The sequence below is a fragment of the Oceanobacillus luteolus genome, assembly GCF_042678205.1.
In the GTDB taxonomy this organism is placed as follows: domain Bacteria; phylum Bacillota; class Bacilli; order Bacillales; family Amphibacillaceae; genus Oceanobacillus; species Oceanobacillus luteolus.
In genome coordinates, this window is the sequence record NZ_JBHUDE010000043.1 from 1 (window position 1) to 90393 (window position 90393).

General features: G+C 39.4%; 87 protein-coding genes, 1 tRNA gene, 1 other RNA gene and 1 riboswitch. Of the genes, 73 read left to right on the forward strand and 16 right to left on the reverse strand.

What is annotated here, in order from left to right:
* Positions 1-165: 165 nt before the first annotated feature.
* Both ACFSBH_RS09165 and ACFSBH_RS09170 read right to left on the reverse strand, forming a co-directional pair.
* Positions 166-372, reverse strand: coding sequence for a hypothetical protein (locus ACFSBH_RS09165; RefSeq protein WP_251511137.1), 207 nt, complete (start codon positions 370-372; stop codon positions 166-168).
* Between the two features lie 122 nt (positions 373-494).
* Complete coding sequence (locus ACFSBH_RS09170) at positions 495-788, reverse strand: HesB/YadR/YfhF family protein (RefSeq protein WP_379597176.1); 294 nt, start codon at positions 786-788, stop codon at positions 495-497.
* Positions 789-921: 133 nt separating this feature from the next.
* Between ACFSBH_RS09170 and ACFSBH_RS09175 the strand changes: the two genes are divergently transcribed.
* From ACFSBH_RS09175 to ACFSBH_RS09200, 6 genes are all read left to right on the forward strand, one after another.
* Complete coding sequence (locus ACFSBH_RS09175) at positions 922-1395, forward strand: hypothetical protein (RefSeq protein WP_251511139.1); 474 nt, start codon at positions 922-924, stop codon at positions 1393-1395.
* A 119-nt stretch (positions 1396-1514) separates the two neighbouring features.
* Positions 1515-3866 carry an FdhF/YdeP family oxidoreductase gene (locus ACFSBH_RS09180; protein WP_379597178.1) on the forward strand — a complete coding sequence of 784 codons (2352 nt, stop codon included), beginning with the start codon at positions 1515-1517 and terminating at the stop codon, positions 3864-3866.
* A gap of 11 nt (positions 3867-3877) precedes the next feature.
* On the forward strand, positions 3878-4690 hold the full coding sequence (gene fdhD, locus ACFSBH_RS09185; protein WP_379597180.1) for a formate dehydrogenase accessory sulfurtransferase FdhD: 813 nt from the start codon (positions 3878-3880) through the stop codon (positions 4688-4690).
* Between the two features lie 58 nt (positions 4691-4748).
* Positions 4749-4982: a molybdopterin converting factor subunit 1 gene (gene moaD / locus ACFSBH_RS09190; protein ID WP_251511142.1), complete on the forward strand. Its 234-nt coding sequence runs from the start codon at positions 4749-4751 to the stop codon at positions 4980-4982.
* Between the two features lie 22 nt (positions 4983-5004).
* Positions 5005-5592: a molybdenum cofactor guanylyltransferase gene (locus tag ACFSBH_RS09195; protein WP_379597183.1), complete on the forward strand. Its 588-nt coding sequence runs from the start codon at positions 5005-5007 to the stop codon at positions 5590-5592.
* 10 nt (positions 5593-5602) lie between these two features.
* Complete coding sequence (locus tag ACFSBH_RS09200) at positions 5603-6115, forward strand: MogA/MoaB family molybdenum cofactor biosynthesis protein (RefSeq protein ID WP_251511144.1); 513 nt, start codon at positions 5603-5605, stop codon at positions 6113-6115.
* Positions 6116-6178: 63 nt separating this feature from the next.
* Here ACFSBH_RS09200 and moaC read toward each other — a convergent pair whose 3' ends face one another.
* Positions 6179-6664, reverse strand: coding sequence for a cyclic pyranopterin monophosphate synthase MoaC (gene moaC / locus ACFSBH_RS09205; RefSeq protein WP_251511145.1), 486 nt, complete (start codon positions 6662-6664; stop codon positions 6179-6181).
* A 313-nt stretch (positions 6665-6977) separates the two neighbouring features.
* Here moaC and ACFSBH_RS09210 point away from each other — a divergent pair, with 313 nt between their 5' ends.
* The 19 genes from ACFSBH_RS09210 to ACFSBH_RS09300 all read left to right on the forward strand — a co-directional run bounded on the left by ACFSBH_RS09210 (position 6978) and on the right by ACFSBH_RS09300 (position 27820).
* Positions 6978-8129 (forward strand): M20 family metallopeptidase, encoded by a 1152-nt coding sequence (locus ACFSBH_RS09210; protein WP_251511147.1) that lies wholly within the window; start codon positions 6978-6980, stop codon positions 8127-8129.
* 88 nt (positions 8130-8217) lie between these two features.
* Positions 8218-9630 carry a YfcC family protein gene (locus ACFSBH_RS09215; RefSeq protein ID WP_251511148.1) on the forward strand — a complete coding sequence of 471 codons (1413 nt, stop codon included), beginning with the start codon at positions 8218-8220 and terminating at the stop codon, positions 9628-9630.
* 161 nt (positions 9631-9791) lie between these two features.
* Positions 9792-11774: an excinuclease ABC subunit UvrB gene (gene uvrB, locus ACFSBH_RS09220; protein WP_251511149.1), complete on the forward strand. Its 1983-nt coding sequence runs from the start codon at positions 9792-9794 to the stop codon at positions 11772-11774.
* Between the two features lie 8 nt (positions 11775-11782).
* The gene (uvrA, locus tag ACFSBH_RS09225; RefSeq protein WP_251511150.1) at positions 11783-14662 is read left to right on the forward strand and encodes an excinuclease ABC subunit UvrA; all 2880 of its coding nucleotides are present in this window, start codon (positions 11783-11785) and stop codon (positions 14660-14662) included.
* A 793-nt stretch (positions 14663-15455) separates the two neighbouring features.
* Positions 15456-15809, forward strand: a complete 354-nt coding sequence (locus tag ACFSBH_RS09230) for a YojF family protein (protein WP_251511151.1) — start codon at positions 15456-15458, stop codon at positions 15807-15809.
* Between the two features lie 220 nt (positions 15810-16029).
* Positions 16030-16701, forward strand: coding sequence for a bacillithiol biosynthesis deacetylase BshB2 (gene bshB2, locus ACFSBH_RS09235; protein WP_251511152.1), 672 nt, complete (start codon positions 16030-16032; stop codon positions 16699-16701).
* A 73-nt stretch (positions 16702-16774) separates the two neighbouring features.
* A complete protein-coding gene (locus tag ACFSBH_RS09240; RefSeq protein ID WP_251511153.1) occupies positions 16775-16969 on the forward strand; it encodes a PspC domain-containing protein in 195 nt (64 codons plus the stop codon).
* A 1-nt stretch (position 16970) separates the two neighbouring features.
* Positions 16971-17315 (forward strand): phage holin family protein, encoded by a 345-nt coding sequence (locus ACFSBH_RS09245; RefSeq protein ID WP_285853536.1) that lies wholly within the window; start codon positions 16971-16973, stop codon positions 17313-17315.
* Positions 17316-17491: 176 nt separating this feature from the next.
* The gene (gene hprK / locus ACFSBH_RS09250; protein ID WP_251511154.1) at positions 17492-18427 is read left to right on the forward strand and encodes an HPr(Ser) kinase/phosphatase; all 936 of its coding nucleotides are present in this window, start codon (positions 17492-17494) and stop codon (positions 18425-18427) included.
* Between the two features lie 10 nt (positions 18428-18437).
* Positions 18438-19298, forward strand: a complete 861-nt coding sequence (gene lgt, locus ACFSBH_RS09255; RefSeq protein ID WP_379597189.1) for a prolipoprotein diacylglyceryl transferase — start codon at positions 18438-18440, stop codon at positions 19296-19298.
* Positions 19299-19313: 15 nt separating this feature from the next.
* Positions 19314-20270 carry a nucleoside recognition domain-containing protein gene (locus tag ACFSBH_RS09260; RefSeq protein ID WP_379597191.1) on the forward strand — a complete coding sequence of 319 codons (957 nt, stop codon included), beginning with the start codon at positions 19314-19316 and terminating at the stop codon, positions 20268-20270.
* Positions 20245-20880 carry a pyrophosphatase PpaX gene (ppaX, locus tag ACFSBH_RS09265; RefSeq protein ID WP_379597193.1) on the forward strand — a complete coding sequence of 212 codons (636 nt, stop codon included), beginning with the start codon at positions 20245-20247 and terminating at the stop codon, positions 20878-20880. The genes ACFSBH_RS09260 and ppaX overlap by 26 nt, the downstream gene beginning before the upstream one ends.
* A 3-nt stretch (positions 20881-20883) precedes the next feature.
* Positions 20884-21414 carry an acyltransferase gene (locus tag ACFSBH_RS09270; RefSeq protein ID WP_379597195.1) on the forward strand — a complete coding sequence of 177 codons (531 nt, stop codon included), beginning with the start codon at positions 20884-20886 and terminating at the stop codon, positions 21412-21414.
* Positions 21415-21985: 571 nt separating this feature from the next.
* Positions 21986-22981, forward strand: coding sequence for a tetratricopeptide repeat protein (locus ACFSBH_RS09275; protein ID WP_379597197.1), 996 nt, complete (start codon positions 21986-21988; stop codon positions 22979-22981).
* A gap of 142 nt (positions 22982-23123) precedes the next feature.
* The gene (trxB, locus tag ACFSBH_RS09280) at positions 23124-24077 is read left to right on the forward strand and encodes a thioredoxin-disulfide reductase (protein WP_251511163.1); all 954 of its coding nucleotides are present in this window, start codon (positions 23124-23126) and stop codon (positions 24075-24077) included.
* Between the two features lie 408 nt (positions 24078-24485).
* Entirely contained in the window at positions 24486-25373 is an 888-nt protein-coding gene (rapZ, locus tag ACFSBH_RS09285; protein WP_251511707.1) for an RNase adapter RapZ, read from the forward strand.
* A 3-nt stretch (positions 25374-25376) separates the two neighbouring features.
* The gene (locus ACFSBH_RS09290; RefSeq protein WP_251511165.1) at positions 25377-26336 is read left to right on the forward strand and encodes a gluconeogenesis factor YvcK family protein; all 960 of its coding nucleotides are present in this window, start codon (positions 25377-25379) and stop codon (positions 26334-26336) included.
* A gap of 16 nt (positions 26337-26352) precedes the next feature.
* Positions 26353-27303, forward strand: a complete 951-nt coding sequence (whiA, locus tag ACFSBH_RS09295) for a DNA-binding protein WhiA (RefSeq protein ID WP_251511167.1) — start codon at positions 26353-26355, stop codon at positions 27301-27303.
* Positions 27304-27565: 262 nt separating this feature from the next.
* On the forward strand, positions 27566-27820 hold the full coding sequence (locus tag ACFSBH_RS09300; RefSeq protein ID WP_251511170.1) for an HPr family phosphocarrier protein: 255 nt from the start codon (positions 27566-27568) through the stop codon (positions 27818-27820).
* Between the two features lie 47 nt (positions 27821-27867).
* Here the strand turns inward: ACFSBH_RS09300 and clpP are convergent, their stop codons facing one another.
* On the reverse strand, positions 27868-28464 hold the full coding sequence (gene clpP, locus ACFSBH_RS09305) for an ATP-dependent Clp endopeptidase proteolytic subunit ClpP (protein ID WP_251511172.1): 597 nt from the start codon (positions 28462-28464) through the stop codon (positions 27868-27870).
* Between the two features lie 346 nt (positions 28465-28810).
* Between clpP and ACFSBH_RS09310 the strand changes: the two genes are divergently transcribed.
* Together ACFSBH_RS09310 and ACFSBH_RS09315 are read left to right on the forward strand one after the other, a co-directional pair.
* A tRNA-Arg gene (locus ACFSBH_RS09310) sits at positions 28811-28886 on the forward strand.
* Positions 28887-29452: 566 nt separating this feature from the next.
* The gene (locus tag ACFSBH_RS09315) at positions 29453-30292 is read left to right on the forward strand and encodes an N-acetylmuramoyl-L-alanine amidase (protein ID WP_251511318.1); all 840 of its coding nucleotides are present in this window, start codon (positions 29453-29455) and stop codon (positions 30290-30292) included.
* A 217-nt stretch (positions 30293-30509) separates the two neighbouring features.
* Here ACFSBH_RS09315 and ACFSBH_RS09320 read toward each other — a convergent pair whose 3' ends face one another.
* Together ACFSBH_RS09320 and ACFSBH_RS09325 are read right to left on the reverse strand one after the other, a co-directional pair.
* Positions 30510-30989 carry a shikimate kinase gene (locus ACFSBH_RS09320; RefSeq protein ID WP_379597244.1) on the reverse strand — a complete coding sequence of 160 codons (480 nt, stop codon included), beginning with the start codon at positions 30987-30989 and terminating at the stop codon, positions 30510-30512.
* Between the two features lie 47 nt (positions 30990-31036).
* A complete protein-coding gene (locus ACFSBH_RS09325; RefSeq protein WP_251511320.1) occupies positions 31037-31429 on the reverse strand; it encodes a ribonuclease HI family protein in 393 nt (130 codons plus the stop codon).
* 248 nt (positions 31430-31677) lie between these two features.
* Between ACFSBH_RS09325 and ACFSBH_RS09330 the strand changes: the two genes are divergently transcribed.
* The 14 genes from ACFSBH_RS09330 (at position 31678) to ACFSBH_RS09395 (ending at position 48038) form a co-directional block, all read left to right on the forward strand.
* Entirely contained in the window at positions 31678-32688 is a 1011-nt protein-coding gene (locus ACFSBH_RS09330) for an ABC transporter ATP-binding protein (protein WP_251511321.1), read from the forward strand.
* Complete coding sequence (locus ACFSBH_RS09335) at positions 32669-33646, forward strand: ABC transporter ATP-binding protein (RefSeq protein ID WP_251511323.1); 978 nt, start codon at positions 32669-32671, stop codon at positions 33644-33646. Before ACFSBH_RS09330 ends, ACFSBH_RS09335 begins: the two co-directional genes overlap by 20 nt.
* Positions 33647-33682: 36 nt before the next feature.
* Complete coding sequence (locus ACFSBH_RS09340; protein WP_379597202.1) at positions 33683-35377, forward strand: ABC transporter substrate-binding protein; 1695 nt, start codon at positions 33683-33685, stop codon at positions 35375-35377.
* Between the two features lie 182 nt (positions 35378-35559).
* Complete coding sequence (locus ACFSBH_RS09345; RefSeq protein WP_251511325.1) at positions 35560-36561, forward strand: ABC transporter permease; 1002 nt, start codon at positions 35560-35562, stop codon at positions 36559-36561.
* Between the two features lie 75 nt (positions 36562-36636).
* Complete coding sequence (gene nikC / locus ACFSBH_RS09350; RefSeq protein ID WP_251511717.1) at positions 36637-37500, forward strand: nickel transporter permease; 864 nt, start codon at positions 36637-36639, stop codon at positions 37498-37500.
* Positions 37501-37616: 116 nt separating this feature from the next.
* Positions 37617-38891, forward strand: coding sequence for an RNA polymerase factor sigma-54 (gene rpoN / locus ACFSBH_RS09355; protein WP_251511326.1), 1275 nt, complete (start codon positions 37617-37619; stop codon positions 38889-38891).
* A gap of 8 nt (positions 38892-38899) precedes the next feature.
* A complete protein-coding gene (locus tag ACFSBH_RS09360; protein WP_251511327.1) occupies positions 38900-39148 on the forward strand; it encodes a glutaredoxin family protein in 249 nt (82 codons plus the stop codon).
* Between the two features lie 128 nt (positions 39149-39276).
* A complete protein-coding gene (locus tag ACFSBH_RS09365; RefSeq protein WP_251511328.1) occupies positions 39277-40296 on the forward strand; it encodes a sugar-binding transcriptional regulator in 1020 nt (339 codons plus the stop codon).
* A gap of 58 nt (positions 40297-40354) precedes the next feature.
* Positions 40355-41362 carry a type I glyceraldehyde-3-phosphate dehydrogenase gene (gap, locus tag ACFSBH_RS09370; RefSeq protein ID WP_251511332.1) on the forward strand — a complete coding sequence of 336 codons (1008 nt, stop codon included), beginning with the start codon at positions 40355-40357 and terminating at the stop codon, positions 41360-41362.
* A gap of 233 nt (positions 41363-41595) precedes the next feature.
* Positions 41596-42777: a phosphoglycerate kinase gene (locus tag ACFSBH_RS09375; protein WP_379597205.1), complete on the forward strand. Its 1182-nt coding sequence runs from the start codon at positions 41596-41598 to the stop codon at positions 42775-42777.
* Between the two features lie 18 nt (positions 42778-42795).
* Complete coding sequence (gene tpiA / locus ACFSBH_RS09380; RefSeq protein WP_379597207.1) at positions 42796-43554, forward strand: triose-phosphate isomerase; 759 nt, start codon at positions 42796-42798, stop codon at positions 43552-43554.
* Positions 43551-45095: a 2,3-bisphosphoglycerate-independent phosphoglycerate mutase gene (gpmI, locus tag ACFSBH_RS09385; protein WP_379597208.1), complete on the forward strand. Its 1545-nt coding sequence runs from the start codon at positions 43551-43553 to the stop codon at positions 45093-45095. The genes tpiA and gpmI overlap by 4 nt, the downstream gene beginning before the upstream one ends.
* A gap of 39 nt (positions 45096-45134) precedes the next feature.
* Positions 45135-46421 carry a phosphopyruvate hydratase gene (gene eno, locus ACFSBH_RS09390; protein ID WP_251511338.1) on the forward strand — a complete coding sequence of 429 codons (1287 nt, stop codon included), beginning with the start codon at positions 45135-45137 and terminating at the stop codon, positions 46419-46421.
* A gap of 1041 nt (positions 46422-47462) precedes the next feature.
* Entirely contained in the window at positions 47463-48038 is a 576-nt protein-coding gene (locus ACFSBH_RS09395) for a nitroreductase family protein (RefSeq protein WP_251511339.1), read from the forward strand.
* 98 nt (positions 48039-48136) lie between these two features.
* Here the strand turns inward: ACFSBH_RS09395 and ptsP are convergent, their stop codons facing one another.
* Both ptsP and ACFSBH_RS09405 read right to left on the reverse strand, forming a co-directional pair.
* Positions 48137-49852, reverse strand: coding sequence for a phosphoenolpyruvate--protein phosphotransferase (gene ptsP / locus ACFSBH_RS09400; protein ID WP_251511340.1), 1716 nt, complete (start codon positions 49850-49852; stop codon positions 48137-48139).
* A gap of 5 nt (positions 49853-49857) precedes the next feature.
* The gene (locus tag ACFSBH_RS09405) at positions 49858-50778 is read right to left on the reverse strand and encodes an alpha/beta hydrolase (protein ID WP_251511341.1); all 921 of its coding nucleotides are present in this window, start codon (positions 50776-50778) and stop codon (positions 49858-49860) included.
* 256 nt (positions 50779-51034) lie between these two features.
* Between ACFSBH_RS09405 and secG the strand changes: the two genes are divergently transcribed.
* The 7 genes from secG (at position 51035) to ACFSBH_RS09440 (ending at position 57347) form a co-directional block, all read left to right on the forward strand.
* Complete coding sequence (secG, locus tag ACFSBH_RS09410; protein ID WP_251511342.1) at positions 51035-51265, forward strand: preprotein translocase subunit SecG; 231 nt, start codon at positions 51035-51037, stop codon at positions 51263-51265.
* A gap of 74 nt (positions 51266-51339) precedes the next feature.
* The gene (locus ACFSBH_RS09415; protein WP_251511343.1) at positions 51340-52086 is read left to right on the forward strand and encodes an alpha/beta hydrolase; all 747 of its coding nucleotides are present in this window, start codon (positions 51340-51342) and stop codon (positions 52084-52086) included.
* A gap of 49 nt (positions 52087-52135) precedes the next feature.
* Positions 52136-54364 carry a ribonuclease R gene (gene rnr, locus ACFSBH_RS09420; RefSeq protein ID WP_251511344.1) on the forward strand — a complete coding sequence of 743 codons (2229 nt, stop codon included), beginning with the start codon at positions 52136-52138 and terminating at the stop codon, positions 54362-54364.
* Positions 54365-54530: 166 nt separating this feature from the next.
* Entirely contained in the window at positions 54531-55337 is an 807-nt protein-coding gene (gene zupT, locus ACFSBH_RS09425) for a zinc transporter ZupT (protein ID WP_251511346.1), read from the forward strand.
* A gap of 75 nt (positions 55338-55412) precedes the next feature.
* On the forward strand, positions 55413-55877 hold the full coding sequence (smpB, locus tag ACFSBH_RS09430; RefSeq protein ID WP_379597213.1) for an SsrA-binding protein SmpB: 465 nt from the start codon (positions 55413-55415) through the stop codon (positions 55875-55877).
* Positions 55878-55969: 92 nt separating this feature from the next.
* Positions 55970-56330: a transfer-messenger RNA gene (gene ssrA / locus ACFSBH_RS09435) on the forward strand.
* A gap of 810 nt (positions 56331-57140) precedes the next feature.
* Complete coding sequence (locus ACFSBH_RS09440) at positions 57141-57347, forward strand: DUF4177 domain-containing protein (RefSeq protein WP_379597215.1); 207 nt, start codon at positions 57141-57143, stop codon at positions 57345-57347.
* Between the two features lie 260 nt (positions 57348-57607).
* Here ACFSBH_RS09440 and ACFSBH_RS09445 read toward each other — a convergent pair whose 3' ends face one another.
* Positions 57608-57913, reverse strand: coding sequence for an iron-sulfur cluster assembly accessory protein (locus tag ACFSBH_RS09445; RefSeq protein WP_251511349.1), 306 nt, complete (start codon positions 57911-57913; stop codon positions 57608-57610).
* A gap of 206 nt (positions 57914-58119) precedes the next feature.
* Entirely contained in the window at positions 58120-58941 is an 822-nt protein-coding gene (gene yidA / locus ACFSBH_RS09450; protein WP_251511350.1) for a sugar-phosphatase, read from the reverse strand.
* A gap of 346 nt (positions 58942-59287) precedes the next feature.
* Between yidA and ACFSBH_RS09455 the strand changes: the two genes are divergently transcribed.
* From ACFSBH_RS09455 to ACFSBH_RS09490, 8 genes are all read left to right on the forward strand, one after another.
* Positions 59288-59770 carry a ribonuclease H-like YkuK family protein gene (locus ACFSBH_RS09455; RefSeq protein ID WP_379597246.1) on the forward strand — a complete coding sequence of 161 codons (483 nt, stop codon included), beginning with the start codon at positions 59288-59290 and terminating at the stop codon, positions 59768-59770.
* 125 nt (positions 59771-59895) lie between these two features.
* Positions 59896-60714 carry an alpha/beta fold hydrolase gene (locus ACFSBH_RS09460; protein WP_379597218.1) on the forward strand — a complete coding sequence of 273 codons (819 nt, stop codon included), beginning with the start codon at positions 59896-59898 and terminating at the stop codon, positions 60712-60714.
* 354 nt (positions 60715-61068) lie between these two features.
* Positions 61069-62670, forward strand: a complete 1602-nt coding sequence (gene aceB / locus ACFSBH_RS09465) for a malate synthase A (protein WP_251511358.1) — start codon at positions 61069-61071, stop codon at positions 62668-62670.
* Positions 62670-63947 (forward strand): isocitrate lyase, encoded by a 1278-nt coding sequence (gene aceA / locus ACFSBH_RS09470; protein WP_251511363.1) that lies wholly within the window; start codon positions 62670-62672, stop codon positions 63945-63947. The genes aceB and aceA overlap by 1 nt, the downstream gene beginning before the upstream one ends.
* Positions 63948-64184: 237 nt before the next feature.
* Complete coding sequence (gene spxA / locus ACFSBH_RS09475; RefSeq protein WP_251511368.1) at positions 64185-64580, forward strand: transcriptional regulator SpxA; 396 nt, start codon at positions 64185-64187, stop codon at positions 64578-64580.
* A gap of 158 nt (positions 64581-64738) precedes the next feature.
* Positions 64739-65320, forward strand: a complete 582-nt coding sequence (locus ACFSBH_RS09480; protein WP_379597221.1) for a sigma-70 family RNA polymerase sigma factor — start codon at positions 64739-64741, stop codon at positions 65318-65320.
* Positions 65286-65603 (forward strand): hypothetical protein, encoded by a 318-nt coding sequence (locus ACFSBH_RS09485; protein ID WP_251511376.1) that lies wholly within the window; start codon positions 65286-65288, stop codon positions 65601-65603. Before ACFSBH_RS09480 ends, ACFSBH_RS09485 begins: the two co-directional genes overlap by 35 nt.
* Positions 65587-67821, forward strand: coding sequence for a carboxypeptidase-like regulatory domain-containing protein (locus ACFSBH_RS09490; protein ID WP_251511379.1), 2235 nt, complete (start codon positions 65587-65589; stop codon positions 67819-67821). The genes ACFSBH_RS09485 and ACFSBH_RS09490 overlap by 17 nt, the downstream gene beginning before the upstream one ends.
* Before the next feature lie 62 nt (positions 67822-67883).
* Here the strand turns inward: ACFSBH_RS09490 and trhA are convergent, their stop codons facing one another.
* Positions 67884-68531: a PAQR family membrane homeostasis protein TrhA gene (gene trhA, locus ACFSBH_RS09495; RefSeq protein ID WP_251511397.1), complete on the reverse strand. Its 648-nt coding sequence runs from the start codon at positions 68529-68531 to the stop codon at positions 67884-67886.
* A 141-nt stretch (positions 68532-68672) separates the two neighbouring features.
* Between trhA and ACFSBH_RS09500 the strand changes: the two genes are divergently transcribed.
* The 14 genes from ACFSBH_RS09500 to ACFSBH_RS09565 all read left to right on the forward strand — a co-directional run bounded on the left by ACFSBH_RS09500 (position 68673) and on the right by ACFSBH_RS09565 (position 80951).
* Entirely contained in the window at positions 68673-69257 is a 585-nt protein-coding gene (locus ACFSBH_RS09500; protein WP_251511401.1) for a DUF1836 domain-containing protein, read from the forward strand.
* Positions 69258-69346: 89 nt separating this feature from the next.
* Positions 69347-70366: a M42 family metallopeptidase gene (locus tag ACFSBH_RS09505; protein ID WP_379597224.1), complete on the forward strand. Its 1020-nt coding sequence runs from the start codon at positions 69347-69349 to the stop codon at positions 70364-70366.
* 65 nt (positions 70367-70431) lie between these two features.
* Positions 70432-71427 carry an LLM class flavin-dependent oxidoreductase gene (locus ACFSBH_RS09510; RefSeq protein ID WP_251511407.1) on the forward strand — a complete coding sequence of 332 codons (996 nt, stop codon included), beginning with the start codon at positions 70432-70434 and terminating at the stop codon, positions 71425-71427.
* Between the two features lie 105 nt (positions 71428-71532).
* A complete protein-coding gene (locus ACFSBH_RS09515; RefSeq protein WP_251511410.1) occupies positions 71533-72144 on the forward strand; it encodes a DedA family protein in 612 nt (203 codons plus the stop codon).
* A gap of 159 nt (positions 72145-72303) precedes the next feature.
* Positions 72304-72648, forward strand: a complete 345-nt coding sequence (locus ACFSBH_RS09520; protein WP_251511414.1) for a lmo0954 family membrane protein — start codon at positions 72304-72306, stop codon at positions 72646-72648.
* 16 nt (positions 72649-72664) lie between these two features.
* Positions 72665-73303 (forward strand): PspA/IM30 family protein, encoded by a 639-nt coding sequence (locus tag ACFSBH_RS09525; protein ID WP_251511417.1) that lies wholly within the window; start codon positions 72665-72667, stop codon positions 73301-73303.
* 69 nt (positions 73304-73372) lie between these two features.
* Positions 73373-74098 (forward strand): cell wall-active antibiotics response protein LiaF, encoded by a 726-nt coding sequence (gene liaF / locus ACFSBH_RS09530; RefSeq protein ID WP_251511420.1) that lies wholly within the window; start codon positions 73373-73375, stop codon positions 74096-74098.
* The gene (locus tag ACFSBH_RS09535; RefSeq protein ID WP_379597227.1) at positions 74095-75144 is read left to right on the forward strand and encodes a sensor histidine kinase; all 1050 of its coding nucleotides are present in this window, start codon (positions 74095-74097) and stop codon (positions 75142-75144) included. Before liaF ends, ACFSBH_RS09535 begins: the two co-directional genes overlap by 4 nt.
* On the forward strand, positions 75137-75766 hold the full coding sequence (locus ACFSBH_RS09540) for a response regulator (protein ID WP_379597229.1): 630 nt from the start codon (positions 75137-75139) through the stop codon (positions 75764-75766). The genes ACFSBH_RS09535 and ACFSBH_RS09540 overlap by 8 nt, the downstream gene beginning before the upstream one ends.
* Before the next feature lie 313 nt (positions 75767-76079).
* Complete coding sequence (locus tag ACFSBH_RS09545) at positions 76080-77345, forward strand: C40 family peptidase (protein ID WP_379597231.1); 1266 nt, start codon at positions 76080-76082, stop codon at positions 77343-77345.
* Positions 77346-77683: 338 nt separating this feature from the next.
* A complete protein-coding gene (locus ACFSBH_RS09550) occupies positions 77684-78967 on the forward strand; it encodes a hemolysin family protein (RefSeq protein ID WP_379597248.1) in 1284 nt (427 codons plus the stop codon).
* Positions 78968-79184: 217 nt separating this feature from the next.
* Positions 79185-79281, forward strand: a riboswitch (guanidine-I (ykkC/yxkD leader).
* A gap of 64 nt (positions 79282-79345) precedes the next feature.
* The gene (locus ACFSBH_RS09555) at positions 79346-79687 is read left to right on the forward strand and encodes a DMT family transporter (protein WP_251511432.1); all 342 of its coding nucleotides are present in this window, start codon (positions 79346-79348) and stop codon (positions 79685-79687) included.
* Positions 79687-80001 (forward strand): DMT family transporter, encoded by a 315-nt coding sequence (locus ACFSBH_RS09560; protein ID WP_379597233.1) that lies wholly within the window; start codon positions 79687-79689, stop codon positions 79999-80001. The genes ACFSBH_RS09555 and ACFSBH_RS09560 overlap by 1 nt, the downstream gene beginning before the upstream one ends.
* A gap of 146 nt (positions 80002-80147) precedes the next feature.
* Positions 80148-80951 carry a VLRF1 family aeRF1-type release factor gene (locus tag ACFSBH_RS09565; protein WP_379597235.1) on the forward strand — a complete coding sequence of 268 codons (804 nt, stop codon included), beginning with the start codon at positions 80148-80150 and terminating at the stop codon, positions 80949-80951.
* Between the two features lie 31 nt (positions 80952-80982).
* Here ACFSBH_RS09565 and ACFSBH_RS09570 read toward each other — a convergent pair whose 3' ends face one another.
* From ACFSBH_RS09570 to ACFSBH_RS09590, 5 genes are all read right to left on the reverse strand, one after another.
* Positions 80983-81429, reverse strand: coding sequence for an SH3 domain-containing protein (locus ACFSBH_RS09570; protein WP_379597237.1), 447 nt, complete (start codon positions 81427-81429; stop codon positions 80983-80985).
* A gap of 143 nt (positions 81430-81572) precedes the next feature.
* Positions 81573-81977, reverse strand: a complete 405-nt coding sequence (locus ACFSBH_RS09575; protein WP_251511458.1) for a Fur family transcriptional regulator — start codon at positions 81975-81977, stop codon at positions 81573-81575.
* On the reverse strand, positions 81977-82825 hold the full coding sequence (locus ACFSBH_RS09580; protein WP_251511460.1) for a metal ABC transporter permease: 849 nt from the start codon (positions 82823-82825) through the stop codon (positions 81977-81979). Before ACFSBH_RS09580 ends, ACFSBH_RS09575 begins: the two co-directional genes overlap by 1 nt.
* Before the next feature lie 14 nt (positions 82826-82839).
* Positions 82840-83595, reverse strand: coding sequence for a metal ABC transporter ATP-binding protein (locus ACFSBH_RS09585; RefSeq protein WP_251511464.1), 756 nt, complete (start codon positions 83593-83595; stop codon positions 82840-82842).
* Positions 83596-83620: 25 nt separating this feature from the next.
* A complete protein-coding gene (locus ACFSBH_RS09590) occupies positions 83621-84547 on the reverse strand; it encodes a metal ABC transporter solute-binding protein, Zn/Mn family (protein ID WP_251511478.1) in 927 nt (308 codons plus the stop codon).
* A 306-nt stretch (positions 84548-84853) separates the two neighbouring features.
* On the opposite strand from ACFSBH_RS09590, the gene ACFSBH_RS09595 reads away from it, so the two are divergent.
* Genes ACFSBH_RS09595 through ACFSBH_RS09605 form a run of 3 tightly spaced genes read left to right on the forward strand, consistent with a single transcriptional unit; the run spans position 84854 to position 90250 of the window.
* Entirely contained in the window at positions 84854-87241 is a 2388-nt protein-coding gene (locus ACFSBH_RS09595; RefSeq protein WP_251511481.1) for a 3-hydroxyacyl-CoA dehydrogenase/enoyl-CoA hydratase family protein, read from the forward strand.
* 19 nt (positions 87242-87260) lie between these two features.
* On the forward strand, positions 87261-88439 hold the full coding sequence (locus ACFSBH_RS09600) for an acetyl-CoA C-acetyltransferase (protein WP_379597241.1): 1179 nt from the start codon (positions 87261-87263) through the stop codon (positions 88437-88439).
* A gap of 26 nt (positions 88440-88465) precedes the next feature.
* Complete coding sequence (locus ACFSBH_RS09605; protein WP_251511487.1) at positions 88466-90250, forward strand: acyl-CoA dehydrogenase family protein; 1785 nt, start codon at positions 88466-88468, stop codon at positions 90248-90250.
* Positions 90251-90393: the final 143 nt, after the last annotated feature.

Consider the following 90393-nt stretch of genomic DNA (forward strand, 5'->3'; position numbering starts at 1 on the left):
AAAGGTGTCCTTTTTGTTTACTAAAATTATGATAAATAGAAAATAGCTTCGCGCAAAAAGCGCGAAGCTATTTTCTATTTACTGGGGTTTTGTCCCAGCCTCTTGTTTTATCTATTATATATTCATTCTATAAATTCATTTTCTATGATAAAAGAAAAGGGAGCTTCAAAAACTTAGTATGAGACTACTGTAGAACAATAAATTCAATACGTTAACATAAATATCAGCATGGAGCAATTCCGCCCCACCGAAGACTCCAGCGGGATATGCAGTGCTGATGAGACCCCGCAGAGCGTTAGCTCGAGGCAGACTAAGATCGCCACGTCCTGTGGCAACGTCTGCACTAGCACGTCCTGTGCGTCGGAGGCTCATTGCACGCCCGCGGAAAGCGAAGGTGGGGCGGAATTGCGGAATTTAAAGAGAAAGTCCATAAACCTAGATCTTTATTATTGTTTGGATTTTAAGAAATAAGAATAGTCTTGTCTCAGACTCTTCTATTGTTTCTTAAAATGATAACTAACTTCTTTCATTTCATCATTATATTCTATTTGGAAATCATAACCTTTAAAAAACCATTCATCGGATTTTTCGATGAAATAAGTTATACCATCGATTGTTTCGGTTGCTAATGGATCTGTAGGGGTTCCAACATTAATTCCTACAGAAAAATTATCATGCACTTCCGTCTTACCATAAACTTTTCCAAAGAAGCGTACGCCATCCCCTTTTTCTAGTCCCATTTCGTCGATATACCAATTATGTGCTTTATCTGATACAGTAATTTTCATAGCATTTACAGAGTTGCCTCTGTAACCTCCTCTCAAGGATTGTATGTTCAGTTTAACATATTCCCGAATGATTGATAAAAATATCGAACCCATAAGATCTTTTCATATTTAACATAAATTTCGAGGTGATACGATGAGTCTTTGGTTATATACCAATATTCTGTTGTTTGTTATTGTGATTTTTGATTTGAGCTATCCACTAACACAGCTGCCTATACATATTGTTCTTGGATTGTCGGGATTGTTTCTTATCCTTTTCAATTGGAGTAGACATGCTGTTTTTTCGACGATTCGGAATGCGACTGACCGTAAGAAGAAAATTCGGTTAGCCAATATTTCAAAAAGAGTATATCCGTTTCATCGCTGGGTGGGGAGTACTGCACTCGTACTTATTATATTTCATGCAGGGATTATCTTTCATCGCTATGGATACCATTCGGCTAATTTAAAATTATGGAGTGGAATACTAGCAGGTATCGTATTACTTCTAATGGTGCTCTCCGGTTGGCTAAGATTGTACTACCCAAGTGTTAAGAAAAGACGAGTCCATATCTATTTAGGACTCCTATTATTTTTTATGGTCGCAATTCACACGAGCATTTTTTAAGTAGTATTGGACTGAGGTGAATCCGTTTACATTAAAGAGTTATTGTTATAAAATATAGAAAACTCATAATTATATATGGAACGTGCCATAAAGTCTTATAACCAATAGGAGGGATTGATTTGGGAAAAACTCAGCATACTGGACCAATGAAGCTTCCAAAAAAACCGGACCCAAGTCTTTGGGTAAGTAAAGTACCTTTTGGATTAGGGAAGGTGAAACCACATCATATAAGAGATACAATGAAAGTTGTTTGGGAGAATAAGGATAATCTCCCGTATGCTACAAGGATTTTAACGCAAGGGGTTTGTGATGGATGTGCTTTGGGCGTTTCCGGATTGCAGGATCAGACGTTGAAAGGACCGCATGTATGTACGACAAGGCTGAACGTATTGCGTTTAAACACGATGCCTGCAATGAAAGAAGAAGTCATTCATCAAGATATCGAGGAGTTACGTAAGTTGAGTAGTACGGAGCTTAGACAGCTGGGACGGATTCCTTATCCACTTATTCGCGAACCGGGGGAGTCCCGCTTCAGAAGAATTACATGGGATGATGCATTGGATCAGATTGCGGATAAGATGCGCTCTCTTGATCCAAAACAATTTGGGTTTTATACGACTTCACGGGGAATTACGAATGAAGTCTATTATACATTAGCGAAGGTATCCCGTTTCTTAGGTACTAATAATATTGATAATGCATCTCGCATTTGCCACTCACCATCCAAGACTGCATTAACTCGGTCTGTAGGTGTTGGAGCCTCCACTTGTAACTATAAAGATTGGATTGGGACCGATGTCTTGTTGTTTTGGGGATCTGTCGCGGCAAATAATCAGCCGGTTTCTACAAAATATATGTATGCCGCTAAGAGAAAAGGAACAAAAATCATCATCATCAATCCTTACCATGAACCGGCGATGGACGAATATTGGGTACCATCCATTCCGGAATCCGCATTATTTGGAACGAAAATAGCTGATGATGTGTATCAAGTGAATATTGGTGGAGATATTGCTTTCATGCATGGCATCATGAAACATTGGTTTGAAATGGAAGAAGTCAATCCTGGTTCGGCGCTTGATCATCAATTTATTAATGAGCATGTAAATGGTCTAGAGGAATTACGTGAAAAAGTGATGACATATGACTGGAACGTACTGGAAAAATCTTCTGGAATTTCTAAAGAAAGAATGTTTGAGCTGGCACAGTTACTTGCAAAATCAAAATCTGCTGTATTCGTCTGGTCGATGGGGCTGACGCAGCATCGATTCGGTACAGATAATGTGTCACAGGTTGCCAACCTCGCACTTTTACGCGGCTTCCTCGGTAGGGAACATTGTGGGTTAATGCCGATTCGCGGTCATTCTGGTGTACAAGGTTCTGGTGAAATGGGAGCGGATCCATTTGTTCTGCCAGGAGGCGGAATGGACAAAGAAAACCGAAAACGCGTAGAGAAGATATGGGGCTTTCCTATTCCCAAATGGCAAGGTGACATCGTTGGTGTATCTTTAGAAAATGCATTACTTCCAAAGACGCATGAACGTAATCTATCACTCTACTATCTATCGGGCGGTAATTTCCTTGAAACGATGCCAAATCCTGATTTTGTAAAACGTTGTTTAGAAAATATCGATGTTCGTGTACATCAAGATATTATTTTCAACACGTCCACGTTAGTTGATGCAAAGGAAGCTGTGATTGTTCTGCCGGCGATGACCAGATATGAACAAAAAGGAGGGGGTACCTCCACTTCGACGGAGCGGATGGTTTATTTTTCTCCTGAAATTAAAGGTCCGCGGATAGAAGAGGCCAGATGTGAGTGGGAAATTTATGTTGACCTTGCAAAACGTGTAAAGCCAGAAGAAAGTGATTTGATCAACTTCACCTCTGCAGCTGAAATACGAGAGGAAATTGCAATTGCGGCACCAAATTATGATGGAATCCAGCATTTGAAAAATAGAGGTGATGTCTTCCAGTGGGGAGGAGCATGGTTATGTGAAGGTGGAATCTGTCCAACACCGGATGGTAAAGGGAATTTAATACCTGTAGAAATTCCTGAATACAGAAAGCCTGAAGGACATTTTCATGTGACAACGAGGAGAGGCAAGCAATTCAACTCGATGATCTATGATGACATCGATCCTTTCAATGCTGCTGATCGTGATGATGTTTTAATGAATGAAGAGGATGCTCGCGAGCTTGGTATTGCTGAAGGGAATCCTGTTGTAGTCTATAACCAGTACGGAATGTATAAGGGTCAGGCAAAATTCGTAAATATAAAGCCAGGCAACGTAGAGCTACATTGGCCAGAAGGGAATGTCGTTATACCTCAAGGCGTCTATGAAGAGTATGCAGGTATACCAGAATATACAACACAGGTAATTGTTGAGAAGGCCGATAGTTTCTATGCCCATAAGGATACAAAGTATGTCGAGAAACGTGTGGAGGAGTTGGAATTAGAACCGAGCTAGGGAGGGAGCGTATGGATAAATTAGAGAAGGCCGGTTGGAAAACGATTAAAATCAAAGGCTTGCATCAAGAGAGTGTCCCGGAGGCCATTACTACCGAGTTTCCGTTAACCCTTATGCTTGATGGTCATGAATTTGCAACGATTGTTTGTTCTCCAAGTGAGTTAGAGGATTTGACCATTGGCTTTCTTGCTTCAGAAGGAATTATTCGGAAAGCGGATGAAATAAAGGAACTCCAAGTCGACATGTATACTGGTTTTGCTCATATTTCACTCCATCAGCCGGTACAGCCACAGCAATTTGATCATTCCAGTCGGTTTATCGGATCGTGTTGCGGAAAGAGCCGCCAGTTTTATTTTAAAAGTGATGCCCGAGTTGCAAAAACGGTGACAAGTAAACTGGAGATAAAGGTATCCGAATGTATTATGCTGATGGAAGATTTACTGGACAGCTCGCTAGAATTCCAAAAGACAGGAGGCGTCCACAGCGCGGCTCTGGCAACATCGGATGGGCTTCTATATACCCGGTCCGATATAGGCAGGCATAATGCTCTGGATAAAGTTTTCGGCTCCATGCTCCGTGGGAGGATATCGGCTAAAGAAAAGCTTGTCGTGTTCAGCGGCCGGATTTCATCAGAAGTTCTGCTCAAAATCTCTAAAATGGGAATTGGTTTAATTCTATCTAAATCGGCTGTTACCGATCTTGCGGTACAATTGGCCAACGACCTCGGAATAACTGTCATTGGTTTTACCAGAGGTGACAGGATGAATATTTACACCCACTCACATCGCGTTGTTGATTTACATCCGGATTTGCAGACGGATTGACCGCTATGCTACTATTTTTATAGATAATGACGCCAATTGTTTTAAAGGAGGAAGGTCATTGATTAAAGTATTATTATTTGCTGAACTACAAGAAGTTGTCGGTAGACCGAGCATCGAAGTTCCGTTACAAAATCTCAGTGTGCAGCAATTAAAGGAGAAACTGCAGCAGGAATACCCTCAACTTAAACTTGGTGGAGTCATGACCGCAGTAAATGAAGAATATGCCAAAGAAGCGGACGACATTAAAGCGGGTGATACGGTCGCGTTTATACCTCCTGTCAGCGGTGGGTAAAAAAGCTTGAAGGAAGAGGAAAATGAACGAAAACCAAACCGTAGGAATAGTTTTGGCCGGTGGACAGTCGCGCAGATTCGGCAGCCCAAAGTCTTTTGCCGAAAAGGATGGTAAATCTTTTTATCAATGGTCTATTGATACATTGGTTCCTGTTGTGAATTCCATTGTATTAATAACCAATCGTGAACTTGAAAAGAAATTTATAGACAGAGGAAAGGTGGCAGTATATACAGATATAGAGCAACATTCTGGTAAAGGTCCACTTGCCGGAATATATACTGCGATGACGAAAAAGCCTGCAACTTGGTATGCAGTAATACCAACGGATGTCCCTTTTATGGATAAAAAGGTGTTTGAGCGGTTATGGAATGACAGGGAGACAGGCAAACAAGCAATCATCCCGATTGTTAATGGCAGATTGCAGCCTTTAATCGGCTATTATCATGTTTCGTTAAAACCCATCATTGAGAAACTGCTGGAAGCGGATCGACTGAACATGGTGGCATTATTGGATGAAGCTCAGGTAACCTATGTTCAGTTTGAAGATGAAACACCATTTATCAATATTAATAGATTGGAAGACTACGAACGTTATTTTAGTACGGATTGAGGGGTTAAGTATGCATCATGAACACAAAGAGCTTGCTCCGTCACAAGTGAACTGTGCGGTGCTGACTGTAAGTGACACGCGACATAAAGAAAATGATAAAAGTGGTAAATTGATTATCGATTTACTAAAAGAACAAGGTCATCAGGTTTCTTGTTATGAAGTTGTACCTGATGAAGCTGAAATTATAAAAGCTACAGTGAAACTCCTCGTGAAGAATAATGAGGTGGATGCGATTATTTTAAGCGGCGGCACCGGAATTGCGGCACGTGATGTTACAATTGAAGCCGTCAGCCCTTTTTTCTCAAAAGAAGTACCGGGTTTCGGAGAATTATTCCGGATGATCAGCTATCAAGAAGATATTGGAAGTGCAAGTATGCTATCTCGGGCCACATGCGGGGTAATTAATCACCGTCTAGTATTTATTATTCCTGGTTCAACAGGGGCTGTCCGGTTAGCGATGGATAAACTTATCCTTCCTGAAATTGCCCATGGAGTTCACGAACTGAAGAAAGATTTGGAGTAATGTATCAAGGCTCGAAGAAAACTTTCTCCGAGCCTTGAGATTTTTATAGTGAATAATATGTTTCTATATTCTTTTATAGTCTCCGCTCTTTCCGCCGCTTTTTTCAAGCAAGTACGTTTCCCCGATAATGATTCCTTTATCGATTGCTTTGCACATATCATAAACGGTGAGTGCAGCTGTAGTAACAGCTGTCAAAGCCTCCATTTCCACGCCGGTACTGCCTACAGTTTTTACTTCAGCTTGTATGATCAATTCATACTCACCAGTATTTATAGTGTTCCATTCAAACTGGATGGATACTCCACTTATAGGAATGGGATGGCACATTGGAATCAATGTGGATGTTTGTTTCGTACCCATTATTCCTGCTATTTCAGCAACTCCAAGAACATCTCCTTTTTTGTTTTTCTGCTCTACTATATTTTTATAGATATTCTCTGAGACTATTACACTAGAACGTGCAACAGCCACTCGGCTAGTTGCTTTCTTATCTGTAATATCTACCATTCTAGCGCGTCCTTGCTCATCAAAATGTGTAAACTCCGACATGTTTATCCTCCCCCTTATTTAGAAGTTGCCTCCATGATTACTCTCAGTTTAATAAAACAAGTAAGCATTTACAAATAACAATTTCTTTCTTTTATAAAACAAGTAAGACATTTGAATAAATTGCGTGTAATTGGCTTGCGGAATGACCGCTGTTAATACCGTGCAGAAAGTCTTGGACTTTATTCTGATTTAACAAAATTAACACGCTTTTTCATGGATAAAGATTTGTTTATTTTTTCCATAGATAAAGGAAAATCATTAATTACAAATTTATGTTATAATCGAAAAATATAATTAGTTGGGAGGGTAAATTATGTCGTTAGAAAAAGATTTTAACATGATAGAAAATGATTTGATTAAAATCAGCAACCATTTATATAACAACCCTGAACTAGGGGATGAAGAATTTGAATCATCCAAGATGCTAGTAGAGTACTTAGAGTCACACCAGTTCAAAGTTGAAACCGGAATTGTAGATCGTCCTACATCTTTCCGGGCTGAGTTTTCGGGAAGCAAGCCAGGTCCGACTGTCGCTTTTTTGGCAGAGTATGATGCGCTTCCGGGAATTGGGCATGGTTGTGGTCATAATTTAATTGCAGTTATGGCAGTAGGTGCTGGTGTTGTTTTGAGCAAGCATGTGGAGGAAATCGGCGGCAAAGTCGTTGTGCTTGGGACACCAGCTGAAGAAACGAGTGGAGCTAAAGTTCCAATGGCTGAGCAAGGTGTGTTTGATGATATTGACGTAGCGATGATGGTTCATCCTGCAGATGTTTCTTCGGAAAGTGGACCAATGTTGGCGATGGATGCCTTGCAATTTGAATTCACTGGAAAAGCGGCACATGCGGCAGCCTCACCTCAAGAGGGAATCAATGCGCTTGATGCTGTCATCCAACTTTTTAATGGAGTCAATGCTCTAAGGGAACATGTCACCCCTGATGTCAGGATGCATGGCATCATTACGAATGGTGGAGAAGCTGCAAATATTGTCCCTGAAAAAGCAGTTGCTCAATTTTACATCCGAGCCGATGAACGTGAAATGGTCAACCAAGTAGTAAGTAAGGTGAAAAATATTGCAGAAGGTGCCGCTTTAATGACAGGCGCAACAGTTGATATATTCAATTTCGAATTAAGTTATGATGATATGGTTACGAACCAGACATTGTCGAACGTCTTCACAAAACATTTAAAAGCTGTTAGCCCCCATGAAGTTTATCCAGCTGTTCCTGCGACGGGATCGGCAGATATGGGGAACGTCAGTCATGTTGTTCCTTCCATACACCCTTATGTTGGGATGAACAAACCAGGACTTGTTTTCCATACTAAGGAGTTTGCTGATCAAACCATTACACCGGATGGAGAGACGGCGATTAAAGACGCCGTATTAGCTTTATCACAGACGGGACATGAGATTATTACAACTCCACCATTACTTAATGCTATAAAAGAAGAATTTTCGAATCGATAAATTCATTTTCTAGTTACGATCCGCAGTTGTACGCATCGTAACTAGAAAAAAATACATACAACAAGAATGACAGAAGTGAGGACTTAAAATGAATGATGAAATCGTACATAGGAAAAAAAGGAAATTTGAATTTCCGCATGTTTTTGCATTGTTATTTGGATTGATTATTATTGCGGCCATACTCACCTATTTCGTTCCTGCAGGAGAATATGAACGCGTCGTCAATGAGGAAGGCTACAATGTTGTAGTCGACGGAACTTTTAAAGAGATGGAATCAAACCCAACTAGTCCAATTGGAATCATCGATGCCGTTTATAAAGGGATGGTTAATGGTGGAGAAATCATATTCTTTATTTTTATTGTCGGTGGTGCATTTGGAATCATCAATGCAACAAAAGCAATTGAAGTAGGTCTCGCAAATGTTTCTACAAAACTTGCTGGAAGGGAAATCATCATCATTCCGGTAGTTATGGTGTTATTTGCCCTCGGTGGCGGGACATTTGGAATGTCAGAAGAAACCTTGCCATTTATTCTTATATTAGTTCCCCTATTGATGCGGATGGGATTTGATTCCCTTACTGGTCTAGGGGTAATCGTTATTGGTTCTTGTGCAGGATTTACGGCATCGTTCTTGAATCCATTCACTATTGGTGTTGCACAAGGAATCGCTGAGCTTCCGCTTTTTTCTGGAATTGAACTGCGTTTATTGTTATGGGTAATTTTTGTCGGACTTAATATTGCATTTGTCATGATTTATGCCAATAAAGTTAAGAAAAACCCTGAGACAAGTATCATGTATGAACTAGACCAAAAGTGGAATTTGGAAGACTCTGCTCAATATACCAATGTTAAGTTGACTGGGAGACAATCACTCGTTCTCGTTCTATTAGTATTGGCGATTATCGGACTTGCAGTAGGTGTGTTATCGTATGGATGGTACATTATGGAAATCTCTTCTTTATTCTTACTAGTTGGTATCCTTGCTGGAATCATCGCTAAGTTTCGGGTGAATAAAATTGCAGAATCCTTCGTTGATGGTTGTCGGGAGATGGTTGCAGGGGCACTCATAGTCGGTATCGCTTATGGGGTGTTAGTAATTTTGGAGGAGAGCAATATAATTGATACGATTCTATTCCATTTATCTTCCATTCTAAGCGTTATTCCATCAGCATTCACTGCAATCGGGATGTTCATTACCCAAGCGCTCATCAATCTTGGCGTACCCTCGGGTAGTGGTCAGGCCGCATTGACGATGCCGATCATGATCCCTCTTGCAGACCTGGCTGAAGTAAATAGACAGACTGCCGTGCTGATTTTCCAACTTGCTGACGGAATTGGTAATATCTATGCACCAACATCCGGTGTTCTTATGGCATCTTTGGCGATGGCTAGAATACCATGGACGAAATGGATGAGATGGATATGGCCATTACTCGTCGGTTCATACTTATTTGGAGCAATTGTAATAACCATCGTCCATTTGTTTGTCTGGACGGCTTAATCATTAAATAGTAACTCCCCCAATTGTTTTACAATGCGTAGAATGGGGGAGTTATTTTTATATACTTAAAAAAATAAATCGAATATGCGTTCGTTTTTTGTTATGTTTTTTGAACAGATGTGTTAAAATGGTTAAGAGATATTAGATCGGAGGCAAAGCAAGTGAAAAATAAATTTGAACTCGTATCTAAATATGAACCAGCTGGCGATCAGCCGGCAGCAATAAAGGATTTAGTTGAGAAAGTATTGGCTGGTCAAAGACACCAAACATTACTTGGAGCAACTGGCACAGGTAAAACATTCACAATCTCTAATGTCGTGAAGGAAATCAATCGTCCAACGTTAGTGATTGCTCATAATAAAACATTAGCAGGTCAGCTTTACAGTGAGTTCAAAGAGTTTTTTCCAAATAACGCTGTAGAGTACTTTGTAAGTTACTATGATTATTATCAGCCGGAGGCATATGTTCCTTCCACAGATACGTTTATTGAAAAGGATGCAAGCATCAATGATGAAATTGATAAATTGCGACATTCCGCAACCTCGGCACTATTCGAACGCGAGGATGTCCTAATTGTCGCGAGTGTATCCTGTATATATGGGTTAGGTAATCCGGAAGAATATCGTAATCAAGTTCTATCTTTGAGAATGGGAATGGAGAAAGATCGGGACCAACTGTTACGTGATTTGGTGGATATCCAATATGCAAGGAATGATATTGATTTTCAACGCGGTACTTTCCGTGTTCGAGGCGATTCGGTCGAAATCATACCGGCGTCCCGGGAAGAGCATTGTATTCGAATTGAATTCTTTGGAGATGAAATTGATCGAATCCGTGAAGTGGACGCCCTTACCGGTGAGATTATCGGGGACCGGGAACATGTAGCAATTTTCCCTGCTTCCCACTTCGTAACAGGTGAAGAAAAAATGAAGAAAGCGATCAAAAATATTGAGAAAGAATTAGAGGAACGTTTAAAAGAGTTGCGGGAAGAGAATAAATTATTAGAAGCCCAGCGATTGGAACAGCGCACCAATTACGATTTGGAAATGATGCGGGAGATGGGGTTCTGCTCAGGAATTGAAAACTATTCCCGCCATCTTACGTTGAGGGAAGCTGGAGCAACTCCTTATACATTACTCGACTTCTTTCCGGATGATTTCTTAGTCGTCATTGATGAGTCCCATGTTACATTACCACAAATCCGTGGGATGTATAATGGTGACCAAGCGAGGAAACAAGTGCTTGTCGATCATGGATTCCGTTTACCGTCTGCACTGGACAACCGTCCATTGAAATTTGATGAGTTTGAGAAAAAGACGAATCAATTGATTTATGTTTCAGCTACTCCAGGTCCGTATGAACTCGAACATACACCTGAAATGACAGAACAAATTATCCGTCCTACGGGATTATTGGATCCGAAAATTGAAGTGCGGCCAATTGAAGGTCAAATTGATGATCTAATTGCTGAAATCAATCAAAGGATCGATAGAGATGAACGTGTCCTAGTTACAACCTTAACGAAGAAAATGTCCGAGGACCTGACGGATTACTTGAAAGAATTAGGGATGAAAGTCGCCTACCTGCACTCTGAAATCAAAACCTTGGAAAGAATTGAGGTTATTCGTGATTTGCGGGTCGGGAAATATGATGTGCTCATAGGAATTAACCTTCTGAGAGAAGGACTTGATATTCCTGAAGTTTCGCTAGTCACTATTTTAGATGCCGATAAAGAAGGCTTCCTGCGTTCGGAAAGGTCACTAATCCAGACAATGGGACGTGCTGCCCGTAACGAAAATGGGGAAGTCATCATGTATGCAGACCGGATTACGGATTCCATGCAGAAGGCAATCGATGAAACGAATCGTAGAAGAGAAATTCAGATTGCCTATAATAAGAAACATAATATTACACCGAAAACGATTAAAAAAGATGTTCGCGATGTCATAAAAGCAACCCTTGTGGCAGAAGATGATGCTTCATATGATAAGAAAGTCACCAGCCTGTCACAGGTGACGAAGAAAAATCGTCCGCAAGTTATTGCCCAATTAGAGAAGGAAATGCGGGAAGCTGCCAAGGCGCTCGACTTTGAGAAAGCTGCCGAGCTTCGTGACATTGTGTTTGAACTCAAAGCGGAAGGATGAGCATGTAGATGCGAGAGAAACAAATAGTTGTACAAGGCGCTAGGGAACACAACTTAAAGGACGTTAGTGTAACGATTCCTAAAAATAAACTTGTAGTAGTTACAGGACTTTCTGGGTCTGGAAAGTCCTCTTTAGCCTTTGACACCATTTATGCAGAGGGACAGCGACGTTACGTCGAATCATTGTCCGCTTATGCAAGAATGTTTTTAGGACAAACAAATAAGCCGGATGTGGATGTCATCGAAGGTTTGTCACCGGCTATTTCGATTGATCAAAAGACGACAAGTAACAATCCCCGATCAACCGTAGCTACGGTCACGGAGATTTATGATTACTTACGTTTGCTGTATGCCAGAATTGGTCATCCGATTTGTCCGGAACACGGTATTGAAATCACTTCACAAACAGTCCAACAAATGGTCGACCGCATGATGGAATATCCAGAAAGAACAAAAATGCAAATTTTAGCACCTGTTGTATCTGGCCGTCGCGGAGAGCATGTGAAGGTATTGGAGAAGCTCCGTCAAGAAGGTTATGTTCGCCTCCGAATCGATGGAGAAATGCGGGAAATTCATGAAGATATTAATCTAGAAAAAAATAAAAAGCATTCCATCGATGTAGTCATCGATCGGGTCGTTATAAAACCTGGAATTGAAGGAAGACTCGCTGATTCCATAGAATCTGGTCTTCTTCTTGGAGAGGGCAAAATAATCGTTGATGTCATTGGGGAAGAGGAACTTATCTTCAGCGAAAACCACTCCTGTCCAATTTGTGGATTTTCTATCGGTGAAATTGAACCTAGACTATTCTCATTCAACAGCCCATTTGGTGCTTGTCCAACTTGTGATGGACTAGGTACAAAACTCGAAGTCGACCTCGATTTAATCATCCCGGATTGGGATTTATCATTGAATGAACATGCCATCGTCCCATGGAAGCCAATCAGCTCCCAGTATTACCCACAGCTTTTAAAGAGCGTATGTGAGCATTATGGTATTCCTATGGATGTTCCAGTGAAGAATATACCGAAAAAACAGATGGATATCATTTTATATGGAAGCGGCAAAGAGAAAATTCGCTTCTACTTCAAAAATGATTTTGGTAAAGTCCGTGATGTTGAAATAGAATTTGAAGGTGTCGTTAATAATATCGATCGCCGTTATCATGAAACATCCTCTGACTTTACTAGAGAAACATTGGAAAAATATATGGCGATCAAAAATTGCCGAACTTGTAAGGGTCATCGCTTGAAAAAGGAAGCCCTCGCTGTCTTGATTGATGGGAAAAACATCAGTGAAATGACGGAATTCTCAGTAGGAGAAGCAATTAAAAACCTCCAGCATGTAGAGCTTACAAAAAAAGAAAAGCAGATCGCAAATCTTATTTTAAGAGAAATTGAGAACCGACTAACTTTCTTATATAATGTTGGACTTGATTATCTGACTTTAGCCCGTTCTGCTGGGACATTATCGGGAGGAGAGGCCCAACGGATCCGTCTAGCAACCCAAATTGGTTCTGCATTGACGGGTGTGCTGTACGTTCTGGATGAGCCATCCATCGGTCTGCATCAAAGGGATAATGATAAGTTAATTGAATCCTTGAAAAAGATGCGTGATCTTGATAACACATTGATTGTTGTAGAGCATGATGAAGACACGATGCTTGAAGCAGATTGGCTCATTGATATTGGGCCGGGTGCCGGTGAGCGTGGCGGACAAATTATTGCTAGTGACACACCTGATAAAGTGATGAAAAATGAGAACTCCTTGACAGGCCGTTACTTATCTGGAAAGGAATTCATCCCTCTGCCAACCAAGCGGAGAGAAGCAGATGGACGGTACATTGAGGTGATCGGTGCTGCAGAGAATAACTTGAAAAAAGTTAACGTCAAAATCCCTATTGGTTTATTTAACGTGGTTACAGGAGTTTCCGGTTCAGGAAAGAGTACACTTGTAAATGAAATTATTTATAAAGCCCTATCCACTAAGCTGAATCGAGCGACATTACGAAAGCCTGGTAAACATAAAGAAATTAAGGGAATCGAATATCTGGACAAAATTATCGAAATTGACCAGTCGCCGATAGGAAGAACTCCACGTTCCAACCCAGCAACGTATACTGGAGTATTTGACGATGTCCGTGATGTGTTCGCCCAAACGAATGAAGCAAAAGTACGCGGCTATCAGAAGGGTCGTTTCAGCTTCAATGTCAAGGGTGGACGTTGTGAAGCGTGCAGGGGCGACGGGATCATTAAAATTGAGATGCATTTCCTGCCGGACGTTTATGTTCCATGTGAAGTCTGTCATGGAAAACGATACAACCGAGAAACTTTGGAAGTGAAATACAAAGGTAAGAGCATTGCAGATATTCTCGAAATGCGTGTCGAAGAGGCCCTTGACTTCTTTAGTGCAATACCAAAGATCAAGCGTAAAATCCAAACGATAGCTGATGTAGGACTAGGCTATATTAAACTGGGACAGCCAGCCACAACGTTATCTGGAGGAGAAGCGCAACGGGTCAAACTTGCCAGTGAGCTTCATAAACGTTCGAACGGTAAATCGCTGTATATTTTGGATGAGCCGACGACTGGTTTACACACTCATGATATCAAGCGACTATTAACAGTACTCCATCGTCTTGTAGAAAATGGGGATACCGTTTTGATTATCGAACACAATCTTGATGTCATCAAAACTGCTGATCATCTCATCGATCTCGGACCTGAGGGAGGTGCAGGAGGCGGACAAATCATCGCCACCGGCACACCAGAAGAACTGGCTGAAAAAGCTGATATCTCTTACACAGGAAAATACTTGAAACGTATTCTCGAACGGGATAATAAGCGGATGGAAGCGAAAGTGAAAGAAAAAGAAGTGTTAAATAAATAATATTGATTCTTTGAAAGAGGTTGGGACAACATTACTATTACTATACTAAAACACAAACAAAACGCCTCTTGAGAGAAGATTTATACGGATGTTCTTCTGATGTCCGCAGTCCCGTTCCACCTTCGCTTTCCTCGGGAAGCCCGTGAGCCTCCGACGCAAAGGACGTGCTAGTGCAGACGTTGCCACAGGACGTGGCGATCTTAGTCTGCCTCGAGCTAACGCTCTGTGGGGTCTCACTTCGGCTTCTTCTTCCCGCAGGAGTCTACGGTGGACCGGGACTGCTCCCTGGAGAAATCAAATTAGGCTCTCTGTTCTTTTTAAAATTGAACAGAGAGCCTTTTGTTATATTACATAACTATTCTACAAATTAACTTTTTGTTATAAAAGAAAAGACAACTTATAATATTTAGTATTAGACTTCTGAAGAACTATATAAAATTCAATGCGTTAACCATCAATATAAGCATGGAGCAACCCCGCCCCACCGAAGACTCCAGCGGGATATGCAGTGCTGATGAGACCCCGCAGAGCGCTGGTCGCTCGAGGAGGCTCATTGCACGCCCGCGGAAAGCGAAGGTGGGGCGGGGTTGCGGAATTTAAAGAGAAAGTCATAAAATTATATCATTATTATTGTTTGTTTAGATTTAAAGAAATAAAAATAGTTTTATCCCAGTCTCTTCTTTGTAGTTTTGGAGAGTGATATCATTTATTTCATAGGAAGACAACGATAAGTTTTGACGTCATTACGCATCTTATGTACATTTAAAATAGAGTAAATAGGAGGGGCAAGAAAATGAAGCCTGTTAATATAACTGAAGTTCAAACTGTCTTAGAACAATATATGAATAAGACTGTATACGTCCACTTGGAGACTACAAATGGTGCGTACGCCAGTCATGTGAATCAAAACGCTTATAATGTCGGTGCATTTATCCGTAACGCAGAAGTGAAATTTACAAATGCAAAAATTGTAGGTTCCAATGGGACTTATAGGGTCGGATTGAAATTGGAAATGGGTTGGATTTATGCAGAAGGAATTACGGATTGGACCATTACCGACGATGATCAATTATTGCTCGCTGGACATGATCGTGAAGGCAGATTGATGGTTGCCTTGCAAGTGAGCAATCACCCATTTCGTTATTAATGATGATGCATTGTATAGTTTGGTTTTATGAAATAGAAAATTCTTGTTACCTCGTGGCAAAAATAGGCCATCCTAAGTTTTCGGGTTGCCTATTGAGGGAATATACAAAAAGGAGTGTCGCAAGAGGTTTTTGATGCAGAACCACAACTATACAGAGGCATAAGTTGCGATTTAATAAGCTATCAAATCTAAATAAGAAGAGGAAACAAAGGTGATATTAATGGAAAAACATGTAGTTGTGATTTATCCGCATCCCGATGATGAATCGTTTGGTGCAGCAGGAAGTGTTACCCAGTTCCGTAACAAAGGCATACCTGTGACCTATTTATGCGGAACACTTGGAGAGATGGGGAGAAACATGGGAAACCCCACTATCGCCAATCGAGAAACGTTACCTAAAATTAGAAAACAAGAATTGCTCGCAGCCTGCAATGTTCTTGATATGGAAGTGGAAATGCTCGGTTATCATGATAAGACATTAGAGTTTGAGGACCGTAATACGGTTGCTCTCCATATAAAAGAGTATTTGGATAAAATCGAGCCTTCTTTGGTCATTACCTTTTATCCAGATTACGCTGTTCATCCGGATCATAATGCACTTGGAGCAGCTGCAATTGAAGCTGTAGGAATGATGGATATAGAGAAAAGGCCTGTATTATGGGCCCAAGCAATTACCCATGATTTTCACGAGGTTCTTGGAAAGCCGGATATCATCAACGATGTAAGTGCTGAGATGGATAAGAAATTAGAAGCGATACTTTGCCATAAATCTCAAGTGCAAGGTCTTTTATCACAATTCATGCAACCTGGCATGGAGCAGGACGTATTAAAGCAAGAAGTAGCGAAACGATTCTCTTTGGAACAGTTTTATATCTGGAAATTTGATGAATAAAATCTTAATATGAAACTTCTTAAGCCCTACATTCGTAATTAAACTATAGAGTTGTTTTTATAGGAGGGATTATATGAAAAAACTTTACCGTTCTTCAGATAATCGTTTTATTGCCGGAGTGTTCGGTGGTCTGTCTGATTACTTCAATATCGATGCGACCATTCTAAGATTGATTTTTGTCATTTGTCTTATTCCAAGTTTTTTCACCTTTGCATTGATTTATGCCGTTGCAGCACTCATTATCCCTAAAGATATGGAGATTTATTAAGATGCGGTTCCTTATATCCTTAGCGTTGAACACGGTCGCGTTGTTGATTGTCGATCAACTGTTTACCTCATTCCATATTGACGGGATTGGGACAGCAATTCTTGCAAGCATTATCTTAGCAATTCTTAATGTTTTGTTGAAACCACTCTTAATCATTTTAACCCTGCCAATTACTATCTTGACATTCGGTTTGTTTCTCATTGTCATTAATGCAATTACATTAATGGTTACACAGGCGTTGATCGGCTCATCGTTTGTAATTGATGGTTTTGGAACGGCAATTATTGCATCCGTTCTAATCTCGCTTATTACATTAGTGCTTGGTAGTCTCGTAAAAGATAAATAACTTGAAAAGTCGTAGGTCAGCAGCCTACGATTTTTTATTCTTGTATGCTACAATAAAGTGAAACTTCTTTATTTTAACTTATAAAATAAGCAAATGACACTAACAGAAACATTTATATTTAGTGTAATTATTTATAAAAACCAACTACTTAGGTCTTCAAATGGAGGGGAAAGGTAATGGTAAGGGTCAGGACGAAAGATCTGCTTGAACATTTTAATTTAACACTTGTAGCCGGCGCACAAGGGATTGAACGTAAAATTATTACAAGTGACATTTCCCGTCCGGGGATTGAGATGACAGGGTATTTCAATTTTTATCCTAACGAAAGACTGCAATTGATCGGGCGTACGGAAATGGCGTATTACATGGATTTATCAGACGAAGAAAAATACGACCGTGCCGTACGTCTTTGCACGGATATTACTCCAGGTATTGTAATTTCCCGTGGCATGAATATTCCACAGCAATTAATAGAAGTTGCGGAAGAAACGGGTGTACCGATTTTGCGGACTTCGATGAAAACGACCCGGGTAATCAGCCGCTTAACGAATTACTTAGAGGAAAAGTTTGCACCGACGACTTCGGTTCACGGCGTCCTTGTCGATATTTATGGCGTCGGAGTATTGATTACTGGTCAAAGCGGGGTCGGGAAAAGTGAAACAGCTTTGGAATTGGTGAAACGTGGTCATCGGCTTGTGGCGGATGATAACGTTGAGATTCTCCAAGAAGACTATGATACGCTTGTTGGAAGCTCACCAAAAATTCTAGAGAATATGTTGGAGATCCGTGGATTAGGCATTATTGATGTTATGACCTTATTCGGTGCAGGAGCAGTCCGGACGAAAAAACGGATTTCGGTTGTCATCCATCTTGAAAACTGGGATGATTCAAAACAATATGATCGTCTTGGTCTCGATGAAGATACGATGCAAATCATGGATGTGAAACTGCCGAAAGCTACGGTTCCGGTTCGGCCAGGACGAAATCTTGCAGTCATCATTGAAGTGGCGGCAATGAATTTTCGATTGAAGTTAATGGGTGTCAATACAGCCGAGCAATTTTCAGCAAGGTTATCAAATATTATTGAAAATGAAAAATCCATGTTAGATTAGGGGTGTTGTTTTGATTAATGCAGTACAGCCATTGAACAGGGTTATGATTGAATTGGGCCCATTCACTATTTACTGGTATGGTGTAATTATTGCGACAGGAGCTTTACTGGGGATTTATTTAGCGATGAGAGAAGCAGAACGTCTTGGCTGGAATAAGGATATTATTATTGATTTTGTTGTGTTTGCTATTCCAATCGCTATTTTATCTGCTCGGATTTTTTATGTTACGTTTGAATGGGAACGCTATGCAGGCGGACCTTTTTGGAAAGTATTTGCCATATGGGAAGGTGGAATTGCAATCCATGGAGCAGTCTTTGGAGGAGTATTGACTGCAATTGTGTTTGCCAAAGTCAAAGACATTTCATTTTGGAAACTTGCAGATATCGTCGCTCCGAGTTTGATTCTTGGGCAGGCAATTGGACGTTGGGGCAACTTTATGAATCAAGAGGCCCATGGTGGTCCAGTATCTGAAGCGGCTTATGAGAACTACCTTCAATATTTGCCTGATTTCATTATGAACCAAATGACAATCGGTGGTGTCATGTATCATCCGACATTCCTATATGAGTCGCTTTGGAACATCGTAGTATTTGCTTTGCTCATCTTGATAAGGAAATACAATCCAATTCGGGGAGAAGTGTTTTTAAGCTATCTCATATTTTATTCGATCGGCCGGTTCTTTATTGAAGGGCTGCGCACAGATAGTCTCTACATAATAGAAGGTTTACGAACAGCACAAGTAGTATCTATATCATTGATTATCATTGCGATCATTTTAATCATTTACAGAAGAAAAACTGTGACAGTAAAGTATTTGGATCAGCCGGAAAATAAAAATAAACAAAAGAAAAAGAAGAAGAAAAGGAAGTAACTTGGAGGGACAGCAATGTCGGGGATTTTTAAACGGGGTTTCAAGCAGGGGTTAAGTACAGTTTGGATCTTAGGTAAAGTAATTTTTCCTATTACTTTAATCGTGACGATTCTGCAATATACTCCTGTATTGCCATGGCTAATTGAAGTTGTTGAGCCTGTAATGTATTTACTCGGTCTTCCAGGTGAAGCTGCGGTGCCACTTGTGTTGGGAAATACATTGAATCTATATGCAGGTATTGGCGCAATTTTATCTTTTGATTTTACAGTTAAAGAAGTATTCATCATGGCGATGATGCTTTCTTTCTCGCATAATATATTCATCGAATCAGCTGTTGCATCTCGAGTTGGAGTGAATTGGTTTCTAATTGTAGCTGTACGGATCGGCCTTGCTATCATAAGTGCAATCGTCATTAATCTTGTATGGCAAGGCGGTGGTGAGATGGCGCAATATGGCCTTGCAACGGCACAATCAGTCGAACCGAACGGGATGTTGGAAATAGCAATGTTGGCCATGCAGACAGCTGTGGTTGCCATTATTCAGCTTGCACTCATTGTCATTCCGCTAATGATCGTTATGCAATATTTGCGGGAAAAAGGTTGGCTTGAAGTGTTCTCGGGCTGGCTTGCACCATTTTTGAAGTTGCTTGGAATGCATCGCAACACTTCCATGACGATGACTGCTGGTCTGACGATCGGGCTTGCTTTTGGAGCAGGATTGATGATCCAGGCGAAAAAAGATGATGGGGTTTCAAATAAAGACATGCATCTAGCATTGATTTTTCTTGTTGCCTGTCACGCGGTAGTCGAAGATACTTTAGTATTTATTCCGCTCGGTATATCAGTATGGCCACTCTTGGTCATCCGATTGGTTACAGCAATAATATTAACGATGGTGATTGCTTTTATATGGAATCAACTAGAGCTTAGAAAGGAAAGAAAACAACATGAACACTCATACCATACTCTTTGATTTAGATGGAACGTTAATTGATACGAATGCATTGATCGTCGCATCATTCAAACATACCTTCGAACGATTTCAATTGGATTTTACCGATGAAGAAATTATTGAATTCAATGGGCCGCCTCTCATTGAGACATTCAGAAAGATTGACCCAGCACGGGTAGAAGAGATGGTTGCTACATACAGAACTCATAATTTTGAAGTGCATGATCAATATGTAACAGCCTTTCCGAAAGTGGCTGAAACACTTGAGGAATTGAAAGATATGGATATAAAGCTTGGTATCGTTTCAACGAAAATGGCTTCAGGTGTTCGAAAGGGTCTGGAAAAAACAGGCCTTGTGGATTACTTTGATGCCATCATATCACTAGATGATGTTACACATCCGAAACCACATCCAGAACCGGTATTAAAAGCAATGGAGCTGCTTGGAGCTGAAGGTTCTTCGACAATTATGGTTGGCGACAATTCCCATGATATTGAAGCAGGTAACCATGCTGGAGTAAGAACGGCTGCAGTTAGCTGGTCACAAAAGGGGAAAGAAAGATTACTCGCTTATAAACCAACTTATATGCTGGAAGAAATGACAGACCTTTTACGTATTGTAGGTGAATAATACATGCGGAAAACAAAGCGATACTTTGTTGAAAATTCCAATTCACTTTGGCAAATATATAAAACAGTTCCATTCCTAAAGGTTGTCAAAAATTTTATTGTCATTCAGTTGGCGCGTTATACCCCTTTTCTTTCCATGAAAAATTGGATGTATCGCACATTTCTGCGGATGGAAGTCGGGAAAGAAGCCGCTTTTGCACTGATGGTCATGCCGGATGTGATGTTTCCGGAAAAAATAAAAGTAGGTGCGAATAGCATTATCGGATACAATACAACCATTCTTGCCCATGAATACTTAATTAAAGAGTATCGGCTTGGAGAAGTGATTATTGGCGATGAAGTGCTGATTGGTGCGAATTCTACCATTTTACCTGGAGTCACAATCGGCGATGGCGCAACCGTATCCGCCGGAACTCTTGTACACAAGAACGTTCCCGCCGGTGCATTTGTAGGCGGAAATCCGATGCGAATCATTTATACGAAAGAGGAAATAGAGAAGCGGAAAGAGAATCATATAGATTTCGAAAAAGATTAAAATCGATGTTTACCAAGACTAGACTATGCAAATTCCGGTATACAGACAACTTTATTAGTATGAAGATGGTAGGGCAACGGTCAAAAACATTAATATGGGAACAACATCAAAGCAGGGCAGCGTCATGCCCTGCTTTTTTTGCATTCTATTCCTTATTATAACGACACCGTATTCTCTAGTCTAAATCTTGCGTCATACGGGTACAGTTTTATAATAATGAACTTATAGAAGGGGTAGTAGGGGGATTGAAACAATTATCCAGCTTTTCAAGAGAGCATATTCGAACTGAAATGGAAACAAATGAATTCGATCTCGTTATAATTGGTGGAGGAATAACGCAGGACAGGTATGTGGTTTTTCGAAATCGATAAGGTCAAAGCAGAGAAAGATGCCGTGGTCGATTTTATGGCAGAGAAATTGAATATGTCTGAAGCATGAAAAATACATTTGCCAAGATTTAAACAAGCAAATTGATTCTTCAACCCTTTTTCCAGCAATTTAATATGCTGCATTCGCCTATACCGGGAAATATGTTATACTAGGAACATATGTCAATTTTAGGAGTAAACTTATGAATAAACAGAGAAAGAATGTGAATAATCTGCTTCCATTCATCCCGGATGGCGAATTTTATTTCACAAAAGGTGTAGAGGCGTTTCAAAAGCAAAAATTTGAACTCTCTTTAAGATGGTTGAAAAAAGCAATCGAATCAGATCCGAAAAATCCTTTATATAATTGCCAACTTTCTATTGTGTATACGGAGATCGGCAAATATCATGCTGCAAACCAATTGTTGAATAATGTACTGCAGACTGATGATTATAATGATTGTTATTATTTATTGGCGAACAACTATGCTCATCTCGGTCTTTTAAACGATTCCTTGAAGTATGCAGAACTTTATTTGGATAAAGAACCAGATGGAGATTTTAGTGAAGAGGCATATATGCTTCTGGAAATGGTCAGTTTCGAGATGGAAGAAGATGATGAGGACGATTGGGTATTTGAGGAAGAAGACGATTTATTAAAATACCAAGAAACACTCTTCTATCTGATTGAAAATGAAGAATGGGAAAAGGCTATGCCGTTAATTGAAGAAATGCTAGTCCTATTTCCAGACCATCTCCTTGTCAAACATGATTATGCCCAAGCTTTATTTTATACAGGCAACAAACAAAAGGCGATTGCATTAGAACAGAAAACATTGGAAGAAACAGATCAGACCTTGCATAGTACAATTAACTTGGCGCTATTTTATTTTGAGATGGATGAACACGAAGCTTGTCAAGCGAAGATCAACGAGCTATTAAATGTTTATCCATTGCATACGGATCAGCAGATTAGGCTTGCAGTACTTTTCGCAAAAACAGGAAATTACCAAGCAGCTTATCAGCGCTTCAGAAGGATAAATCGAAGTATGGCTCGGGGTCATTTATCTTACTTCAAATGGTTCAGCATTTCTGCCTACAAGCTAGAAAAAATAGAGCTTGCTAAGAATACGTGGGAGGAAGGGTGTATGAAGCATCGTGCTCTCAACAATCATTCAGCCCCTTGGCAGGAATCGTGAGCAGATAAATAGACGACGAATATTAAATTATTATAAGCTGAATATGAGTATGATGCCGCGTTGGAGCATATTGCTGAACGTGGTATTTTATTGATAGATATCATGAAAATGAGAACAATAATATTAAAAAGAGGCGATAAATATGTCTGAAGAACAACTGTATGATGTGATTATAGCTGGAGCTGGACCGGCTGGAATGACCGCAGCTGTATATGCATCACGTGCAAACCTGAATACATTGATGATTGAACGGGGAATACCCGGTGGGCAGATGGCAAACACAGAAGACGTGGAAAACTATCCGGGATTTGATCATGTTCTAGGTCCGGATTTATCCAATAAAATGTTTGAACATGCAAAAAAGTTCGGAGCAGAATATGCTTATGGCGATATTAAAGAAGTCATCGACAATGGTGACTACAAAACGATTGTAACGAGTAACAAAGAATACAAAACAAAAGCATTGATCATTGCAACGGGTGCGGAATATAAAAAAATCGGCATCCCAGGTGAGGAAGAATTATCTGGACGTGGAGTTTCTTACTGTGCTGTATGTGACGGAGCTTTCTTTAAAGAAAGACATCTTGTCGTAGTCGGTGGTGGGGATTCAGCGGTTGAAGAAGGAATGTACCTTACGAAGTTTGCGAGCAAAGTGACAATCATTCACCGTCGTGATGAATTAAGAGCACAAAAGATTCTTCAGGATCGAGCATTCAAAAATGATAAGATCGACTTTATTTGGGATACGGTTGTAAAAGAAATCAACGGGACAGACGGAAAAGTGTCGAGTGTTACATTGGAAAATCGCAAAACGGGTGAAGAGTCTGACTTTTCGGCAGATGGTGTGTTCATTTACATCGGAACTGTACCATTAAGCGAGCCTTTCCAATCACTTGGCATCACAAACGACGAGGGATATATCCTTACAGATGAGAATATGGCAACAAAAGTTCCGGGAGTTTTCGCGGCTGGGGATATTCGTGATAAGAAATTACGACAAATAGTGACAGCTACAGGAGACGGCAGTATCGCAGCAGAAGAGGCAATAAGTTATGTTGAAAGTTTGCCTGAAACAATCGATACGACTAAATCCTGATAATTATTTACGAAAAGTCATTACTTCTTAACGCTGTTGTAATGAGTTCGCAACATTAATTGGGTACACTATAAATAACTAATTGACCCCCTTTTAATAAATAAATTAGTTTTTGTGCACAGGTTGTGATACCTGTGCATTTTTTTCGTTTTCGACCCCTCCTCATCATATCTTGGGTAATCATCGAGAAAATCAAGAAATATTGTTGAATCATGGAGATTCGTTGTATAATAGAGTAAAGCAAAGATAACTTTTTCGCTGCAACAATTTTACTGCATATAATATTGTTATATCTCCAGTAAAATTTAATAAATATAGTTAAAACTCTTTTCATGCTGCATAGTAATGATAAGGAGTAGAATAGATACAATACAGTTCCTCTAAAGGAGAGCGATACAAATGACAGAGATGGAACAAGAACTGAATAAGGAGACGAGTTTGGTCATTATTACGGGAATGTCTGGAGCAGGTAAAACAGTAGCCGTTCAGAGCTTTGAGGATCTAGGGTTTTATTGTGTAGATAACCTGCCGCCGACTCTGCTTCCTAAATTTCTCGAATTGATGAAGGACTCCACTAATAACATTACAAAAGTTGCTTTAGTGATGGATCTACGCGGACGAGAATTCTTTGATACGTTGTTCGAAGCGTTGGATAAATTAGGTGAAGAAGACTGGATCAAAGAACACATTCTGTTTTTGGATGCCAAAGATACCTCACTTGTCAGCCGTTACAAAGAAACCAGACGTTCACATCCATTAGCTGTTGGTGGACTTCCCCTTACCGGCATCAAACAAGAACGGGAAATTTTGGATGAGTTAAGAGGAAGAGCGCAACGGATTATTGATACTACAGACCTCAAACCAAGGGAACTCCGAGATAAAATCTTAAAAATATATTCAGAAGACGATCAAGAAATATTTTCGGTTAATATGGTTTCTTTCGGATTTAAATATGGAATACCAATTGATGCGGATTTGGTTTTTGATGTGCGTTTCCTGCCTAACCCTCATTATGTTGGTCATCTTCAACCATTGACAGGACTGAATCAAGAAGTCTCTTCTTATGTATTTAAATGGTCGGACACACAAAAATTCATAGATAAGGTGATGGATTTATTAGAATTCATGCTTCCTCAATATAAGAAAGAAGGAAAATCTCAACTCGTTATTGCGATTGGATGTACTGGGGGACAACATCGCTCCGTTGCTCTAGCTGAACACTTTGCCAAGGAATTATCTACAAATTATATTACCCATATCAGCCATCGCGATATTGATAAGAGAAAGGGAAGTTAATGGATGAGTAAAAAGAAGCTACCTAAAGTGGTCGCCATTGGAGGGGGGACAGGAATGCCTGTCCTTCTCCGTGGCCTTAAAAACTTACCAATCGATTTAATTGCAGTTGTGACTGTGGCAGATGACGGAGGGAGCACCGGTAGATTACGGAATGAAATGGCCATACCTGCGCCTGGAGATATCCGTAATGTAATCGCCGCGTTGTCTGATGCCGAACCAATGCTGATTGAACTGTTTCAACACCGATTTGAAGTAGGGAATGGATTGTCGGGGCACTCCCTTGGAAATCTGTTGCTTGCTGCAATGACATCCGTAACAGGGGACTTTTATGATGGTGTAAAAGAGATTTCCCGTGTTTTAAACGTAAAAGGTACGATTTATCCTATTTCCACTGAAAATCTTTCTCTTCATGCTAAAATGGAAGATGGCACAATCATTTCCGGAGAATCCAATATTCCCCTTTCACGTAAGAAAATTGATCGCGTATTTTTAAGTCCAGAACCAGCTAAGCCATTCAGCCATGCTGTGCAGGCGATCATAGATGCGGATTTGGTCGTTATTGGACCAGGAAGCCTTTATACTAGTATCATGCCAAATCTGATTGTACCAAGCGTCCAAGAAGCCTTGGAGATGACCAGTGCAAAAATTGTGTACGTCTGTAATCTGATGACTCAACCCGGTGAGACGACTGGTTTTACAGCTAGCGATCATGTTGAAGCAATCATTCGGCATATAGGTCGAGGCATTGTTCAGACAATAATCGTACATAATGAACCGATTAAAGGAAATGTTCTGGAAAAATATGCGGAAGAAAATGCAGAGCCAGTAATTTATGACATTGAAAAACTAGTTTCACTAGGTCTGGATGTCGTGGAGGAAGATATTGTTGATAAACAGTATCCGACTGTCCGCCACGATACGGATAAAATAGCAAAGCTGCTTTATTCCTTATTAACAAAGTAAAGGAGGGGGAAACGCGATGTCCTTTGCTGCACAAATAAAAAAAGAACTGACGACAATTGAAACAGATGAACCAATCCAGAAGGCGGAGCTTGCCGCATTAATCCGTATGAATGGTGTAATTTCCATTTCGAGACAACGCTATTCCCTTGATGTACAAACAGAAAATGCAGCGATTGCGAGAAGAATTTACACGCTGGTCAAAAATAATTATCAAGTTCCAATTGAAGTACTTGTACGGAAGAAAATGAAACTGAAAAAGAATAATATCTATATCGTCAGACTGAAAGAACAGGTGCGGAATACACTGAAGGATTTAGGGATCATGAAGGAGCACCTGGAGATAAATCGAACCATTTCGCCGGCAATCTTTGAAGATGAGCAATTGAAACGTGCTTATTTACGAGGAGCGTTTTTAGCTGGTGGATCAGTCAATAATCCAGAAACCTCCTCTTACCATCTTGAGATTTATAACTTTCATGAGGAGCATAATACTTCGCTCTGCGAACTATTAAATACATTTGGGTTGAAATCAAAAACATTGGAAAGAAAGCATGGGCATATCGTATATATTAAAGAAGCGGAAAAGATAACTGAGTTTCTCGGTGTTATTGGTGCCCATAATGCGTTATTTAAGTTTGAAGATGTCCGTATTGTCCGGGATATGCGCAATTCTGTGAACCGCTTGGTCAATTGCGAAACTGCCAATCTAAACAAAACAATTGGTGCGGCTTTTAGACAGATTGAGAATATCAAATTGATTGAAAGGACGGTTGGACTGGATCAATTACCAGAAAAACTGCAAGAAATCGCGGTATTACGGTTGGAGAATGAGGATGTTTCGTTAAAAGAACTAGGTGAACTTGTCAAAAGCGGAAAGATTTCAAAATCCGGTGTGAATCACCGATTAAAGAAAATCGATGAATTCGCGGATAAGATTCGCCAAGGTGAAGTTATTGTAAATAAATAAATCCTATTCTCTTTCTCGGAATTTCATGATATAATACAGATAATTAAAAAATTTAAATGACATCAGTCGTTGTATTATAATATTAAGCAATAAAAGATAAATATGAAAAGCTACAGCCATGTAAGTCGTTAAGGCAACTGTGGTTTGGATTCCCGTTGAATCCAAACCACAAATGTAGCTATTGGCTTATATGAATCTTAACTTTTTTACGGAAAGAGAGAAATTGGTAGCGTTTTCTAAACTTCAGGGAGGATGAGTCGAGTTGGTAGAGAATTCAGTGAAGGTGGGCTTAGATTCAGGTCTACAGGCCAGACCTGCTGCACAATTTGTACAGGAGGCAAACCGTTATTCTTCGCATTTATTTTTAGAAAAAGATGGGAAGAAGGTAAATGCGAAAAGTATTATGGGACTTATGAGTCTAGCCATCGCGAACGGAGAAGAAATCAAAATAATTGCTGATGGGCCAGATGAAGAGGTTGCATTAAATCATTTAGTATCCTTCGTCACAAAAAAATAAAAGATAAAAAAATCCCTTTCTATTGAAAGGGATTTTCATTTGCTAAATTATTTACTTTCATCTGCTTTACGTTCAAGAATTTTATCAATCAAACCATATTCTACAGAGCGTTCTGCTGTCATGAAGTTATCACGCTCGGTATCACGTTCAATTACTTCAAGTGGTTGACCTGTTTTGTCCGCTAAGATTTCATTCATGCGTCTCTTGATTTCAATAATACGTTTTGCATGAATCTCAATATCAGTTGCTTGACCTTGAGCTCCACCTAACGGTTGATGAATCATGATTTCACTGTTTGGAAGTGCAAAGCGTTTGCCTTTTTCTCCAGCTGCAAGCAGGAATGCACCCATTGAAGCAGCCATACCGATACAAATAGTGGATACATCTGATTTAATGAAGTTCATTGTATCATAGATTGCCATTCCAGCAGTGATGGATCCACCAGGAGAGTTGATGTATAGGGAGATATCCTTACCTGGATCCTCCGCCTCCAAGAATAGAAGCTGGGCAACAATAGAGTTTGCTACGTTATCGTCGATAGCGCTTCCGAGTAAAATGATACGGTCCTTTAATAATCTGGAATAAATATCATATGCGCGTTCACCACGGTTTGTTTGTTCAATTACTGTAGGTACTAAATTCATAAACATATCCTCCTTGTTTTAGATAGTTATCGTTCGCTTTCTAAATTCATCATATAACATTGGTCAAAAAAGGTCAAACGAAAGCGTTCCAAAAAAAACAGACTAAATGCTAGCATTCCCGTTTTTAAATTTTATAAACAAGGAATGTATCTTATGTTAACGCCCACACCACTGAATAGGGGAGAGATAATCAATCAGCAAAACCCTTATTCTGTAGTTCGGGAATTCACAGGGAACGATCCATATTTAATGAAAAGTTTCCCTTTAATATTAGTATACTTGGAAAAAAGCTTGAAAGTCTACAAAATAAACGTTATAATATAATTTGCGTTCGAAATTTATACATGTGCCCATAGCTCAGCTGGATAGAGCACTGGTTTCCGGTACCAGGTTTGTCGGGGGTTCGAATCCCTCTGGGCGCGCTTATAAAATTGATATTGACAAGGGCATGGAGCTAATTTCATCCCTTGTCTTTTTTCTTTTAGCAACTAACCACGTAAGTAATATCTTCTATTCTTACAGTTCTATCCTTCTTCGTGCAAATCCTTCTTCTGCTTTAAAAAAATTTCCATATTGGAACGTTCTTGCTGCATTATCATTCGATAAGTCTGGGGAACTATAATTCTTATGTAATTACGTTAGGCCACTGTTGTCATTCTCTAGATGTGTATACAATTGATTGTAACTCTATAGATGGAACCGATGAGCTACATATTTTAGCTATAGGTAGTAAGAAAAGCATCTCATACGAGGTGCTATTTATTTTGGCATCAATGATTCAATGACAAAAATCAGAAGTTTCTTTGATGATATAGAATACGTGTCTCCAAATTAGCACAGTACTTGGACATGGATAATAAATAACTATGTAACATGGTCGGTGAGCATTAAAGAGATGTTTTACCACGAAATCAACGGATTAAATAGGTGGCTAGTCCAAGCGGGCAAGCTACTTTTTAAATAAGAATATTAGTAGGAGGAGATTTTTATGGCAAAGATTTATCTAGACCCAGGACATGGTGGAACAGATTCAGGAGCTCAAGGTAATGGTCTACAAGAAAAAAATGTTACATTAGCAATTGCCTTAAAAACGCGTGATTTCCTTTATAGAGACTATGAAGGGCATTCCGTTCGATTAAGTCGTACCGGTGATCAAACACGCTCTCTAAACTATCGGACAAATGATGCAAACAGCTGGGGCGCAAATTACTTTGTTTCTATTCATATCAATGCTGGCGGTGGCGTTGGTTATGAGGATTATATTTATAATGGAAGTATATCCAGCCAAACAATCACCTACCGAGATCGTGTTCATGCCGAGATCATGAAGCAGGTGGACTTTAACAATAGGGGGAAAAAGCGGGCCAACTTCCATGTGCTTCGCGAAAGCAGAATGCCAGCGATATTAACCGAAAATGGATTCATTGATAATGCTGGGGATGCAGCTAAATTAAAATCTGATGATTACCTTAACAGAATTGCGCTGGGGCATGCGAATGGTATTGCGTCAGCATTAGGTTTAAGACGTAAAACTGGTGGAGGCGGTGGAAACACGTACATCGTTAAAGAAGGAGATACATTATGGAGCATTGCTCAAGCCCATAATATTACTGTTTCTGAACTAAAGAGCTTGAACAATTTAACTAATGATATAATATATCCCGGGCAAGTACTAATTGTTACTGGTGCGGTTTACCATACCGTTCAATCCGGTGAAACACTATGGGGAATTGCCCAACTTTATGGTACAACTGTAGACGCAATTAAGAATTTCAACGGTTTAACAGGTGATACTATTCAACCGGGGCAACGACTAAGGGTAAAATAACTAAAAGCTAGGGTGTAGAAAACCCTAGCTTAAGTTTTTTACTTATTGATAGAAATGTAGAACCGAGAAAATGGAAAGAAAAGCAATGAAGTATAAACCCTAAACTGCAGTTGGTTCTTAAAGATGATGCAGCGATTGAAGTTAAATACTAAAATACTTTCACAAGCGAAATATGAATGTTAAGGAAATTAGTTTTTCTTGAATTATGTATATTACTTTATCTCAGTTTCAATTCATCATAAATTGCCTCAACGGCCTGGTCGACTCCGAGGTTATCAATTTGGACACGAATATGATGGTCTTGATAGATTGCTTGACGATCGTTAAATAATTTCTCGATATCATCTAAGCTTTTTTCCTGCAACAACGGCCGCGTAGGGCTGAGGATACTAATTCTCTCTTTCCAGAATTCCCATGTCATGTCTAGAAACACAACAATGCCATGCTCCAAACAGGCTTGGCGAATTTCTTCCTGCTTGAAAGCACCACCACCAAGAGAAATCACTTTACCTTCCATTTGACAAGTCTCCATCACAATCTCTCTTTCAGTTTTTCGGAAATCCTTTTCTCCGTAGATGCTGAAGATATCCACTGTTTTCATACCATATTTAACTTCAATTTCAGCATCAGTATCAATAAAGCCATATTGCAACTTGCGGGCCAGTTCTTGTCCGATAGTCGTTTTGCCAACCCCCATAAAGCCTATTAAAATTATACTTTTTCTCAATCTCTTCACCCTGCTTATTAGTTTTCTTCACGAATGATCTCTCTTGCTAAGCGATCAGCTTGTTGGTTCTGCTTCTCTGGTATCCACTTAATGAAAAATAATGGGAAATGACTACTTAATTGCTGAATCTGCTCAAGTAATGGAAGATAGTCTTTGTTCTTCGTAAATTCTTTCTCAATTGTATCTACTACTACTTTTGAATCGGAACGAAATGAGAGTACCTCATTCGGATATTTTTCCTTGCATAACTCTAAAGCTTTAATGACGGCATGAAACTCTGCTTCATGATTGGAATAGATGCCGATTTGAAAGGAGTGTTCCTCGTAAATCGTGCTGGATTTGAATACAATCCCAATTCCGCTTTTTCCTGGATTTCCTTTGGAAGCACCGTCAGTATAGACTTCTATCAATCAGTTCACTCTCCTTATGATTAGTAGTATAAGCTATTTTTCTATCGATGTAAAAATATTATTTTCTACATAATTCACAATAGAAAAATTATAGTTATTAACGGGTATTTAACCGTCAATTGTATGATTTATCGTTGATTATTTCTTATATAATCTAAATAAATAATATTACCGTTCTTGCTATTTTAGATAATTTTCAGTATATTAATATAAAAGCGATGTCCCTATATAAAAATGGAGGGGGAAAAATGGAAGATGTAATTTTGGAATTAAGCGGGCTTAGCACGCATTTTTTTACCGATCAAGGAGAAATTCCTGCAGTTGATAAAGTTAGTTTTCGCGTACATAAAGGAGAAGTAGTCGGTGTAGTTGGAGAATCCGGCAGTGGAAAAAGTGTCACTTCCTTATCTATCTTACAACTTATCCCAAGCCCTCCTGGAAAAATTGTTAGCGGTTCCATACGCTATAAAGGAGAGGACTTGGCTAAAGCAACAGAAAAACGGATGAAGCGGATCCGAGGCAATGAAATTTCGATGATATTCCAAGAGCCAATGACCTCGTTGAATCCGGTATTTACTATTGGTAATCAAATGCGGGAAGCTATCCGGATCCATCAAAAAATAAGTAAAAAGGCGGCTACTGAAAAAGCAATCCAGATGTTAAAGCTTGTCGGCATTCCTCGGGCGGAAGATATTGTCAATGAATATCCGCACCAATTATCTGGAGGTATGCGACAACGGGTAATGATTGCTATGGCCATGTCAAGTGATCCTAGTCTGCTGATTGCGGATGAGCCGACAACTGCACTTGATGTAACGATTCAGGCGCAAATACTTGACTTGATGAAAAAAATCAATAAAGAAGAGCATACGAGTATCCTGCTGATAACTCATGATTTAGGAGTAGTAGCGGATATTTGTGACCGTGTCGTTGTCATGTACGCTGGTCAAGTAGTCGAAAAAGGGACGACGCGTGAAATATTAAAGGACCCACAGCATCCATATACTCAGGGGCTGATTCGATCGTTGCCGAAGCTGCACGGAAGGGAAGAAAAACTCTATTCGATTCCGGGAACAGTTGCTAGACCGAAGAAAGATCGTGTTGGTTGCCGTTTTGCTCCTCGATGCGAGTTTGCGTTTGAACGTTGCTTTAAAGAAAATCCCGAATTGTACCAATTAGGGGATGGTAGGGAAAGTCGCTGCTTTTTACATACAGAAAAGAAAGGGGAGCGATTAGAGGATGCAACAACCAATACTTGAAGTAAACGGATTGAAGAAATACTTTCCTATCCATGGTGGAGTGCTTGGAAAAAAAGTTGGGGAAGTGAAGGCTGTTGATGATGTCTCCTTTCAAGTTCGTCCAGGAGAAATTCTCGGGATAGTTGGAGAATCAGGCTGTGGTAAATCAACAACTGGAAAATCTATTCTACGACTGATTGAACCTAGTGAAGGTGAAGTGAAATTTGAAGGACAAGATATCACAACATTTGGTTCGGAAGAAATGCGTAAACTTAGAAAGGATATGCAAATCATTTTCCAAGATCCGTACGCGTCATTGAACCCTAGACATACGGTAGAAAAAATTATAGGTGAACCTTTACTCGTACACGGAATGAAATCGAAAAGCGAAAGGAAAAAACGGGTTCAGGAATTATTGGAGGTCGTTGGTTTAAGTGCTTATCATGCATCAAGATATCCCCATCAATTCAGTGGAGGACAAAGGCAGCGTATTGGAATTGCCAGGGCATTGGCGAATAATCCAAAATTAATTATTTGTGATGAACCAGTTTCTGCACTTGATGTCTCCGTGCAATCACAAATTTTGAATTTGATGGAAGAGTTACGTGATGAGTTTAATTTGACGTACATATTCATTGCGCATGATTTAAGCGTTGTTAAACATATAAGTGACCGGGTTGGAGTCATGTATTTAGGGAGGATGGTGGAACTTACCGATAAAGAGAAATTGTATGAAGAGCCGAAACATCCGTATACCCAGGCATTATTGTCAGCGGTGCCTGAACCAGATCCAGACATCGTTAAAGAGAGGATCATTTTGGAAGGTGATGTGCCTAGTCCAGCGAATCCACCTGCTGGTTGTGCTTTTCATACGAGATGTCCATTTGCAATGGATATCTGCTCCCAAATAAGACCAGAATTTCAACCTGTCGATAATCAGCATTTTGTTGCATGTCATTTATATGATGGCAGGCAATAAAATATATATTTATAAAAAAACAAAAGGGGGATAACTATGAGGTTACGATTATCTTTACTGGCTGCTTTATTCTTAGCCTTTGTGCTATTTCTCGCAGCATGTAGCGGGGATGGTGGCGCAAATCCGGATGAATCATCTGATGATGCAGCAGCCGAAACGGATGAAACAGCAGATGGAGAATCTGAAGGAGAAGCTGAAGAAGCAAGTGCATCAGGTGATGGAGTATTAGTATTTGCTAGAGGTGGAGATTCTGAAAGCCTTGATCCTGGAAGTACGACAGATGGGGAATCTTCACGGGTTACACAGCAAGTATTAGAGGGGTTATTAACGTTTGAAACAGATTCCTTTGAATTGAAACCTGCGCTTGCCCATGATTGGGAGGTTTCAGAAGATGGTTTGAAATACACTTTCTATCTGGAAGAAGGGGTTACCTTCCATGATGGCACTCCGTTTAATGCTGAAGCCGTGAAAGTGAATTTTGAACGTTGGGCTGATCCAGAGCATGAGTATGCTTTTGCTGATGAAGGTTATGTTTATTCCATGTATGGCACCATGTTTGGTGGATATAAAGGAGAAGAGGGACATGTCATTGAAGAAATCAATGTTGTTAATGACTATGAGATTGAGTTTGTCCTGAACCAACCTTTAGGGTTCTTCCTTCAAAATCTTGGGATGAGCTATTTTGCAATCACATCTCCAGCAGCACTGGAAGAGTATGGGCCGGAAATCAATGAGAATCCGGTGGGTACTGGACCATTCAAATTTGTGAGCTGGACGAAAGATGACTCGATTATTCTTGATAAGTTCGAGGACTATCGAGTAGAAGGTCTACCGAAACTGGATCGGGTTATTTTTGAAGTGATTCCTGATAATGCCGCTCGACTCATTGCTCTTCGTTCTGGTGAAATTGATATTATGGATGGATTGAACCCGGATGATGCGGCAGGTGTTGAAGCAGAAGATGGTTTAGAGCTTCTGACAAGATCTGAAAATAACTTTGGATATGTAGGATTTAACACTCAAAAGGAACCTCTGGATAAGGTGGAGGTCCGTCAAGCGATCAACTATGCGATTGATAAACAAGCTATTGCAGATGCATTGTATGCCGGATATGCCACAACGGCGAAAAATCCGTTGCCACCAGGATATCTTGGATACAACGATGATGTAGAAGCTTATGGATATGACCCAGATAAGGCGCGTGAACTGTTAGCAGAAGCAGGGTTTGAAGATGGTTTGGATATTGAATTATGGACCATGCCTGTAGCAAGACCGTATATGCCAGACCCTGAAACGGTATCCCAGATTGTGCAAAATAATCTAGAGGATGTTGGAATAAACGCTACAATCGTCCGTGAAGAGTGGGCACCATATTTAGAAAAGACGTTACAGGGTGAGCATCAGCTCTTCATTCTTGGTTGGTCTGGAACAAACGGTGACCCGGATTACTTCTTAAGCAGTCTGTTACATGGTTCAAACGTAGGAAGCAGTAACCGTACATTCTACGTAAATGAAGAGGTTGATGAGTTGTTGGACGGTGCTAAACGTGCTATCGATCAAGACGAGCGCGCTGAATTATATGCCAAAGCTCAAGAGTTGATCTCCCAAGACTCGCCAATGGTGACACTTGTGCACTCTACACCGGTAATGGCTACAACAAGCAAGGTTAAGAACTATGTGCCACACCCATCAACAAGTGAGTCCCTGGCAGAAGTAGAATTAGTCGAGTAAATCTAATGTAAGGAATGATAGGGATAGTAGTCTATTGCTGCTATCCCTATATTTATCAGGGGTTAAACAGCCCGTAAATCCCTAATGCTTATCTATTTACGCTCCAATAAGAGGAAAGAATTTTAACATACTACACATTTATAAATTAACCTGTAATGACTTAATGTAGGGGAGGCTGAAAGATGGTCACTTATATCATTCGCCGCTTACTGATGCTTATCCCTGTCTTGATTGGGATGACGCTCATCACATTTTCCATTGTCCATCTCATACCTGGTAACCCAGCGCAGGTGATTTTGGGGGAAACAGCTACCGGCGAGGCGATTGCAAATTTAGAAGAAACGATGGGATTAAATGAACCATATTTTGTTCAATACTGGAACTATCTTTTAGATTTATTGCAAGGTGATTTAGGAACTTCATTACGATCAAAAGCGGAAATTTCTAGTGAAATATTACCGTACATAGCAGCAACTTTTGAGCTGACGTTTTTTGCAATGCTATTTGCCATTATTGTAGGAGTCAATGCTGGGATTATTAGTGCTTGGAAACAAAATTCCTGGTTTGACTTTTTGGCGATGCTTTTTGCATTAGTTGGTGTATCTATGCCTGTATTCTGGCTAGCATTAATGGAGCAGTGGATATTCGCTCAGGAGCTTGGTTGGCTACCGGCGTACGGCAGGCAAGATAGTAGAGATCCGATAGCCGCAATCACGCATCTTTATGTACTTGATTCATTGATTCATCTTGATTTTGCACGTGCATTCACGATACTAAAGCATCTAATATTGCCGAGTATCGCTCTTGGTACCATTCCAATGGCGATCATAGCGCGGATGACCAGATCAAGCATGCTTGAAGTGATGAAATCTGATTATATCCGTACAGTCCGTGCAAAAGGCTCTGGCCAATTTCTGGTGATTTACAAGCACGCACTTAAAAACGCGATGATACCAGTAGTCACTGTTATTGGTTTACAGACTGGTGTGCTGTTAGGGGGAGCGATTCTTACCGAAACGATTTTCAGCTGGCCGGGGGTCGGCAGGTATGTATATGAGGCGATCAACTATCGTGATTATCCTGTCATACAGTCAGGAATCCTCGTCATCGCCTTCATCTTTGTGATGATTAATTTATTCGTTGATATTTTATACAAAAAATTAGACCCAAGGATTAAATATTAGGAGGTGGGACAAGTGAAGCTGGATGAAAAAAATGCTCAGCAAATCGTTCCAAATCCTGTTGATCCGGGTCAAGCTATGGAAGCTGACGAAATCGAAGCGATTTCTCCGTGGAAGGATACATTCAGGCAATTAAGGAAAAATCGATTTGCAATTATTGGCTTTACGATCATTATTTTCTTTATTTTGGTAGCAATCTTTGCTCCGTTATTTACGAGCTATACATATCACCAACAAGACCTGGTGAATCGATTGCAGCCACCATCAGCAGAATTCTGGCTCGGTACGGATCATTTAGGGAGAGATATTTTTACAAGGCTCGTTTATGGTGCGAGAGTTTCTTTGATGGTTGGGTTTATAGCCGTAACTGGAGCGTTGGTGTTTGGGACACTGCTAGGCGTAACCGCGGGTTATTTCGGCCGTTGGGTTGATATGATCATTTCTCGTATTTTTGATATACTGCTAGCTTTTCCGAGTATTCTATTAGCGATTGCCATTGTCGCGATTTTGGGACCTTCTTTGGAAAATGCCCTTTTGGCGATTGCGATTATCAATATACCGATATTCGGTAGACTTGTCCGTTCCCGAGTCATCAGCTTACGGGAGGAAGAATATATCATGGCTGCCAAGGCACAAGGGATGAAGAATGGTAGAATTATCTTTCAGCATATTTTGCCGAACAGTATTGCGCCAATCATCGTCCAGTCAACGCTAGGATTTGGAACTGCAATTTTAGAAGCAGCCGCTTTAGGTTTTTTAGGTCTGGGAGCGCAGCCACCAACACCAGAATGGGGACAGATGTTGGCAGATTCCCGAGACTTCATTCAGTTGGCCCCTTGGACGGTTATTGTTCCTGGTGTGGCAATCATGCTTGTTGTGTTAGGATTCAACCTGATTGGCGACGGATTGCGAGATGCGTTGGACCCGAAAATGAAGAATTGACAGTTGTAAAATACACTTTGCTTTTTTAGCAAGTGTATTTTACTTTGATAATAAGAAAGATTGTATATATAGTAGAATTAGAGATGAAGCAAAGTGCGGGAAGGAGCTGTAACAAAATGAAACAACATTTAGTTCAACAGCAAACAATCCAGCGAAAACTAAATCAGTCCCTCATTCAATCGATACAATTACTACAGTTCACTTCCATAGAGCTGTATGAATATATCGAAGAAATTGTAAAGGAAAATCCTTTGATTGAAGAAGTCGTTTATGACTCGGATATGCAGTCCCACTCGTTCCGTTCCTCTGAAACCGTATCCATGGAAGGAATGAATGCTGCTGAAAAGACACTATATGACCGTTTAAAAGAACAACTATTTACGATACATATTCCCGAGGATTTGCTTCCTATCGTTGAATTTGGTATATATTCATTAAATGAAAATGGTTATTTAGAAATCACCTTAGAAGAATGGGCAGAAAACTGTTCAACTCCGCTGACGGTTGTTGAAGAAGCATTACAAGTAATCCAACAACTTGAACCGAATGGGGTTGGTGCTCGTAACCTAGGTGAGTGTATCCATTTACAATTACGTCATATGGAAGACTACCAATCTTATATGGAAGACTTGCTTCATAACCACTTGGATTGGATCGCCGATTTTAATTATGATGCAATCAAAAAAGAATATCATATTGAATCAGATGAGATTACAGAGCTGATGAAAATGATTCAAGCATGTAATCCAAAACCTGGAAAGTTACTGGATACATCAGAAGTGGAATACATCGTTCCTGAAGCAAAAATTTATAAAGAAGATGATACATGGAAAATTTCATTCTATAATTGGAGTGTTCCGAAGCTGGTCATTAATCCACTTTATGAAAACATCGAAGATAAGCAGGCTGCTGAATTCCTGAAAAGGAAACGTGAGCAATTGAATTGGCTGGAGGGAGCCATAAAGTATCGGACAGCTACCATAGAGCTAGTCATCCGCAAAGTAGTCGAAAAGCAGTTGCAATTTTTTGAACAAGGTTTATTGCATCTTGAGCCGATGACCTTGAAAGACGTGGCCGATGAATTGGATTTACATCCATCGACAATCAGTCGTACAATCAGCAATAAATATGTGGAGACGCCTCATGGTGTTTTTGCTATTAAGTTCTTTTTTCAGACGGGCATTAAACAAAATGGAGAGAAGATAGCAGCTATTGTAATAAAACATATGATAAAGAATGTGATAGATGGTGAAGATAAAAATCATCCATTATCGGATGAGAAAATCAAAGAAATATTGAGCGAGCAGTATTCTTTGGAAATCGCACGGCGAACCGTGATGAAATATCGCCAGGAATTGAATATCCCAGCTTCATATAAAAGAAAGGAGTAGGACGGGACTTGCATATTATTTTTTACACCAAAGAAGTATGTTCTTTATGTGATGATGCAGAAGGTTTGCTTTCCGCATTGGAATCAGAATATCCACATACGATTGAAAAGAGGGATATTTATACAAAAGACGAATGGTTGGAAGAATACCAGCTTTTGATTCCAGTAGTAGAGGTAAATGGTGAACAACTAAATTGTGAGCAGATCAATTATGATTCGTTAAAAGCCTTGTTACATAAGCACCAGAAGAGAGATTGAAAAATCAATCTCTTTTTTTATGTTCATTTTCTTTGTAAAAAAAAATGACTATGTTATAATGAAATCATGAAGAGGGACACAAAACGTCTATCCTTGGACAATAGTTGTCCAGAAGGAGGGGTATGAACATGAAAGGAATCGTCAACCTTCAAAAGCAGCTCGTCCCAGATTTGTTGCAAGTCATGATTGAACGGTTTACGATTTTACAGTCTGTTCGATTATACCAGCCAATCGGGAGGCGGGCCCTCAGCGAGAATGTGGATCTGACAGAGCGACAAGTCCGCAGTGAGGTTGATTTCTTGCAAGCACAGGGTCTTCTGGACATCACAAGTAAAGGGATGTTTGTTACAAAAGAAGGCGCCCTCCTGTTAGAAAACCTCGCAGATTACATGAGTGAATTAAGAGGTCTTCATGTTTTAGAAAATCGAATTAAGGAAAAGCTATCTATAGCCAATGTGATTATTGTACCTGGTGATAGTGATGAACAGGAATGGGTCAAACAAGAGATGGGGAAAGCATGTGTCACGTATTTGAAATCCATCATCTCAACGAATAATACAATAGCAGTCACCGGTGGAAGTTCGATAGCAGCAGTAGCCAATGTGATGACCCCTTTAAATAAGGAAGAAGATTATCTTTTCGTTCCTGCTAGAGGAGCACTTGGTGAAAAAGTGGAAAACCAGTCCACAAGAATAGCTGAAGAAATGGCGAAAAAATCCCGTGGGAATTACAGTTTGCTTTATGTGCCAGATCCTTTAAGTGAAGCAGCCTATCAAAGTTTGATGGAAGAGCCTTCCATCCAAGATATTGTAGGTAAAATAAAGCAGGCGGATATTGTTCTGCACGGAGTCGGAGATGCTCTGAAAATGGCATATCGACGGAAAACTTCAGCTGAAATTATTGGCAGGTTAAAAGAGAAGCAAGCTGTGAGTGAAGCATTTGGTTATTATTTCGACCAGTCGGGAAATATTGTCCATAGAGTTCGTACAGTCGGATTGCACTTGGAAGACTTGAAGACAATCCCCCATGTCATCACCATTGCTGGTGGGAAATCTAAAGGAAAAGCACTTGCATCCTATTTCAAAACGGGTAAAAGTGAGCTTCTTATCACGGATGAAGCTTGTGCAGAAGAGATTTTAAAAGGGTAAAAGCCTTTTAAATAAATATATCAATTACTATATTTTTATAAATTAGGGAGGCAATATCATGGCAGTAAAAGTTGGTATTAATGGGTTTGGTAGAATTGGTCGTCTTGCACTTCGTAACGCACTTGAGAATAAAGAAGTAGATGTAGTAGCAGTCAATGACTTGACAGATGCTAACATGCTTGCACATCTTTTGAAATATGACTCTGTTCATGGTCGTATGAACGAGGAAGTTAAAGCAGAAGGATCCAGCATTTTTGTTGGAGAGAAGGAAATCAAAGTTTATTCTGAAAGTGATCCAGCGAATATCCCTTGGACTGAACTAGGCGTAGAAGTTGTAATTGAATCTACAGGTCGATTCACAAAACGCGATGCAGCTCAAAAACATATTGATGCTGGTGCTAAAAAAGTTATTATTTCTGCACCTGCTCAAGAAGAGGACCTTACTATTGTAATGGGTGTAAATGATGATAAATATGATCCTGCACAACATCATGTTATTTCAAACGCATCTTGTACAACAAACTGTATCGCACCATTCACAAAAGTATTAAATGACAGCTTTGGTGTAAAACGCGGGTTGATGACAACAATCCACTCTTATACAAATGACCAGCATACTCTAGATTCACCGCATAAAGATTATCGCCGTGCACGTGCAGCTGCAGAAAACATTATTCCTACAACTACTGGTGCTGCAAAAGCGGTTGGTAAAGTATTACCTGAACTTAATGGTAAGCTTAACGGTATGGCTGTTCGTGTACCGACTGCAGACGGATCTCTAACTGATCTTGTAGTGGAATTAGAGAAAAATGTAACTGCTGAAGAAGTAAACAATGCGTTCAGAGAAGCAGCTGAAGGTCCTATGAAAGGTATCTTGGAATATACAGAAGACCCAATCGTTTCTTCTGATATTATCGGAAACAAACATTCTTCTATTGTTGACGGACTTTCAACAATGGTAATGGAAGACAACTTAGTTAAAGTTGTTTCATGGTATGACAACGAATATGCATATGCAGCACGTTGTATCGATCTTGTAGTGTTCATGAATAATAAAGGTCTATAATCTAACCCGACGAATTGTATAGATTCTGGAAGCGGAGGAGGAAGAAACATCCTCCTCCGCTTTTTCATTTATCTATTACAATACATAAATAAAAAACTAATAATCATTCCATGTATTCCCTCTTAATAACAAGCGTTTCATGTGGACCTGTTATATAATGATTAATGGTTAGTATGCTAGGGAAACCTAAACACTAGTAGATTTTTTCTATTACCATTTGGGAGGTTAGTAAGATGCAGAAGAAAACGATGAAAGACTTTGATGTAAAAGGGAAAAGAGTGTTCTGCCGAGTAGATTTCAACGTACCAATGAAAGATGGGCAAGTCACTGATGATACTCGAATCAAAGCGGCAATCCCAACAATTGAATATTTAACAGAAAATGGTGCGAAAGTAATTTTAGCAAGTCACTTAGGCCGACCAAAAGGTAAAGTGGTAGAGGAATTAAGATTGGATGCTGTCGCAGAACGATTGAGCAATTTAACCGGTAAAGAAGTGACAAAAACAGATACAGTGTACGGTGAAGAAGTGAGTGAAGCTGTATCTAACTTAAATGACGGTGACATTCTATTGATTGAAAATGTCCGCTTTGAAGCGGGTGAAGAAGCGAACGATCCGGCACTTGCAGAGGAATTCGCGAAGATTGCTGATTTGTACGTTAATGATGCTTTTGGAGCTGCTCACCGTGCTCATGCTTCAACCGTTGGTGTTGCTGAGAAGTTACCGGCAGCGGCAGGCTTTTTAATGGAAAAGGAAATTGAAGCTCTCGGTAATGCTTTATCAGATCCGAAGCGCCCGTTTACAGCAATTATAGGCGGAGCAAAAGTAAAAGATAAAATAAACGTGATTGATAATCTTCTTGATAAAGTGGATAACTTGATAATCGGTGGAGGGCTGGCTTATACATTTATTAAAGCGCAAGGCCATGAGATTGGAAAGTCACTTCTTGAAGAAGACAAGTTAGATTTAGCGAATGAATTCATCGCTAAAGCAAAAGAAAAGAATGTAAACTTCTTGATGCCGATTGATACTGTAGTTGCAAGTGATTTTTCAGATAGTGCAGATACGAAAATTGTACCTGTAGATGAGATTCCGGCTGATTGGGAAGGACTGGATATCGGTCCTGATACAAGAGAGCTTTATCGTAAAACAATTCTTGAATCTGCTTTAATTTTATGGAACGGACCGATGGGTGTGTTTGAAATGAACTCATTCGCCGGAGGTACCCGAGAAGTTGCCCAAGCACTAGCAGATACAGAAGGATTCTCCATCATCGGTGGAGGGGATTCGGCTGCTGCGGTTGAGAAGTTTGGCTTGGCGGAACAAATGGATCACGTATCAACTGGTGGCGGTGCTTCCCTTGAATTCATGGAAGGAAAAGTATTGCCAGGTTTAGCTGCTTTAAATGATAAATAATAAGGGGAGGATGAAATCATGCGTAAGAGAGTAATTGCAGGAAATTGGAAAATGAATAAAACAGCGAATGAAGTAAAAAAATTTGTTGAATCTATTCGAGAAAAAGTTCCAGCTTCTGAAAAAGTGGAAGCTATTGTCTGTGCGCCATTCCCATATTTAGCAAAACTAGTTGAGGATACTGCGAACACAAACATTAAAGTTGCGGCACAGAATATGCATTTTGAAGATAGTGGAGCTTTCACAGGTGAGGTAAGCCCGGTTATGTTGAAAGATATCGGTGTTACCCACGTCATTATTGGTCATTCCGAAAGAAGAGAGTTTTTTGCGGAAACAGACAATACTGTAAATCAAAAAACAAAAGCTGCTCATCATCACGGTTTAGTCCCAATCGTTTGTGTTGGTGAAAGCTTAGAACAACGGGAAGCGGATGAAACTGTACAGCATGTCCGCAACCAAGTGACAGAAGCATTAAAAGGCTTATCAGAAGAGGAAGTATCTCAAACCATCATTGCATATGAACCGATTTGGGCAATTGGAACAGGAAAGACAGCATCAAGTGAAGATGCAAATGAAGTATGCCGTGAAATTCGTCAAGTCGTAAAAGAATTGACTTCTGAAGATGCAGCAGAAAAGGTAATTATCCAATATGGCGGCAGCGTAAAGCCTGCAACAATCGATGAGCTATTGAGTCAGTCTGATGTAGACGGAGCTTTAGTTGGTGGAGCAAGTCTCGAGGCGGATTCCTTCCTATCCCTTGTGGAGGCAGGTACAAAATGAGTCAGGATAAGTTAGCAGCACTAATCATCTTAGATGGATTTGCATTACGGGACGAAACGAAGGGAAATGCTGTTAAACTAGCGCATACGCCTAACTTTGATCGCTATTGGAACAACTATCCACACAACCGATTAACGGCAAGTGGAGAAGCGGTTGGATTACCAGATGGACAAATGGGAAACTCTGAAGTGGGGCATCTGAATATCGGCGCTGGCCGAATCGTTTATCAGAGCCTGACTCGAGTGAATTTGGCAATTCGTGAAGGTGATTTTTTCCAAATCGATGCCTTCCTTCAAACTATCCATAAGGCAAAAACAAGTGAAAAAGCGCTCCATCTATTTGGATTATTATCAGATGGCGGTGTCCATAGTCATATTAATCATTTGTTTGCATTGCTTGAACTTGCTAAAGCGAATGATTTGGAAAAAGTATATGTCCATGCATTTCTAGACGGCCGTGACGTTGGTCCGAAGACAGCGGGAGATTATATCCGTCAAACGGAAGAAAAAATGGCTGAGCTTGGAGTTGGACAGTTTGCGACGATTTCTGGACGCTACTATTCCATGGACCGCGACCGTCGCTGGGATCGTGTGAAAAAAGCCTATGAAGCCATGGTACATGGAAAAGGACCAAAATATCATAAGCCAATTGATGTAGTTTATGATTCCTATGAGCAAGGTGTTGTCGATGAATTTATCCTTCCATCTGTCATTGTAGATGATAACGGTGAACCTATCGGAAAGATTGAAGATAATGATTCCATCATTTTCTATAACTTCCGTCCAGATCGCGCGATTCAAATCTCAAGGACCTTTACTGATGCAGACTTCCGCGATTTTGAACGTGGGGATAATGTTCCGCAAGATATCGATTTTGTAACTTTTACAAATTATAGTGATGATATCAATAGTTCAGTAGCTTTTGGACCGACTAATCTACGTAAAACTGTAGGAGAAGTGATCTCGGATAACGGATTGAATCAGCTCCGCATTGCTGAAACGGAAAAGTATCCGCATGTCACTTACTTTATGAGTGGTGGTCGTCATGAAGAATTTCCAGGAGAAAAACGTATTTTAATTGATTCACCAAAAGTTGCGACGTATGATCTAAAACCGGAAATGAGTGCCTATGAAGTGACGGATGCCTTGATGAAGGAATTGGAAGAAGGGAATCAGAATGCAATTATCCTTAACTTCGCCAACCCAGATATGGTTGGACATTCTGGAAAGTTAGAACCGACAATTAAGGCAATTGAAGCAGTGGATGAATGTTTAGGCAAGATTGTCGATAAAATTATCGAACTTGGTGGTACTGCGATTATTACGGCAGACCACGGTAACTCAGATGAAGTTACTACATTAGATGGTAATCCAATGACGGCTCATACGACTAATCCGGTACCGGTCATTGTAACAAAACAAGGTGTTGCCTTAAAAGATGGTGGTATCTTGGCTGACTTGGCACCAACTTTACTTGATGTGCTGGGGATAGAGAAACCAGATGAGATGACAGGTAATTCCTTGCTAATTGATAAAAATTAAGCTTTACTTAAGCTAGATGAAAAAAGGAGAGATGTTAACATGCCATACATTACTGATGTTTATGCAAGAGAAGTATTAGACTCCCGTGGGAACCCGACAGTTGAGGTTGAAATTTCAACAGAATCCGGTGGTTTCGGATCTTCACTAGTTCCAAGTGGTGCTTCAACTGGTGAATATGAAGCAGTTGAACTTCGTGATGGAGATAAAAGCCGTTACCTTGGAAAAGGTGTTGAAAAAGCAGTTAAAAATGTTAATGAGATTATCGCTCCAGAATTAATCGGTCTTGATGTTACAAGACAAAACGTGATTGATGCTCTATTGATAGAGTTGGATGGCACAGAAAACAAGGGTAAATTAGGTGCCAACGCTATTTTAGGCGTATCTATGGCTGCTGCTCATGCTGCATCCAGCTATCTAGATCTTCCACTTTACAATTATCTTGGTGGATTTAACGCAAAAGTATTGCCGACTCCGATGATGAATATCTTGAACGGTGGAGAACATGCGGATAATAACGTGGATATTCAAGAATTCATGATTATGCCGGTTGCTGCTCCAACATTTAAAGAAGCGTTACGCATCGGTACGGAAATCTTCCATTCCTTGAAGAAAGTTCTATCTGACAAAGGCCTAAACACCGCTGTTGGTGATGAAGGTGGATTTGCTCCTAACCTTTCTTCAAACGAAGAAGCATTACAGACAATCATTGAAGCGATTGAAGCTGCTGGTTACAAACCAGGTGAAGAAATTAAACTTGCAATGGACGTAGCCGCTTCTGAGATTTACGAAGATGGTAAATACAACCTTAAAGGTGAAGGTGTCGTTCGTACTTCTGAAGAAATGGTTGACTGGTATGAAGAGATGATCAATAAATACCCTATCGTTTCGATTGAAGATGGTCTTGATGAAAATGACTGGGAAGGCTTCAAGTTGTTGACGGACCGTATCGGCGACCGAGTTCAACTAGTTGGTGATGACTTGTTCGTTACTAATACTGCTAAGCTTTCTGAAGGAATTGAAAAAGGTGTAGGAAATTCCATCCTCATCAAAGTGAACCAAATTGGTACACTTACTGAAACGTTTGAAGCAATTGAAATGGCGAAACGTGCTGGATACACAGCAGTAATTTCTCACCGTTCTGGGGAAACAGAAGACGCGACAATTGCAGATATTGCAGTAGCAACGAACGCAGGTCAAATCAAAACTGGTGCACCATCCCGTACAGACCGTGTTGCGAAATACAACCAATTGTTACGCATTGAAGATGAACTCGCTGGCTTAGGTGAGTACGCAGGCGAAACAGCATTTTACAACTTAAAAAAATAAATCTATAGAAAATACCCTAGGCTGAATTTAGTCTAGGGTATTTTTATGCTTAACTTTCTAGGTTGTCATGTTCTAAAATTGCTAGAACAACGGAAGTTCTCCTTATGCGTCCTTAGATGCTTTCTAAGGACGCGAATGGAGAGGGGAATGCCCTGTTACTTGTAGTTATAACCCTTGTAAGTACATGAATAGGCATGGGGATGGCTTGATTCGTGTTCTTATAGCCTTTATAAGGACACGAATGGACATAAGAATGCATTGATACTTGTTCTTATATGCTTTGTAAGTGCATGAATAGGCATGGGGATGGACTTATTCGTGATCTTATAGTCTTTATAAGGACACGAATGGACATGAGAATGCAGCGATACTTGTTCCTATATGCTTTGTAAGTGCATGAATAGGCATGGGGATGGACTCATTCGTGTCCTTATACCCTATATAAGGACACGAATGGACATGAGAATGCATTAATACTTGTTCTTATATGCTTTGTAAGCGCATGGATAGGCATTGGGATGGACTTATTCGTGTTCTTATAGTCTTTATAAGGACACGAATGGACATAAGAATGTATTGATACTTGTTCTTATATGCTTTGTAAGTGCATGAATAGGGATGGGGATGGACTTATTCGTGTTCTTATAGCCTTTATAAGGACACGAATGGACATGAGAATGCAGCGATACTTGTTCTTATATGCTTTGTAAGTGCATGAATAGGGATGGGGATGGACTTATTCGTGTTCTTATAGTCTTTATAAGGACAAGAATGGACATGAGAATGCAGGATTACTTGTACTTAGACCTCTTGTAAGTACATGAATAGGAACGACGATGAGTTAATTCCTGTTCTTATAGCTTTACAAGGACATGAATGGACAGGAGAATACATGGTTACTTGTACTTATAACCCTCGTAAAGACTGGAATACCTCAAATGTCCACTTCCTGTCCTTACAGCAAAGAATACCCTCCTACTCATTGTTCTTATTGTAGTGAGGTTACAGTATCGTTATAATCAATTTGAATGGGGGATGTACATGGATATATTACGAACGATAAAAGAAAGGCGTTCCACGCTTGCATTTAAAAATGAAGAGATCGATATTGCGACCTTAAAGGAGATATTTACATATGGTTCCTATGCACCAACCCACTATATGTCAGAAGCATGGCGAATTAAGCTTTATCAAGGAAAAGGAAAACAAATACTAGTCCAAGCCATTTTAAACAGTTATCAGCGTGTTGGGATGCTCCCCAAAGGTGATTCACCAAAAGCAGTTCGTTCCAGGGAGTCTATCGGTAATTTTCTCTTGACGATTCCACATCATGCACTGATTTATTATGAAAAACCGCAAGACCGAATCCGTAATGAAGAAGAGTACTCATCGATTGCTGCATTTATCCAAAATTGTCAGCTTGCAGCTTGGGAATATGATATTGGAATGCTTTGGACGATAACGCCTTATATGCATGATGAACAGTTCATCAAAGAAATTGGGCTGGACCCAGATAAACATAAAATTTCAGCTGTCTTGCAAATTGGTTATCCAGAAAAAGTGACGAGGGATAAGGGGAGAAAACCTGTTAAGGAGTTTCTTGAGGTAATCGAATAAAGAGTAAATATGGATATTTACGGTAAAAGCAAAACAATCATATTATTCTTCTTAATAAAAATGGGTCAATCAAGGATTATCTTGATTGACCCATAATATTACATATTTGTTTTTTCTTTAATAAACTCGACCACTTCTTCGTCTGTACCCATATTCAGCAATTGCTCTTTATAGGATGCCATCTCTTCTTTAGAAAGATTTTTGATTTGTGTTCTTGCTGGTAGAATGGATGTGGCACTCATACTAAATTCATCTAGTCCAAGACCAAGCAATATTGGAATGGCGATTGGATCGCCTGCCATTTCACCACACATGCCAACCCACTTACCTTCGCTATGAGCAGCTTCAATAACGTTATTGACTAAATTAAGAATTGCAGGATGGTACGGCTGGTATAAGTAGGAAACTTGCTCGTTCATCCGATCTGCTGCCATCGTGTATTGAATTAAATCGTTCGTACCAATACTGAAGAAATCAACTTCTTTGGCAAACTGGCGTGCAAGCACAGCCGTGGAAGGGATTTCCACCATGATACCAACTTCAATATCATCTGATACAGCTATTCCTTCATTTTTAAGTGACTCTTTTTCCTCCAAGAGCAACGCCTTAGCTGCTCGGAACTCTTCAAGCGTAGCTATCATTGGGAACATGATTTTCAAGTTTCCATGAACGCTTGCTCTTAAAAGAGCTCGAAGCTGAGGACGGAACACATCTTCATTTTCTAAACAGAAACGAATGGCACGGAAACCGAGAAACGGGTTCATTTCTTTAGGCAAATCGAGATAACTTAGTTCTTTATCTCCTCCGATATCAAGCGTTCGAACGACAACTGCTTTTCCGTCCATTTGTTCTAGAACGGATTTATATGCTTCGTATTGTTCCTCTTCACTAGGCAGGGAAGACTTGCCCATATATAAGAATTCTGTCCGATATAAGCCTACTGCTTCTCCACCATTGTTAAGTACACCTTCGATATCATCCGGCGTACCAATATTGGCAGCGAGTTCAACTTGTACTCCATCAGCAGAATAAGTTTTTTCATTTTTTAACTTTGCCCATTCCTGTTTTTGTTGTTCGTATTTTGCTTGTTTTTCACGATACTCTGATAATGTCGCTTCATCTGGGTTTATGATGACATTACCCTCTAGGCCGTCGACGATGACGATATCACCAGCTTGTACTGTTTCGGTGATCACACTTGTCCCAACAACTGCTGGGATCTCCAGAGAACGGGCCATGATAGCTGAGTGTGAAGTTCTACCTCCGATATCCGTTGCGAATCCCTTTACAAATTCCCGATTTAGTTGTGCAGTATCAGAAGGGGTCAGGTCATTAGCAATAACGATAACCTCTTCGTCGATTAGTGCTGGATCTGGGAATTGCACCTCAAGCAGGTGAGCAAGTACACGTTGGGTTACATCACGGATATCTGCAGCCCGTTCACGCATATATTCATTATCCATATTTTCGAATAGATTAATAAAGCTTGTTGAAACTTCTTCTAAGGCCGCTTCAGCTATAAAGCTTTCTTCTTTTATTTTCTCTTTCATCGGATCGATCAGTTCCGGGTCATTCAAAATAAGTAAATGTGCGGAGAAAATCTCAGCATGATCTTCGCCAATTGTATTTCTCGTATGTTCTTTAATTTTTTCCAATTCTTCGATGGATGCATGTAACGCATTGTCCAGACGATTTATTTCGTGTTCAGGATCTGTTGCTTTCGTTTTTTCATAAGATAAATCTGGAGTCTCCAATTCGTAAACTTTTGAAATTGCAATACCTGCTGCTGCAGCTACACCATTAATTTTCTTCAAGTCAATCACTCCTTATGAAGTTGCTTACTTATCCATTGGTTGATAAATCGAAATACTTCTTGCTTATTCAATTCGTTATGCAATTCATGCCGGGCTTCTGGGTAGACGGCAACAAGAATATTTTCTATATCGGCTTTTGCATAACTTTCCGCTGCCTTAAATACCCCTTTGCTATAATTTCCTACAGGGTCTGCATCACCACTAATAAAAAGTATCGGTAAATCTTTTCTGATTCCTTTATTTTTCTCTTCATCCTGCATCGTTAAGATACCTGTCAATAAATCAACGAAAAAACCTGCAGAAGGGACGTATCCTGAAAGAGGGTCAGTAACATACTCCTCTACGACTTTGCTGTCTCTAGTCAACCAGTCGAAACTGGTCAAACGCTCTACTATCTTATTATTATAATTACCGAATACGAGATTGTTCATCAAGGTCGATTCTTTTCTCGGTTCCTGAAGTGTGGCTATTTCTAGACCTAATCTACTGCTCTTTTCAGGGAAGAATCCAGAGCCTGATAGTATTACTCCCGCCACTTCATGAGAATATTTTTGAATATAATTCCTTGCAATAAAAGAGCCCATGCTGTGGCCATAAATGAAAATAGGCAAGCTGGGATGTTCTTTTTTAATATACTGAATTAGATCATGAGTATCCTCTACCATCCGATCAAAACCATTGCTTTCAGCAATGAAACCAAGTTGGCCTTGTTTTTCACCGGTTTTACCGTGGCCTCGGTGGTCGTCACCATAGACGATGAAACCTTGTTTATTGAAGTGGGATGCAAGATGATCATAGCGGCCGATATGCTCGGTCATGCCGTGGGAGATGAGAATTACAGCTTTTGCTTCTGCAAGCCCTATTTCCCATTTTTGAATATATAATTCACAATCGTCGCTTGCAGTAAACCAAAAACTTTCATTCATGTACCCTCATCCTCCTATACTATCTATTATAACGTGCTTTAATAGAAAATGGAAAAGTTTGAACGTCCATCAATGAAAATGTAATAATAGTCTTGCTATGTAAAATATACTTGTGATAAAGTATATAATAGTTAATACACATTGAACTGGGTAAATCTCCGAATCTGTTCAGCTAATTGCTGTAGAGAAAGGGAATGGAATTCCTCAGATCTTAGTGAAGTTTCACTTATAGTCGCACGGGAGGTGTCATTATAACATGGTGATGGCAGTTAATATTCTACTTGTAATCGATGCAATTATTCTTATCGTATTTGTACTATTACAATCTGGGAAAAGTGCAGGACTTTCTGGAGCGATTTCCGGTGGTGCTGAACAATTATTTGGTAAGCAAAAAGCAAGAGGAATTGACTTGATTTTACATCGTGGTACGATTGTTACAGGAGTTATCTTTTTCCTCTTAGCATTTTTAAGTGCATATGTTTTATAGTAAAGTCTACCCTTATCACGCATGTGGTAAGGGTTTTTAAAATTTTGAAATAGCTGGTAAAGGAGCAGATTAGGATGAAAATTAAGCAGCCAATGCCATTTACTTTTGAAGCTGGACCTCGGGCTGTACTGTTATTGCACGGATTTACAGGACATACAGCAGATGTAAGAATGCTCGGGAGATATTTGGAGAAAGAAGGGTACACTTCGCATGCACCAATATACCGAGGCCATGGACTTCCGCCAGAGGAATTGGTCAAAACAAATGCTGATGAATGGTGGGCAGATGTTCAGCAAGCTTTCCAGCATTTAAAAGAACTAGGATACGAAGAAATTGCTGTTGCCGGTCTTTCGTTGGGTGGGGTGTTTGGATTGAAACTTGCCTACACAACAGAAATCAAAGGAATCATCTCCATGTGCGCACCAATGTTTTTTGATAATGAAAAGCAGTTGACCCAAGGATTTGAGTGGTTTTCTAAAGAGTATAAACAGCTTGAAGGAAAGGAAAAAGGAACGATAGAAAAAGAAGTCCAGGAATTAATGACTTCTGCACCGAAGCTGTTTCCAATGATTAAAGAAAAGATTGATGAGGTTAGGGAAAATATCGATACGATCTATACACCAACATTTGTAGTACAAGCCCGCCAAGATAAAATGATCAACACAGAAAGTGCCAATTACATTTATGAAAATGTAGAGGCAGACTTAAAAGACATCAAATGGTACGAAGAATCAGGGCATGTCATCACGATAGATAAACAAAAAGATGAACTACATAATGACATCCTCGACTTCTTGAATAAGCTCGATTGGAAAGAATGATTAAAAAAAGCTGTGAAAGGTAATAAATATAATGAAAGTAGGTGAGATGATGAAAGATAGAATTCTTACATTTTTTAATGAAAGAGATTCGAGACCATTAAGTGTGGATGAAATAGAAGAAAGTATGGAGATTACGGATGCAGAAGAATTTAAAGAATTAATCAAAACACTTAATCACTTGGAGGAAACTGGTGAGCTCGTCCGTACTAGAAAAAATCGTTATGGTCTACCGGAAAAAATGAACCTTGTATTGGGAAAAATCCAAATGCATAAAAAAGGATTCGCTTTTCTGCTGCCGGAAGAGGAGGGGCAGGAGGATATATATATTAATCCATCGGACTTAGCCTCTGCGATGAACGGAGATAAGGTCTTAGTCCGACGGGATAAGCCTTCTAATGCTGGCGAACGGGCAGAAGGAGTTGTTCTCCGTATACTGGAACGTGCAGTTACAGAAGTCGTGGGAACGTATGATGATAACCAGAATTTTGGATTTGTCATACCAGATGATAAGCGGATTCCTAATGATATCTTTATACCGAAGAGTAAAGCGAACGGTGCGGTAGACGGTCACAAAGTCATTGCCCGGATTACGAAATACCCTGAAGCGTGGAGTAGTGCAGAAGCGGAGATTACTCAGATTCTTGGGCATAAAAATGACCCGGGAATTGATATCATTTCCATCATCTATAAACATGGCATATCCATCGATTTCCCTGACGAAGTGTTAAAGCAGGCGGCTGAAACTCCTGAGGTAATAGCCCCGGAAGAGTTGGAAGGACGTAAGGACCGACGCGATGAAGTGATTGTCACGATCGATGGAGCGGATGCGAAAGACTTGGATGATGCTGTTTCAGTAAAAAAGTTGGATAATGGCAATTACTTGCTTGGTGTTTATATTGCAGATGTGACACACTATGTGGAAAAGGACTCTCCAATTGACAAAGAAGCATTTGAGAGAGGGACGAGTGTATATTTGGTCGATAGAGTTATCCCGATGATTCCTCATCGATTATCCAATGGTATTTGTTCACTCAACCCCCAAGTAGACCGTCTGACAATTGGCTGTGAAATGGAATTCAATTCCAGTGGGGAAGTAGTGAAACATGAAATTTTCCCAAGTGTGATCAATACGACGGAACGTATGACTTATTCAGATGTAAATAAAATTCTGGTCGATCTTGATGAGGAGCTACGGGAAAAGTACGCCGATTTGGTACCAATGTTTGAACATATGGAAAAGCTTGCGGAAATTTTACGTGGAAAGCGGAAAGGCCGTGGAGCGATTGATTTTGATTTCAAAGAGGCAAAAGTTCTCGTGGATGATGATGGTAAAGCTACGGACGTAGTTTTACGTGAGCGTTCTGTTGGAGAACGTTTAATCGAAGAATTCATGCTTGCTGCCAATGAAACGATTGCAGAGCATTTTCACTGGCTAGATGTACCATTTATCCATCGGATACATGAAGAACCAGACTCAGGAAAATTAGAAAGCTTTTTCGAATTTCTAGCAAGTTTAGGTGTTCCGGTGAAGGGGAAGGCGAATGATGTTCATCCTCAAGCTTTGCAAAAAGTGTTGGAAAAATTAAAAGATGAGCCAGAGGAAATGATTGTTTCCCGATTGATGCTGCGTTCTATGAAACAAGCGAAATATGCACCTGAGAGCGTCGGTCACTTTGGACTCGCAACAGAGTTTTATACCCATTTCACTTCTCCAATCCGTAGGTACCCGGACTTGATTGTCCATCGATTGATCCGTACGTATCTTTTTGATAAAGAAATGGATAGAAAAACACTTGCCACCTGGAGAGAATCACTTCCGGAAATTGCTAGACATACGTCTGAGATGGAACGGCGTGCAGTTGATGCAGAACGAGAAACGGATGATTTGAAGAAAGCCGAATTTATGCTTGATAAAGTCGGTGAAGAATATGAGGGTGTCATTAGTTCTGTAACAAACTTCGGGCTTTTTGTGGAGCTGGAGAACACGGTGGAAGGGCTTGTCCACGTCAGTTATTTAGTGGATGATTATTATCATTACAATGATCGGGCTCATGCTCTTATCGGTGAGCATACGGCAAAAATGTATCGAGTCGGTGATGCTGTGAAGGTAAGGGTGGTTCAAGTCAATCTTGAAGAACGAGTGGTTGATTTTGAACTTGTGGAAGCCAAGCCAAAAAAACGTCGTAAACCAGTGAAACAAGAAGTCGGTGCAAAACGACAGAGTAATTCCAAAGGAAAAGCGAATGGAATGAAGAAGAAACGGAAAAGAAGAAAGTAGAAATAAACAGCGGGAGAGAGGTCTCGCTGTTTTTATTTACTCTCAATTATAATAAAAGTTGCGCATGGTAAAAATATTTGTTGACAGCTAAGTTGGGTTTCACATATACTTATTCTAGAAGTAAATTTATATCATTTTGATTCGCTGTAATGGCGGGGGTGAAAAATTGGAACATGTAGGTCTAGCATTACTTTTTACGCTTTTTGCTGGTCTTGCTACCGGCGTTGGAAGTTTACTCGCGTTCTTTACAAAAACTACGAATACGAAATTCCTTTCATTTGCACTTGGTCTTTCTGCAGGTGTAATGATTTACGTATCAATGATTGAGATATTTTTCAAAGCAAAAGATGCACTAGTTTCTTCCTTTGGAGATACAGAAGGGTATTGGATAACTGTCGTTGCATTTTTCGGTGGAATGTTAGTTATTGGGATTATTGATCGATTCATTCCCACGTACTCTAATCCCCATGAAGTTAAAAAAGTTGAGGATATGAAGAAACCAGGAAATGCAATTAACGATCCGGAATTGATGAAAATGGGAATGTTCACTGCGTTGGCTATTGCTATCCACAACTTTCCGGAGGGGATTGCCACTTTCGTCTCGACATTGCAAGATCCCTCGATTGGGTTTGCCATCGCGGTCGCAGTAGCGATTCATAATATTCCTGAAGGGATTGCAGTATCTGTGCCGATTTACTATGCTACAGGGAACAAGAAGAAAGCTTTTAAGTATTCTTTTCTGTCGGGCTTAGCTGAACCGATAGGAGCCGTCATTGCATTCCTTGTTTTGATGCCTTTCTTAAGTGAGGCATTGTTTGGGATAATTTTTGCCATGGTTGCTGGAATAATGGTGTTCATCTCGTTGGATGAACTTTTACCGGCAGCAAAGCGTTACGACCAAACACATTTATCGATCTACGGTGTGATAGCAGGTATGGCAATTATGGCAATCAGCCTCATTTATTTACAATAGGCCTTGATTGTTGGCATATTCGCTGGAATTTGATAGAATTATATTCTATGCAAGGTTTTCGTGGGAGGTGTAATTATGCCTAAAGGATTAGGAAAATCAATCGCAGAAAACAGAAAAGCACGACATGATTATTTTATTGAAGATACGTATGAAGCAGGGATAGTCCTTCAAGGAACAGAAATTAAATCCCTAAGGCTCGGTCGGGTGAATATCAAAGATGCTCACGCTCGGATTGTAAACGGAGAGGTATATCTGGTTAATCTTCATATTGCTGAGTATGAACAAGGCAACCGATACAATCATGACCCGACCCGCTCCAGGAAACTGTTGCTGCACCGGAAGCAAATTGATAAATTGATCGGTTTGACGAAACAAGAAGGATATACGCTTGTACCACTGAAAATTTATATTAAAAATGGTTATGCAAAAGTGCTGATCGGCTTAGGTAAAGGTAAAAAGAAATTTGATAAGCGTGAAGATATGAAACGGAAACAAATGAAACGGGATGCGGACCGGGCGATGAAGGAGCACAACCAATAAGAGGCAACTGCCCGCTCCCCCTTTTCATTTTGTTCACTTTATGCTATAATGAACACAGAGCTTGAAAACAGCCCTAGCAGTTCTCATTTTATGGGGACGTTACGGATTCGACAGGGGTAGGTTGAGCTCAGGTTGCGCGTCGAGGTTACGGCTCGTAAAACGTAAACGCCTATAACTGGCAAAAACGAAAACTACTCTTTAGCAGCTGCATAAGCACTGACTAAAGGATCCTTCCTGCAATTGCCTGTGTTGCAGATTGAAGGGTCTCAAACTCTAGCAGGCTGGACTGACTTCCACCGTCTGAGGATCGTCAGTCGAGATTAACCAGACTAGCTTTCACAAAGCCTGTTGGTAGGCTGAGTGGATAGCGAAATACTAATATACCAACTACACGTGTAGAAGCCTGAGTGGCAATATCTCTGGACGTGGGTTCGATTCCCACCGTCTCCACCAATACATAATGTTGGTGGTTTTTTTATTTCTAGCTAATCTATCACGGCCATAAAAATGAAGATTCCAACTATCTCCTTTATGAAGTATGTCACCCGGATGTGCTTTGTTTCTGGATTTCCTCTGTAAGAAATTAAAGCTCGTTTGCATCAACTGCATATAATAATATCCAATCAGCACTAACTGTATTAGGTTTATTCTTAAGTACATCCAACGTTTATACTAATTTTTTTCCGCTGTGTTAACCTCTTACATTGCTTTTCGATTAACGTTAATATTTTTGCTCCTATTGACCTTTCTGAGAAGTCAAGTACGCTCACTTTAGCTGGAAATTTAGAAGTTATCCCCCGTATCTTTGTCTCACTTCTTCCGGCCAATAAAAGGTTTTATTGCTTTCTAATTATTCACCTTTTCCACTTGTAGCTGATGTTGCAAAATATCAAAACTTATATAATTAATACTCATGCATTATGAGTTCCAATTTGGTCGACAGTTGATAAGGTCATTACGTGAGGTACTATAACATTTTCTTCAATAACACTTTTAAACCAACCAAGAACAGACTGTGGAAATTCAGGTGAATTTGCTGTATTAAAATCGAGAAAAAGGATACCTTTATGTTCCCCAGTAAATCTTATGTATTCAAATCTCCTTTTAATAGTCATTGTATTTTACAGTTATTTAATATTTTCTTTAAGAGTTATAAATCCAATAAGCACTGATTATTTTGAAAATATAGTATAAAATGATATATTAATAATACATACTAACATAGTATGTTACATGTATTGTAGGGGATAGGGGGGGATTTGGGTGTATGAACATAAAGTTGTAGAGGTCAAGTTGTCAGCTTTCAAACTTTCGCCAGAAGAAGACTACCAATCCGTCGTTGATTCTCATGAAAAAGAAGGCTGGGAGTTAATGCGAATTGATTCAGGTATAAGTGGATATGGGATTCCCACTTTATTTAGGGTAATATTTAAAAGAAAAAAAGAAAAAATGGAGAAAGATATTGGTTAAAGCTTTAAAAATCCCTGGCATATATAATGTTTAGGGATTTTTCTATTTCATATATCATAGTACAACGTTCGTGTTTAAAATTAGGGCGGAGGCATAAGTTAGGATAACATCTTAGATTCCCGTCAATCCGTCGAGAAAATTTTAGATTAAAAAAGTAATGATATTGGCAATAAAAATGGGACAAGAGGAAGGGCAAACCGACCTAATGTCCCATTTCATAACGAATTTGGTGTAAATAATTTAAAGATGGGATTTACCTTTTAATGATGTACATGTCCACCTTTAGATGGGTTCGTAATCATAAATCCAGGATTGTCCCCGACATAGAAATATTGGATCCAGATTCCGTCCAGAAAATCTTCGCGGCTATCCAGTAAAATTTCGATATCTTTGTCCGTCTGTACAATTTCGTCATGTTCTTGTGGAGTATCCAGACTTAAGCCGTAATGTGCATGGTCCCCGTGGATATGATCGATATAAACTCGAATCATTTTGCCTTCCGCTTCATCGGTTTCCAGCATTTTCTTTAATTCCTTTGCAGCATTACGATTGATTTTACATTTCATGTTAAAGTCTCCAATCTATAAGGTTCTATTTTATTATCTCATGAAATAATCCGATTAGTCATTTTTAAAGATTCTACTTTTCATTGTGTAAAAACGATATTACTGGTCATTTCTCTTTTGTGTACATATTTTTGAAGAAAAGTAATAAAAAAATCGAACCACAGTTGGTTGGTTCGATTTTTTGTATGAAGTTTGATTGCCAAACTTTACACTTTCATTTGATCTAATATGAATTTTTGGATGGCATGAGCTACTCCACCTTCATTGTTCGTAAGGGTTTCGTAGTCAGCGACCGCTTTAACTTCTGGAATCGCGTTCTTCATCGCTACTCCACAACCTGCAAATTGAATCATGGAGATATCATTTCCATTATCCCCGATGGCCATTATTTCATGTTGTTTAATTCCAAGCTTCGTTGCCAGTAACTTGACCGCATTACCTTTCGTTGCGTCCGGATGAGTAAATTCAAGGAAATGTGGGGCACTTTTTACAATAGCGTATTCTTCACTTAATCCCTCAGGTAGTTTTTCCATTATTTTAGATATCTTACTCGGCTCATTGATATACATGATATTCGGGATAGTGCGCTCTTTCGGAAATTCATTGACCGGACAGAAGTTTAAAGGGATATCGTTCAAGTAGGATTCTAATATCGTATATTTACTGATCTTTTGATTGGGAGTATATAGTTGTTCTACATCAAAGAAATGCATCGGTGTATTCAACTCAAGGCTCAGCTCATACAATTGAAGTAAATGCTTATTTTCCATAGAGAACTCATTCACTACTTCACCGGTGTTTGAATTCTCGATATAGGCACCATTAAAGGCGATAGCATAGTCTTCTGCTTCATTCAAATTCAATTCTTTTACATATTCCCGCATGCCGACAATTGGCCGCCCCGAACAAAGCACAATCTTGATTCCAAGTTTTTTTGCTTCGACTAACGTATCTTTTACCTCTTGAGGAACTTCATGATAATCATTTAATAATGTTCCATCCATATCAATCGCAATTAACTTAAACATGAATACGCTCCTTATAATTTCTGATAGGTCCATTATACGATATTTCCTCATTTTATTCATTGATTTGTTTGACTTCCATACTATTTTCGAGAAGGCTCTGATTTTCTGAAATAAAAATGGAATATATGGGAAATCTATGAATAGTAAGCTTCTGCCACTGGAGAAAGATAGGATATGAAGTTTCGTACCATTAATTTTACATAATCTTTATAATTTTCGGTTTGAATGTAGCTTATAATTGAACGATGAAAAGGTGTCCATCATATCTTAATCATAAGAGGAGGTCATGTTCTTGGCTAGATTCCACTTATACAACTACACGTTCGAAAACTTAAGCGAAAAAAACATGTCTTTTCAACAGGTGTTTCAGAACATAAAAAGGTTTATGGAAAAGGATCCGTACGGCAGTTATAAATTGATGTTCGGAACAGATTCTCAAGTTCATTCCACGTATACTCGTTTTATTACCGGAATCGTTATTCAATGTGAAACAAAAGGAGCCTGGGCATGTATTCGTAAAGTTATCGTACCAAGGAAAATGAACCAGCTGCATGAACGAATTTCTTTTGAAACGAGTTTGACAGAAGAAGTTGTCAGTATGTTTACAGAAGAAAGAAAAGAAGAGTTGATTGAGATTGTTTTACCTAATATATATCGCGGTGGTTCCTTTACAATAGAAGGTCATATTGACATCGGTTCTGGCAATAAAAATAAAACTAGAATATTTGTAAATGAAATGCTTGCAAGAATGGAAGCGTTGGGTATAGAGCCGAAAATCAAACCAGAAGCTTTTGTAGCCAGTTCCTATGCAAATCGATATACAAAGTAATCCTCCATATATTTAATAAAAAACGGGTATAGTACTAATTAAACATGTGGGTTTGTCTGCATGTTTAATTTTGATGGAGATTTATATAATAAAATGAAAATGACACAGCTGGAGAGATGATCATCATGAAGTCGCTAACAAAAGAAATCATTCGCTTGTCAAACATGAATATTTATTGTGAACATTTACTTCAAGATAAACCCCCGATCATTTTTATCCATGGATTTGTATCCTCTGTTTCTACGTTTCGACGGGTTATTCCAAAGTTGTCTGATAGCCATTCGATAATTGCTATTGATTTGCCGGGATTCGGAAAAAGTGAGAAGAGCACTACTTTCACGTATACATATGAGAATTATGGAAGGCTGATTACTGCTTGCATGGATTATTTCAATTTGGACAAGGCCTCAATTGTAGGACATTCCATGGGTGGTCAAGTTGCTCTCCATTCGACAATCCTGGTGCCGGAAAGGATTGATAAACTTGTATTGATCGCGAGCTCTGGCTATTTGGATAAAGCAAGGGCTTGGCAAAGATACGCTTCCTATCTTCCATTTAGTGCACAAGTGGCCAAGCGGTTCGTGCATAAGAAGACTGTCCAACAATATTTGGAGAATGTGTTATATGATACAACCTTTGTATCGAGAGACTTGATTGAAGCATATAGTCAGCCTTTACAAGAAAAGAACTTCTATAAAACTTTAATACGTCTTTTGCGTTTCCGTGAAGGTGATCTAAGCAGTGAACAGTTAAAGGAGATACATCAACCAGTATTGTTGATTTGGGGATTGGAGGATCGAGTTGTACCAGTACAGATTGGTGTTCGTTTATCAGAAGACCTTCCAAATAGTCATTTATATACCTACGAGAAAGCTGGACATTTAATTACCGAGGAGAAATCGCAGGAAGTTTCTCGAAATATTTTATCCTTTTTGGACGGTTGAATCACCAGGTAAACCTTCGTATATCAGCACTTTTCAAATAACGAAATTTACAAGAATAATTATTCTTCTATTTTTTCAGAAAAAGGGGTTGCAATATAATTTGATTTCGAATAGACTGTATTATAACAAGATAACAATTAATTAGATTGTTATATAAAAGGAGGAAAACAACATGATAAAGTATGGTCACGTGTCGTGTCCTGAGTGCGGTCAAGAAGTGGATGCTAAAAGCTATACGATGGAGTGTGATTATTGTTTATCGAAAAAAGAGGGTGATTAATTTTTTTGATTTTATTGTTATATAACAATGAGGGGTTATTGTTTCTATAGTACAACAAGGGGTGATGAATCAAGATGCTTACCAATCAATCTGCCGTGGAAATCGAGCACAGGGAAACCTTTCCGGAAATTCTGACGCCTCAAGCGTTGGAGTTTCTGGAAAAGCTTCACACGAACTTCGATGAACGACGAAGAAATTTATTAGAGATTAGGCAACAGATCCAAAAAAAGCTTAATGAAGGAAAACACTTAAAATTTCTGGAAGAGACGAAGCATATTCGCGAAAGTGAATGGACCGTTGGACAAATACCAAAAGACCTGCGAGATCGCAGGGTAGAAATTACTGGACCCGTAGAGAGGAAGATGATTATAAATGCTTTGAACTCCGGTGCAAAAGCATTTATGGCAGACTTTGAAGACGCTACCTCTCCAACTTGGGAAAATATGATGAATGGTCAAATCAATTTAAAAGATGCTGTGAGAAGAACAATTGATTTTACAGGACCAAATGGTAAAAAATATGTGCTGAACGAAAATCCGGCTGTACTAATCGTCCGTCCAAGAGGATGGCATTTGGAAGAAAATCATTTAATGGTGAATGGAAAACCAATGTCTGGAAGTTTAGTAGATTTCGGGCTTTACCTGTACCATAACGCTTCAGAATTATTGGCTCAAGGTAGCGGTCCATATTTTTATTTGCCAAAAATAGAAAACCATTTAGAAGCAAGACTTTGGAATGATATCTTTGTTTTTTCACAAAATGAGCTCGGTATTCCGCAAGGCACTATTAAGGCAACGGTATTAATTGAAACAATCACCGCAGCGTTTGAAATGGATGAAATACTGTTTGAACTTCGTGAGCATGCTGCTGGTTTGAATTGTGGACGCTGGGATTATATTTTCAGTTATATTAAGAAGTTCCACAAAGATCCAGAGAGGATATTGCCTGATCGTGCAGCCGTTACGATGGAAGTCCCTTTCATGCGTGCTTATTCCTTACTTGCCATTAAGACTTGTCATAAACGAAATGCATTTGCCATGGGCGGGATGGCAGCACATATACCAGTGAAAAATGATGATGAAAAAAATAAAATCGCATTTGAAAAAGTAAGAAAGGATAAAGAACGAGAAGCGAATGACGGGCATGATGGCACATGGGTAGCCCACCCGGGGATGGTTGAGCTTGTTACAGATGTATTTAATCAAGCAATGCCGACACCGAATCAAGTACACAGAAAACGAGAAGATGTGGAGGTGACGGAAGATAATCTCATCCAGTTGCCAGAAGGCGATATTACAGAAGAAGGACTAAGGACAAATGTGAGTGTCGGTATTCAATATACAGCAGCTTGGTTATCAGGTAGAGGTGCTGTACCAATAAATAATTTGATGGAAGATGCAGCAACTGCAGAAATTTCACGTGCACAAGTTTGGCAATGGGTAAGGTATCCAAAGGGTGTGCTGTCGGATGGAAGAAAGGTGACGCTTACGCTTGTGGAAACGATCACTCAGGAGGAATTATTGAAGATAAAAGATCGGATTGGGGCAGAGGCTTTTAAACAAGGAAACTATGAAAAAGCGGCTGAGATTTTTCTGGAATTAATCAAAAAGGATTCATTTGCTGAGTTTCTGACGTTACCGGCTTATGAACAACTAACCAAAGGGGGAAATAATTAATGTATCAAGAAAGAGCAGAGCAATTGCAGAAAGAATGGGAGAACGATCAACGTTGGGAAGGTATTGTACGAGATTATTCCGCGGAAGATGTGATTCGCTTAAGGGGTTCACTGGATATTGAGCACACGTTGGCTAAACGAGGGTCAGAAAAGCTATGGAAGCTTATTAATGAAGAAGATTTTATCAATGCATTAGGTGCACTTACTGGAAATCAGGCGGTTCAGCAAGTGAAGGCAGGATTAAAAGCAATTTACTTGAGTGGGTGGCAAGTTGCTGCGGATGCGAATCTATCAGGTCATATGTATCCGGATCAAAGTTTATATCCTGCTAATAGTGTTCCTCATGTCGTAAAACGCATCAATCAGGCGTTACAGCGGGCAGATCAGATTCATTATTCAGAAGGGGAAAATGATATCGATTGGTTTGCACCTATTGTTGCGGATGCAGAAGCGGGTTTCGGCGGACAGTTGAACGTATTCGAACTGATGAAAGGGATGATTGAATCGGGTGCGGCTGGGGTCCACTTCGAAGATCAATTATCTTCTGAGAAGAAGTGCGGCCATCTAGGCGGGAAAGTACTTCTGCCGACACAAACAGCTGTGAAAAACTTGATTGCCGCTCGTTTTGCAGCAGATGTGATGGGTACTCCAACGGTAATTATCGCGCGGACGGATGCGAATGCTGCAGATATGATCACAAGTGATGTTGATCCGTATGACTCACCGTTCATCACTGGTGAGAGGACTTCCGAAGGATTCTTCCGAACAAAAGCGGGCCTTGATCAGGCGATTGCCCGAGGTTTAGCTTATGCACCATATGCAGACTTGATCTGGTGTGAAACATCAGAACCGGATCTGGAGGAGGCACGTCGCTTTGCCGAGGCAATCCATGAAAAATATCCAGATAAATTGTTGGCATACAATTGTTCACCATCCTTTAATTGGAAACGGAAATTGTCGGACGCTGAGATTGCTAATTTTCAACGTGAGCTAGGAAAAATGGGATATAAATTCCAGTTCGTTACATTGGCTGGCTTCCATGCATTGAACCATAGCATGTTTGAACTTGCAAGAAAATATAAAGATGAAGGTATGGCAGCTTATTCTGAGTTGCAGCAGGCTGAATTTGCGAGTGAGCAGCATGGATACACAGCTACAAGACATCAACGTGAAGTTGGTACAGGTTACTTCGATGAAGTGGCACAAGTTATTTCTGGAGGAGAATCTTCTACTACCGCATTAACTGGATCAACAGAAGAAGAGCAGTTCACAAGTTAACGTATCAGAGCGAGTAACCCGATTCGGGAAGCTCGCTCTTATTTTTGGTACAGAGTAAAATATTAGGTCCTTCAATTATCATCTCATTATGATTCCTTGATTTGAAGCAAACTCAGAATTAGTAGGGTTTCTTAACTCATCCGACTTGACGAAACTGCTTATTTGCGTTATGATATATGTAATTAAATATATTTGAATTTAACTTTTTTATTTTCAATAATATATGGGGGTAGATGAATGGTTACGCTTTATGTTACACCTAGTTGTACTTCCTGCAGAAAGGCTCGGAAGTGGTTTCAAGAACATGATATTGCTTACAGAGAAAGAAATATCATGTCAGAACCTCTACAAAGAGACGAAATCAAAGAAATACTCCGTCTGACTGATAACGGAACGGAGGAAATAATTTCTACTCGTTCTAAAGCATTTCAACAGTTAAAACCTGATTTAGAAAAGTTATCCCTACAGGAATTACTTTCATTAATCGAAGAAAATCCTGGAATTTTAAAACGTCCCATCATGTTGGACGACAAGCGTCTGCAAGTTGGATATAATGCAGACGAAATCCGCAGTTTCTTGCCTCGCTCTGTTCGCGAGTTCAATTTACAGGAAATGCAAAAGGCTATCAACTAATCATGTAATGGTTTCAATATATATTTTAACGTGCTATTTTTCGGCTAAACGAAGAATAGCACGTTTTTTGTTGTACAATTAAATCTGATAATATTTTTTGAAAACATGCAACTTTATATAGTTTGCCAGCATCTTAAGTGTAGGGGGGGAGGGAGCAAGTGGTGAACCTAGTCGATAGGTTAAGAAAAAAAGAAGAGGAAGCATTGGTTGAAGTGATGAATCTTTATGGGAACTATTTGCTCCGAATGGCTTATCTGTTGGTAAAAGACCATCAACGGGCAGAAGAAGCCGTACAAGATGCTTTTATTACAGCTTTCAAAAAAATAAACCAACTGGAGAAAGACGCACTTATCAAGAGCTGGTTGACTACCATTACGATCAATCACTGCCGTCAGCAGTTGAGGACGTGGAACTATAAACATATCATACCCAACTTAGAAGCAGTAGAACGCTTGAGGGACAAGGATGCTGCGACAAGTCCAGAAGCAGAACTGCTGGAGTTGGAATGGAATCATCATCTGACAGCTGCTATTCACGCACTAGATTATAAGTATCGAGAGGTAATTACTTTATTTTACTTTAATGAATTGAAAATTGCTGAAATCTCAGCTCTGACAAATACGAAGGAAAATACCGTGAAATCACGCTTGAAACGAGCAAAGGAGATGCTGAAAGCAAGTTTAATAGAAAAGGAGGACGGTACGGATGGAAGAAAAAACGCAAATCAAGAAACATCTTGACCAGGAGTTGAAAGACTTACACTTCACCAAACACGTTGACGTTCTGAATAAGATAAAACAACCAACCAGGAAAGAAAAACTGAGTCAGCTTTGGAATAAGGAAGTCACGATACCAATCCTCCCTGTAAGTTCAGTTCTTGTCATTCTCCTTTTCAGTTATGGGATTTTCGTCATTCAAGATATAAACGTGGAATATGAACAGAATGAGTTGATTAACATAGGAGGCAACAGATATTGGCAAGAAGATATCGAGGGGAGGATGAAGAATGAAGAGCAGCGTTAAGCTGAAAGTTAAACATTTAGTAATGATAGCCTTCACTGTATTCTTGATCTTTCCTTTGGCTATGATATTCCTGATTCCCCAAATAGAACTGGGTTTGGTGAAATACAAACACTCAACCGGAATCACAGTAGCAAGGGAACAAGTAATTGAACTCTTGGAAAGTAATATCTTTCCTTCTCAAAAGTACAGCTTAATTCAAAACCATTTGTTAGGTGGGGAATGGCTGGGAGATTACGATATTTACGTCGGACCGACCATGTCGACAAGTATCATCGAGGAGGAATCCCAGTTATTCAGTTGGGAAGAGAAGAAGCCATATCTCAATGATTACTTAGAGAATGGGCCCGTCGATTATCCTTTAATAAATGCTGCGGTGCAACTAGCTGCTGAAGCTGTAAGGAACGGTGATGAAGCAAGGGCCGAGGGAATATATAAACTTGCTAAAGAACGATTGAACCATCCTGATTATTCATATTTAATATCTGAATTGGAACTTTCTTTTGTCAAACTTTATATTCAATCGGGCAATCCAGACAAGGCGGAGAACTTTCTTGAAACAATTGATATCCATAGAGGAGATTTCTATTATCAGGCTGAAAAAGTAAAATACGAGGCGTTGATTCTGTTACACAAAGGTGAGAATCACGCAGCTCTCACTAAAGTAAAAGAAGGAATGACAGATTTTGAAAAGGCTTGGGACGCGGAAGGAAATGAAGACTCAATTGAATATAGCAAAGTATATGAAGATTTGGAGCGTTTAAACTACACAATAGATAGCTCCACCGGAGAGTTAACCACCGTGTCAGGAAACATCAGCCGGAAAGATGGAACACCGATTGCTCAAGCGGGTGTATTTTTACGTGAGTCATCCATGGTTAATCGTTCAGTGGGCCCAGATGAATTTTATCAAGTGACGACGGATGACTCGGGCAACTTTGAATTTCAAAATGTTGTAGCTGGGAGCTATCAAATATTCGTAGGATTCCATTACGACCAAATTGATGGATATACTTGGCCAGTTGATTTAAATGATTGGATCTATGCAGATGGTGGAGAAATCGCTTATGATATTACGCTTGCCCCACTGATGGAAGTTTATGAACCAGTAAATGGAACTGTACTAAAGGATGATGAAATTGAGTTCAGTTGGGAACCTGTGTCTGGAGCTGCATATTATACCCTCCAGTTTAGCATTATTGATGACGGTCTTACTTACAGTTTAGGACTTGACATGGAAGCGAGAGAAAGCACCATCACTATTCCTGTAGAAAGCATTTATAATCTCGCGTCAAGTTCTATTATGGGTGTAGATGATACAGAATGGGAATATTTTAATCCAGCCTACTATTTAGGGTTCGAAAACTCTCATGGAGTATATTCATGGAGCGTTCAAGCTTTTGATGAAAAAGGCAATCTAATTACTCGCAGTGATGGTTACCGCCTAGCTGGAGACAGTATCGGCAACCTCCCAATATTGTATTTGCAGCAGAGAGAATTAACAAAGGCTGATGAATGGCTTATTGAAGGCAAACTGGAAGAAGCACTTCGACAATACAAAGAAGATATTGAAGTGAATCCAAAAGATACACACAGCTTGCGGATGATTACGAGAATCATTGGCATACAAGCAGATGGTGATTATAGTAAATTATTGGAACTTCAGCTTCCGTACTATAAACAATTGATAGAACTAACAGGTGATCCTAACTATATATTCTGGGTGTTGGATCACTATTACACAGAAAGAGATTGGAGAAACTATCAAATCTGGTTTGAAAAGTATAAAGCAGCGTCTGAAGGGGATATTGATCCTTTTGTCAAAAGCTATCATGCAAATGCTTTAATGTTTCAAGGTGAATATAAAAAAGCAGCGGAACTCCACAAAGAAGCAATTGAAGCTGGTGGTGACCATCGGTATATAGGTAACTTGTTAGCTTTAGAGATTTATCTTGGAGCTGATTTTGAAAAGGTAATCGAGCTGGCAAATGTCTATCCTTACCATGAGCACATTGCTGGTTCGGAAGGTTTCGTACACTGGGCAAGCCTCCTTCAATCTGTGAAGAAAGACGTGGAAGCGGATGAGGAGGCACTGAAAATGCTGAAGCAAGGGCTGAAACTCTACTTTACGGATGAGCAAGCTGAGCTGGAAAATTGGAAACAAAAAACTTCGAAGAACAATTTCGTGAAGTTAATAAATTTATTAGAAGTTATGAATTAAAAACAAAGCAGCGTGAAGCAAATGAATCCACACGCTGCTTTACTATATGAAAATGAGCGATACTACAAAACATACCAGTACACACAAATGAAATGAAAAAAACTGCCGAAAAGAATAAAGATATGAAAAATCTCATGGAAACCCCAATTTTTTATTTGGAGGAATTTCGGTTTAAATCCATAAATGATTCCACCAACCGTGTAGGCAATCCCACCGAGGATAAGGTAAGCCATCCCGCCCGTACCAAGGGAAGGTGCCAATTCACCGGTGAAAAAGATAACGAGCCAGCCCATCACCAGGTAGATGGATGTGGACAACCATCTAGGAGATGAAAACCAAGTTAATTTGAATATGACACCAAGTAATGCAAGACCATTAATTACACAGAATAATATCCAACCTAAAGTGTTATTTAACGTAATTAAACAAAAAGGGGTGTATGTCCCAGCGATTAATACAAATATCATGGAATGGTCAATTCTTCGTAACCAAGAAATCACTTTATCCTTTGCAATCACCATATGATAAGTTGCTGAAGCAGAGTAAAGCAATATCATACTGACTCCAAAAATAATCACTGCCAAAAGTCCCAACATGGAATGCCCCTCAGATACTGCCTTAACAATCAGCGCAATAAGTCCGATTAGAGCAAAAATGGCTCCGGCTAAGTGGGTAAAGCTATTAATCGGTTCCCTTACATATTGATTCATTAATATACCCCTTCCTCTACATAATGTAGTTTTAAAAACTATATCATCGTGTTATAATGATTTATATCATAGTTCACGATAAGTCGTCAACTATAAAATTGATAGCATAATACTTGGCTATTTGTAAAGAGGAGAAGAATAATGGAAGATAATATAAAAGAAATGATGGAGAATTTGCATTTGGATTCAAAGTTAACGATGGATGATATACCCAATCTTGATTTATACATGGACCAAGTCATTCAACTATTCGAGAACAAGTACGCAGCAGCAAAGCGAAATGAGGAAGAAAAAATATTAACAAAAACGATGATCAACAATTACTCGAAAGGAAAATTATTCTTCCCGATAAAAAATAAAAAATATTCACCAGAGCATGTCATGCTCATTAATATGATCTATGAAATGAAAACAAGTCTATCTATTCGTGATATCAAGCAAACATTGGACCCACTCAATAACCGTATGATGAAGGAAGAATTTGAGTTGAATCCAATTTACGAGTTCTTCTTAGAACTAACTGAAAAAAATTTGGAACGCTTTTCCAATGACAGTAATGAGATAATCAATGAAGTAAAAAAATCTAGTGATGCGTTACAAGAAGACGATGATTACTGGAATAAATTTTTCCTTATTCTCTCATTTGTAAACATGAGTAATTATTATTGCCGAGTTGCAGAGGCTCTCGTTGATGAAATGGAAAGTAAGGAATTGAAAAAAGACTAACATGTGTTTCATATGATAAACTAAAGGAAAAAAATTAGAGAGGGAGAATGACATTGACGGCATACCCTAAAATAAACGAAACACTAAATATGATTAAAGAACTGGTTTCCATCCCTAGTCCATCGGGTAATACGACAAAAGTAATTTCTTTTATTGAAACGGAATTAAATAAACTAGGTATAAGCAATAGAAGAAACCGCAAAGGCGGACTGATTGCAACAATTCCAGGCGAGAATGATAAAGATCACCGCATGCTCACTGCACATGTTGATACATTAGGGGCGATGGTGAAAGAGATTAAGAGTAATGGCCGTTTACGTTTAGATTTAATTGGCGGTTTCACATATAACTCCATCGAAGGTGAATACTGTGAGATTGAAACCTCCACAGGCCAGATTGTTACTGGGACAATTTTACTTCATCAGACCTCTGTCCATGTATATAAAGATGCAGGCAGTGCAAAGCGCAGTCAGGAGAATATGGAAGTGAGAATTGACGCACGGGTAGAAAATGCGGAAGACGTGCGAAAGCTCGGTATAGAGGTTGGTGATTTTGTTTCATTCGATCCTCGAGTGGAAATTACCGATAATGGTTTTATTAAATCCCGTCATTTGGATGATAAGGCAAGTGTTGCGATGTTGATCCAGCTGATAAAAAGAATAAAAGCAGAAAATATCAAGCTTCCTTATACCACTCATTTTTTAATTTCAAATAATGAGGAGATAGGTTATGGGGGGAATTCGAATATCACTCCAGAAACTGTAGAGTATTTAGCTGTCGATATGGGGGCAATGGGTGATGGCCAGTCTACAGATGAATATACAGTTTCCATTTGTGTCAAGGATGCGAGCGGCCCGTATCACTATGGACTAAGGAAAAAATTGGTGGAGTTAGCTCAGAAACATGAAATCGGCTATAAGCTAGATATCTATCCATATTACGGCTCTGATGCATCAGCAGCAATCCGGAGTGGACATGATATTGTCCATGGTCTGATAGGACCAGGAATCGATTCATCCCATGCTTACGAACGGACCCACGAAGATGCATTGCGAAACACGGAAGAATTACTATATCACTATATCCAATCAAGCCTAGTGGAATTATGAAAAAATACTTGTACAGATAGCTTGATTGGAATTAGCAATGTTCCAAAAGGAAAGCAGGTTTCTACATGAAATTAAGTATTTTGGATCAAGTCCCTATTCCGAATGGTAAATCAGCGCAAGATGCACTAGAAGCCACGATTGAGTTAGCCGAACTTGCAGATAAGCTGGGCTACCATCGCTATTGGATTGCTGAACATCATGACTTCGATGGTTTAGCGAGCCCAGCTCCCGATATTCTGCTTGGAATTATTGGACATAAAACAAAACGGATTCGAATCGGCTCAGGTGCAGTTTTACTGCCAAACTATAAACCATATAATATTGCAGAGCGTTATCATTTATTGGCAACATTATATCCTGGAAGGGTTGATCTTGGCTTGGGCCGAGCACCTGGTGGTTCAGCTGAAGCTTCTATAGCATTGGTCGATAATTTTCTTGAGCAAGTGAAAATGTATGAGCAGAAATTGGAGGAGTTGCTGCATTTTCTAAATGGAGATTTTCCTGAAGACAACATCTTCCATAAAGTAAAGGCACAACCTGTTCCAAAGGAGAAACCAGTTCCGTGGTTGCTTGGTACAAGTATGAAGAGCGCGGTTTTAGCATCAGAAAAAAGGTTGCCTTATGTGTTCGGAGATTTTATGAGTGGAGAAGATGGACCATCCATTGTGAAGGAATATCGTGATCGTTTCCGAAATGCAGAGCCAAAGGTAATGGTAACTGTTAATGTGATTTGTGCTGAGACTACGGAAGAGGCTATGGAGTTGGCAAAGAGTAATCAAGTATGGAAGTTGATGCAGTCAAAAGGAGAAGGAAACGGTAAGGTGCCCACCGTTAAAGAAGTATTGGAATATAATTTTAGTGATGAAGATCTTGATTCCCTTCGAACGTCCAATCACCGGCAAATAATCGGTAACCCGAGAGAAGTACGCGAGTCACTAGAGGAATTACGAGAATTATATGGTACTGATGAGTTTATGGTCCTAACAATCACTCATGATACTGATGCAAGAAAGGCTTCTTATGAACTGATTGCCCGTGAATTTAATTTAAGAAAGTCGTAATTTACATTCACAAATACATAATTCATCAGTAATGAACTATATTTAATAGAGGACAGGCTTTATCATTAATAAAGCATTTTACTCTGGATGATCAGGGAGGTTATTATGCAAACTTGGGTTACGGATGTGATGGAACAGTTCGGCTATCTTGGGATTTTTCTCATGATGACATTGGAGAACCTATTTCCACCTATACCATCTGAAATTGTCCTTCCATTTGGGGGATTTCTCACTACGTATACAAATCTCACAGTAGTTGGCGTCATTACGGCAGCGACCTTGGGTTCAGTTATTGGAGCAATGATTTTATACAGTATTGGCCTCCTGGTTGATGTGGAACGATTGGAGAAAATAGTCGATCGTTATGGACATATTCTTCGATTGAAAAGAGAAGATATTCATAAAGCGGATGCATGGTTTGATAAATACGGTTATTGGACGGTGTTTTTCTGCCGGATGGTGCCGCTTATCCGCAGTCTCATCTCGATTCCAGCCGGAATGTCGAACATGAAATTCACGGTATTTATACTGCTGACAACGATAGGGACGTTAATCTGGAACGTTATCCTGGTATCCATCGGAGTTGTACTAGGGGAGAATTGGCAGGATATATTAAGTTTTATGGATGTATATTCAACCATCGTTTATGTCTTGTTGTTTGTTGGGTTGGTACTATTCATTTACTGGTATATAAAAAAACGAAGAAAACAAAAATAGAATGGCAGAAGTGCCATTCTATTTTTGTTGCTCTTACAATATCAAACAGTCTTAGTTCAAATACGCCTCTAGGCCTACTGCAAAATATATCTGTGGCTCATTATCTTGAATGTAAAATCACGATAAGATGAAGTCAAGATCAAGAAAGGAGGCAATGCAATGAAGAAATTTCTACTTTTTGTTGGAGGATTAATCGCATTTTTCGTGTTACTTGCGAATTTAGGACCAATGGTGATATTTGGTTTAAGTATTTGGCTCCTCTATATTGTGTTTAAAAAGTTTATGCAGGCCGATTCGACTGGCGCAAAAATAGGATGGATCATCCTTGGGTTGTTTATTTTAAGCATCAGTCTGGCCAATATCTATGCATTGATAGGTGTTGTGGCGATTTACACACTGTATTTAATTTGGAAGAGCTGGAAAGAAGAGCCGGAGATTTACACGAATAAGGATTACGACCCATTTACCAATTTCGAGAATGAGTGGGCTGAATTAAATCGATAAAAGGAGAGAATAAAATATGACAACAAATATTTTCACGAGAATGATGGACAGTATTTCTTCAGATTTACATCATCTAATGGATAAAAAGGAAGAGAAAAACCCGATTGCAGCATTAAATCACTATTTGCGTCAGAGCGAGCAGGAGAAGGAAAAGGTAAGAAAACTAATTGAACGTCAATATAAACTGAAAGATGAGTTTTCAAGTGAATATCTAAAAGCGCAAGATTTGGCGGATAAACGCTTAAAACAAGCGGAAATAGCTGAAAAAGCAGGGGAAACTTCAATGCACGAGTTTGCGATGAAAGAACATGAGGAGTACCAAAGTCGTGCAAACCGCTTAAAAGTCAGTCGTGAAGAAGCAATTGAGCAACTGATTTCATTGGAGCAAAAGTATGAAGAAATGAAGCATCGATTAAAGGATATGCATATGCGTCGTATGGAATTAATGGGCCGGGAAAATATCGCACGGGCTAATCAACGGATCAATCAAGTGATTGAAGATGTATCAGACAAACCTTTTGCAAAATTTGCTGAACTGGAACAATATATTGAGAACCTTGAATATCAAGTGAACAGTGCATACTATAAAAGCACATTCGACAGTAAAATTGCTAAGCTTGAAAAGGAATTGCTAGAAAAAGAAAACACCAAATAAACGTGATATACTAATAAGGCGTAGATTCCATCTGCGCCTTGAATTATTAAGAAAAGAAGGAGGCCAGCAATGTTTAAACATTTTACTACAAAAAATTATAACTGGATATTAATCATTGGTGTCATCCTTCTTTTGATTGAGTTTGTGTTTTCTTTTGGAGGAGCAATCATCCCTACGATTATATCTGGATTTTTCGTCTACGTCGGTTGGAAAAGCTTTAACCAACTCTGGGGGAAGATAGTTTTCTGGATTTCTTTAATTAGTATGATCTTTTCCATTTTGAGTCTTATGGCTGTCAGATTTATCATCTTTGCAGCAATCGTCATTTTTGTAATGAAGTTTTACGAGTCGACGAAGAAAGCAGTAAAAATTGCCCCGGTGCTCCCTGGTACTTCTAACCATGAACCACTCAGTAGAATGGAGCCTTTATTCGACCATACTTTCTTTGATGATCAGTTTACAGAGGAAACACCTTACCAGTGGCGCGATGTGAATATCCATGGGCTGATGGGGGATCGGATGATTGATTTAAGCAATACGGTGATCCCTAATGATACAGCAGTCATTTCCATTCGCCATGGACTTGGCAATATTGAAATCCTAGTACCGTATGAAGTGGAGATTAGCTTCCATCATAGTACGGTGTTTGGAAATGTGAGAGTTTTTCATGAAAACCATGAGAAAATATTCAATAAATCTATATTTTATCAAACAGCACAATATGATACAGCAGCAACAAGGGTTAAAATCATCACCTCTTTATTTTCTGGGGATATTGAGGTGAAACGTATATGAGTACGGTGATTCGTCATATTTTATCTGGAATATTGTTTAGTTTTTTGCTTACTATAGCTATATTGACTCTTGTATTTCATCTATTTCCTCCTGAATCATATGCTGTTTTATGGGAGAAGGAAATTGGCAATGTAGCATTTATTATCTGGTTATTAGGATTTGTGTTGGCTGGTGGGACGATATTTGGAATCTCCACAGGCTGGTATTGGAAGCAAAGACTTTATCGAATCGAACGCAAACTTGATAAGCTTAGTAAAGGTCAAAGGATTGATGATGAAAAGGAACCATATCATGAATTGAAAAGTATTGAAAAACGCCTAGAACTAATACAAACACGTATCGATCAACAAACAGAATTCGCACAAAAGATTGCAACAGAACGGGCAGAAGAAAGGGAAAAAAGTCTCCAGGAAATTGTTGTGCAAGAAAGGAATCGATTGGCTCGTGAGCTTCATGATTCAGTCAGCCAGCAACTTTTTGCGGCATCCATGATGATGGCTGCAATAAATCTGCATGATTTACCTGGAGACCATGAGATAAAGAAAAAAATGCAGCTTGTTGAAAAAATGCTTCAACAGTCCCAACTGGAGATGAGGGCTTTATTATTACATCTGCGTCCTGTTGCATTAAAAGGTAAATCACTTGTTGAAGGAATAGAAGAACTTCTTCGTGAAATGAAACAAAAAGTCTCCATGGATATTACTTGGACCGTAGAAGAATTATCAGCAGATAAAGGGATTGAGGATCAACTATTCCGTATCATGCAAGAAGCAATGTCAAATACACTACGTCATGCCATGGCAACAAGCTTTCATGTATTACTGATCAAAAGAGAAGACACGGTGATATTGCGCATTTCAGATGATGGTATTGGTTTTGATATGGAAAGAATGAAGACAGGATCCTACGGAATGCAGAATATGCGTGAACGTGCTTATGAGATAGGTGGTACATTCAAAGTTGTCAGTCTGCCGAATCAAGGTACAAAACTTGAAGTAAAAGTCCCGATACCAACTGAAACGAAAGGTAGGAAAGTAAATGATTAGAGTTCTATTTGCTGATGATCATGAAATGGTTCGTATTGGTGTTGCTTCTTATTTATCAGCACAACCGGATATTGAAGTCATCGCAGAAGCTGATGATGGGGAACCAGCAGTCAAATTGGCGCTCGAACTTAAGCCTGATATTATATTAATGGATTTGGTTATGAAGAAAATGGACGGTATTGAAGCGACTAAGCGTATTCTGAAAGAGTGGCCAGAGGCTAAAATCATCATTGTTACGAGCTTTCTTGATGATGAGAAGGTATACCCGGCGTTGGAAGCAGGTGCAACAAGCTATTTATTGAAAACATCCAAGGCAGATGAAATTGCAGAAGCCATTCGTGCGACTTATGACGGGCAAACGGTTTTAGAACCGGAAGTGACAGGTAAGTTGATGAATCGCATGAGAAAACCAAAGGAAGAAAAGCTTCATGAACAATTGACCGAGAGGGAAAAAGAAGTACTTCTTCTGCTTGCTGCTGGAAAAACGAATCAAGAGATAGCAGATGAATTGTTCATTGCGTTAAAAACAGTGAAAGTACACGTTAGTAACATTCTCGCTAAGTTGGAAGTCCAAGATCGGACCCAAGCTGTTATCTATGCATTTCAACACGATTTAGTTTAACTTTTACTGTATCAAAAGAACTAAAAATATTCAAAACTTAAATTGATTTCACTTACAGTTGAAAATGTAACGTCTAAACATGTAGTATTTCCAAGGAAAACTTCATGTTTTTTCGTTTATAAAGAAACATTTTGTCATTAATTGAAATATAATTGTAATATAACGATAACACGGCTGAAATTTAACGGTGCTATACTACCTTTGAACTAACAATATCATACATAAAATATTATCCACGAACTTGCATATAACAACCTGGCAATCATACATAGAGAAAAAGCATTAGTAGTGTAGGAAATGGGGAGCAATTAAGTTGAAAAAATCATTTGTAACTCTCGCTACAGTTACCGTTGTAGGTTTTGGCAGTGTGTTTTTCACTATGCCGGCAGCAGCTGAAACTTTAGATGAATTGAAAAGTAAACAAACTCAAATCAAAGAAGAAAGACAAGATATCAAAGCGAATTTATCCGATGCTGAAGCTGAAATAGCTGATTTGTTGATTGATTTGGAAAAATTAAATGACGAAATTGATAAAGTAAACAAAGCGCTTGCTGAAAATAAAGAAACAATGGAGAAAAATGAAAAATCCATAACAAAAACTGAGAATAAAGTAGAAAAGCTCGAAAAAGAAATCAAAGAACTTGAGGAAATGATTGAGAAACGTTTTGAAATATTGAAAGAACGTGCTGTTTCTTACCAAAAAAATGGTGGTAACGTTTCATACATAGAAGTACTTTTCGGATCCCAAAGCTTTATGGACTTCATTAGCCGCGTCAGTGCAATCAATAAGATTACTGAATCTGATGCTAATTTGATGGAGGAAATCGAAAAAGATAAAATAAAAGTTGAAGAGAAACAAGATGAAGTCCTTGTTAAGCTCGATGAATTGAAAGAATTAAGAGTTGAACTTGAAGGAATGCAACAGCTTATTAAAGATCAGCAAAAGCAAAATGAAGAAAAGAAAGCTGAATTGAAACAAAAAGAGGAAACTCTTGTTGCAAAAGTAAGTGACTTAGAGATGAAAGACAGTGAACTTGCTTCATTAGAAAGAGAAGTAAGACAAAATATCGACGTATTGACTCAGCCGGCAGCTGATGTGAAAGTTGCAAGCTCAAGTACAGATGCTTCAAATAAAGGCGATAAATTGACTACTGTTGCAAAAACAGAGTCTAAATCTAAATCTTCCGATTCATCTTCTAGACCAGCAGCAACTGGTGGTGTACAAACTGCAATAAATGCTGGTTTCGACCACTTAGGAACTCCTTACGTGTGGGGAGGTAAATCACCAGGCGGATTTGATTGTTCTGGTTTTGTATCTTGGGCATTTGCACAAGGCGGAATTTCAATTCCATCAAGTACGTCAGCTTTAGCATCAACTGGTACGAAAGTATCTGCTAGTGATATGCAACCGGGAGATATTGTGTTCTTCAACACTTATAAAACGAACGGTCATGTAGGTATTTATCTTGGTGGCGGTAAGTTTATCGGTGCACAAAACTCAACTGGTTTAGCAGTTGCAGACATGTCATCTGGATACTGGGCTGATAAATTTGCTGGTCACGTACGTAGTGTAAGATAATTATCATTTATAAAAACGACAAAATCCATCCTTGATTGGATGGATTTTGTCGTTTTTATAAATGATGTTTTTGGTTAACGATCTAATCTAATATTTTATAAAATAGTAGTTCTTCAATATAGACTCAATTCCACTGATATATTATAATAATTACAAGATAAGTGGGTGATTTTAATGGGAAGGTAAAACTTAAAATTGTAATGAATTTATTGTTCAATCAAGATGGTTTTACCGTCAGTGATTGGACATCAACAAATGTACGGAATATATATTTGAATAGCTTAAAATTAGGAGGTGAAGTTCCTATTGCCCCGCAATAGGAACATTAATTGGACGTATTGCCCATATTTAACTTACTTGCGGTTGCAGCACTGATTGGACTGACAGCATTTTTCGTAGCAGCGGAATTTGCTATAGTTAAAATCAGGAGCACGCAACTTGAACCACATATCGAAGAGGGTAAAAGATCAGCAGTTGCTGGAAAAAAAGTAGTTACTCACTTAGATGAATATTTATCAGCATGTCAGCTAGGAATCACACTTACTGCATTAGGAATCGGACGTCTGGCAGAACCAACATTCGAGAAAATGTTACATCCAGTGCTCGCCTATTTTAATATTGGTGATGCAATGGTTACGACACTCTCCATCGTAATCTCTTTTCTTTTTGCAACCTTCTTGCACGTTGTCATCGGGGAATTAGCACCGAAAACAATTGCGATTCAAAAAGCAGAAGAAGTTACACTATTAGTTTCCAGACCACTTATTTGGTTTTACCGACTGCTCTATCCGTTCATTTGGTTATTGAATGGTACTGCACGTTTAATTGTAAAAGCATTAGGGTTTAAACCGATGAGCAGCCACGAAGAAACACATACCGAAGAGGAACTTCGCTTAATATTAGCTGACAGCTATAAAAGTGGTGAGATTAATCAAGCAGAAATGATGTATGTCAACAACATTTTTGATTTTGATGAGCGAGTAGCAAGGGAAATCATGATACCACGAACAGAAATGGTATATTTCTTAAAAAATGATACTTTTGAAGATAATCTTAATGTAATCTTGGACGGTCAATTTACAAGATACCCTGTAGCTGATGAAGATAAGGATAATATTATTGGTTTAGTTAACTTAAAAGAAATCTTTACAGGCCATCTTCAGGACAAAAATGTTTCCATTGAACAGTTTATCCGGCCAATTCTTCACGTATCGGAAGCGACGCCGATTAAACAAGTTCTTCTTAAAATGCAAAAAGAACGTATTCATATGGCGATTGTAAATGATGAATATGGTGGTACAGCAGGATTAATCACTGTAGAAGATATACTGGAAGAAATTGTTGGAGATATCCGAGATGAGTTTGATGAGGATGAAATACCTGATGTACAGGAAGTAAATGATAAGATATTGATTGTTTCTGGTAAGCTTCATCTGGAAGATTTGAATCAAATTCTGGGAATTGAATTGGATGATGATGAAGTAGATACAATAGGTGGTTGGATGTTTACATCGAACCTTGATGCTCAGGAAGGTGTCGTCATTGATTATGAAGAACACCGCTTCGTCATTGAAGAAATGGATGGGTATCAAATTAAGAAAGTGAAAATAATAAAACCATAATAATATATACTGGACGAGCAGATTGCTCGTCCTTTTAATAGGAAAACCACCTGAACGCAACGGGCAATTCATATGGGTTAAGAGACCTTGGTGATGGAGTGGAAGTCATTGGTAGATAAAATGACGATGTTAAGTTCTTTCTGTCTTAATGATCAGTCTCTTGACTATCCATTGAAAATTGTAAGTACGTTCTATATAATAGAACTTAATTGCATAGTAAAAGGTTTTCTAGGGTTCCGCAATTTTACGTTGGCCTGGTCCAAGGGAAAACCCACAGCATTGCTGTGACACGGACGGATAAAAGCCTAGGAGATACTGTTTTTACAGTTTCTCCTAGGCTTTTTTATGTCGGGATTATAGAAAATTGGAGGTGCTTCAATGACTAAAGATTGGATGAAAGTTTTTATTGCAGCTTTTTTTGAGGTGTTTTGGGTGATTGGTTTAAAATACGCATCTGATTTTTGGACATGGGCTGGTACAGCTGTTGCTATTTTCATCAGCTTTTATCTAATGATAATGGCTGGGCGAAAATTGCCGGTCGGAACGGTGTATGCCATTTTTGTAGGGTTGGGTACAGCGGGTACGGTATTTTCGGAGATTGTATTTTTTAATGAGCCATTTGAAGTCGTGAAGATTATTTTGATTATTATTTTGTTGTCGGGTGTTATCGGTTTGAAATTGGTCACACCAAACGATATTGAGGAAGGGGATGAGTCATAATGGCTTGGTTAGCTTTAGTTTGTGCTGGTTTGTTTGAAATGTTGGGAGTATTAATGATAAACAAACTGCATAAAGACCGTACGTGGCAATCTTTCTTTTACTTGATTACTTCATTTAGTATAAGTTTTATATTGCTTGGCTACTCCATGGAAACTCTTCCAATGGGTACCGCTTATGCCATCTGGACGGGAATTGGTGCATCTGGGGGAGCGATTTTAGGCATGATTTTTTATGGTGAGTCAAAAGATTGGAGAAGAATGGTCTTTATAGGCATGATATTAGGTGCTACCATCGGTCTGAAACTCGTTTCCTAGTCTGCAAAGGCAGATAGATTCTTGTCTAGCTTGAAAATTAGCTTTCTCTAGGACTAAATTAACTAATTACATCATATGTTTAATCACACCATATTAAGGGTAAATACTAGGAGAACCAAATTACCTTTTCAATAGGAGGCGGTTGAATGAGTTTCACCATTTCGGAAACGATTGCCTGGCTTCGAAATGTACACAAAGACGGGGCCGACAAGGTGTTTACAATGTATCTCAATACAGATCGTTCCGATAAGGAGCAGCAGGGTGGAGAGTGGAAAATTCATTTCAAAAATGGTATGCGTAATTTCGAAAAATACTTAAAGCAGGATAGCAATAAAGAGGAACTGGCTAACTTTCAAAAAGTAAAAAAGAAGGTTACGAATTTCATTAAAGAACATGAACAAAGTTTCCAAAAAGGTGTCATTGTTTTCGCTAGTGCAGATGACGACGTTTGGTTTGCTAAGTGCGTACAAATGCGTTTGAAAGATGAATTTTATTGGCAAGAGACTCCGGAAATCCATCAGCTTGTTGAGTTAAAGGAAAGGTATCCGAAGATTGGTGTTATACTTGTTCAGCAAAATCAGGTTAAGGTGATAGATTCGGAAACAAACAGAATTAAAGATACAAAAGTATTTGAATTGGATGTGGATACGGAAGATTGGAAGGTACAAGGTACGCGACGTCTTCATACAACTGGTGCGGGTGGACCTAATATGCAGAAGGATAACTTTGCATCCCGTTTCGCAGCAAACCAACAGCGTTGGTATAAGAAAATAGCTCCTAAGTTGGATAAGCTGGCGAAGGATTATCAGTGGGAGCGAATCTATTTGATAGGTGAGGCGGACAGCACAAAAGAATTGGAGAAATCAATGAACAAGCAGATTGATGCTGTATTGCAGAAGAATATGTTAGATCATGAGGAAACAAAAGTGCTTGAAGAAGTGCTTGCTTAATAATAAGAAGGAAGGTCGATTCGACCTTCCTTCATTCTTCTGATAAATACTCTTCATTTACATAACCTTCAAATTCGTCCGTAATCACTTTTACCCACTTATCACCGTTATCTTCTACTTGAACTTCTTGTCCCTGGACTAGGAGGCCGGCAATTTCATAATCAATTCCAGGACCGGTTCTAGCATTCAGCGTTTCTGCGACCACAGTCCTCGTGGAAAGGGTGATCTCAGCATCTGTTGAATCTTCTTCAACTTCCTCCGTATCGTCATTTTCATTAAGTACAGAACCTGCTGCTCCGGCCACTGAGTCGGTTTCCTCGTCGTTATCTCCGTCATTATCACTTGCGTTCGTTTCTGCTGTTGGTATATCAGTGAACTCGGGGTTGTTGAAATTTTGTTGCATAATCACTACGAAAGCTATAAATGCGAGAGAAAGAATATTAAGTAAAATTGCAAAAAAGGTTTGACGTTTTTTCATTTTAAAGCTCCTAAACTATGATATCTAGTAGTAGTATACATGAATTCGCAGTAAATGTCTTTCATTGTCGAATACGCGACAAAAAAATGAGGTACTGACTTTCTAGTCGGTACCTCTAAACGTCTTCTTTATATTTGAACTGATTAACAACTTGGACAGAGCCCATAGATTTCAAATTTATGATCTTCAATTCGATAATCGGGAAGTTTATTCTCCACTTCTTCCATAGGACATACATTTATCTCTTTTGTTTTGCCACAGGAACTGCATATAAAATGATGATGATGGTGGGTTGTGCATTTCATCCGAAAATGTTTTTCTCCATTTAACTCCGTGTTTTCCAGAATTTTCATTTCTGCATATAAATGTAGGTTACGATAAACCGTATCGGGACTAATGCCTTCATATTTTTCTTCCATAAATTGCAAAAGGTCTTTTGCTGTGCGGTAACCATCCGCTTGTTCAAAAAATGCTAAAATGTCTTTTCTGCGTCCTGTTGTCTTGTATCCTTTTTTGGTTAGTATTTCTATAGCTTGCTTAACATCCATTAGGCTTCCCTCATTTCATTTGTTGACTTACGACTCCGTTTATAACCAATGGACAATAATAAAATCGTAACGGCAATCATGACAATTGTTCCACCAGGTGGAATGCTCAAATAATATCCTGATACAATACCAATGATAACAGAAATTTCACCGAATAGGATAGAGAGTAGCATCATTTGCTTAAACCCTTTTGAAATTCGCATAGCAGCAGCCACTGGTAAGGTCATCAAAGCCGACACAAGCAGTACTCCGACGATCCGAATGGAAGCTGCAATTACAAGCGATGTGAGTACAATAAATAATAGATGTATCCGTTTCGTATGAATACCGGAAATTGTTGCATGCTCTTCATCAAAGGAAAGGGTGAATAGCTCTTTATAAAAAATAGTAATAATACCTACAACAATGATAAAAATAGAGAAAATCAGTAGAAAATCATTTTGACTCACTGCAGAAACAGAGCCAAACAAATAACCGAATAAATCGGTGTTAAACCCATTAGCCACCGAAATGAAAATAACACTCAATCCTACTCCAGTAGATAATATGATTGGAATCGCCAATTCTTGATAATTTTTATAAACGGAACGTAGTTTTTCAATACCTATAGATCCAATAACAGAAAAAGCCATCCCGCTATACAAAGGTGAAAATGTAATGAGAAGCAATTTTTCCATCATGAGACCAAATGCAATCCCGGCCAGTGTTACGTGGGATAATGAATCAGCGATCAGTGATAATCGTCTTACAACAATAAAAGTACCCAGCAAAGGGGCGATTATTCCAATCAAAATTCCAGTTAAAAATGTATAGCGTAAAAAATCATATTGTATAAAGTCTGCGATCATATTGTCTTTCCCCCTTACGCTTCATGGGCAATTGTTGTTACCGGATGCCCATAAAATAAAGATAAGTCCTCATCCGATAGGGAGGAATATTCTTCGGGGTTTCCATGGAAATGCAAGGTTCTATTCAAGCAGACAATATCTGTCGCATATTCAGTCATAATCCCGGTGTCGTGGGTGACTAGTAGCATCGTGATTTGCTGCTCCTTATTAAGTTTATCTAGCAGCTCATAAAAACGTTTCACATTTCCTTGGTCCACTCCGACGGTAGGTTCGTCAAGAATCATTAATTCTGGTTCATTAACTAATGCTCTTGCAATGAAAACACGCTGTTGTTGGCCACCTGATAGGTTGCCGATATTTTCAAAGGCATAATCAAGCATATCAACCATTTCTATGGCCGCCAATACCTGTTCTCTATGTGACTTTTTCATAAATTTAAAGTACCCAAGCTTAGCTGTGAGCCCAGTGGATACCACTTCAAATACCGTTGCCGGAAAACCTGCGTTAAAGCTATTTGCTTTTTGTGAAACGAATCCGATTTTTTCACGATGTTGAAACTTCTCAATAGGAGTATTAAATAATTTAATTTCTCCTTCATCTGGTTTCAACAAGCCTAGTATCAATTTAATTAATGTGGTTTTTCCACCGCCGTTTGGTCCAACAAGTCCCATAAACTTTCCTTTTGGTATTTCAAAATTAACTTTTTTAAGAATAGGTTTATTTTCATAGGTAAAGTTTATGTTGTTCATTGTTACAATTGGTTCACTCATAGAAACACTCCCTTCATATAACAAATTAGTCCATTGCCTTATCAAGTACTTGTAAGTTTTCTCTCATGATTGAGAGGTAGTCTTCCTTTTCAGCTATATCTTCATCAGTAAGTACAGCCAGGTTATGGATAATCAAAACTTCTGCATCGATTTCCTTTTGGATGACTTCAGATGTCCGTGTTGTTACGTTTTGTTCAAAAATAATATATTCTAGTCCGTGCTCCTGTGCAGTGTCAACAATGGCGATCAAGTCTTTTTGTGACGGCTCATTCTCTGTGGAAATTCCATGAATCGCTATTTGTTCCAAATCATAGCGGTCTTCCCAATATCCGAAAGCAGCGTGAGTTACAAGGATTTGCTTGTTCTGTTTTTGAGTGATTACTTGTTCATATTCTTCATGAAGTTCTTGAAGTTCAGCTTGCACTGTTTCAAGATTTTCATTTAACTTTTCTGCTTCTTCAGGGTATATTTCAACGAGCTCATCCTTCACAATTTCCGCAATCTCTATCATGCGGATCGGGTCAAGCCATATATGAGGATCAAAATCACTGTGTTCATGATCATGATCTTCCGACTCATGGTCATGGTCGCTAGGTAGGAAGAGCTCTTGATGAGAGCCTATCTCAATTAGATTCACATCCTGATTTTCCAAAGCGTTCGCAGCTGTAGACGCCAGCGCTTCTAAGCCGGCACCGATATAGAAGAATGCCTTTCCTTCCGCAATATCTGTGAGATCTTTTGCCGTTGGTTCATACGTATGTTCATCGACCCCAGGTGGGTATACCGATTGAACATCAACGAGATCACCAGCAATATTTTTCACTAAATACTGTAATGGATATATCGTTGTATAAATTATATCTTTATTATTTTTGTTACCTGTTGTATTTCCACAACCGGATAATAAGAGAGCAATTGATAAAATAAGTAATAATCCTTTTAAAATTTTCACGTAAGTCCTCCTGATAAGTGCTATTGAATAAAATGATAAAATTTAATAAAATAAAGCATTAAAACAAAGTGTATGATAAAATCAATTTCTATCATATCGTAATCATTACGATTTGTAAATAATAATCATTACGATTTAGAAAAAAATATAATTGTGTACGGTGTAGAATGGAGAATTTTTTCGACATACTTATTGCGAAATATCTGAAAGTATTTTATACTTAAAATAACTGAATAAGGTGTCACCTTATTTTTTTACAGATTAATGAATGAACATTCATTCAAATAGTGGATTGGGGGATAAAACATGAAACGGACTATCAAGCGGGCTGCAGTTTTAGGGTCAGGTGTCATGGGTTCTGGAATAGCAGCACACTTGGCGAACAACGGTATTCCGGTTTTAATGCTCGATATTGTTCCAAACAAATTAAGCGAAAAGGAAGAAAAACAGGGGCTGACGTTACAAGACAAGAGCGTCAGAAACAAATTTGCCGATAGCGGAAAACAAGCATTGTTGAAGCAAAAACCTTCACCGATCACTTCAAAGCACAGTCTGGAATTTATTGAAACTGGTAATTTTGAAGATGATATGGACCGTTTATCAGAAGCTGATTGGATAGTTGAAGTTGTCACTGAAAATTTGGAGATAAAAAAACAATTACTAAGTAAAGTGGATCAACATCGCCGCGAGGGTACAATTGTCAGTTCCAATACATCCGGTATCTCGGTTGAAGCGATGATTGAGGATTGCGGTGAGGATATGAAGAAACATTTTCTAGGTACTCATTTCTTTAACCCTCCACGCTACTTGAAGCTATTGGAAGTTATACCAACAAGGCATACAGACAGCTCGGTTCTTAGCTTTATGAAGGAGTTTGGTGAGAATGTGCTTGGAAAAGGTGTAGTGGAAGCTAAAGATACACCAAACTTTATTGCTAACCGTATCGGCACGTATGGGTTACTTGTAACTGTTAGAGAAATGCTGGAAAAAGGCTTTAGTGTGGGAGAAGTCGATTCGGTTACCGGCCCATTGATTGGAAGACCAAAGAGTGCCACATTCCGAACGTTGGATGTTGTTGGTCTCGACACGTTCCTTCATGTGGCTAAAAATGTATACGATCAAGTGGAAGGGCAAGAAAAGGCAGTTTTTGACCCTCCAGAATTTATGATAAGAATGGTTGAAAATGGTTGGCTTGGTTCCAAATCAGGGCAAGGATTCTATCAGAAAAAGGGTGGAGTTATTTATGAACTAGACCCAAAGACATTGGAATATGGAGAGCGTAAGAAATTAAAAACACCGGCTATTGAAATGGCGAAGCAAGCGAAAGGTTCTCGCGGAAAAATGAAAGCGCTTCTTTCAGTGGAAGGCGATCCAGCAGCAGAACTAGTATGGTCCTTATTGAAACCAGTACTAATATACTCAGCAGAGCTTGTTGGAGAGATTGCAGATGACATTGTTGCTATTGATCAAGCGATGAAATGGGGCTTTGGCTGGGAATTAGGTCCATTTGAAACATGGGATGCAATTGGTTTAAAGAATGCGGCTAAGCGGATGGAGAATGAAGGAGAAACAGTTCCTGCATGGGTGTGGGAATTAATAGAGAAAGGCCATGAATCATTTTACATTAAAGAAAATAATACGATCACATTTTACGATGGCGCAGATTTTCAACCGCTAAAGACGAATGAGAAAGAAATAAACCTAAGACACTATAAAAATGACAAAAATGTTATTAAGAAGAATACTGGTGCCAGTTTAATAGATATTGGCGATGGCGTCCTTTTATTAGAATTCCATTCACCGAATAATGCAATTGGCCTTGATATTATGCAGATGGTAAATACGGCAATTGAAGAAGCGGAGAAGAATTATGAAGGGCTTGTCATCGGTAACCAAGGCAAGAATTTCTGTGTCGGAGCAAACCTGGCATTAATGCTGATGGAAGCACAGGATGATAATTTTTATGAACTCGATATGGTCATCCGTCAGTTCCAAAACATGACGATGAATATTAAATACGCAAATAAACCAGTTGTTGTCGCACCGTTCAATATGGCTTTAGGTGGAGGTGCTGAAGTATCTCTACCAGCTGCTGCAATTCAGGCATCACCAGAGACTTATATGGGACTTGTGGAATTTGGTGTTGGACTCATACCTGGTGGGGGCGGAACGAAAGAGCTTTACCTTAAACAACTGAGAAACATGCCAAAGGATGTTGATTTTGACCTGACAAAAGTTGCTAATGATGTGTTTGAAAAAGTAGCTACAGCAAAAGTTTCCACATCAGCAAAAGAAGCGATGGAACTTGGGTACCTGGATCAAGGAGATGCTATCAGCGCAAATCCTGATCACTTAATCTACGATGCCAAGCAAAAAGTATTAAGTTTGGCTGAAGCTGGTTACCGGGCACCAGCGAGGGAGATGATCCCTGTTGTCGGAGATGCTGGATACGCGGCAATGGCATTGGGAGCAAAGAACTTGCAATTAAGCGGATATGCTTCTGAATATGATGTAAAAATAGCGGAGAAGCTAGCCTATGTTTTATCAGGTGGAAGAATCAAAGAGGGTTCCGTGATTGATGAGCAGACGATGCTCGACTTGGAGCGGGAAGCATTCTTGAGTTTAATAGGGGAACCGAAAACTCAAGCAAGAATGCAGCATATGCTCATGAAAGGTAAACCGTTACGTAATTAATAGTAGAGGGGGAGAAAATGTGAAAGAAGCAGTAATTGTTGCAGGAGCTAGAACCCCTGTAGGTAAAGCGAAAAAAGGTAGTCTGGCAAATGCCAGGCCAGATGACTTGGCTGCTATGACGATAAAAGAGACATTAAAACGGGCGGGTGACTACTCGGGCAATATTGATGATGTGATAATCGGCTGTGCCATGCCGGAAGCTGAACAAGGGATGAATATGGCTCGTAATATTGCCGGTTTAGCCGGACTTCCAAAAGAAGTTCCAGGGATTACGATCAATCGCTACTGTTCATCTGGTTTGCAAAGTATCGCATATGGAGCGGAACGGATAATGGTTGGTGCGAGCGATACAATCATCGCTGGTGGGGCGGAATCTATGAGTCTTATCCCAATGGGTGGCCATGTCATCAAGCCAAATCCGAAACTGGTTGAGGATGCGGTTGGGTATTATATGGGCATGGGTCACACTGCCGAAGAAGTTGCTAATCGTTTCAATATATCTCGAGCTGACCAGGATGCATTTGCAGCTCAAAGCCATGAGCGTGCTGCTAAAGCAATTCGAGAAGGAAAATTTGATGATGAAATCGTCCCTGTAGAATTAACGGAACGAGTAGTTGGGCCAAATAATAAAATTATAGAAAAAACAAAGCGCTTTGAAATGGATGAAGGGGTACGGGAAGACACGAATGTTGAAGTTTTATCTAAACTGAGACCAGCTTTCCATGTGAAAGGTTCCGTTACAGCCGGAAACTCCTCGCAAATGAGTGATGGAGCTGGAACCGTACTATTGATGGAGCATGAGAAAGCAAAGGCAGAAGGATTACAACCATTATTAAAGTTCCGTTCCTATGCTGTGGCAGGGGTGGAGCCAGAAATAATGGGTGTCGGTCCGGTGGAAGCAATTCCTAAGGCATTAAAAATTGCTGGTTTAGAGTTATCGGACATTGGATTAATAGAATTAAATGAAGCATTTGCTTCCCAATCGCTGCGTGTCATTGAAGCGTTGGACTTGGATACTTCCATTGTCAATGTAAATGGAGGTGCAATCGCACTAGGCCATCCTCTAGGAATGACTGGAACGAAATTGACCTTGACTTTGGCCTATGAAATGAAAAGAAGGAACGTACAATTTGGATTAGTGACAATGTGTGTTGGTGGTGGAATGGGAGCTGCAGGAGTATTTGAGCTTGTACAATGATAATACTAAAAAAGGGGTAGATGAACATGAGTGAAACAAAAGATAAAATTTTTAAGGGTGGTGCCTTCCTAATTGATGAATTAACTGGAGAAGACATTATAACTCCAGAAGATCTTACTGACGAACATAAGATGATTGCTAAAACGACAGAGGACTATGTCGTTAACGAAGTACTGCCTCTTGTTGACAAGTTGGAAAACCACGAATTTGATTATTCCGTTGAATTACTGAAAAAAGCCGGAGAACTAGGACTCTTAGGTGCAGACGTACCCGAGGCATACGGAGGTCTTGGTTTAGACAAAATCAGTTCATCACTGATTACGGAAAAAATGTCACGTGCAGGTGGTTTTTCAGTCACTCATGGGGCACATGTAGGCATCGGTTCTTTACCTATTGTATTCTTCGGTAACAAAGAGCAAAAGGAAAAGTACTTACCGAAGCTTGCTACAGGTGACTTGCTTGCAGCATATGCCCTGACGGAACCAGGTTCAGGATCGGATGCTTTAGGTGCAAAAACGACTGCAAAACTTAATGAAGCAGGCACTCACTATATATTGAATGGAGAAAAACAGTGGATTACGAACTCTGCTTTTGCAGATGTATTTATCGTGTACGCCAAAATCGATGGTGAGCATTTTACGGCATTTATCGTTGAACGCGATTACCCAGGGGTATCGACGGGTGTAGAAGAACAAAAAATGGGGATAAAGAGCTCATCCACCCGTACATTGATTCTGGAGGATGCTGAAGTACCAGTTGAGAATCTATTAGGTGAAAAAGGCCGTGGTCATATTATAGCCTTTAACATCTTAAACGTAGGTCGATATAAACTGGCAGTTGGTGGAGTTGGAGGTTCCAAACGTGCATTGGAACTATCAGCAAAATATGTGAATGAACGTAAACAATTCAATGTGCCAATCTCCAGCTTCTCTCTTACTCAGTCTAAACTGGCGACAATGGCAAGTGAAATTTATGCAAACGAAAGTGCAGTCTATCGTACGGTTGGATTGTTTGAACAGCGTATGGGGGCATTGACCGATGAGCAGCTTGAGGATGGTCGTGAAATTGCACGTGCTATTGCAGAATATCAAATCGAGTGCTCCATCACTAAATACATGGCGACAGAACTGCTTGATCGTACAGCTGATGAAGCGGTCCAGCTACATGGTGGATATGGGTTTATGCAGGAATACGAAGTGGAAAGGATTTATCGCGATTCCCGGATTAACCGTATTTTTGAAGGAACTAATGAGATCAACCGACTGCTCGTTCCTGGTACGTTATTGAAAAAGGCGTTGAAAGGTGAATTACCGCTTCTGCAAAAAGCACAAGGACTACAAGAAGAGCTCATGATGATGATGCCAGAGGAAGTAGGATCCGAACCATTAGAACAAGAAAAACATCTTGTTCGTAATTCCAAAAAAATTGCACTACTTGGAGCAGGAATTGCAGCACAGAAATACATGCAAAAGATTGAAAAAGAACAGGAAGTTCTCGTTCATTTGGCGAATATGGTCGGAGAAATTTTTAATATGGAATCAGCTGTACTCCGTACTGAAAAAGCAATCAGTAAATCAGGCTTAGAAAAAAATGAGCAGAAACTTCTATATACACAAGTTTATGTCCAAGAAGCATTCAACAGAATTGAAGCGGCTGCAAAAGAAGTTTTAATAGCCGTGGAAGAAGGAGACTCACTGCGGATGATGTTATCGGCGCTACGTAAATTAACAAGACATAATCCGACAAATGTTATTGCCAAGAAACGTGAGATAGCGAAGTCGATCATAGAAAGTGAAAAATATATTGTTTGATGGATATTTGCTCGGAGTCGGAGAATCGACTCCGGGCACATTTTTTATGGTCTTCGAAAACCCTCGGCTACGCCGGGGGTTCCGTAGAGCTTCTAGCGTGGGGTCAAAAAAGGCCTCCTTCATGGTAAAATATGGTTGGTTTC

Excerpts from the sequence above, each read along its gene's own strand:
- ACFSBH_RS09570 (WP_379597237.1), bottom strand. The coding sequence starts at position 81,429 with ATGAAAAAACGTCAAACCTTTTTTGCAATTTTACTTAATATTCTTTCT.
- ACFSBH_RS09170 (WP_379597176.1), bottom strand. The coding sequence starts at position 788 with ATGAAAATTACTGTATCAGATAAAGCACATAATTGGTATATCGACGAA.
- clpP (WP_251511172.1), bottom strand. The coding sequence starts at position 28,464 with ATGAATTTAGTACCTACAGTAATTGAACAAACAAACCGTGGTGAACGC.
- hprK (WP_251511154.1), top strand. The coding sequence starts at position 17,492 with ATGGTAAGGGTCAGGACGAAAGATCTGCTTGAACATTTTAATTTAACA.
- ACFSBH_RS09405 (WP_251511341.1), bottom strand. The coding sequence starts at position 50,778 with ATGAATGAAAGTTTTTGGTTTACTGCAAGCGACGATTGTGAATTATAT.
- ACFSBH_RS09320 (WP_379597244.1), bottom strand. The coding sequence starts at position 30,989 with ATGGGGGTTGGCAAAACGACTATCGGACAAGAACTGGCCCGCAAGTTG.
- ACFSBH_RS09345 (WP_251511325.1), top strand. The coding sequence starts at position 35,560 with ATGGTCACTTATATCATTCGCCGCTTACTGATGCTTATCCCTGTCTTG.
- ACFSBH_RS09575 (WP_251511458.1), bottom strand. The coding sequence starts at position 81,977 with ATGGATGTTAAGCAAGCTATAGAAATACTAACCAAAAAAGGATACAAG.
- ACFSBH_RS09455 (WP_379597246.1), top strand. The coding sequence starts at position 59,288 with ATGTCTTTTCAACAGGTGTTTCAGAACATAAAAAGGTTTATGGAAAAG.
- ACFSBH_RS09165 (WP_251511137.1), bottom strand. The coding sequence starts at position 372 with ATGAGCCTCCGACGCACAGGACGTGCTAGTGCAGACGTTGCCACAGGA.
- nikC (WP_251511717.1), top strand. The coding sequence starts at position 36,637 with ATGGAAGCTGACGAAATCGAAGCGATTTCTCCGTGGAAGGATACATTC.
- ACFSBH_RS09375 (WP_379597205.1), top strand. The coding sequence starts at position 41,596 with ATGCAGAAGAAAACGATGAAAGACTTTGATGTAAAAGGGAAAAGAGTG.
- ACFSBH_RS09565 (WP_379597235.1), top strand. The coding sequence starts at position 80,148 with ATGAGTTTCACCATTTCGGAAACGATTGCCTGGCTTCGAAATGTACAC.
- ACFSBH_RS09335 (WP_251511323.1), top strand. The coding sequence starts at position 32,669 with ATGCAACAACCAATACTTGAAGTAAACGGATTGAAGAAATACTTTCCT.
- ACFSBH_RS09175 (WP_251511139.1), top strand. The coding sequence starts at position 922 with ATGAGTCTTTGGTTATATACCAATATTCTGTTGTTTGTTATTGTGATT.
- ACFSBH_RS09395 (WP_251511339.1), top strand. The coding sequence starts at position 47,463 with ATGGATATATTACGAACGATAAAAGAAAGGCGTTCCACGCTTGCATTT.
- ACFSBH_RS09535 (WP_379597227.1), top strand. The coding sequence starts at position 74,095 with ATGAGTACGGTGATTCGTCATATTTTATCTGGAATATTGTTTAGTTTT.
- spxA (WP_251511368.1), top strand. The coding sequence starts at position 64,185 with ATGGTTACGCTTTATGTTACACCTAGTTGTACTTCCTGCAGAAAGGCT.
- ACFSBH_RS09540 (WP_379597229.1), top strand. The coding sequence starts at position 75,137 with ATGATTAGAGTTCTATTTGCTGATGATCATGAAATGGTTCGTATTGGT.
- bshB2 (WP_251511152.1), top strand. The coding sequence starts at position 16,030 with ATGGAAAAACATGTAGTTGTGATTTATCCGCATCCCGATGATGAATCG.
- yidA (WP_251511350.1), bottom strand. The coding sequence starts at position 58,941 with ATGTTTAAGTTAATTGCGATTGATATGGATGGAACATTATTAAATGAT.
- ACFSBH_RS09520 (WP_251511414.1), top strand. The coding sequence starts at position 72,304 with ATGAAGAAATTTCTACTTTTTGTTGGAGGATTAATCGCATTTTTCGTG.
- aceB (WP_251511358.1), top strand. The coding sequence starts at position 61,069 with ATGCTTACCAATCAATCTGCCGTGGAAATCGAGCACAGGGAAACCTTT.
- ACFSBH_RS09330 (WP_251511321.1), top strand. The coding sequence starts at position 31,678 with ATGGAAGATGTAATTTTGGAATTAAGCGGGCTTAGCACGCATTTTTTT.
- ACFSBH_RS09605 (WP_251511487.1), top strand. The coding sequence starts at position 88,466 with ATGAGTGAAACAAAAGATAAAATTTTTAAGGGTGGTGCCTTCCTAATT.
- ACFSBH_RS09200 (WP_251511144.1), top strand. The coding sequence starts at position 5,603 with ATGCATCATGAACACAAAGAGCTTGCTCCGTCACAAGTGAACTGTGCG.
- rpoN (WP_251511326.1), top strand. The coding sequence starts at position 37,617 with ATGAAACAACATTTAGTTCAACAGCAAACAATCCAGCGAAAACTAAAT.
- tpiA (WP_379597207.1), top strand. The coding sequence starts at position 42,796 with ATGCGTAAGAGAGTAATTGCAGGAAATTGGAAAATGAATAAAACAGCG.
- trxB (WP_251511163.1), top strand. The coding sequence starts at position 23,124 with ATGTCTGAAGAACAACTGTATGATGTGATTATAGCTGGAGCTGGACCG.
- ACFSBH_RS09460 (WP_379597218.1), top strand. The coding sequence starts at position 59,896 with ATGAAGTCGCTAACAAAAGAAATCATTCGCTTGTCAAACATGAATATT.
- liaF (WP_251511420.1), top strand. The coding sequence starts at position 73,373 with ATGTTTAAACATTTTACTACAAAAAATTATAACTGGATATTAATCATT.
- ACFSBH_RS09510 (WP_251511407.1), top strand. The coding sequence starts at position 70,432 with ATGAAATTAAGTATTTTGGATCAAGTCCCTATTCCGAATGGTAAATCA.
- ACFSBH_RS09215 (WP_251511148.1), top strand. The coding sequence starts at position 8,218 with ATGAATGATGAAATCGTACATAGGAAAAAAAGGAAATTTGAATTTCCG.
- ppaX (WP_379597193.1), top strand. The coding sequence starts at position 20,245 with ATGAACACTCATACCATACTCTTTGATTTAGATGGAACGTTAATTGAT.
- ACFSBH_RS09490 (WP_251511379.1), top strand. The coding sequence starts at position 65,587 with ATGAAGAGCAGCGTTAAGCTGAAAGTTAAACATTTAGTAATGATAGCC.
- fdhD (WP_379597180.1), top strand. The coding sequence starts at position 3,878 with ATGGATAAATTAGAGAAGGCCGGTTGGAAAACGATTAAAATCAAAGGC.
- ACFSBH_RS09445 (WP_251511349.1), bottom strand. The coding sequence starts at position 57,913 with ATGAAATGTAAAATCAATCGTAATGCTGCAAAGGAATTAAAGAAAATG.
- ACFSBH_RS09315 (WP_251511318.1), top strand. The coding sequence starts at position 29,453 with ATGGCAAAGATTTATCTAGACCCAGGACATGGTGGAACAGATTCAGGA.
- rnr (WP_251511344.1), top strand. The coding sequence starts at position 52,136 with ATGAAAGATAGAATTCTTACATTTTTTAATGAAAGAGATTCGAGACCA.
- ACFSBH_RS09240 (WP_251511153.1), top strand. The coding sequence starts at position 16,775 with ATGAAAAAACTTTACCGTTCTTCAGATAATCGTTTTATTGCCGGAGTG.
- ACFSBH_RS09340 (WP_379597202.1), top strand. The coding sequence starts at position 33,683 with ATGAGGTTACGATTATCTTTACTGGCTGCTTTATTCTTAGCCTTTGTG.
- ACFSBH_RS09595 (WP_251511481.1), top strand. The coding sequence starts at position 84,854 with ATGAAACGGACTATCAAGCGGGCTGCAGTTTTAGGGTCAGGTGTCATG.
- ACFSBH_RS09195 (WP_379597183.1), top strand. The coding sequence starts at position 5,005 with ATGAACGAAAACCAAACCGTAGGAATAGTTTTGGCCGGTGGACAGTCG.
- whiA (WP_251511167.1), top strand. The coding sequence starts at position 26,353 with ATGTCCTTTGCTGCACAAATAAAAAAAGAACTGACGACAATTGAAACA.
- ACFSBH_RS09260 (WP_379597191.1), top strand. The coding sequence starts at position 19,314 with ATGTCGGGGATTTTTAAACGGGGTTTCAAGCAGGGGTTAAGTACAGTT.
- smpB (WP_379597213.1), top strand. The coding sequence starts at position 55,413 with ATGCCTAAAGGATTAGGAAAATCAATCGCAGAAAACAGAAAAGCACGA.
- ACFSBH_RS09245 (WP_285853536.1), top strand. The coding sequence starts at position 16,971 with ATGCGGTTCCTTATATCCTTAGCGTTGAACACGGTCGCGTTGTTGATT.
- ACFSBH_RS09270 (WP_379597195.1), top strand. The coding sequence starts at position 20,884 with ATGCGGAAAACAAAGCGATACTTTGTTGAAAATTCCAATTCACTTTGG.
- ACFSBH_RS09275 (WP_379597197.1), top strand. The coding sequence starts at position 21,986 with ATGAATAAACAGAGAAAGAATGTGAATAATCTGCTTCCATTCATCCCG.
- ACFSBH_RS09230 (WP_251511151.1), top strand. The coding sequence starts at position 15,456 with ATGAAGCCTGTTAATATAACTGAAGTTCAAACTGTCTTAGAACAATAT.
- eno (WP_251511338.1), top strand. The coding sequence starts at position 45,135 with ATGCCATACATTACTGATGTTTATGCAAGAGAAGTATTAGACTCCCGT.
- ACFSBH_RS09505 (WP_379597224.1), top strand. The coding sequence starts at position 69,347 with ATGATTAAAGAACTGGTTTCCATCCCTAGTCCATCGGGTAATACGACA.
- ACFSBH_RS09580 (WP_251511460.1), bottom strand. The coding sequence starts at position 82,825 with ATGATCGCAGACTTTATACAATATGATTTTTTACGCTATACATTTTTA.
- ACFSBH_RS09525 (WP_251511417.1), top strand. The coding sequence starts at position 72,665 with ATGACAACAAATATTTTCACGAGAATGATGGACAGTATTTCTTCAGAT.
- ACFSBH_RS09365 (WP_251511328.1), top strand. The coding sequence starts at position 39,277 with ATGAAAGGAATCGTCAACCTTCAAAAGCAGCTCGTCCCAGATTTGTTG.
- ACFSBH_RS09290 (WP_251511165.1), top strand. The coding sequence starts at position 25,377 with ATGAGTAAAAAGAAGCTACCTAAAGTGGTCGCCATTGGAGGGGGGACA.
- moaC (WP_251511145.1), bottom strand. The coding sequence starts at position 6,664 with ATGTCGGAGTTTACACATTTTGATGAGCAAGGACGCGCTAGAATGGTA.
- trhA (WP_251511397.1), bottom strand. The coding sequence starts at position 68,531 with ATGAATCAATATGTAAGGGAACCGATTAATAGCTTTACCCACTTAGCC.
- ACFSBH_RS09210 (WP_251511147.1), top strand. The coding sequence starts at position 6,978 with ATGTCGTTAGAAAAAGATTTTAACATGATAGAAAATGATTTGATTAAA.
- gap (WP_251511332.1), top strand. The coding sequence starts at position 40,355 with ATGGCAGTAAAAGTTGGTATTAATGGGTTTGGTAGAATTGGTCGTCTT.
- aceA (WP_251511363.1), top strand. The coding sequence starts at position 62,670 with ATGTATCAAGAAAGAGCAGAGCAATTGCAGAAAGAATGGGAGAACGAT.
- ACFSBH_RS09515 (WP_251511410.1), top strand. The coding sequence starts at position 71,533 with ATGCAAACTTGGGTTACGGATGTGATGGAACAGTTCGGCTATCTTGGG.
- gpmI (WP_379597208.1), top strand. The coding sequence starts at position 43,551 with ATGAGTCAGGATAAGTTAGCAGCACTAATCATCTTAGATGGATTTGCA.
- ACFSBH_RS09560 (WP_379597233.1), top strand. The coding sequence starts at position 79,687 with ATGGCTTGGTTAGCTTTAGTTTGTGCTGGTTTGTTTGAAATGTTGGGA.
- rapZ (WP_251511707.1), top strand. The coding sequence starts at position 24,486 with ATGGAACAAGAACTGAATAAGGAGACGAGTTTGGTCATTATTACGGGA.
- uvrA (WP_251511150.1), top strand. The coding sequence starts at position 11,783 with ATGCGAGAGAAACAAATAGTTGTACAAGGCGCTAGGGAACACAACTTA.
- ACFSBH_RS09415 (WP_251511343.1), top strand. The coding sequence starts at position 51,340 with ATGAAAATTAAGCAGCCAATGCCATTTACTTTTGAAGCTGGACCTCGG.
- ACFSBH_RS09555 (WP_251511432.1), top strand. The coding sequence starts at position 79,346 with ATGACTAAAGATTGGATGAAAGTTTTTATTGCAGCTTTTTTTGAGGTG.
- ACFSBH_RS09500 (WP_251511401.1), top strand. The coding sequence starts at position 68,673 with ATGGAAGATAATATAAAAGAAATGATGGAGAATTTGCATTTGGATTCA.
- ACFSBH_RS09485 (WP_251511376.1), top strand. The coding sequence starts at position 65,286 with ATGGAAGAAAAAACGCAAATCAAGAAACATCTTGACCAGGAGTTGAAA.
- ACFSBH_RS09585 (WP_251511464.1), bottom strand. The coding sequence starts at position 83,595 with ATGAGTGAACCAATTGTAACAATGAACAACATAAACTTTACCTATGAA.
- secG (WP_251511342.1), top strand. The coding sequence starts at position 51,035 with ATGGTGATGGCAGTTAATATTCTACTTGTAATCGATGCAATTATTCTT.